We start from the raw sequence: 115,343 nt of genomic DNA, 5'->3' as shown, positions 1-115,343 counted from the left end.
GTTACCGAACGTATTCCGGAGGAGATTTTACAAAAACCGGTCATTCCGCCCGGCGATTCGGAAACCGTTACATTAGCCTGGCTGATCGATGATTACGTCGCCCACATGGGCCATCACTTTAAACAATTCCAGTTTCAATAGCTTTATCCATTTACCTCAGATTTAGATTCTGTAAACGTATATGAAGAAAATAGGTATCCTTTTTGGCCAGGAAAATTCCTTCCCGCAGGCCTTCGTCGACCGCGTCAACAGTAAAAATGAAACCGATATTGCGGCCGAATTTGTCAGCATCGACAAAGTAGTTCAGGGCGAAGCCACCGACTACGCCGTGATCATCGACCGGATTTCGCAGGACGTTCCGTTCTACCGCGCCTACCTGAAAAATGCGGCCCTGAGCGGCACAGCCGTCGTCAATAATCCGTTCTGGTGGAGCGCCGACGAGAAGTTTTTCAACAACGCCATTGCGACCAAACTGAACGTTCCCGTCCCGAATACCGTGCTGCTGCCCTCCAAAGCCCGGCCCGACGACACCAACGAAAATTCGTTCCGGAATTTGAAAATGATGGATTGGGACTTCATTTTCAAATACATCGGTTTTCCGGCTTACATGAAACCGCATTCCGGGGGCGGCTGGAAAAGCGTATACAAGATTTACAACGCCGATGATTTGTGGGAAAAATACGCCGAAACCGGTCAGTTGGTCATGATGCTGCAGGAAGAAATCATTTTCGATGATTATTTCCGCTGTTATTGCATCGGCGGCACCGACGTTCGGATTATGCCGTACGAACCGCGTAACCCGCATCACCTGCGGTATGCCGCCGAGCCGAAAGCGACCGGCGATGCGTACAAAAAGCTGATGACGACGGTGAAAAACTACGTCATTGCCCTCAATCGGGCGTTGGGTTACGATTTCAACACGGTTGAGTTTGCCGTTCGCGACGGAATTCCCTACGCCATCGACTTCTGCAATCCGGCGCCCGATGCCGACATTAATTCGGTGGGCCAGGCTAATTTCGATTGGGTGGTGGAAGCGGCTGCCAACATGGCAATTGCCCGGGCGAAAGCGCAAAAACCGGGGGTCGACAACCTGACCTGGGGCTCCTACATTCAGAGTTCGGCACACGGCCAGCTTTTCGTGCCGGAAGCTTCAGAGGCAGAATCCACTGAAAAACCGGTCGAGAAAAAGGCAAAAAAAGAAGAGAACAAAGTCGCCAACAAGCCGAAAGCTAAGAAGGCCAAATAAAATTATCGGTTCACCCAGCCCAATCCCGTTTCATGCCAGTTTTCACTTTAGGAATCGAAGAGGAATTTCAGACGATTGACCCGGTTACACGGGAGTTGCGTTCCCACATGTCGAAAATTGTGGAGGGCGGTCAAATTCAGTTGCAGGAACGGGTGAAAGCCGAGATGCACCAGGCCGTCGTGGAAGTCGGCACCAACATTTGCACCAATATTCAGGAAGCCCGGGAGGAAGTTACCTACCTCCGGCGGATGATTTTCGATCTGGCCGAGAAGCAAAACCTGAAAATTGCGGCCGCCGGAACGCACCCCATTTCCGACTGGCAGGATCAGCTCATTACCGACAACGAGCGCTACGAACAGTTAATTGATGAGATGCGCGACGTCGCCCGCTCCAACCTGATTTTTGGGTTACACGTGCACGTCGGCATCGAAAACCGGAACGACGGGCTGCACATCATGAATGCCGTGCGGTATTTTTTACCGCATATTTACGCGCTTTCGACCAATTCGCCGTTCTGGTGCGGTCGGAATACCGGTTTTAAATCGTACCGCTCCAAGGTTTTCGACAAGTTTCCGCGTACCGGAATTCCCGATTATTTTGCGTCGGCCGCCGAATACGACGATTACATCAATCTGCTTGTTAAAACAAACTGTATCGATAATGGCAAGAAAATCTGGTGGGACATCCGCTTGCACCCTTTTTTCAACACGATTGAATTCCGAATCTGCGACGTGCCAATGCGGGTCGACGAAACCATTTGCCTGGCGGCCGTGATGCAGGCGCTGGTGGCCAAAATCCACAAACTGCACAGCCAGAACCTGAATTTCCGGCCTTACCGGCGGATTTTGATCAACGAAAATAAATGGCGGGCGGCCCGCTACGGCATCGAAGGCAAACTCATTGATTTCGGTAAACAGGAAGAGGTTCCGTATCACACGCTGGCGCAGGAATTGCTTAATTTTATCGACGATGTCGTGGATGAACTCGGCAGCCGGAAGGAAGTGGAATACATTAAAACCATTCTGGAAATGGGCACCGGAGCCGATCGGCAACTGGCGGTTTTTCGGCAAACCAATGATTTGAAGCGAGTTGTGGATTACATTGTTGAGGAAACTTCTCACGGCTTGTTGTAGTTACCATTAAATACACCATCCTCCCGAAGGAGCTTGTGCATCTAGATTGGATGCACCCTTTAGGGGGTTGGGGGCAATAAACTGTAGCTTTGAAACTTACCAATGGAATCAATGAAAGTGGCTGTTCTGGACTTATACAACAACGTCCCGAATGAAGGAATGCGCTGTATTCTGCAACTAATTCGAAATATCAGCGCGAAAGAAAAGGTTGAATTGACGCATACGGTTTTTAACGTTCGGGGAAAAAATGAGGTGCCGGGGCTGGAGTACGATATTTACATTTCGAGTGGCGGCCCCGGAAGTCCGCTACCGAGTGATGAGCCCTGGGAGGACCAGTATTTTGCGCTGATCGACCGGATTTTTCAGCACAACCGCGCGAGTAGCCAAAAAAAATATTTATTTCTGATTTGCCATTCGTTCCAACTGGTTTCGCGCCATCTCGGCATCGGGACCATCAGCAAACGAAAGTCGACATCGTTCGGCATTTTTCCAATCCATAAAACCGATGAAGGGCAATTCGATCCCTTGTTCCAGAAACTCCCAGACCCGTTTTTCGCGGTCGACTCGCGGGACTACCAACTGACCGAACCGAACTGGCAGCGGATTAGTGAACTGGATGCCAAGGTGTTGTGCCTGGAGAAAATCCGGCCCCATGTGGACTACGAACGCGCCATCATGGCGGTGCGGTTTACGGACGAAATTTTCGGTACGCAATTTCACCCGGAAGCCGACGGTGAAGGCATGTTGCGGTATTTCATGAAAGACGAAAAGAAGCAGCAAATCGTTGAAAATCACGGCGAAGCAAAATACAATGAAATGGTTGCGTCGCTGATGGACCCCCAGAAAATCGTCCTGACCGAATCGGTTTTGATTCCGGATTTTCTGCGACAAACTATCTGATTCACTTAAAACGGGAAACCGATTATGATCCCATCCATTCGTCAGGCTTACAACCAAGCATTCAGCCCGGAACAATACCGGGCTTTTTTGGATCAGATTCACCACGATTACCCAGGTCAGTTGGATTTTCGGGTAGCTGAGACCCCGGTTTTTGTCCCCATTGCTCTCAAAAACCGGATTCTGGAAGCCTGTGAATCGATCATCGATACGATCACGGAACCGAATTTTAAGGAGTTATCGGAAGCCGCCATACCGCCCGGTCAGCGGGTTCCAAATGAGAACGACCATACCTCTTTTCTGGCGATCGATTTTGCCATCTGTCGGGACGAAAACAATGAACTGACACCGCAGTTGATCGAGTTGCAGGGCTTTCCTTCCCTCTACGGCTTTCAGTCGTACGTGTCCGGTAATTTCCGAAAGTATTTTCCAATACCGGACGGTTTCAGCCACCTGTTCGACGTGGATTCGGATGAAACTTACCGGCAGCACTTACGCCGATTGATCGTCGGTACGGAACAGCCGGAACAAGTTATTCTGCTGGAAATCTATCCCGAAAAGCAGAAAACCCGCATTGATTTTGCCATCACAAACGAGATGCTGGGTATCGAAGCGGTTTGCCTTACCAAGATTCAGAAGGAAGGTCGAAAGCTGTTTTACGAGAAAGGCGGTGAACGCTACCACATCAAACGAATTTATAACCGGCTGATATTTGACGAGTTAGAAAGCATTCCCGATTTAAAAACCGCCTTTTCGTTAACCGACGATGTGGATGTCGAATGGATTGGACACCCCAACTGGTTTTTCCGCATCAGCAAGCACACGCTTCCGCTATTGAACAGTCCATATGTTCCGGAAAGTCGGTATTTGAACACGCTGGAAAGCTACCCGGACGATCTGGAAAATTACGTTCTGAAACCGCTTTTCTCGTTTGCCGGAAGTGGCGTCAAGCTTTCGGTTACTAAATCCGATCTGGATTCAATTTCTGATAAAGAGAATTATTTGCTGCAGCGAAAGGTCAAATACGAACCGGTGATTCAGGCACCGGACGGGCTGGTGAAGTGCGAAATCCGAATGTTATACATCTGGCACGAAAAAGACCCGCGCCCCACCCTGCTGACCAACCTCGCCCGTTTGAGCCGGGGCAAAATGATCGGTGTCCGGTTCAACAAAGACTTCGACTGGGTTGGCGGAACGATTTGTTTTTTTGAAGGGGATGTATGACAATTGACCATTGACGATCGACCATAGATTTCTAGCAATGGTCGATCGTCAATGGTCAATCGTCTAAACCTCCTCACTTCCCAATCCGGACCTGATAGCTTAGGTACGGGAGCGGGCTGGTGCGAATCAAACCGTTCGAACTGTAAATGGGGAGTAATAAAGCCGTGTCAAAAGCGTGACGACGGCGGTTAAACCGCAAACCGGCAGATGACAATCCTGCCAAATAGGTAAATTGCGGTTCAATCGCTTCTCCAATCAGAATATTATTCTGGTTGATGAAGGTCAGGTCGGGCGTCAGTTTTCGAACGTACCCGATGGTCATGACCCCGGACGAGGCTATTCCACGTTGAGAAAACGTAACTCCCGCTCCTACAGTGATATTGCGCTCAGCATCACCGACGGTGACAATACCCTGAGCCAGCCCCAATTTTGTTAACAGCCGTTCGTTTAGTCGAATTCCAATGTATTGAATATTCAGCGCAGCCTGCATCCGGGGGGTAACTTTAACGCCATATTTAGCCGAAAAAGTATGGAAATTACTTGGATTCAGGGTTTGAAACGTCGTTCCCATGCTGAAATTCTTGGTAAATCCAACATCGAGACGAGAGAACAAAACGTAGCTGCTTTGAAAATAAAGGCTCTTTTTCTCCGGCATGTACGCGGTTGGCATGACAAAAAGCCGGAAGGGAAAACCGTTCGGAAAGTCCGGCCCACTTCGCAAGGTACCGCCTACCAAATCGGCCCGAATGATCGAATTGACCGACAACAGCTGGTCTCCGTCCTTTTTAGTCCGAATCAGGTAGGAAGCACTATCCCGACGAACAAATTGTCCGCGGATCGTTGTACCGTTTTTGAGCAGAAAATCATACGTGCCGGGAATATGCGTCTGGCCGGGTTCGTAATACACATCCTGCGCCCAACCCTTTGAAACCAGCAAAAATCCCAGAAATACAGATAAGTAGATTAGCCTCATAGGCACAAAGGGTTGAGTGATTACGAAAGTTAATAAACAAACTGATTTCGCCCAAGCGTTATATAGGTGTATTTTTGTACCAGCTACTAACTATTTCATTGACGACCAACTCACTTTTGACGAATCGGCAACTCTTTTTTCAACACGTTGCCCAAACTTCCGACTTTCCACTGGCCCTCGAAATCGAACGGGCAGAGGGGATTTATTTGTATGGAGGTTCCAATCGATACATGGATCTTATTTCGGGCATCGGCGTCAGTAACGTCGGTCACCGGCATCCGCGCGTGCTGGCCGCCATTCAGGAACAACTGGATAAATACCTGCATTTAATGGTTTACGGCGAATATGTCCAATCGCCCCAGGTGGAACTGGCGCACGCCCTGGCCCAAACGTTGCCCGCGCCCCTGACCAATGTTTACTTTACCAATTCCGGTACCGAAGCCATCGAGGGCACCATGAAACTGGCGAAACGCTACACCGGTCGGCGTGAAATCATATCGTGTTTCAATGCTTACCACGGTGCGACCCAGGGAGCGCTTTCGCTGTCGGGAAGTGAGAATTTCAAACGCAATTTCCGCCCGCTTCTGCCCGATATCCGGCACATTCAACACGGCGACTGGGCCCATCTGGATCAAATTACCAGACGGACGGCAGCCGTAATTATGGAGGTCGTTCAGGGAGAAGCAGGAATTCGGGTTCCGGAAGTGTCATATCTTCAGGCGGTTCGGCAGCGGTGTTCTGACGTGGGCGCGATGCTGGTCTTCGACGAAATTCAGACCGGTTTTGGCCGGACCGGAACCTTCTGGGCCTTTGAGGCATTTGGCGTTGTTCCGGATGTTGTCGTCTGCGCCAAGGGCATGGGGGGCGGTATGCCGATCGGCGCTTTCATCAGCTCGGCGGAAATCATGGGCGTTTTCAAAACCAACCCGATTTTGGGACACATCACCACGTTTGGCGGTCATCCGGTTTCGTCGGCGGCTTCACTGGCCACTTTACGCGTTATTCAGGACGAAAAATTACACGAGCAGGCTGAAGCCAAAGGTCAGTTAATCAGGCAGTTGCTTGTTCACCCGGCCATTAAAGAAGTACGCGGCAAAGGATTGATGCTGGCGGTGGAATTTGAATCGTTCGAGGTTTTAAAATCGGTCATCGACCGTGCGATTTTGAACGCGCCAACCGGTGTTATTACGGACTGGTTTTTATTCTGCGATAACTCGATGCGCATTGCTCCACCGCTCATCATCACCGATGATCAGATCCGGGAAGCCTGCACAACCATCCTGAACGCAATCGATTCGTAAAACCGCCTATCGACTTAAGAGTGTTGTTTAACAGCGGGAACCGGTGAGCCATTCCGAACCTCTTCGGTAGCCGTGGTCATGATCAGGTCTCCCTCTTTTACCTCGCCGAAAACCTCAACATTGTCGCCCTCTTCCAGGCCTTTCTGAATCGGAACCCATTCCGCTTTCTGGTTGACGACCTTGACAATAAATACCCCGATCGATGAACTGATAATCGCCGATTTCGGAACAACGAACGTGGTGTTTTTGGTCGGCAGCGGAATGGTAACTTCAGCGATCATGCCCGGCAACAGTTTGCGATCCGAGTTGATCACATCCACCTCCGTCCGCTCCGAACGCAGCCGCTTGTCCAGGGCTCCCGCGAGTCGCTTCACTTTCCCCGTAAATTTTTTATCCGGAAATGCCTTCACCGTAAAGCTCACTTCATCGTTCAGATCGACATATCCGGTGTAAGCTTCGGGAACGGCAACCACCAGCCGCAGGCGTTTTTGCTCCGTCAGCACGAAAAGCGGCAATTCGGAACCTTTCCCCGATGGACCGATGTAAGCACCGGTGCTGACGTTCCGCAAACTGATAATACCGCTAAACGGCGCTCTGATTTCCAGGTACTTGCGCATATCAGCCACTTCCCGGTAGGCCGATTTGGCGGCTTCCAGCTGGGCATAATCTGATTCTTTTTTGGCCAGTGTCTGCTCGATCATTGACGCAGCAACCGTTCCCGGTGTTTTGGCGGCATCTACATACCGGTCGTAATTCGCTTTGCTGGCGATGTAAAGTGCTTCCTGCGCCTTCAGTTTCGATTCGGCCGAAGCCAGTTGCGCATTCAATTCAGGTGCCTCGGCCAATGCCAAAAGTTGTCCTTCCTGCACTTCTGAACCTACATCGGCATGGATGGATTTAACAAAACCGCTCACTTTCGCGTACATGTCCACGTCCCGAAACGCCAGCAATTCGCCCGGAATCTGGAGATTCGACGACAATTTACCTTTGTGCAGCGTAAAAACTTCAGTTGCTTCCGGTTCCTCTTTGATGGCCACCTTATCCGCCTTGCTCTCCGACGAGTGACAACCCGTTAATGAGCTAGCCAACAGAATCCCGGAAAAAACCGCAATCAGGGGATAACCGAATCTTTTAATTAACTGATTCATATACATTAGGAATATAATGTTTACTTTCTTTGTCTTCCGGGTCTAATGAAACCGACTGCGTCGATGATTTGGCCTGCACCCAGGCAAACACCAGCGGTAAAATGTGCAAGGCCGCAAAGGTGGAAGCAATCAGCCCGCCAATAACCGCGCGCCCCAGCGGAGCGGTTTGCGAACCGCCTTCTCCAAAACCGAGCGCCATCGGCAGCATTCCCACCACCATCGCAACACTGGTCATTACAATGGGTCGCATCCGCAGCGAAGCCGCTTCTTTGGCCGCCAGTTGGGCATTGTGGTTTTTCATTCGTAATTCCTCCGCGTTGGTCACCAGCAGAACGGCATTGGAGATCGAAACCCCCACCGACATGATCATACCCATATACGATTGCAGATTAAGCGTCGAACCGGTCAGCAGCAGCAAGGCCAGCGAACCCGCCAACACCGCCGGAACCGTACACAAAACCACCAGCGAAACCTTAAATGATTGAAAATTAGCCGCTAACATCAGAAAAATCACGATAATGGCCGTTAACAAACCGGTTTGCAGACTATCGAGCGTTTCCGTCAACACCTGCGTCAAACCGCGGGTTTCGATGAGTAATCCACGCGGCAGTTCGCCGAGATCGGCAATGGCTTTTTTCACATCGGTCGTGGCCGTTCCCAGATCCATGTCGTTCAGGTTAGCAGTCACCGACAAAACCGGCACAGCGCCGATGTTATCGTTTTCGCCGTATGTTTTATCCTTCTTAATGGTAGCAACATCGCTCAAAACCGGTCGGTTAGCATTCGGCAAAACCGGTATTTCGCCAATGTCGTTAATACTAGTCATTTTATTCTCCGGTATCTGTACCTGAACACTGTACATCTGCGCACTTTTCGGGTCGATCCAGACATTTTTCTCGGTAAATCGGGAAGAAGAAGTGGAAGCCGTTAACGACCTGGAAATTACCGAAACGTCAGCACCCAATTGAGCCGCTTTTACCCGGTCAATATCAATGTTTATAGACGGATAATTGATGGCCTGTCCAATCTGAATATCGCGTAAATACGGAATCTCTTTTAGCTTGGCAATTACTTTATTGGCGTATTCTTCATTCTGCGGTTTATTCTTACCAATCACCTTCACTTCAATGGGCGTTGGTGAACCCTGGCTCAGAATCTTATCGGTTAATTCAATCGGTTCAAATGACAGTTTTATATCGGGTAAAGCGGCTTTCATTTTCTCCCGATACTGATCTTTTAATTTATCCAGATCGACTTCATATTCATCATCCAAACTCACCTGCAAAACGCCTTCCTGCGGCCCGGCCATGAAGAGATAAATCGGACTGGTCGAAAATTGTGAACCGTGCATACCCACCATCGCCGAAGTAATTTCAACGTTTTCTTTTCCAACCAGTTGGTACAAAACATCAATGGCTTTCAACATGGTGGTTTCGGTTTTTTCCAGCCGGGTACCATCCTGCGCGCGCAGTCGAACTTGAAATTGACCGGCATTTACCCGCGGCAAAACATCCCGTCCGATGATGGATAAAAAGAATGCCGTACACCCCAATGCGATCACAAAATAACCGATGGTTATCGATCTTTTATACGGAAGCGACCATCCTATAAATCGCACAAAATTAATCCTTAGCCGCTCAAACTTGCTGATTTTTCCGTCGTTGTTGAGGTCAGCCTGATGCGCCAGTTTTTGTTTTCCGTTCAGGATGCGGTCTTCCGGTTTTACCGCTACTCCATTCTCTGCCAAAGATTTAGCACGGATAGCATCTTTTTTTCGGGATTTTCCGTTGGATTTAATGACGTGTTCTTTCATCAGCCAGTTTGCCAAAACCGGAACCAATGTTTGCGCCATCACGTAGGACGTAATCATGGAAAAAGCAATCGCCAGCGACAGCGGAAAAAACAAAGCGCCCGGTATGCCTTTCATCGTAAAAGCCGGTGCAAAAACCGCCAGAATACAGAATAAAATCAGCAATTTGGAGAACGCAATTTCCTTACAGGCATCCCAGATCGCCAGTGCTTTGGTTTTTTTCATGTCCATGTGCTGGTGGATATTTTCAATCGTAACGGTCGATTCATCCACCAGAATTCCAATGGCCAAGGACAAACCGCTCAATGTCATAATATTGATGGTTTGCCCGAATAACGAAAGAAATAAAACGCCGGAAATAATACAGATTGGAATGGTGATAATCACGATTAAGGCACCACGCGGATCGCCCAGAAAAAGTAATACCATCAAACCCGTTAAAATAGCCCCGATAATGCCTTCTGTAATTAAACTTTCAACCGAATTGATTACGTAAACCGATTGATCAAATTCGTACGATAACTTCACATCTTCGGGTAACAAGGACTGAAACCGAGGCAATTCTTTTTTGAGATTCTGGACTACTTCCCAGGTTGAGGCATCAGCGGATTTGGTGATCGGTAAATACACCGAACGGCGGCCATTTACCAAAACATAACCGGAAGTTATATCCGCAGCATCCTCCACTTTTGCTACATCTTTCAGGTATAAATTCTGGACGGTTCCGGTATAGATCGGAATGTTTTCGAAGTCCTTTACATTCTTAATTGTCGTGTTGGCAGGTGTAAAATAATTCAGGTCACCCACGCGCACGTTTCCGGCGGGAGTCGCCTGATTATTGACCCGCAAAGCCGCTACTAACTGGTCGGGAGTCAGATTATGGGAACGCAGCAACTCCGGGTCCGCTTTGATGACGATCGTGCGGGAGTTTCCGCCAAAAGGTGCCGGAGCCACCAGACCGGGAATTGAACTAAACCCGGCCCGGACGTACACGTTGGCCATATCCTGCAACTCGTTGTTAGTGCGTGACGGACTGCTCAAGACCAACTGACCGATCGGTAACGTCGATGCATCAAACCGCAAAATAAAGGGTGGTTGCGACCCGGGCGGAAATATGGCCTGGGCCCGGTTCGTATAGGAAGATACCTCGGCTGCTGCCTGGGCCATGTTGGTACCCTCATAAAACGACAGCTTTATCAGGGTAAGCCCCTGAATGTTACGCGTTTCAATACTTTTGACACCTGAAACGTACAACAGCAGGTTGACGTATTGCTTGCCAAAAAACGATTCCATCTGGTTCGGTGTAAAACCGCCATAGGGATGTGAAATATAAATAACCGGCAAGTCCAGGTTGGGAAAAATATCGATCTTGATCGTGCGAACAGCACCGACACCAAAATAAAATAATCCCGCTACCAGCACCAGAACGGTAATAGGTTTGCGTAAGGCTGATCGGATAAGGTCCATAATGAGGTATTTCTTTAAATGAATTTAGGCTGTACGCGCAATCAGTTAGCGGATTTGCCCCGTAATTTTTGCCGCCCAATACCAGGCTTTTTTGGGGTCACGGTCGGCCACGCTTTGTAAAAGAGCCATGTGCATACTTTGTTTACTTAGCAAGGTTTCCGTGGTGATAAAGACTTCCATGAAGGATTTCTTCATTTTATCGGCAATGATTTTGTAGAGATCGACCAAAACTTCATTTTTGGACGCCATTGCCAGGCGGATGTGAAATTGAATGTCGGCTTCGATGCAGGCTTCCGGGCGGTTTTGCAGGGCGGCTTCGTGGCGGTTTTGCAAAAAAACTGTCATCACATCGATGTCTTCCTGGGTTCGATTCAGGGCGGCTTTTTCCGCAATTTTCAGTTCCAGTAATTGTCTGACTTCATTAACATCATCACCTTCAGCACGTTGCAAACTCTGATGAAAGGGTTCGACGCTGGGTTGTTCGAGTTCAACAAATGTTCCCAGGCCCTGTTGCACCCGAATGAGCCCTTTGTTAGCCAGAATGCGGATGGCTTCCCGAATCGTTGATCGGCCTACACCAAAATACTGCATCAGCTCCGGTTCCGATGGCAGTTTCTCGCCTATTTTATAGTGGCTGGAGGCAATTTGCTGTTGCAATTTTTTAACCACCGCATCCGCCAGGCTCTCCCGTTTGATTTGTATCGTATCTGAGGTCATCATATCATCTGATGAGTAAAAATAAACCGTTAAAAATTAAATCACAAGGGTCGCAAACAATATGATTTATACAGGAAATGCATACATTAAATAAATAATGATTGGTAAGAGAAAAATCCAATTCAGACTAAAATTCACTGAAGAAATCGGTTAAATAATAGCTTTTATAGCCCATTCAATCAAATAAATTCAGTTGGAGCGGTAGGTAAATCTGTACTATTGGTCGTACAACACTATCACCCTTTCTGATGAAATATGTTCTTTTTCTAAGGTATTGAGCCATTCAGGTACAGAATAAATTCAACGCGAATCAACAAAAAACCGTAGCCTGCGACCTTTCCATTTTGTATCTTTAACCTTTCCGGAAAAAACCAATAAGTGAACTTTCCAAGTGTAACTTACCTCCGGTTTAGCATTTATTTGTTGTTACCTCATGCCCGCCATTGTTAACGAAAAGCTCCAGTTAGCGCACGACTTTGTTCTCCATACCAACCGAAATGTATTTCTGACGGGAAAAGCCGGAACGGGGAAAACGACGTTTCTGCACCAGATCAAACTCATGACTTCCAAGCGATTAGCGGTTGTAGCCCCAACGGGTGTAGCGGCTATTAATGCAGGGGGCGTAACGATTCATTCGCTTTTTCAACTCCCGTTTGGTCCACTGGTTCCGGGAGCAACGAGTCGGGAATCGAAAAAATTTAATCGGGAAAAAATTAAAATTCTTCGGACGCTCGATTTGCTGATCGTCGATGAAATCAGTATGGTGCGGGCCGACGTACTCGACGGAATCGACGAGGTACTGCGCCGTTTCCGCCATCGTTCTGAACCGTTTGGCGGAGTCCAGTTACTCCTGATTGGTGACATGCAGCAATTGCCGCCGGTTATTCGCGATGAAGACTGGGCGTTTCTAAAACCGCATTACGAAACGGGTTATTTTTTCGGCAGCCGCGCCCTGCAAAAAACGCCCTATATTTCCATTGAACTGGATCACATCTACCGACAATCCGATAAGCAGTTTATTGATATCCTGAACAGCATTCGGGAAAAACGGGTAAGTCGTCAGCAGTTAGACGAACTAAACCGGCACTATATCGCTGATTTTAAGCCCGATGACAAAGAAGGATTCATTACTTTGTCGACGCACAACAGCGCAGCTCAGCATATTAATAGCCAGAAGTTACTAGAGCTAAATACCGAATCGCATACGTTTGAAGCGACCATTGAGGGCGAATTTCCGGCGCAGGCCTACCCCACTGAAGCCAGCCTGGAACTCAAAGTTGGTGCGCAAGTAATGTTCGTCAAAAATGACATTTCCCGCGACAAACTGTTTTACAACGGTAAAATTGGCCAAATAACCGACATTGACGACGATTGCATTTACGTAAAATGCCCGAAAGAGCCCGAAACGCTGGCCGTGGATCGGATGGAATGGCTCAACATCCGGTATTCGCTGGATTCGGTAACAAACGAGATTAAAGAAGAAGCGGTCGGCAAGTTTGTTCAGTTTCCTTTAAAACTGGCCTGGGCCATCACGATTCACAAAAGTCAGGGCCTGACGTTTGAAAAAGCCATTATCGATGCGGCATCGGCCTTTGCCCACGGACAGGTTTACGTTGCGCTGAGTCGTTGCAAATCGCTGGATGGCCTCGTTTTGCGGGCGCCCATTCCGTCGCATAGCATCAAAACCGAACTGCTGCTGGAAGAATTTCACGAACAGGTTCAGTTGCAAGTTCCCACCGAAGAGGAGCTGCGTCATTCCAAGCAATCCAATCAGGAGGATTTGCTGATGGATCTCTTTACGTTCGACCGCGCCGATTATTTGATAAACCGCTGTCTACGGATTTTCAACGAACATGCTGCCAGTCTGGACGGCGAGGTACAGGCAGTTTTGAGCGACTTCAAAAAATTGTTCGGCGAGAAAGCCCGCAGTATTGCCATACGGTTTCAGAGGCAGCTTCCATCGTATTTCGCTGAAAACCTGCTGCCCGAGGAAAATGAATCGTTACAGGAACGTGTCAGGAAAGCAGGAGACTATTTTAAAAATCTGATTAGCAACGAATTACTACCTATTTTTTACTCTTGCCCAACGGATTCCGATAATAAGCTCGTCCGGGAAACCCTGCTCGAATCGCTGGATGAACTGGAAAAAGAGTTGTCCGTCAAACTCTATTGTTTTGAAAGTTGCCAAACCGGTTTTGATGCGCTGGCTTACCTGAAAGCACGGAACGGTGCCGAACTCGCTTTTCAGCCCAATCGAAAAAATAAAGAAAACCGAAAAACCGCTTTTTCGGAAGAATCCGGCGGCAAATCCAACGGATCGCTGTACAAAGCCCTGACCAAATGGCGGGATGATCTGGCCGGAGAGAATGACACGGCCGGTTACATGGTGTTACCTCGAAAAACCATTCTGGAATTAACCAAGTCAAAACCCTCCACCCTCGACGAATTATTAACCGTTAAAGGCTTCGGTAAAACGAAAGTGAAAATGATCGGCGAAGAAGTGCTGGCGATTATTAGAGCGTTTAGATAATGAACAATGTATAATTAACAATGACCATTTACGATTTTTGAAGCGATTGTCCATTTCATGTTAATTGTTCATTATTAATTGTTAATTATTCAATCCTTCTCTCCCGGATGATACGTTTTTTCAACGTGCTGGCGGATGTCTTCGGGGTAGAACCAGATGTCTTTGAATTTTCCGGCACTGAACAAAGCGGCCTGGTCATTGAAATGCGGGGAAGACGGATTGCTGCTGTGCCCGCCGTTGACGACTGTCCGGGCCTTCACGCGATCACCAAATTCAACGACAGCTACAAAACTATTGCCCACACTTCCGTAACGCTTTTTAGTTCCGGGATACGTGCGCGCCCCAAAAGCAGCCAGCGAACCCCAGTTTGAAGGCATGAAACCGACCGCGAAACTCGGTTTCGAATCATCAAAGGTTTCGTTAATTTTTCCCGTCAGACGCTGAAACCGGTTGATTTCCCCCCAGGCGGTTTTCCAGGTTCCAAAGTCCCGGGTCAGTTCTTCGATTACTTCAGCGAGTAATTTTACTTTTTCCTGAGGAGTTACGTTTTTAATCATGAACTCCGTAAACGTCAGGAAATCAAAGCGTTTATCACTCGGAATGCGGGGGCGGGCCAACCGCTGGATCTTCTCAGCCCACATCACGGCAAGCGTCGTTGCAACGGAGGTTGTTCCGTAGGTATTGGACCAGTTTTGCAGGGTGTCGATGGCTTCGGCAAGGGCTTTCGGTTGTTCATCTGCTTTCCCGGTTTGATACGCCTGCACCAGCGACGGAATCAGGTCGTCAAAACCGGGGAGATGCGGGTCATAAGCGGCCGCAATCAGTGTATCCAGGGTGAAACTGGACTTCTGTTGCAAAACCCTTACGGCATTGACACCCCGAAAATTTTCATCGTCGGGCGCCATATACGTTGGATACTGACTGATGGCCGGGCTGCTCGGACCTGCCACGGAAAATGGTGTCGAATTGCAATTCTGAATCCAGCCATTGGCCGGGTTTTTCACCTGAACGATGTCGTCAATATCGTGTAACCCTTTCCAATCGGTTTCCGGGTTGCTGCCGTCAACGGGCTGATTCCAGTCAAACTTCGGATTCCGTCGGGGAATAAAATTGCCGTGCCAATACGCAATGGTACCATTACGATCGGCATAAACCGTATTATTGGTTGCGTTCCCATTTAATTGCATGACCTTTTTGTAACCTTCGTAATCCTTCGCCTTGGTCCGAAGATACGATTGCGCCAGGGCATTCAGCGGATCGTTCATCATGCTGATTGTCATCCATTTATCGCCCACCTGACCGGCCACCGGGCCATGATGGGTGCGGTAAATCGTAAAATCTTTGTACCGGATTCCGCTGGCGGTTTTATACGGGAGTGAAACCTTTTCGGTCTTCACCGGTCGCCATTCATTTCCGTATTTGTAGAAGTAACCACCATCGCGCTTTTCAACCGTTTCCAGGTATTCATCCATCGAATCGGCATTCCCAGAGGTATGCATCCAGCCACAATTCTGGTTAAACCCCTGATAGACAAAGAATTGACCCCAGGTTACAGCTCCGTAGGCATTCAGACCTTTTTTGCTGGTTACGTGCACTTCCGAGCGGAAGTAAAAGGAAGTGTGAGGATTTATTAACAATAACGCATTTTTGGTAACACTTTTGGCAGGCGCAATCGCAAAACCGTTCGAGCCCGTGGGTTCACGCTCGTATTTTTCAAAATCGTTGACTTCTGATGTCCACTTCGAATTGGTGTAGAAAGCTTTAATTCGGTCGGTGGAAATTACACTGATGTTGCCGCCAATACTTCCTTCACTGAACAGTAACGGCATCCAGGGTTGAAACCGGGTAAGTAAACGGGGTTTGACGTTCGGGTGGGTATATAAATAATAATTGGTGCCATCGGCAAAAGCGTCCATCAGTTTCTTCATCCATTTCGGACTCTTCCGGTAAATCGCAATGGCCTGGGTGGTATCCATAAAAAGCCGGGCACGCAAATCGTGGTACAGGGCGGTTTCTCCTTCCACCTCCGCCATCCGGCCGATGGCGTCGATGTAATTTTCTTCCACCCGCGCAAAATCATCTTCGCACTGCGTGTATAATAGCCCAAAAACCACATCCGCGTCGGTTTTGCCGGAAATATGCGGAATATCCCAGGTGTCGCGTGTGATGGTAACGGCTTTGGCGCGTTTTTTCCAGCGGGCAATTTCATCCGGCCGGAACGTTTGGGATTTTCCAGCAAGAGCGGATAAAATAAAAATCAAGAGGAGAAGTGGTCGCATCGGTTGGGTCGTATTCGTCATTCGGTAAGATAGATCAAAAGACGAAACCGGTCAAGTTTCAGGAATCTGATTATTCCCGAATCTTAGAACCGGTCAAAAAAAAGCCAGACCCATGGCCTGGCTTTCAATCTATGTTCAAAATAGCCCGTAAAAATTACAGATGAGCTACCAGTTTTTGTTCCAGAACGGATTTGGCTACGGCACCAATGACCTTGTCAACCATTTTACCGTTTTTGAAAACCATCAAAGTAGGAATGCTGCGAATACCGAATTGGGCCGGAACCTGCGCATTCATGTCTACGTCCATTTTGGCCACAATCGCCTTCCCTTCGTACTCACCCGCCAGTTGTTCAACCGATGGTCCGATCATTTTACAGGGACCACACCATTCGGCCCAAAAATCCACAAGTACCGGTTTATCGGAATTAATTACTTCCGCGAAGTTGGCGTCGGTTATTTCAATCGCTTTTGCCATGATTGTATCTCGATTTTTTGTCTATTTTAACTCTTATGTACGTACAATGTTTTGAAGTTGAAAAAAGTTCAACGAAATCAATCATTACTGTTTTCCAGCAAATGAACAATTTCCATCTTCAAAATTGGCAGGTGTTTTATGACAATCGACCAGACAACTGTATCATTTACAGCATCATAAGCGTGTATGATTCGATTTCGGGTATCCACAATCCGGCGTGCATTTGAAATTGAAAGGGTTGGTTCCAATCGAAGTGCAATGTTTGTTGCTTCACCAATAATTTCAAGTTCACGTTCGATGGCCCGCCGAAGCATTTTGTTTGTTTGATAAATTTCAAACAAACGATTGTTTTCGAGATAATTATCGATTGATTCAATTGACACCAAAATATCCGTCAAACATTTTCGAATTTCATCGATCATTCCAAAATAGGGATTTTAGTCTGGTTGACCGAACGAATGAAATATGGATTCTGCAGAGTTGCTTCTTCAACTAATTCTACGGGACGACCTAATAACTTCTCCAGTTCTTCGGCCAGATCAAAATAATTATCCGCATAGTCTTCTAAATTAACTCGGTTTTGGTCGAAGCTGAGTAGCAAATCGATGTCGCTATCCGGCTCAAATCGATTCGTACAGGCTGAGCCGAAAACGTATAGCTTTCGCACATGATGCCGAAGTGCAATCTGTTTGATAGCTTCAAGATTATTTCCAATCAGTGCAGTTAACATTTGCCAGCCTACGGTTTTAATTCAATCGGTAACCCACCCCGTCCATTGAGTCCAGTTCTTTCAATAATTCATTGACCGGCGCGATCTTAAAAGGCCGCGATAACATACTGACATCGACCCGTTCTTCTTCATCCATTACCCGCAGTACCAGGTTGCAGGAGCCCGGATAGGTTTTGATCAGATCCGTAATTTTAGCGACAAACTCGTTGTTAATCAGCTTCAAATCCAGTTGCACACAGAGTTCCTTGCTGTATTTCGTCCGCACTTCGGTCAGCAGTTGGATGAAGTTCGGTCGGAATTCGAAGGCGTCGGAATTCCAGCGGTTTTGCAATTTCCCCTTTACGTGCAGGAATAACCCTTCTTCGATGTAATTTCCCATCCGGACAAAATCTTCGCCGAACAGGCTCATTTCCACCGTTCCGTTGTAATCTTCCAGTTTAAAAATCACGAACGGATTACCGTTTTTGGATTGCCGCAATTGCTTGCTCGTTACAATTCCGCCCACGGTGATTTCCCGCCCCTGATTCACTTCGTCAAACAATTTATCAAGCGTGCAGGTGCAGAAGCTTTCCAGTTCAATCCGGAACTCGTCCAGCGGATGGCCGGAGATGTAAAAACCGACCACGTCCTTCTCAAACTTCAGGCGTTCGATCTCACTCCAGGGCGGAACCACCGGCGGTTTGGGCCGCGCAATGTTGGGTTCTCCCCCCGCCCCCCCAAACAGGGATTGCTGGGCCGCCGACTTCTCGGCGTGGTAATTATTGGCGTAGCGGGTCAGTTTTTCAATGTAGGTCGACGTTTCTCCGTCGGCGGGGGTAAAATACTGCGCCCGATGCAGTTCTTCCTGGTTATCAAAGGCTCCCGCGTACGCCAGACTTTCCAGCGTCTTCTTATTAACCGTCCGGAGGTTGATCCGGATGACGAAATCGTACACATCCTTGAACGGGCCACCTTTTTTGCGTTCCTCAATGATCGACTCCACAGCCGCATCGCCGGTTCCTTTGATCGCACCCAGTCCAAACCGGATTTCACCTTTTTGATTGACCCCAAAAAACCGCTCCGATTCGTTAACATCCGGGCCCAAAACCGGAATCCCGATGGCTTTGCATTCCTCCATAAAGAAGGTAATCTTTTCAATGTTCCCCAAACAGCTCGTCAAAACGGCCGCCATGTATTCGGCTTTGTAGTGCGTTTTCAGGAAAGCCGTCTGGTAGGCCACAAAAGCGTAACAGGTCGAGTGCGACTTATTAAAGGCGTAGGAGGCAAAGGCTTCCCAGTCGGTCCAGACTTTCTCACAAGTCTTCAGCGCCAGTTTGTTAGCCGCGCAGCCATCCATGAATTTGCCCTTCATTTTGTCGAGCGTTGCGCGGTCTTTTTTCCCCATTGCCTTCCGCAAAACGTCGGCGTCGCCCTTGGTAAAGTTGCCCAGCTTTTGGGAAAGCAGCATTAATTGTTCCTGATAGACCGTGATTCCGTACGTATCTGCCAGAAACTCTTCCATTTCGGGTAAATCGTACTTCACTTCTTCCCGACCATGTTTCCGATTGATAAAGTTCGGAATATAGGCTATCGGGCCGGGCCGGTAGAGCGCGTTCATGGCAATAAGGTCCTCAAACCGGTCGGGCTTCAGGTCCTTCATGTACTTTTTCATGCCATCGGATTCGAACTGGAAGATGGCGTTCGTTTCACCCCGCTGGAAAGTCTTATAGGTTTCTTCGTCGTCGAGCGGAATATCGTCAATATCGGTTTCGACGCCGTTGATGAAAAAACCGCCGTGGTTTTGCCTGATCAGCCGCAGACATTCTTTGATAATGGTGAGGTTTCGCAACCCCAGAAAGTCCATTTTAATGACGCCCGCATCCTCGATTACTTTCCCTTCATACTGCGTGATAATCAGGTCAGTCTCTTTGGAGGTTGACACCGGAACAATGTTCGACAAATCCTCCGGTGCGATAATGATTCCGGCCGCGTGAATCCCCGTGTTCCGAATGTTTCCCTCCAGCTTCCGGGCCTGTTTCAGCACTTTGGCCGACAAATCGTTCCCGGCTTCAATGGCCCGCATCCGCTTCACATTCTCGACCTCCTCCGGCTGAATCATCATCCCGAGCGTATCGATGGAATCCTCAAAAATCTTTTTGAGGGTCATGTTGTAAGTCGGCTTGTCGGGAACAAGCTTAGCCAGCGCGTTTGATTCGGGCAACGGCAGTTCCATCACCCGCGCGACGTCCTTAATGGCCGATTTGGCTGCCATCGTACCATACGTGACGATCTGGGCCACCTGTTGTTTCCCGTACTTTTTCACCACGTAATCGATCACTTTCTGGCGACCTTCGTCGTCAAAATCCGTATCAATATCGGGCATGGACTTCCGGTCGGGATTCAAAAACCGCTCGAACAGCAGGTTGTATTTAATCGGGTCGATGTTCGTAATGCCGATACAATAAGCCACCGCCGAACCGGCGGCCGAACCACGGCCCGGTCCAACCATCACGCCCAGATCACGCCCGGCCTTGATGAAATCGGAAACAATCAGGAAGTATCCGGCAAAGCCCATTTGCCGGATTACACCCAGTTCGAACCGCAAGCGCTCGTCGATTTCGGGCGTCAGAACCCGGTAGCGTTGGCGGGCGCCTTCGAATGTCAGAAAGTCCAGGTAATCGTCCTGCGACGCAAAACCGTCGGGAATAACGAAGTTAGGCAACAGGATGTCGCGCTTTAGTTTCAGCGTTTCAACCTTGTCCACAATTTCGTTCGTGTTGTCGATCGCTTCCGGCAAATCGCGGAACAGGGTCGACATTTCCTCGGTATTTTTGAAATAAAACTGATCGCTGAAGAAGGCAAACCGCGTGCCTTTTTTCGAACCTTCCTCGTCGTTAAATTCCTTTTCGGAAGGCGTACTCAGCTTTTCGTTCGTATTGACACACAGCAGGATATCGTGCGCTACCCAATCTTCCCGATCCACATAGTGGGAGTCGTTGGAAGCAATAATTTTAACGTTGTATTTGCGGGCAAACTTGACCAGGATTTCATTTACCTTGATCTGATCAGGAATTTCGTGCCGTTGTAATTCCACGTAATAATCCTCCCCAAACCGATCCAGCCACCACCGGAATTCGATTTCGCCAGCTTCCTCCCCTTTTTTCAGAATGGTTTTCGGAACCGACGCCCCGATGCAGCAAGTCGACGCAATCAGCCCTTCCTTGTGCTGATCGATCAGTTCTTTCGTAATCCGCGGATACTTACCGTACAGACCTTCCATGTACCCCAACGAACAGAGTTTGATCAGGTTTTTGTAACCCGTCGGATTCTTCGCCAGCAGCAACTGATGGTAGCGAATATCTTTCTGTTCCTTGGTAAACTGCTTTTTGGTATGGTCTTCCACCACGTAAAATTCGCAGCCCACAATCGGTTTGATGCCTTGCTTGGCGGCTTCGGCCACAAACTCAAAAACGCCGAACATGTTCCCGTGGTCGGTGATGGCAACGGCGGGCATGTTGTCCGATTTGGCCTTTTTGATCAGTTTCTTGATCTCAGCCTGCCCGTCAAGCAGTGAGTATTGCGTGTGGCAATGGAGGTGGGAAAATTGCATTCTGCTGGTTTTTCGAGAAAAATACTAAGCTAAAAATAAGACTTTCCGGCGAGCTTATTCCGATTTAACCGTAGAATATTTACGTCAACCTGATTGTCAGCGGCTTAGAAAATAGCGCTTAAATTCATCCAGTTCCGCGTTTTCCATTTCAATATATTTCCCAAACAACTTATCGCCGACCTGTATTTTTAAGGCCGAAATACCCACATCGATCAAGCGTAAACCTTTATCCGTCAACAGAATGTTATCGTATTTTTCTCCGCTTTGATCGGACGGACGGCGAATATCCCGATGGACAAAACCGGCCTGATGCAACGCCTTTAATTCATCTTCAAAAACATCCAACAGTAATTCTCTTTTCGAAATTTCAATGCTCCTGAAATCCTGTGGGTAAAGCCGTTCCATCACCAGCATGTCCCATTCATTCTGCTCATCGTAATCCAACCGAATAAATGCGACAACCAACTCATTGATCTGATTGGCGAATTTCATCTTCTCTGCTTCCGATCCAATATCTGAACGCGTGTCGCCCCGAAAAACTTTAGCTACTTCAGTTTGCGATAAGGCAACGACCAGATTGTTTGCGCCATACGAGAGCTGATTGGGATACCGTTTCTGCATCGATCCTTAGGTCGTTTACTCGGCTAAAGTAGGTAAATAATAAATTTTAGGCCAAATCACCCTATTCAATCCGAATCAACTCCTCATGCAACGATTCAATCCCTCCAGTTTTTTGGAGCAAATCCAGGGATTTCCATTATTTTTTATTCCTTTTCTCATTCACCCAGTCCTGCTGGAACGTGATCATAATGGACTCATATTCAGAAACGGGGTAATTGATCAGCATGTGTCTGGCATCCCGACTCATGGGCAGGTAAACCAGCCCCCGAACCGACTGGCCGGGTTGGAGTGTGGTCGGTTTCATTGCCAATTCTTTCCAGCGATAAGCCTCATAATCATACCGTTGCATCCGGTCGGCGAACAAACCGTGGTCGATAATCCGTTTGGCCTGAATGGCTGTGTAAATATTATTGTGCGTAATGCGGTTTTGAACCCAACGTTCGGGCCGCTGATTGCTGCGCGACGACGACGAAGCCACATCACTGGCGACGGCTGCCACCAGCAAAACCGTATTGATGACCTTTGCCCGCTTGATTCGTTTCACTTCACGCTCCTGATTGTAAACCGTTTGATCCGCTTCCTGAATGGGGTCGGCAGCCGAAAACATCAGCGGTTTCTGGGGATAACTATTGGCGATAAAAACCGCATGCTGATCCTTGTCCAGTGCCGTATATTGAAAATCGGCCGGATCGACGTCAAACGGGTGGTCGGTTTTATTTTTCACTTCAATGTCAAGCGCCACGTATTGCAAATCCAGTCGTTCGAACGAAGCCACGACGGCGATCCCCTTTTCTTCAGCTTTCGTCGTGGGCCGACCGTCGATCTGAGCCACATCACCGGAGATTGGTCTGAGCTGGTAAACCTTTGTCGCACAACCGTTTAAACCGACCAGCGACACCGCACAAACCCACAAAATCAGTAAAGAATTTCCAGATTTCATACCATCATTTGTTTGATTATTCGAAGATACTCTTCTATTTAACCAAAATCAACCGGTTTTGTGAGGAACGAACCCGGAACGTTATAAACGTTATTTAAACAAATTTTGAGCAGCCAGCCACACGTTCCAGCCGCCAAAAACCAGCGACACCCCGACCACCAGTAACAACGCCAGGTTTTGCGACAGAGAATTCCGAAAACCGTCCGGAATCAGTTTTCGATCGTTAACCGCCAAAAACAGAAATATAGTAACGACCGGCAGTAAAATACCGTTGATGGCCTGAACAATCACGATGATTTTCACCGGGTTATAATCGGACAGACCAAACGCCAGTCCAACGGCCAGGACGCCAATCCAGACCAGGCGGTATTTCCACGAACGCTCTGACCAGCCCAGCAAACTTTTTCCGGTAATGGAAGCCGCCAGCGGAGCCGTCAGCGACGAAGCAAACCCAGCCGCAAACAAACCAAACGCAAAAAGCGAACCGCCCCAGGCTCCAACCCGTTCACTGAGCACTGCCGCCATGTTGGGGTACGAAAAACCGCCGGTAATGAGCAAACCTGCAATCAGTAACACAACTGAGATGAGTCCGCCCAGCAAAACCGCTATCCAGACACCCAATCGCATCTCGGAGAGCGTTTGACCCGGCGTGATGCCCGAACCGAAAAACAGGTTATACGGGACAATCGTGGTACCAATCAGGCTGTTAATGAGCAGCAGCGACCCCGCCGGATACGAAGGAACAACCAGCGCTTTGGCAACGTCGATGGCCGGGGGAGATGCGCCAAAAGCAACGTAAACGAACGCACCACCCATCGCAAACACAATGATTCCCAAAAAGTTAGCAATCCATTGCGTTGACCCAAGTGCCAGCAAAATGATGCAAACCGCTCCCACGCCGATTGTCAGCCAGCGCGCCGACCAGCCCGTTAGCAAAGCCAAACCGGAAACTGCTCCCAGGATGTTACCAGCCTGGTATGCCGCGCAACCAAATGTCACCGCGAAAAACAGCAGATAAGGGATTGTTTTGCCGCGTTTCTGATTCGCCAGGGCGATGGTTTGCCCTAAATCCCGGCCGGTTGCGATGGTGATGCGGGACGCTGCTTCCTGAAGCCAGACCGTTCCGAGTGTTGCGAAGGTCAGCACCCAAAGCAATTGCAGACCAAATTCCGCGCCCGCCATGGCGCAGGCCGTAACGGAACCGGGACCGATGAAAGCCGCCGAAATAACTGACCAGAACAAAATACTGCCAAGTCCGGAACGAATGGAAAGCGATTTGGGCACGGATAAAGAGTTTATATGATAGGAACACAGATTGGAAGGATGCAACGGATTTGACCGGATAAAAATCAGTTTTAATCTGTTAATTCCGCGGTCCTGTCAACATTAATTTTTCGCTACGGTTTTCCAAAACCTCCCCCGCCAGGCGTTTCGATTCGGATTCGTTCCCCGGCCAGCATGGCCCGGGTAAAAATTCCGGGCAAGGCGGTTTCCGATCCATCGACGGCCAGCAGCGTTTGCTTCCCGGTTTGTCCGGCGTCTCCGCCTTCCAACCCATACGGTGCTTCGTTTCGGTGCTGACTCAACAACGTGGCCTGAACAGGTTCCAGAAATTCGATTTCCCGTAAAATGCCGTCGCCACCCGGCCATTCTCCGGCCCCGCCCGAGCCCGTCCGAATTGAAAACCGGTGGAGACGAACCGGATAACGGCGCTCCAACTCCTCAGGATCAGTGAGTTTGGTATTGGTCATATGCTGGTGCACCGCCGATCGACCGGCAAAACTGGGTCCGGCGCCCGCTCCACCACCGATGGTTTCGTAATAGCCAAATGCCCTGTCGGCCTCTCCGGACCTACCAAACAAAAAATTATTCATAGTTCCCTGACTACCAGCTGCTAAGCCTAATGCTTTCAACAAGGTATCGACCAGCCGCTGGCTGACTTCCGTGTTTCCGCCCACCACGGCCGGGCATTCGGTTGGGTCATCCGAGAAAACCGGGTTCAGAAAACATTCCGGCAAAATGAGCGAAACCGGGGCCATCAGTCCTTCATTCAGTGGAATATCCTGATTACACCAAAGCCGTAAAACGTACAAAACCGCACTATTCAGAATCGACAGGTTCGCATTCAGATTGTGAGGATGGACGGCCGACGTTTCCGCAAAATCGAAAGTAATTCTCTGATTTTCAACAGAAATCTTCACGCAAATTTGATGACCGTCGTCCAGCGATTCCCGAGCCCAAAATGTTTTTCCCTCCGATCCACGTAAAACCGGTTTTAAGGAGTCTGTGGCAGCTTGCTGCAACCGTCGCATGTATTTCCGAACCATTGGCAAACCGTGCTGGTGAACCAGCTCCTGCAAGGCGGTTTCGCCCGATCGAAGCGATGCCAGAGCCGCTTCAACATCGGCCCGGTTTTCGGCCAGCGCGCGGGTTGGGAAAGCGGTTTCTACAAATCGCTTCTGCACTTCCTCCCACAAATATTCACCATTTTTGACCAGGTATTGCGGTTCCAGCACCACGCCTTCTTCAATGAGCCGCGTGGCATCTGGAGGCATCGAACCCGGTACTTTGCCGCCAATTTCGGCGTGGTGCGCGCGGTTGACTACGTATCCAATGAGCTCGCCCGAGTTGGTAAAAACCCCGGAAATCAGGGTCACATCGGGCAAATGCGACCCACCATATTTGGGATGATTCGTGATTACCACATCGCCCGGACCAATCGCTATTTTGCTCAGAACCAGCCTTGTACAAATTCCCAGACTACCCAAATGCACTGGAATATGCGGAGCATTCACCAGCAATTCGGCCTTTTCGTCGAGCAAAGCGCAGGAAAAATCCAATCGTTCCTTGACGTTCACGGAAAAAGCCGTTCGCTGTAACTGCGCGCCCATTTCTTCCGCAATAGCCACAAAGCGCCGGGCAAATAGCTCCGTTTGAGCGGCTTCCAGCAAAGGTTCTTCGGCGGTTTGTGTTTCACCGGAAAACCGGGCAATCGCATTTCGATCCCTATCGATTGCCAGTTGCCAACCCGTTTCCAGAAAGCAGGAAGACGTTTTGTTCAGCAATAAAGCCGGGCCTACCATCGAATCACCTTCGGACAAGGTATCCCATTCGTAAGCCGGAGTTTGTCCGGTAAAAAAAACTGGTTTAGCTATTTTTCCGGTTTTTGCTGCATTAACGGAAGATATAGTTGCTACCTGGTTGTTGACAATTACGCGAATACTTTCTACCTCAATAGTGCGGTTTGCCGGAAAATGGCCGTAAAGTTGTCGATATTTTTCCCGGAAGAGCGTTTCGACCTGATTTACCGTGTAAGGAATGTCAATGGTGCTTTCCTGGCCCTGCAACCGCATGAATAACAGAACGTTCTGAACAGTTATCGCGGCTGTTCCGCCAATATCCCGCCGTAAAGCGGTCATTGCTTTTGCGATCAGTTCACCGATCAGAGCATCCAAATCGGCTTCGATTTCGGCTAAGGGTTGTAGAATCTGTTGTGCTGCAATCCGTTCGATGCTGGCCTGTCCGATGCCATACGCACTCAGCAAACCGCCATCAAACGGGAGAATAAGGGTTTGAATACCCAGCAGTTTCGCCACTGCGCAACCGTGAAGTCCACCGGCACCGCCAAAAACCAGCAGCGCGTATTCTTTCGGATCAAAACCGCGCGCAACGGAGATTTTCCGGATTGCTCCGGCCATTGTTTCGTTGGCAATCCGAGCAAAACCGAGCAACAATTTTTCGTCTTCAATTTCCTGAAATGACTGACTTTCAACCTGTTGACGAACCTGTTGCAAAGCCGCCTTTGCTTTGTCCAGACTGACCGGAATACCAAACAAAGCCGGATGCAAGCGCTCCAGCAACAGGTTCACATCGGTGATGGTCAGCGGCCCACCGGCGCCGTAGCAGGCCGGACCGGGTGAAGCACCCGCGCTCTGGGGGCCAACCCGAAGCTGCTGGCCGTCGAACCAGCACACCGAACCACCACCAGCCGCCACGGTTTCTACCGCCAGTGACGGTGATTGCAGCTCGAACGCGCCTACCCGGGTTTTGAATTGATAATCAACCTGTTGATCATACCGGGCGACGTCCGTGCTGGTGCCGCCCATATCGAGGGTCAGTGTGCGCTTTACTCCCAGAACGGTAGCCACGTATCCCGCTCCGATGACGCCACCCGCCGGGCCGCTCAGCAAACTGTCCTTCGGTTGAAACAGCTCCGCTTTTACCAATCCGCCCCCGCTGGTCATCACCCGGACGGGATTGCCGCCCAATTGATAAGTCAGATTGTCCAGATACGTCCGCAAAACCGGTGTAAGGTAGGCATCGACCAGTGCGGTTTGTGTGCGGGGCAAATACTGAATGGCCGATGAAATTTCACTGGAAACCGTCACCGGAAAACCGGCTTTGCGGAACACATCACCAATCTGTTTTTCATGGGCCGGATTTCGATACGAATTCAGCAGCGAGACGGCAACAGCCTCCGGTTTGGTCAAACAAACCTGCTCCAGAAGCTGGCTAATGATCGGATCGGAAACGGGTTTTACCGGAAGGCCGTCGGCTCCCATCCGCTCGTCAAATTCCCAAACTGTATCGTAGACTATTTCGGCGGAAGGAATATTCAACTGAAATAAATGAGGGCGCTGCTGGGTGCCAATCCTGAGCAGATCTTTAAAACCGCGGGTCACAATCAGCGCCACCCGCCCACCTTTTCGCTCCAGCAGCGCGTTTGTTCCTTTTGTCGTTCCCAGACGCAATTCCAATGCGGGAAATGACTTATCTAACGGTGTTAATGTCAGCAATCGGGTAGCTAAAACCGGCGCTTCTTCACCCGTAAACAGCTCGACCGTTACTTCACTTTCAAGCTTTATCTCCTTATCAAGCAACAACTTGCCCGAACTTTCCAGATTTAAAACCGTAGCCGTTTCACCGGTTTCAAGAATTCGAAGCTGATATCCGTTAAAAATCGGTTCAATCAGCCATTGAGCTTTGAGTTTAAGCCCATTGTCAGACGATAATATACCGCGAAGACTACTATTACTAAGTACTTTGGTCCGCTGGATATTTCCTGCGGGATCGGTTGCCATTCCATCTGTAAAGGTTCCGCCGGTATCAATCCAGATTTGCCACATTTCGTACCCACGGACTGGGAATCCGTGTTTTTCAATCTTCAATTTTTAAACCAAAACACGGACTTCCAGTCCGTTGGTACGTTACTTACCGACAGAAATCATATTGGCAAACAGTCGGTATGCGCCCGGTACGCCCGCCGGAAGTTCGCGGAAGAAAACCAAGCCAGTATACATATAGTGACCTTTTCCGTATTTACAGTATATTAAGCTACCGTCTTTCGAAGCTTCGTTAACATCATGGGCCGAGAAAATAGGTTCATAGGCTTTGTCCCACTCCTGGGCAAAATAGATTCCGCGCTCCTGAACCCAGCCGTTAAAATCCTGCTCCGTGATTTTGTTGGGTGTATTTAACAAGGGATGCTGCGGGTTGATAAACGTCATGGTCGCGTCTTCTTCTGTTACGCGCTCCCGGCCAACCACAAACGGATATGGCCCCAATTGACTGGTTTTCAACCCATTTTGAATAAAAGACCCACCGGGCGTCACGTACTGAACAATCATGGTTCCGCCTTTTTCGACGTAATCCAGCAATTTGGGTTGGGCATTTCGCAGCCAGTCTTCGGTATTATACGCCCGAACACCCACGACAATGGCGTCGTACACCGACAGATTCGAGTTCATGTCGCGGGCGGTCAAGGGTGTTACCACACAACCGATTTGCTGCAGTGCCGCCGGAACTTCGTCGCCCGCGCCCGCAATGTAACCGATATTTTTGCTCTTTACTTTAATATCCAGTTTCACCAGCTTGGCTTCAGCGGCCGGAAATAAGGTCTGGGTCGGAATGTGCTTGTAGGCCACAACCCGCAGGCTGCTCGCGTAACCGGTTTTCTCCGGGGATGTTGTACTGACAACGGCACGCAACCTGCCTTCTCCGTAGGTCGTCGAGGGGTAAATCCGGAACGAAACCCGCACCTCCTGCGATTTTTCCTTCAGGTTAAACGGAATCTGCTCCGGCTCGACCCGCCAGCCCGAGGGAACTTCAAGTTTTAAGGTTCCGGAAACCGAAGTCCTGCCCGCTCTGAGAACCACATCAACGTTTTTCGGCGTATCGTCCGCAAAGACATACACTTTTTCGGCCAGATTGGCCATCACGGCCGGTTGAATGATAAATGGGCGGTAGATTTCGCCGTCAACCGGATCGGTGGATTTATAACTCCAGGGCTGCGTGAAGACAAACCGCTGACCGTCAATTTCAAAGCTATAAGCCGTGGTAAAAGCGGGCGGGTTTTCGGGAGAACCAATCAAGGCTTGATTGCTCACCTGAAACAACCCTTTATTGACCGGTTTTTCCAGCCAGTACGGTTGCGAAATGGGCTGATTGGCCGGAATCGTTACCGCCGAATTGAAAGCCACCACGTCGTTCGGCTTGAGCGCCAGGTTCATAGCCGTATCTTTCTTAACCGCTGGCATTTGAATCCCCAGCAGTTTAACCGGATAATCCGAACGGTTGACGATACTGCTTGCCACGCGGATTTGCTCGCCGGGCGAGGCTGCGAAATCCGCCGGATTGGTTTCATACCACAATCCGATGCATTGCTGGATCAGTTTTTCAACCTCCTGCCGTTTGGCTTTCACGTAAAGATTGGCTGTATCGAGTTGCGCCAGCGCTTTATAGGTTTGCACCAAAACCGGTACGGAGGCCGAGGGCTTATCGGATTTGAAATTGGTAATGGCTTGATTGATCAGCTGTTGCACCTTGGCGCTCCCCGGCACCCGTTTCCAGCTCAGGTCAACACCGTCGAACGGATCTTTCGGGGCAGGCTCTCCGCCTTTCAACAGCAAGTAATCGATTTTCACCCCGCGACTGGCCGGAACGCCAAACCCCTGACTCTTGTGCTGGCTCCGGCTTTCGGCGGCAATTTCACCGTATGATTTTCCGAGCAGCGGGTTATACAAACCGGTTTCCACCGAAATTACACCCGGTTCGTCCGGTTTTTTATTGCTCATAAAAGCGCCCGGAATAAACACGTTCCAGAAAATTCGCTTTGGCTGCCAGGGTTTTACCCATTTCAATTGTTCGGGGTATTTGGTCGGATCGTTGGCAATTTTAAACGCTTCCTCCGCCAGATACGCCGAGGCACTGTGGTGACCGTGACCGGCGCGGCTGTCGGGTGGAAACCGGGTAATGATCACGTCCGGGCGGTATTTTCGGATCATCCAGACGACATCCCCCAGAATTTGCTCCTGCCCCCACATCCGAACCGCTTCGTCGGTCGATTTGGAAAAACCGAAGTCGTTGGCGCGACTGAAAAACTGATCCGGTCCGTCGATTCGGCGGGCCGCCAGCAATTCCTGCGTCCGAATGACGCCGATGTATTCGCCCTGTTCCGAGCCAATGAGGTTCTGACCGCCATCGCCCCGCGTCAGGGCCAGATAACCGGTGCGCAGCAGCCGTTCGTTCGCCAGGTAAGTTAGTAGCTGCGTATTTTCATCATCGGGGTGGGCGGCCACATACAAAACCGTACCGACGACATTCAGTTTTTTAAGTCCCTGCAAAATCGCCCCGCTGGCGGCCGGTTTGCTTTGCCCGAACGAAAGTTGAAATAACGCGGTGATTGCAAGCGTGGTATGAAACAGATTGCGCAGAAAAAGTCGGTTGGTCATCGATCGGAAACGTTCACATGAATAACAAAAATAATCAGGCTAACTCAACGAATTACTATGCTGTGAAACGCATTTTGAAATACGCCAGATTTTTTTTCAGGCCATAAAAATAGCCACAGTTTTTCTATAAAAAATCTATCAAAACCGGTTTAGTGATTTTCAATTGCTATCATTCCGATTATATTTGCCACTTTGCAAAAATTAAACCTTTTAATCCTTCAGCATGAATTCGAGTATTTACCTTGTTCCCATTCTGGGTCTCATTGGCCTGGTGGTGATGTACACCAAATTTATGTGGGTTTCGCGTCAGGACGCAGGCAACGACCGGATGCAGGAAATCGCGTCGTACATTGCCGACGGTGCCATTGCCTTTCTGAAAGCCGAGTGGAAAATTCTGATTGTCTTTGGTATTGTGGTTGCGATCCTGCTCAGTTTTGCCGGAACGCTGGTTGAAAACTCCGATTGGCCGATCGGTATTGCGTTTGCCATTGGGGCCTTCACCTCGGCTCTTGCCGGATACATTGGCATGAAAATCGCCACGAAAGCCAACGTCCGCACCGCCCAGGCAGGCCGGACGAGCCTCACCCGCGCCCTTAATGTTTCCTTCACCGGTGGATCGGTCATGGGCATTGGTGTAGCCAGTCTGGCAGTTATCGGTTTAAGTTTGCTTTTTATTCTTTTCCATTCCATTTACGTCGGATCAACCGGTGACGTCAACGGCCTTCCGATGGAAAAAACCCTGGAAGTGCTGGCCGGTTTTTCATTGGGTGCCGAATCCATTGCCTTGTTTGCGCGCGTTGGGGGCGGTATTTACACCAAAGCCGCCGACGTAGGTGCCGACCTCGTGGGAAAAGTGGAAGCCGGCATTCCGGAAGATGATCCACGCAACCCGGCCACCATTGCCGATAACGTGGGCGACAACGTGGGTGACGTAGCCGGTATGGGCGCCGATTTGTTCGGTTCGTACGTGGCAACGATTCTGGCAACGATGGTATTGGGCCGCGAAATCCGCATTCCGGACGTAAGTAATATTCTGGGTCACGCGCCGATCGTACTGCCGATGCTGATCGCCGGACTGGGTCTGATCTTCTCAATTATTTCTACCTATTTTGTCCGGGTAAAAGACGATAACGGCAACGTTCAGGGGGCTTTGAATACCGGCAACTGGGCGTCGATTATTTTGACGGTGATTGCCTCTTACTTCCTCGTAAATGCGGTTTTACCGGAAGGAACGCTGGAAATACGGGGTGTTGAGTTCACGCGTCTGGATGTGTTCTATGCTATTTTTACCGGTTTGATTGTGGGTGCCCTGATGTCGATCATCACCGAATATTATACGGCAATGGGTCGTCGGCCGGTTATGACTATCGTGCGTCAGTCGTCGACGGGACACGCCACCAACATCATCGGCGGTTTGTCGGTCGGGATGGAATCAACGGTTTTACCGATTCTCACGCTGGCGGCCGGTATTTTCATCTCGTATAAATTTGCCGGTCTGTATGGCGTGGCAATTTCAGCCGCCGGGATGATGGCCACCACCGCCATGCAGCTGGCCATTGATGCCTTCGGTCCGATTGCTGATAACGCCGGTGGGATTGCCGAGATGAGCGAACTGCCCGAAGAAGTTCGGGGTCGTACGGACATTCTGGATGCGGTTGGAAACACCACCGCTGCCACCGGAAAAGGTTTCGCCATTGCTTCCGCTGCCCTGACTTCACTGGCCCTGTTGGCGGCTTTTGTGGGTGTTTCGGGAATCACCGGTATCGATATTTACAAAGCTGATGTGTTATCCGGTTTATTCGTTGGTGGGATGATTCCGTTCATTTTCTCATCGCTGGCAATTGCAGCCGTAGGTCGGGCGGCCATGAAAATGGTGGAAGAAGTTCGTCGTCAGTTCCGCGAAATTCCGGGCATTCTGGAAGGAACCGGAAAACCGGAATACGAAAAATGTGTGGCGATTTCAACCCAGGCTTCGATTCGGGAAATGATCCTGCCGGGTGCGATTGCGCTGGTTTCACCGGTCATCGTCGGCTTTTTGTTTGGGCCCGAAGTGCTGGGCGGTTTCCTGGCCGGGGTTACAGTTTCCGGGGTATTGATGGGAATTTTCCAAAGCAACGCCGGTGGTGCCTGGGACAACGCCAAAAAATCATTTGAAAAAGGCGTCGACATCAACGGTCAGATCTACTACAAAAAATCAGAACCGCACAAGGCTTCGGTAACGGGTGATACCGTCGGTGATCCGTTTAAAGATACTTCCGGTCCATCGATGAACATTCTGATCAAATTGATGTCCATCGTTTCGCTGGTTATTGCGCCGTACATCGCGATTCAGTCGTCTGAATCCGCCGGTTATGATCAGGAAGGCGTTACCGCCGAAGGTGGCATTGAAGTGGTTGAACTGGAAAAATCGACGGCGGCTGATAATGACGCAGTTAGTACGCCAAACCTGGGCGCTTTCAAACCGGTCAAACTGACCAACGGCGTTGATTTGAATCTCCCGGAACTGGGCGTAGAAAACAAACTGCTGGGGTTCATTCAGGATGCGTCAAAACCGGTCGACAAAGAAACCTGGTTTGACTTCGACCGCCTGACGTTCGAAACCGGTAGCGCTACGCTCAAACCGGAGTCGCAGGAGCAGTTGAAAAACATCGCCGAAATTCTGAAAGCTCATCCGGATGTCAACATCAAATTAGGTGGTTACACCGACAATACCGGCAATGCGGCTGCGAACCAGAAATTGTCCGAAGAACGTGCTTCTTCTGTCAAAAATGAACTGGTAACGTTGGGCACCGACAAAAGCCGCCTGGAATCTGAAGGTTACGGCCAGGAACACCCGGTTGCTTCAAACGACACCGAAGAGGGCCGCGCCCAAAACCGCCGGATCTCGATTCGCGTGACGAAAAAGTGAGTGTAGACAAGAGAGATGAGACAAGATAGTAGAGAGGTTTTAGTCTCTTGTCTCGCTTCTCACCTCTTTCTTCTCATTTAAAAGCAGAAAACCCGCTCAACTTGAGCGGGTTTTCTGCTTTTAAATCTATTAGTTTTGAAACCGGTCTTAAGCGGTTTTTCCACGCATGGCGCGCGGGATTTCGATGCTGGCGATCGGCAGCAGCGGACCATCCAGAATTTCAACGCCTTCTAGTTGCACGGCACCCACTTTAATGGTTTTGCCCAGATCCAGGTCTTTCACGTTCACATCCACGTAATCAGGAATCCGGTCAGCGGCTCCCTGCAGTTTCAGTTTCCGGAGCTTCTGAATCAGTTTACCCCCTTTTTGTACACCGGGAGCGGTTCCAACAAACCGGATGGGCACTTCAACTTTGATATCTTTTCCTTCGACGATTTCCAGAAAATCCGCGTGGATCAACTGGTCATTTACCGGGTGGAATTGCGTGTCCTGCAAAATGGCAACGTACTCATCGCCCTCGATGTTCAGCGTTACTTCGTACGCTTCGGGAGACGACAGCAGTTGACGAAACAGAATCGCCGGTGCGTAAAAATGAACTTGTGATTTACCACCGTACAGCACTCCGGGCACATAACCTTCGGCACGAAGAGCTTTTGACTCTGTCTTACCGAGATTCGCTCTGTTATACCCTACAATCTCGTGTTTTTTCATTTTGATTTTTGATTAGATGTAAGAAAAGAGAAGTGAGATTTTAGACTTAAACAGTAACAACAAGTTGTCTTTACTCTCTTGTCTATCCTCTTTGCTCTCTTTAAGAATTTATAAACAATGAACTAATAGATTCGTGATCACGAATGCGGCCGATGGCTTTGGCGAATAAATCCGCGACAGTCAGCACTCTTACTTTGGAACTTTGCTGGCGCATCGGCAGCGTGTCGGAAACCACCAGCTCTTCCAGCACTGAGTTGGCAATATTGTCGTGCGCTTTGCCCGACATAACCGCGTGCGTACAAATCGCCCGGACCGATTTAGCGCCTTTCTCCAGGATAATTTCGGCAGCTTTGCACAATGTACCGCCGGTATCGATCAGGTCATCGACCAGTACGACGTTAGCCCCCTCGACATCCCCGATTACCTGCATTGAGGCAATTTCGTTGGCGCGTTTCCGGTGTTTATCGCACAGGACGATGTCGGCGTTGAAATGCTTCGCAAACGTCCGGGCGCGGGCGGCTCCTCCCACATCCGGCGACGCGATCAGCAGGTTATCCAGATTTAGGCTCCGGATATACGGCACAAAAACCGATGTTCCTTCCAGGTGGTCGACCGGGAAATCAAAGAACCCCTGAATCTGACCGGCATGAAGGTCAATGGTCATCAGACGATCCGCGCCCGCAGCAGCCAGCATGTTGGCGACCAGTTTAGCAGCAATCGCCACCCGTGGTTTGTCTTTCCGATCCTGCCGGGCGTACCCGAAATACGGAATCACGACCGTTACGTAGTGGGCAGATGCCCGACGGGCCGCGTCCACCATCAGCAGCAATTCCATCAGGTTGTCGGCGGGCGGATTCGTGGAGTGAATCAGAAAAACGTCACACCCCCGAATCGACTCTTCGTAACTCGGGGACAGTTCGCCGTCGCTAAATTTACGCAGGGTATAACCGCCCAAATCCTTGCCGTATTGGTGGGCAATTTTCTCTGCCAGGTAATTTGATTGACTACCTGAAAAAATCTTTACCGTATTGAGGGATGCCATTCAGTGCCGAAAATTTCCGCAAAAATACGAATATTGTTTGATGAATGAGGTGAGTATGTCAAAGTTTTATTGTACCGAATTGACAATAGGATTATTGCCGTACAAAATTACCTTCTGCGAATCAGGAATGCTTATTTCGTAACAGTAAAAAACCGCTCTGTTACTTTTTGATACAAAACCGCACTGATCGTCGCCATCATCACGCCAATGCCTGCTCCCGCCAACACATCCAGCGGGTAATGGGCCCCAACGTAAATCCGGCTGTACGAAACCAAAAACGCCCAGAGAAACGTCCATTTTACCCAGCCAAACCGCTTTCCGACCAGCAGCCATAGTGCCATCGCCAGCGCAAAGGCATTGGCCGCGTGCGACGAAGCAAAACCGTAGGTTCCTCCGCACTCCAAAACCGGGTGAATGAGTTTTTGCAAGGCCGGTTCGTGACAGGGTCGCAGCCGGAGTGTTAGCGGCTTCATCACCGAAGACGCCATCTGATCACTCAGGGCCACGGCAACAACCAGCGTTAAAATTAAGCCCAGCGCCTGTTTCTGGTACTGAAAAATGAGCCAGCCAATCAACACGACATAGAACGGAATCCACGAATTCCGCATCGTCACCCACACCATCACCGGGTCAAGCCACGAAGCGTACAAGCCATTCAGCCAGAGAAACAGGTCGGTATCGAGTTGGTTGAGTTTTTCCAATTTTCATTGAGTATATGAGCGGTTGAGTGATTGAATAAATATCCACGCAAGATCATTGTCAACAAGTGGCGTAATTCACTCAATCGCCCAATCACTCAATCACAATTAGTTATAGCCCAATTTTTCCCGAACGCGTTTGATGGTTTGGGAGGCAATGGCGCGGGCTTTTTCTTCGCCGATCCGGAGTTCGTTTTCCAGCGCGGCTTCGTTTTCCATGTAATAGTTAAACAGCTCGCGTGGTTTGGCAAACTGGCTGATGATCAACTCGTACAATTCCTTTTTGGCATGGCCGTACCCGTAACCGCCCTTCAGGTAGTTCTGGCGCATGGTTTCGAGCTGAGCGTCATCGGCCAGCAAGGCATAGAGTTTGAACGTGATATCGGTATCCGGATTTTTCGGTTCTTCCAAAGGTGTCGAGTCCGAAATGATCTTTTTGATCATTTTGTACAACTCATTGGCAGGCAGGAAAATGTCGATGTAATTGTTGTACGATTTGCTCATTTTTTGCCCATCGATGCCCGGAATGGTCATGATTCGCTCGTCGATTCGGGATTCAGGCAGCACGAAAATCTCCTCGCCCACCCGGTGATTAACGGCACTGGCCATGTCACGCGTCATTTCGACGTGCTGTTTCTGGTCCTTACCCACCGGAACAATATCGGCATCGTACAGCAAAATATCGGCCGCCATCAGGCAGGGATACATAAACACCCCGGCATTGACGTCTGCCAGCCGATCGGCTTTGTCCTTGAAAGAATGCGCGTTTGCCAGCATTGGGTAAGGCGTAAAGCAGTTCAGGTACCAGGCCAGCTCGGTATGCTCGGGCACGTGCGATTGCCGCCAGAACGTATTTTTGGCCGTGTCAAGTCCGAAAGCCAGCCAGGCGGAGGCTACGGCGCGAATGTATTCCCGACGCAGCGCGCCGTCTTTGATAGAAGTTAACGAGTGCAGGTCGGCAATGAAAAAAAAGGATTCGTTGCCGGGTTGCTCCGAAAGGGCAATGGCGGGTTTGATGGCCCCCAGAATATTACCCAAATGCGGCCGCCCGCTGCTTTGAATACCGGTGAGTATGCGAGACATATTTTTTAATGTGTGACTTGCGAATGAGCGACGGGGCCTCCAGCGCGGTGAGTGAATTGTTCCTCCAGTTCTTTGCCATCAGCGAAGTGATTCACTCAATGACTCATTCACTCAATCGCAATTGGTTTCGCAAACTTCGGTATTTCTGGTTAGCTTTGGAACTGTATGAAGACGAAAAACGCACCGAATTCTCAGCTTACGGTTCAAACACTTGACTTTCTGCGCGATCTGGTCCAAAACAACAACCGCGAGTGGTTTCATGCCAACCGAAACCGCTACGATGCGGCTAAGTCTGAGTTTGAGGGATTTGTCGCCCGGTTGCTGAAGGGAATTGAAATGTTTCAGCCCTTACCCAATACCGCCGTTAAAGATTGTATTTTCCGGATCAACCGCGACATCCGGTTTTCGAAAGACAAGGCTCCTTACAAGAAAAATCTGGCAGCCGCCGTGGGGCCGGGTGGGCGGCATTCGGGCCGGATCGATTTTTATTTCCACCTCCAGCCCAACGGCGAAACGTTTCTGGGGGCGGGTATGTGGCAGCCGACTCCGGCGCAACTGGCCAAATTCCGGCAGGAGATTGACTACAATGTGGATGAGCTAAAGGACATTATTGAAGCGCCGGAGTTCAAAGCCTACTTTCCGGAAATTTCCGGAGAAACGATGAAGACCTCACCCAAAGGCTACTCCGCTGATCACCCGGAAATCGATTTGCTCCGGCGCAAAGAATTATTTTTCATTCACCGGTATTCCGATAAGGACGTTCTCAAACCGGATTTTGCCGACGAAGTGGTGAAAGGATGTCAGTTAATCAAACCGTACTCCGATTACCTGAACTACCTGTTTTTCGACGAAAAAGACGAAACGATCAGATTGTAAATCAATTAATAATGAAAAATGAACAATTAATAATGAGAAGTGGGGCTACCCAAATCATATATTATTAATTGTTCATTTTTCATTATTAATTCAAACTAATACTCCAATCCGGCGGGTAATGCTTTCGCCTGGTTGATAAAATCGGTGATTTGCTCCAGCGTCGGGGGGCGTTGCGTCAGTTGACGCACCTGATTGATTTCATTGATTTTGGCCGCCAGATTTTCCGGGTTGCGATGAGACAATTCTTTCACAGTATCGACGCCGGCTTCTTCCAGCAAATCGCTGTAAACACCGCCTATGCCCGAAATCCGGTTCAGATCCGCGCGGTTGGCGAGATCCAGAATAACGCTTGTTTCAACGCCAACGGTAGCTGCCAGTTGTTTACGTGCCGAAGCGGTTTTGGCGGCTTCCAGCAAAGCATCACTATTGGTCAAGCCTTGCGCTTTCAGGGCATCCGCCACCGAGCTGGTGATGCCTCTTAATTCTTGAACGGGTAAACTCATTTTTCGTTTAATTTTAGGAATACGAGTACCTACTTGAGACGATTTTTCGGCAAAAAGTAACACGATTCCTAAAAGAAAACGCACCCGGTTTTACCACCGCACTGCCAGCTTCACTCCTCCCGTGACGTTCCGGCGCGGAGCGGCATTGTAGTAGCGTCCGCCGAGGGCGTTGAGGTCGTAGCCCAGGCTGTAGGTCTGGTCCAGCAGGTTATCACCACTAACGTACGCATCCAGAGCCCAGTGTTTGCCGAGCGATTTCCGGAATCCAATGGTCGCATTCAGCATCCGGGCGATGTCGGATTTGACGGTATTGGCATCATCGAGCGGAAATTTATCGATGAACTGATGCGCCACGTGGGCGTATAGACCCAGCCGGGTTTCCGCATCCAGACCGGTAGCTACCACCAGCGGAGGAACGCCCGTTACGCGGTTTCCCGACACATCGACGGCACCTTGCTGGTAGTTCTTAAACCTGTAATTCGTAGCCGTCGTGCTGTTCCAGACCCGAACGGATTGCCAGAAACCGCCCGGTTTAGGCACCACCAGATTATACGCCAACTGAACTTCCAGGCCTTTCTGGTTGGTGGCTCCGGCATTGATAAAATATTCGGCTCCGCTGGCCACCGACCGACGCACAATGGTTTGGCGCAACCGGAACTGGTAAGCCGCTACGTCGAACTGAAACCGGCTCAATTGACCGCGTAACCCCACTTCCAGATTGGTTCCTTTTTCCGGTTCCAGCGTCGAATTGAAAGTACCCTCCGACGGCCTAACTTCCTGAATCGTGGGTGCCGAATAACCGGTGCTGACGCTCGTAAACACCGAAACAAATTCACCCAGTTTCTTTAACAAAGCCACCCGGGGCAACCAAACCGGTTGAAAAGCCCGGAGTTGAGGTACAATGGGAAGCACTGAAAACCGGGTAAAACGATAGGCAACTTCGTTTCGGCTCAGACCGGCGGTGGCAATAATTCCCAGCGGCAGTGTGGCTTCCAGTTGGGCAAAAATGACCGACTGAGACGCCCGAAGTTCGTCGTCGGCCTGAAGGGTGTCGGGCTGGCCCCGGCGGTTTCCGTAGTTGCGATCGACGGTGAAATTCTGCTGGTATTCGCCCCCGAAAACGAGTTGCGTCGGAACGCCTTCTTCAATCATCTGCCAGCGCGTAACCGTCCGCGCACCCAGTCCCTGATCGGCCCGCTTTTCGTAGTTGGTAATGAAGGGGTTATAAAAGTCGGTCGTAGAACCAAAAATGACAGTAGTGTTCTGAATCCGGCTGTTCCAACGGTACTGGTGTGAAAAACCCAAATAACCGGTTTTCTGGTAAATACCTGCGTGCTGATCCACGCTGCCCGCAATGGCCGGAGTCGACGGACGCGCGTTCCGGGGGTTTGCCAAAAACTGCGCCCGGTTCAAACCGCCGGGGGTTTGATACATCAGATCGGTATAAAGACCCATTACCGAGACGGTTTGCTTTTCATTGACGGAAAACGTTCCATTGACCGACAGATTATCGCGGTACATCCGGCTGTTCTGGCGATAACCGTCCGATTGCAAATGGCCGTAATTCACCGAAATGGCCGAATTATTTTTCCCGGTTTGAAACGAATAATTCTGTCCCGCCAACCCGTATGAGCCCGCCAGCGCACCCACTTCGGCCCGGTTTGCCAATTCACCGCCTGTATTGGTCAGGCCGGTCAGTAAAACCGTACCGCCGGTTCCGGCGCCGTACAAACTGCCCGAAGGCCCTTTGATGACTTCCACCCGGCCGATCGACCGCACATCCAGCGCGTTCAGGTAGGTAGTTCCGCCCGCGTCGGTGAGTGGCAATTCGTTCCAGTATATTTTGACATTCCGAACCCCAAACGGCGAACGGATCAGGCTCCCCCGAATCGAAAGCCGGTAGCTCCCGGGCGAACGTTCGTCCATCCGCACACCCGGCAGGGTGTTGAACGCGGGAACGAGCGTCGGCGTACCAAACCGCTGGGTCAGATCCTTCGCAGACAGCACATTCACCGAAGCAGCGGTTTCGAGCAGCGGCCGGTTGGTTTCATATCCCCGCACCGTTACCTCCGCCAGTTGAACGGTATCGGCCACCGAACGGCTGACCTGGGGGTGCTGGGCAAACAGAGAAATCGGTACCAGAAGTAAGTAGTAACTGTATTTAATCATGTTTTTACCTGGTTCAGGAAATTTTCAGTAAAACTAAGCTCTCAAAACGATTTTATCCTCTTTAGCATCAACTAACCTCAATTCAACCCCAAAAGTGCGCGTTTCAATCAACTCTGTATTGAGCAAACGGTTTTCTACAACTTATTTTACGAAAAAGTTATTATCCCAATTGTAAAGTACGTGACAACGTTGGAAAGACCGAACGATCGATGGCTCCGCTGGATAGGAATCCCGCTGATTGTGCTGTTGGCGAATTTATTATACCTCAAAGAGTATCACGACAACCCGGTTTTATACGCCGGTTGGGTGTTTATCGGCATGGCTTACGTCACGCTGGCGTGGGAAGGTTCCGTTAGCTGGGTTAGTTACGTCCGTAAACATTTCCCCGACGCCCGCAACGCCTTCCGGCGCATTGTCATCACGTTTAGCGGTTACGTGTTGCTTTCCGTTGTCTGTCAATCGCTGTTCATCTTGCTGACCGACCTCAGCGGCCTTGCCATTATTCCCATCACCGCCCGGGTCTATCAGGCTTACATCGGAATCGGTATTTTTTGTTCCCTGATGCTGGGAACGACCTACGAAATAATTTACTACCTGCACCAATACCGCCTGGCCGTTGCCGAAGCCGAGGCCGTCCAGAAATCCCGCATTCAAGGACAATTCGATAGTTTGAAAAATCAGGTGAATCCGCACTTTCTGTTCAATTCGCTTAACTCGCTGTCGGCGCTTATTTCGGAGGATAAACACCAGGCCAACCAGTTTCTGGAAGAAATGTCGAGCGTTTACCGGTATTTGCTGCAATCCAATGATCGAAAAGTGGTGACGCTCCAGACGGAAATCAATTTTATACGGTCCTTTTTTTACCTGCTGAAAGTGCGCTACGGACGGGCCATCGACCTGAAGATCGACATCGAGTCGTGTTTGCTGGATTGTTACCTGCCGCCCTTCAGCCTGCAGACGCTGATCGAAAATGCCATTCGGTACAATGTCGTCATGGCCGACCGGCCACTTCTGATTAAACTCCAGGCCGAACCAGACGCAACGAGGGATGCGGTTTTCCTGCGCATTTCCAATAACATTCAGCGTAAGACGTTGCAGGTCAATAAGGAAGCGGGCAGTCTGGCCCAATTGAGTGAGCGGTTTACGCTGTTGCGCCTGCCACGACCGGTCATTACCGACGACGGCCGTCAGTTTAGTGTTCAGGTTCCGCTGATCGCTAAAGGTGCCGATTTTTTGGTAAATTTACCCTGACTTTTCTGTACCGATGTGGGCTTGAAATTAAACCGCTATACCAATAAGGATACCTGGATCGCGCTGGGCATTTTGCCCGGCTATTATTTTTTCCTGAACTACATGCTGTTCGGGAAACTCTATATTCAGCGGCTGGATATTTTTGTTGGCGCTTCCATTATTACCACCCTTATCTGGACTCCGGCATTCTTTCTACACGCGGTTCCGGCGGTTTACCTGCGCAAGCGGTTTCCCAAAGTTCGACAGACCTGGATGCGCATGGTTATGGCGCTTTTCATCCACATCCTGATGTCTTCCTCGGCCATTATCTTCCTGTTTTATTTTTACGACTGGATTCATTTTCCGCATTATGTTTTCGATTCAAACCAGCTATTCTGGGCGATAGTATTCGGAACAATCGGGAACGTAATCGCCAATATTGTGCACGAAAGCGTTTATACATTTGAGAAATGGTCACAAACTATCAGTGAAACGGAAAAGCTGAAAAAAGCGAATTTGCAGAGCCAGCTGGACAGTTTAAAACAGCAGGTTAATCCGCATTTTTTATTCAATAGTCTGAATACGTTATCGTCATTAATTGATGAAGATACTGAGAAGGCTGAGCTGTTTATTGAAGAATTATCGAGCGTTTACCGGTATTTACTCCAGACCAATGAAAATGCCCTGACAAGTTTACGCGATGAATTAACATTTATCGAATCCTATTTTCACCTGCTTAAAACCCGCTACGGCAACGGCATCGACCTGGATGTGCGGATTGGAGACGGTTTTCAGGATGCGCAACTGCCACCGCTCACTTTGCAAATGCTGGTCGAAAACGCGGTTAAACACAATATTATCCTGGCCGATCAGCCGCTTCAGATCCGGATTGAAACAATCGATGGCGGACGTCTGACGGTTTCGAACAACGTTCAGCTCAAGAATCTGCGCGTTGCTTCCAACGGCGTGGGCCTGGCCAACATTGCAACCAAATACCAGTTGCTCGGTCAAGGCGGGCTGGAGATTCTGAATACAGACACCCGGTTTTGTGTCACCTTGCCACTCATGACTAATTAATCGTCGTTGCCAGTACGGCAGATTATTTCTGGAAGAATATGCAAACTTTTAACGATACCCGACTCCGAATCTTAGGCCCATTTATTCTCTTCTTTTTTGGGGCCTTATTCTTCCGGGTTAAACTGATACTGAGCTACACATCGGGCGAGTTAATTCGGTACTTTATCGTTGGGATTGTTTCCGGTTATATTTGCTGGAATCTGACTCGCTGGATCGTTCGATTGATTCAAAACCGGTATCCGGGATTGTCAAATACCCGACAGCGAATGTACCTGCTGATTCTGGTTTTTCCGATTCTCGTCAACATCGGCTTTTTTCTTCGGCAATTCGGCCATTCGCTGACCTATCCGAATGACGAATACCCCGTGCTTCAATTCGAGGTTGATTTTTTTATCATGTACCTGGAAACGATCGGTATTCAGATTTTTTACCACCTTTTATACATTAGTATTTACGAAGGTTCCTACCTGTTTATTCAGTGGCAAAAAACCAATCTGGAAAAAGAAGCGCTGCTCCGAACCCAGTGGCAGGGGCGGTTTGAGGTCTTGAAAAGTCAGGTAAATCCGCATTTTCTGTTCAATTCCCTGAATACTTTATCATCGCTCATTTCCGAAAATCCGGCACTGGCCGAGGAGTTTGTTGACGATATGGCCAGCGTTTACCGGTATTTGCTGCAAACCAACGAGCGGGAACTGACAACTTTGCGGAAAGAACTCGAATTCATCGACTCCTACTATCACCTGCTCAAAACCCGATACGGTGCCGGACTTTCGTTGCAGATTCTGGTCACTGAAGACAACCAGGAAGCGCTTTTACCTCCGCTGACGCTGCAGATGCTGGTCGAAAACGCCGTTAAGCACAATTCGATGCTTCCGGAAAATCCCCTTCGAATTGAAATTGAAGCGGTGGACGGTTTTCTGACGATCCGCAACACACTACAGCGCAAGAACGTGCGGGTGGAATCGAACCACGTCGGTCTTTCCAATATTGCCTCCAAATACAAACTGCTAAATCTGGCCCGCCCTACAATTGAAGAGAAAGAGGGCCTGTTTATCGTCACGCTGCCGCTCCTCCGCGAGAAGATTGGTGTTGGTTAATTCAGCGCTCATTTCATGGCGAAACTGTACCGGTTTACCCGGGCAATTTGCGGTTTCAATGGACTGGAATTTGGAAAAAAGTGACCGAATCTGCTATTTGGGGTATGATTTGACACGGGATCAGCAAACCCACCCCGCCCAAAATATAACGACCAAATTGTATGGATGTATTGGTGATTGAAGACGAAGAACTGGCAGTCCGGAAACTGACCAAACTTTTACAGGACGTAGATAATTCGATCCGCATCGTTGGTACGGCCGCCAGCGTTCGCTCTTCCGTACAATGGTTACAAAATAATACGGCCCCAGACCTGATTCTGATGGACATCGAGCTGGCTGATGGTCAGAGCTTTGAGATATTTGAGCAAACGCCCGTCGAATCACCGGTTATTTTTACGACTTCCTACGACGAATACGCGCTGAGGGCGTTCAAAGTCAACAGCATCGATTACCTGTTGAAACCCATCAAACGGCACGAACTGGAAGCCAGCCTGGAGAAACACCGGAAGCTGCGGAACCCGGCCGAAGCCGAAACCGGGGGAAAAATGGCCATCGACGCGCTCGTGCAGCAGCTCCGCCAGCAGATTCAGCCCGCCGAGTACCGCAAGCGGTTTCTGGTAAAGCACCTTTCGCAGTGGATGCCCGTTGAGGTGTCGGACATCGCGTATTTTTATTCCGAAGAGGGCGTCAGTTTGTTCCGAACCCGCGGCAACCAGAAATTTTCGGTGGATTACACGCTCGACGAACTCGAAGCAATGCTCGATCCGTTGCAGTTTTTTCGGGCAAACCGCCAGTTCATTGTCGATATCAACTGCGTCCAGCAAATTCATCCTTACTTCAACAACAAATTGAAACTCACGTTAAAACCGGCTCCGGAAGAGGAAGTGCTGGTGAGCCGCGAACGGGCAACCGAATTCAAGAAATGGATGGGAAAATAGCTAACGACCTCTAAACCAGTCGCTTGGGCAACTCGATCAGTGGATTGGGGGTTTCTTCCAGCAATTGCTTCACCCGAATCAGGTCATTCCGAAACTGGCGCTGCAACTGGTGGATCAGCAATGGCGCCATGAGCCGCTGCCAGCCTTTTAACTCCAGGCTCATTTCATACGTGACGCGGGTTTCCTTGTTTAACCGTTCAAACAGCCGCTGTTCCCACAATTCAACCGGACTATTCACGCTCTCGTGCGCCGTCCGTCGGTTGTGGGCAGCCGCCGTCACCTCGGCAACAATCGTCATTTCCTGATCAAAAAGGCGAACGATCTGGTGCAGTTTCATGCCCGAACGGGCCAATCCGGGCGAATCCTGTTTCAGGGCAAACAGGTTACTTCGCCAGAGCAAATCATATTCATAACACCCCAAAAATCCGTAGACTTCCGTAAGCGGCAATCGAATCAATTCGGAATGTCGAACGGTAATCATCTACTGGGTTTACGAGTTTAGATCGGGATTAAGGTCGGCCGGAAGCAAAGAAGAAAAACCGCTCTTCTGACTAGTTCTCAGCCGGTTATATGGTGATGCTCGTCAATAAAACGCTCGGCTTCCGATAGTGTTTCGCATAATTTGGTGGGAAGGACGGGTTCGCTCTTTTCAAACAAAGCCTCCGACGATAGCTTGGAAAACAGATCCGGTGACAGAATACTGATGTTATAGCGGACGCCCGCTTTATGAAGCTGCGGAAAATATTCATTGACGATCCAGTCAATAGCTCCGGACCAGGCGACACCGAATTCCTTGGTGTCGTGGACGTGAAACTGGCAAACGTGTCGCCAGCCCTCCGATTGTTGCCACTCCAGCATCTTCAGCGTGGCCGTCATCAACTCTTCATCGGTGCAAAAGCCGATCCACTTCATTATGAGGTAATTACGGGAAGGCTCGTAGCTCATGATCGCGTAAACGTCCCCTTCTTCGTTTTCTATACTGGCTAATTCATTCACGGCAATACACCAGGACTGTTAGACTTTATGCTCTATTGTAACCAGAGTCAATTACAAATATACTTTAAACGCCGATACCAGACCGATACCGAACCAGGGTTTCGGGCGTAATTCCCAAATAACTGGCGACAAATTCCGGCGGAATCCGGTTCAGAACTTTGGGGTGTTCTTCCAGCAACCGCCGGTAGCGGTTTTCGGGGGCGTCTTTCAACAGGGAAGCCTCCCGCCGTTCCACCCGCATCAACTGGTCCTGCAACAGCAGGGTCGCAAACCGTTGCCAAACCGGATACGTCCGGCAGAGTGCCATCACATCGTCGTAGTTCATTTCAAGTAACTGGGTTTCTTCCACTGTGATCACGTTGACGTTGGACGGTTTTTGGGTAAAAAAGCCGACAAACGAACCCAGCAGCGAATTCTCAAACAGGAACTCCTTCGAAACCTCCCAGCCGTCGATTTCGTAGAACAGACGGCCGCACCCTTTTTCGATAAAACCAATGGTTTTGCAAACCGTTCCCTCCCGCACGTATAGCTCGTTTTTGGCAAGAACACGGTGGCAAATGATTTGCTCAAAAGCGGTTTTTTCTTCGTCCGAAGGCCGAACAATTCGTTCAATATTGAACAGTACCCGATACATAAACAAATGAGAATGGAGCAGAAATATACTTAAAAATCCACTTTATACAAGGTTTCTAATTGTCGATCATTCAAACTTGGTGGTAACATTCTGAACAGTCCGTTGCGTAACGCGGCCAGAATGGGATTCTGAATCTGGGCAACGACCCCAATCTGCCGGGATCTTTCAGTGATGTAATGCGTCCGCTTCAGGCGCCGGTTTTCAAACCGTTTAAAAGCTTCGGCGGGTTGATCGTTGGCCGAAAGTTCGTCCGCCAGCACCACGGCATCCTCGATAGCCTGACACGCGCCCTGACCCATGTTGGGCGTGGTAGCATGAGCCGCATCACCCACAAACAGCACATTTCCAAAGGCATAGCGCGATAGCGGTTGCAGGTCGATGATATCGTTCCAAAGCAGATTTTCATCTTTCGTTCGGGCAATGATTTCCGGAATCGGACGATGATAGCCGCTGAACCAGTCCGTCAGGTCGCTGACCTTCGCACCTCGCATCCGGGCATCCTGAAACGGCGCGTTTACGCAGGCAAACCAGTAAATTTTGTTACCGGCCAACGGAACGACGCCAACCCGTCCGTTTCGCCCCCAGGTTTCGGTTGCTTCATGCAGATCCAGGTTCATGCCGCTGACATCGACTACCGCCCGCCAGCAGGTGTAGCCAGCGTAACGCGGTTTGGAATCGGGAAGCAACTGCTGGCGAATGGCCGAGTGAATTCCATCGGCCACAATCAGGTAATCCGTCTGGTGGACAGTTCCATCGTCAAACCGAATGATGATGCCCTCGCCACTTTGATCAATGGAAATGGCGCGTTTTCCCAGCACAATGGGGTTTCCGACCAGTTGATCCAGCAACGCCTGATGCAGGATCGCGCGGTGAATCGTAAAATTATCGATCCCATGCTTCCGGCCAACGGCGCGGCTATCGGTCCGCGTAATATCGCGGCCTTTTTCGTCCAGAATCACAAACGCATCCATCAAACGACCACCGGGCAGTATCGCATCGACAATTCCCAACTTTTGAAAACCTTTGACGGCATTGGCGGCCAGTGCCAGACCTGCACCCAGAGGTTTGATCGACGGCGAAGCCTCGAACAAAGTCGCTTTGATGCCAATTTTGCGTAAGGCAATCGCTGTCGTCAAGCCCGAGATGCCGCCCCCGATAATGGTAAACCGGTTTACATTTTTCATGGTTGTATCATTAAAAACTAGTCCATTTAAGGCTCCCGATACTGAACTTTCATGCAATTATCGCAACTGACGGATGAGCCCAAACTAAAGAAGTCCAGCGTCACCGTTGATCCATATGCTGATGGTAGAAACCGTTCTCATGGTGCCATAGCTGTTGTTTTAGCCCCAAAGGTGGTGGACAACCCCAATGGAAACCAGGTCTACTTCAATGAAACGGAAAAAGGTCAATATGAAGCGGATGGCTTATCGGATTAGGGGGAGGGTAACAATAAATTCACCATCGGTTTCCAGAACCGTGGGCGTGGGCTGACCGAGCATCTTGTACTTTGTCAGGATATGGAGCAATCCTTTTCGGGTCGATTTTACCCGATCGACCGACTTGCGCTGCAGGGTATTGCGAACCGAGAGCCAAGCGTGCTCCGTGGTGGAAATATGAATTTTCAACGGCTGGTCGCCGGAGACAATGTTGTGCTTAACGGCATTTTCAACCAGCAGCTGGAGCGTGAGCGGTGGAAGCTGGCTATTCATTAAATGATTTGCCACGTCGATTTTCAGGTCGATGCCGCGCGCATAGCGGGTTTGCAGCAAATGGAAATACGAATGGATAAACTGGAGCTCGCGGTGCAGCGTGGTAAGTTCTACGTCGTTGGTCTGGAGGATGTAACGGTAAACGCTCGCCATTTCGTCGACAAACTGCTCCGCTTTGACGGGTTCATCCGCAATCAGGGACGACAGCGAATTGAGGGAATTGAACAAAAAATGTGGATTCAACTGCGACTGCAGCGCCTTCATCTGCACTTCGGACATTTCCTGCCGCAGTTGCTGGACGGAAAGCTCGTTTTCGAGTTGTTTCCGCTCGTGTTTTTCCTGCTGGCGTTCAATTTTCTGTTCTAGCACCGCCGTCCGGATGGCCGCGTGCCGTTGCCGATAGCCTAAACCCAGTGAAAAACAGATCAGTTCGAGGATAATTCCCACCTGAATAGCCGTCAACGGAGCTTTCCAGAAAACCGATCCGGGACCAGGAAAAGTATCCAGATACGTCAGAATCATGGAGGTGACCGCTCCTACCATCAGCAACGTTGATCCGATGATAAAATACCGCGCCACGGTATCCTTCAACTGCAGAATTTTGTAAATCCCAAAAATGGCTAACCCAATCATTCCGAGACGGATAGCGGTGTGCGCCGTGTCATAAACGCGGGGATACCAGTCGCTGGCCAGGTAACAGATGTAGAATTGCAGGCTGACGTAAAGCGCAATACAGAGCTGCGTATACTGGAACACCCGAAACAAACCAGGCAGCCGGTTCCGTAAATTAATGAAAGCGTCGGTAAACCCAAAATAGATGAAGTAGGCTATCATGGGGGCGCAGGCCCGGATGAAATAGTAGTCGTTGTTGGAAAAGGCGGTGCTGAGTTCCGGCACGCGGGCGGTAAAATACCCCAGCCAGACCAGCATATAGAGTGTATATAACCCATAAATCCGCTCCCGATACGTGATCCACTGGACAACGTTCAGCAGCAGGATTGAAATTACCATGCCGATGAACATGGGTTGCCAGACTTCATAGGTCATACACTTCGCAATGCTTCGGCCTTAAGATACCGGCAAACATACAACAAAACCAGCCTTTTCCCGATGAAACGGTAAAAATGGCCAGTGAAGCGTCAGAGGGTAAAAAAGATTGTTGAGCGGAGGCAAGGGGAGTTAAGCGAAGTAAATCTAAAAATAATCTCCGCTTAACTCCTCTTGTCTCCGCTCAACTCCGCGAAACAATAAAAGCCCCCAAAACACAACGGTTTTGAGGGCTTGAGGTATTTTAAAGCTGCAGCTTACGCGTTTTGCTTCTGCTTGATCAGGTTCAGGGCCGAACCAGCTTTGAACCACTCGATCTGCGTTTCGTTGTAGGTATGATTCACCTGGAACTCTTCACTCGTACCGTCGGTGTGGTTCAGGCGGATCGTCAACTGGCCGTTCGGGCTAAACTCAGTCAAGCCTAGAATGTCGATCGTGTCGTCTTCGCGGATGTCGTCGTAATCGTCCGGATCAGCAAAAGTCAACGCCAGCATCCCCTGTTTTTTCAAGTTTGTTTCGTGAATCCGGGCGAATGATTTCACCAGAATGGCCCGAACACCCAGGAAGCGGGGTTCCATTGCGGCATGCTCGCGGGAAGAACCTTCACCGTAGTTTTCGTCCCCAACGACGATCGAGCCAATGCCCGCGGCTTTGTAAGCCCGCTGCGTCGCCGGTACTTCGCCGAACTCGCCCGTCAATTGATTCTTTACGGTATTAGTCTTTTCGTTGTAGAAATTGACTGCACCGATCAGCATGTTGTTCGAGATATTATCGAGGTGACCCCGGTATTTCAGCCACGGTCCGGCCATCGAAATGTGGTCGGTTGTACATTTCCCTTTCGCTTTGATCAGCAGCTTCAGGCCGAGCAGATCCGTACCTTCCCAGGCTTTGAAAGAATCCAGCAGTTGCAATCGATCCGAAGTCGGACTAACAATAATCTGAACACCGCTGCCATCTTCGGCGGGAGCCTGGTAACCAGCATCATCGACCGCAAACCCGTTCACCGGCAGTTCGATACCGGCTGGTTCGTCCAGCATCACTTCTTCACCGGTTTCGCTGGTCAGTTTGTCTGTCATCGGGTTGAAGGTCAGGCTACCGGCAATCGCCATCGCCGTCACCAGTTCCGGCGAAGCAACGAAAGCATGCGTGGTGGCCAAACCGTCGTTGCGTTTCGCAAAGTTCCGGTTGAAGGACGTGATAATGGAGTTCTGACGATTCGGATCGTCGATGTGCCGCGCCCACTGACCAATACAGGGTCCGCAGGCATTGGCGAGCACGACGCCCCCAATTTTTTCAAATGTATCGAGCAGCCCGTCGCGCTCCGTTGTAAACCGTACCAGTTCCGAGCCCGGCGTTACAGTATATTCAGAATGGGTTTTCAGATTTTTCGAGATGGCCTGTTGGGCGATGGAAGCGGCCCGGGTCAAATCTTCGTACGAAGAGTTGGTGCAGGAACCGATCAGACCGACATCCAGTTTTTCAGGCCAGCCGTTTTCTTTCACGGCCTGCGCAAATTTCGACAGCGGCCACGCCAGATCCGGGGTGTAAGGACCATTGACGTGCGGTTCGAGATCCGACAGGTTGATTTCAATGACCTGATCGTAATAGGAAGCCGGATCAGCGTACACTTCGTCGTCCGAGCGCAGGTGCTGACGAACCGCGTTGGCAGCCTCAGCGACATCGGCGCGGTCGGTCGCCCGCAGGTAATCGCCCATTTTTTCGTCATAAGCAAAAATCGAGGTCGTGGCGCCAATTTCCGCACCCATGTTACAGATGGTGCCTTTTCCGGTGGCCGACAGGCTATCGGCACCTTCGCCGAAGTACTCGACGATGCAGCCCGTTCCTCCTTTTACAGTCAGAATACCGGCCACGCGCAGGATAATATCTTTCGCCGACGCCCAGCCCGACAGTTTACCGACCAGTTTGATACCAATCAACTTAGGCATTTTCAGTTCCCAGGGCAATCCGGCCATCACGTCACAGGCATCGGCACCACCGACCCCGATAGCGATCATTCCCAGCCCTCCGGCGTTTGGCGTGTGCGAATCCGTTCCGATCATCAGACCGCCCGGAAAAGCGTAGTTTTCAATGACAACCTGGTGAATAATTCCGGCACCCGGTTTCCAGAAACCGATACCATATTTGTCGGAAACCGACGAAAGAAAGGCGTACACCTCCCGGTTTTTATTATTGGCATTTTCCAGATCCTGCGCGGCCCCAACTTCCGCCTGAATCAGGTGGTCGCAGTGAACGGTTGACGGCACGGCCACCTTGGAACGGCCGGCCTGCATGAATTGCAACAGGGCCATCTGGGCCGTTGCGTCCTGCATCGCTACGCGGTCGGGTGCAAAATCAACATAGTCTTTACCCCGATTCAGCGCCTTCTCGGCTTTTCCGATGGTAAGGTGAGCGTACAGTATTTTTTCCGACAGGGTGAGCGGATGACCCACAACTTGCCGGGCTGCTTCGACACGTTCGCCGAAACCGTCGTATACGCGCTGAATCATGTCAAAATCAAAAGCCATAGACAGGAGGAAATTTAGCAGTGAACAGAATAATGTATCTAAATAGATAACACCAGCCATCGGAAAATGAGTTTCCGAATGAGCGTCTCAAAATTAGATGATTTTCATTCTAAAATAAAACGGGCGGGCATTTTCCATTTAATTTGTAAACGTTATCAATATCGGGAGTCGGTTTTTAAAGCCTTTTCCGGCCAAAACCGGGAAGGACGCACTAGTTTTTACCGGCCAATGCCCCAGGTGTTTCGAGGTCTAGCACGGGCTTTTCACGGGGGGGCGAAACAAAAAGGTTGTACTTCAGAATGCAGAAAATGGCCCGAAAACCGTCGCGCCAGCCAATTTTCTTCCCTTCCTGATACGTCCGTCCGTAATAGGATATGCCGACTTCATAAATCCGGATGCCCGGAATCCGGGAAATTTTGGCCGTCACTTCGGGTTCAAACCCAAACCGCTTTTCTTTCAAATCGACACTTTTGATGACTTCACTGCGAAAAACCTTGAAGCAGGTTTCCATATCCGTAAGGTTCAAATCGGTCATCATATTCGAAAGAAGCGTCAAAAACCGGTTGCCGACGGTGTGCCAGAAATACAAAACCCGGTGCGGACGTCCGCCCATAAACCGTGATCCGTACACTACGTCGGCCCGACCGGCCAGCAGTGGTTGCAACAAGTGACCATATTCTTCCGGGTCGTATTCCAGATCGGCATCCTGAATAATGATAAACTGCCCCGTAGCCCGGCGAATTCCGGTGTGAATTGCTTCGCCTTTTCCCTGGTTGATCGGTTGTTTAATATACTGCACCAGCAGAGCCGGGTTTTCGTCGATAAACCGGTGAATGATCTTTTCAGTCTGGTCGGTCGAACCATCATCGATAACCACAATTTCCCGGCTGATTTGGGCCGGCAGGGCAACCTCGGAAACGCGGTTCAACACCGATCGGATGGTTTTTTCTTCATTATATGCCGGAATAATAATTGATAATTTCATTGAGGTGACAAGTGCTAAGAAAGCATATTCATCCCCTATTTTAGTCTGTTTTGTTTACATAATTTCAATTTCGGTTACATTTTTATTTACCAGTAGAGAGCGTGCTTCGAAAACCGTCGGCGATTGTATTTCCCCGTAATTCCAGATCGGGATAGAAATAAGGCGAACAGGGCCGTTCCTGATCATAACATCCCAGAAACAAGGGGCCGTGATTAGGAATCAATACTTCCAGTCCGCTTCGCGTCCGGCAACGGTCAAAAACGACTTCTTCCGGTCCCCGGTGCCGGAAGCTGAGCGGTTTTGGAAAAATGGCATAATGCAATAGAGGGAAATGCTCTTTCCGCAAAAATGTATTGGCATAAACGCTGAGTAATATAAGAAGTAAACCCGTTACTACCAGGTTGCTAAACGGCCTTACGTTCCAGAAATCGGAGCGCTGGGGCATAAATGGCAACAGGGGTAAAAAAGCCGTTAGCCAGATAAACTGATAACCAAACCGATAGTCGGGAGCGGAGAAAAACCAGAACAAAAAACCGATCAGCGCCACCAGCCAGGGCCATAACAGCTTCTGAATCCTGGCTCGCCGGATCGGATTCAGGAAGTGTAAACCAATGACAAAAGGCGAAAGAACCGCTAACACCCAGGTCGGTTTGTTCAAGAAATAATACGGTTTCAGGCTCCACCACATCGGAATCCATTCAGTCGCCGGTTTTTCCAGCAGACCGGGTTTGATTTCCGGTTCAAAAAGCCGAAACCGACCCCAGATCGTCACGTAATCCTTCTCAAATTGCACCCGTTCAAGCGGAATTTTCCAGTCAAAGGCAAACAGGTCAATTGCCGGAAACGGATACAATAAATAGCCCGAAAGAATCGTGGTGCGAATCAGCCAGGGCGCAATCAACAGAAAAGCCATCCCGGTCAAAAAAACCAGCGTGCGAGAAGAAAGCTGTTTCCGAACCGCCCAGCCGAGGGGCAACAAGCAGAATGCAATGGGAATGGTGGCCAGTTTGACCGTAATACAAAGGCAAACCAGCATAAAAAGCAGAATGTGCCGAAACGAAAACACCGGTTTTATGTCCAGCCAGATCATGAAAATGGTGATCGGCAACAACGTGGCCCAGACGTCCGGCGTTGGGGAATACACCTGACGAACGAGGTAAAACAAGACCAGAATCAGTAGCAGTAAAGCCAAAAACCGGATGGATGTGGCCGACCGAATTTGCCCCAGCAATCGCCAGCTGACGACCAAAAACACGAAACCATTGAGCGGAAATACCGTCTGACCGGCCAGATCGGTCAGCCCGAAAGCCGCCGAAGCAACCAGAAAACTGGAATTGAAAGCCAGGCGACCGTGCAGGTTGCCCAGACCGGGAATGACCCGAAATCGTTCGTACCAGCGAATGGAAGGTAAGTGATACAATCCGCTGTCGGCATTCACGGGTTCGAGGGTTGAATAGAGCAATACGACGAGGAAAATCAACCAGAAAACCGGTATTTGTTTCTGCTGAAGGGCAAACCGCCGGAAGTAACTTCTCGTGATTGACGGGGAGAAAACCGCCAGGATTAGGGCACCGGCCAGCCAGCTACTAGCCAGCACGTAATTGGCAGGCCAAAAAATCGACGCCAGTTGCACAAACAGCACCAGCAGAACCAGGCCCGCCAGGAGCAGGTCACTTCCGCGAACGGCTTCGGAATCGTCGATAATCCGCCAGCGGACCAGTAATTTGAAAATCAGTAAACCGTATATGGAACAACCGGACGCCAAAACCGCCCACAGAATCAGAAGAATCATTACCAGGAATTAAGCGAATCAACGAATGTTACCAAATGTTGAAGTATCAGTTTCAAATCATTTCAATTCCACAACTTTAGGCATTTTAGGACTTCTTTTATGTATTAATTTATTTTTTTTCGATTTACAACCGAATAACCGCAGAAACAGGGTCGTTTTTGATTGATCGGACCAACAACTAATGCAGACAAAAACCAAGGTGGTTTCGTATCTGCTTCGTTTTCAGCCAACAATCGCCAAATTACATCCTGATCATTTATACCTAATTTTTCGGAACGTTTTGGGCTTACAAACCGTTATACATAGCAATTAGAACCCGCCCGGCAATCATTCCCACCATTGGATTTGTAAGTATTACGTCTTTTGCTTCTATATTTGGCACGAGACGTGGGAACGGCTGTCGGTACTTTTTAACAATCAACCTGAATCTATATGTCAAAAAACCTGGTTATCGTGGAATCACCCGCGAAGGCGAGGACCATTGAAGGGTATCTGGGTAAAGATTTCGTGGTGAAGTCGAGCTATGGTCACGTTCGGGATTTGCCAAAAGACGATATGGCGATTGACATTCAGAATGGCTTTCGCCCCGTCTACGAAGTAACCGCAGATAAACGTCAGGTTATCAGCGAATTAAAGAAGCTTGCCAAGGAGGCAGAGGTAATCTGGCTCGCAACGGACGACGACCGCGAAGGAGAAGCCATCTCCTGGCACCTGAAGGAAGCGCTTGGTTTGAGAGATGATACCAAACGAATTGTCTTTCACGAAATCACCAAAAAAGCCATTCAGAATGCCATCGAATCGCCCCGGTTGATCGATATTGATTTGGTGAATGCGCAACAGGCCCGGCGCGTGCTCGACCGGCTGGTCGGTTTTGAATTGTCGCCGGTTTTGTGGAAAAAAATCAAATCCGGCAGTTCCATGGCGTTGTCAGCGGGTCGCGTACAATCGGTAGCGGTACGGATTATCGTCGAACGGGAACGCGAGATCGATGCCCACAATTCCAAATCCAGCTACAAGGTTACGGCCCAGTTTATTGTCGACAACGGGAAGGTTCTGAACGCCGAATTACCGAAGAATTTTAACACCGTTGAGGAGTCACGCGCTTTTCTGGAAAAATGCCGGGACGCCATTTTCACGATCAAGAATCTGGAAACCAAGCCCGCGAAAAAATCGCCCGCACCGCCGTTTACCACTTCCACGCTGCAACAGGAAGCATCGCGCAAATTGTCATTTTCGGTTTTACAGACGATGACACTGGCGCAGAAGCTTTACGAAAGCGGTAAGATTTCGTACATGCGGACGGACTCAACCAATCTTTCGCAGGAAGCCATCGACAAAGCCAAACAGGCGATTACGAGTGATTTTGGCGCTCATTACGTCCACACGCGGCAATACAAAACCAAATCCGAATCGGCGCAGGAGGCTCACGAAGCCATTCGGCCCACCGACTTTTCGGTAAAAACCGCCGGTGCCGACCGCAACGAACAACGATTGTACGACCTGATCTGGAAACGTTCCATCGCGTCGCAAATGGCGGATGCGCAACTGGAACGCACCACGGCTACCATCGGCATTTCGACCACGCCGGAAGAACTGATCGCGCAGGGTGAAGTCATCAAATTCGACGGTTTTCTGAAAGTCTATCTTGAATCGACCGATGACGAGGATGAAGAAAGCAAAGGCATGTTGCCCCCGCTTTCCATTGGTCAGGTTCTGAATCTGGACCTGATGAAAGCCACGCAGCGGTTCAGTCGCCCCGCCCCGCGCTACACGGAAGCAAGTCTGGTCAAAAAACTAGAGGAAATGGGCATCGGTCGCCCGTCGACCTACGCTCCTACCATTTCGACCATCGTCAAACGGCAATATGTCGTCAAGGAAGATCGCCCCGGTAAAGAGCGGGAGTTTAAGGAACTGACACTCCGGCAGGGCCAGATTCAGGAAAAAACCGGTAAGGAAAATTACGGTTCGGAGAAAGCCAAGCTTTTCCCGACCAATATGGGTCTTGTGGTGAATGACTTCCTGGTCGAATACTTTGAAGGGATTGTCGATTATAAATTCACGGCCACGGTCGAAAAGGATTTTGACGAAATCGCCAGCGGAAAGATTAGCTGGCAAGACATGATTCAAAATTTCTACGGCGATTTTCACCGGAACGTTGAAACCGTGCAGGGCGCTGCGCTGACGGGCTCAAAACCGGGTAGCCGGGAATTGGGCATCGACCCGGCAACGGGCAAAAAAGTGTCGGCTCGGCTGGGAAAATACGGCGCCTACGTGCAGATTGGCGAGGCTACGGATGATGATAAGCCGCAGTTTGCCAACCTGAAAAAAGATCAGTTGATCGAAACCATTTCGCTTGAAGACGCCCTGGATTTGTTCTCACTGCCCCGCGAAGTCGGTTTTTTTGAAGACAGTCCGATGGTGATTGGTATCGGAAAATTTGGTCCGTACGTCAAACACGACAATAAATACGTTTCGCTCACCAAAGATGATGATCCGTACACGGTTTCGGCGGAACGAGCCGTTGAACTGATTCAACAGAAACGCGCCGAAAACATTAACGAATCGATCGGCGAGTTTGAAGGGAAACTAATTACCACCGGAAAAGGTCGCTTCGGTCCGTACATTAAACACGACGAAAAGTACATTTCGTTGCCGAAAGGGGAATCGCCCGCCGGGTTGACGCTCAACCGCGCCATCGAATTGATTCAGCAAAAACGGCTGGCGGAAAGTAATAAATACATCAAGGAATTTCCCGAAAATCCGACGGTGAAAGTTGTCAACGGCATGTACGGCCCGTATATCTCGATTGGCAAACGGAATGTGAAAATCCCGAAAGACGTCGAACCGGCTTCACTGACCCTGGAAGACTGCCTGAAACTGGCGGGCGGAGATGCCGGATCGGAGGAAAAACCGAAAGCAAAAGCCAAGGCCAAGAAAGTTGCGAAAGCTCCGGCAGCAACCAAATCGGCCCCGGCTAAGAAAACCACGGCTGCGGTGAAGAAATAATGATAAATGTAAAATGTCCAACGCCAAATGTAGAAGTTACATATGAACTCACTTTTACATTTGGCGTTGGCATTTTATATTTATCATTACCTAAAAACCACTCGGCCGAGTGGTTTTTTTATGAACTTTTGGGCGTTTCTTGCGCCTGAATAAATGCGTAACTTGCGGAACCAGCTCCTAACGAAATGAAAAAAATTGTTGTTCTGTCCGGTGCCGGAATCAGTGCGGAAAGTGGGTTGAAAACGTTCCGCGACTCCAACGGTTTGTGGGAAAACCACCGCGTGGAAGATGTGGCCACCCCGCAAGGCTGGGCGAAAGATCCGGATCTGGTTCTGGAATTTTACAACCAGCGACGGAAACAGGCTCTCGATGCCAAACCCAACGCCGGGCATCTGGCGTTAAAAGAACTGGAGAACTATTACGATGTTACGGTTATCACCCAGAACGTGGACAATCTGCATGAGAAGGCCGGTTCAAAAAAGGTAGTTCATCTCCACGGCGAGTTGTATAAATCGCGGAGTACCCGGGATGAGAACCTGGTTTACGACATCAAAGGCTGGGAATTAAAACGCGGAGACCGGTGCGAAAAAGGCTCGCAGCTTCGCCCGCATATTGTCTGGTTTGGCGAGGCCGTACCGATGATGGAAGATGCCGTCGAATTGACGTATGCGGCTGATATTCTGATCATTGTGGGCACGTCGATGGCGGTTTATCCCGCAGCCGGATTGATCGATTACGTCCGGCCCCGAACCCCTATTTATGTGGTTGATCCAAACGTTCCGGAAATCCGTCCCCGGCCCAATCTGACGTTTATACCCGAACCAGCCACGACCGGTTTGTCGCGGCTGGCCGAGCAATTAATCCTTAATGCAAAGGGCGGGGTTTGATCATTCCGCCTTTCACGTCCGCAATACTGTGCTCGATTAGAAAAGCTTTTTCATCCACTTCGCTGATTTTATCCTTTAATCGAGTGATTTCCAGACGAGTAACAACAGCATACAGAATGTTGATGTCGTTGTCGCGCATCCCGCGTTTACCAAATCCTTTCTCCCCTTTCAAAACCGTTACACCCCTCGCGAGTTCTTCCGTAATAAGCTGGCGCACCTCCTCGTGACGATCCGAAACGATCATGACCGCGATGTACTCCTCAATACCATGAATGATGAAATCAACGGTTTTTGACGCGGCCAGGTAAGTCAGCATCGCGTACAGGGCGGTTTCCACGTTGATGAAAATGGCGGCTGAACCAAAAATCAGCACGTTGATGACCATAATGACATCCCCAACCGAGAGGAACGACCGGCGGCTGATGTAAATGGCGAGTACCTCCGTTCCGTCCAGAACCCCGCCCCCCCGCATGGCCAGCCCTATGCCCGCGCCAAGGAAAAAACCGCCAAAAACCGCAATCAGTAATTTGTCAGTCGTTACCATTGGGTACGGAATAAACGCCAGACAGATCGCCAGCAGTCCGATTCCCAGAGCGGTTTTTAGCGCAAATACCCAGGACACCTGCCGGAATCCCATCCAGATAAAGGGAATGTTGACGATAACAACCAGGATAGCCAGATCGATACCGGTTTTTATCTGGAGCAAAAGCGATATACCGATGACGCCCCCGTCCAAAAAGTCGTTCGGTAGCAAAAACCCTTTCAGCCCCATGCCCGCACTGAGTACGCCCAGAATGATGAAAATCGCTTCTTTTATTTCCCGAAACAGGGCCGAATTCTTAGCCCGTAAAATTCTTGTCTTTACCATATTTGTGGTTGGTTTGTGGATAATAAACTGAATAATAGCGAGTTGTAAATACGTCAATCGCTTACCGCCAGCTTGATGACGGTCCGAATTGGCGCAAAGAAGATCGAAGAATGTATCGGAATGCCGGGATGTCAGGGAGCGTTGATGGCAATCGAATGCCCGAAAAGTCGTCGGAAATAGGCGAAAAAGTAGCAAGCAATCCTTTGCAGGCGTGTCAGTCTCGCGCAATTGACCAGAACCCAAACCGTAGGAATAATGCAAAAAAAGAGCAGGGGAATCGGGTGCGAAACCGTGGGTGCCACAATGGCTTCGTGAACCAGCAGCCGGGGCAAACCGTCCGTCAGATGATCCGTCATTTCCCGAACCGACGAAGCTTCGACCGTAACACCTTTCACCGCCAGTTCCGGCCAGGGCGCGTCGGGCAACCCGGCCAGGAAGCCAGCCATCCACCCCATCAGAAGGAGGCAGATCAGTTGCAGTATGGTTCGGTAAAACTTCATTAAATCGATGAATGGACCCGGAAAATTTAATTAGTCACAATCCGGTTTTTACAAGTATACTGAATTTTTCGCCCAAAAACCAGCCAGTCTTTAAAATATTCGGTCGGAAAACGGGGCTCACGTCTGGACAAAACCATTACCTTTGCGTTTTTCTTGAAAAACGATGCAACTCCTCGACGGAAAAGTCCTCTCTCTCCAGATCAAGCAGGAACTCGCGGCTGAAGTCGCTGAAATTAAATCGAATAACGGGAAGATTCCTCACCTAGTGGCCATTCTGGTCGGCACGGCGGGCCGGAGCGAAACCTACGTGGCGAGTAAAATGAAAAGCTGCGAAGAAGTCGGTATGCATTCGACACTCATCCGATTCGACGATTCAGTTTCCGAAGAGGAACTAATCCATGCGGTCCGGGACGTCAACGAAAACCCGGACATGGACGGTTTGATCGTTCAACTGCCGCTCCCGGCCCATATTTCGGCCGATAAGGTGATGGAGACCATTGATCCGAAAAAGGACGTCGACGGTTTTCACCCAATCAACATCGGGCGCATGGCCAAGGGCTTGCCCGCTTACATCTCGGCCACTCCGCAGGGAATTCTGGAAATTCTTAAACGCTATAACATCGAAACCGCCGGAAAGCACTGCGTTGTGGTGGGTCGCAGCCAGATTGTTGGATTACCGATGAGCATTCTGATGCAGCGCAATACCTACCCGGGCAACTGCACCGTTACGATGACGCACAGCCGTACGCAAAACCTTGCCGAAATCTGCCGTTCGGCCGATATTCTAATTGCCGCACTCGGTCGGCCGGAATTTATTACCGGGGATATGGTCAAAGAAGGCGCTGTCGTGATCGACGTTGGTCTGGAGCGCGTGCCGGATGCCTCGAAGAAAAGCGGTTTTGCCCTGAAAGGCGACGTAAAATTTGACGAAGTGGCCCCCAAAACCAGCTACATCACGCCTGTTCCTGGTGGCGTTGGCCTGATGACCATCTGCTCCCTCATGCAGAATACGCTGAAGGCCGCACGTGGGGAAGTTTATTATTGAGTGATTTGTGATTGAGTGGTTGAGTAATAATTAGGACATTCAATCACTCAATCACAAATCACTAAAACACTCAATTAAAACTAGAATCCAAGCCCGATTACCAGCGGCTGGATCAGGTATTCACCGGATTTGAGGTTGTAGATGGTTCTGATTCCTGCTTCGAACGGGGTGCGGAGCCGCATGACGTTGAAGACGAAGGATATATCCAGACCAGTTGTGGCAAACTGTTCCGAGATGGCGCGCGGTTGTCCCTGCACCTGTACCTCGCTTTTTCCCTGCGCCACATCGTAAAAACCGTTGGCCTTCACCCTCTGAATGTACAGCCAGCGGCCGATCGACCAATGCGGGTTCAGAAGGGGCAACCGGTATTCCACACTTCCTGCGGTAAGTTGGTTGTAACTCACATACGACTGTCCGCGCGGAAAAAATATGGCGGAAGCAAATCGGTAATTACCCTGCATTTGTTGTTGATAACCAGCCCGTAAGCGCAATGAATGATGTTTTGCCAAACCCGGCAAATACAAGCTACCCTGTGCCCCCCACACTTCCCCATTCAATTGCCCGTTAAAAGGAGTTGTCCGCCAAACCGCCGAAAATGTCTGGCCCCAGCGCGGAGCCACATCCCGTTTGCTTTGCTTGAGGGTTCGGGAATACGAAGCCGAATAAGCCAATGAATGCAAAGATCCACCAAAACCGACCTCCGTAACCGGGCGAACCGGCAAATCATACCCGCTGACCTGCATTAAGCCATAATAGGCTGATAAATAAGCACTTTGAAGGTATTTAGAAGTCGTTAGCTGAAGCGGTATCCGAAAACCGGCAGTCAGTTGATTGTAATTCCAGGAATCGCTGCGGAGTGAATCGAGCGGTGCCCGGCGATCCACATAAACTGAAGTTGACCGGCGACCGCGTTGAAATCCGACGTCCAGGATCGGAAACAGGCCCTGATAACTCACATTTCCGTAATAATTCACGGTTCGTTCGGTCTGATCATACCCCACTCCCACATCGATCTGGGTTGTGCTGAGCAAATCCTGGGATTGCAGGCCTACTGTTCCGCCTTGACCGTCGGAAGACACCACCGGACCCCAGCTGTACAAATTGAAGGCGTGGAGCAAGCGACTAAACCGGCTTTGAGGGTATTTTTCAGAGGTGGGAATTGAATCAGCCAAAGCCGACCGAACCTGCGAACCGCCCGGTTCCTGTGCGACCAGTGGTCCAAAATACCGCACCGAATCATCGTTAACCTGCCTGATGGGAACCCACTTTGACGAGTCCAACGGCATTTCGGCAATCCGGTAACCAAAATGATGAAAATCGTGAAAGCTCAGCCTTTTTCCGTCGGCCGAAACGGTGGGATGATAAGCACCCAGCGGGCGGGAAGTTACCTGAAACCGCGAACCGGTTTCCGTGTTCAGCACGTAAATATTATCGATGCCGGATCGGGGCGAGTTATAGAAAACATACTGCTTCCAGGGCTGAACATGACTGATGTTTTCGTCCGAAACCGCTACCAAATTCCGCTTCGCACTGGTTTCAGAATCAAAGGTTTGAATGGTTTTCCCTTCCTTTTTCCGAGTCACCACGACCAGTGTTCGGTTATCGTCGCGCCAGCGCGGCTGAACGTAAAAATCATTCTCCGGATTGTCGAGAACCCGCAATTCCTGACCGGTTTTTGCGTCCAGAATAACCAGCCGGGTTTGATAGGATTCGTCGTTCCGAACCGCCACCAGCTTCGAGCCATCGGGTGAAAGAGCGGCCACAGCGTAGCGGCTGTGACTGGTCAGGCGTTTTAATTGACCGGTTTTCAGATCGTATACTTTGATTTCGGAGTAAATCCGCTGCCCGAAGCGAACATCGTAGCGAAATTCCGTCCAGCAGATTTTCCCAGCCGCTACCGATATTATTTCGGGGTTATTGAAAAGTCCCGGCACAAACACTTTCTTTTCCTGACCGTTTCGATCGAGAATCACAAACCGGGCAATGTCGCCCAAACCGGATTTCAGGGCAATGACCTCGTTGTCGGAGATGTACTGCGGATATTGGTAATTGGTATAGACTTTCCCGGAAGCTTTCACCGGAAAAGTTACTGCATCGGTCAGTCGTAGACTCTCCTGTTGTTTCCGCCAGGTTTCTTCCACGTCCGTCATTGTCCGTCGATACAACTCTTCAATCCGGTATTTCGTCGTCTTTTTTACACTGTTTGAAAATGAAAATGGATAAATGGGAAACCGGTAGTACCGATTCAGAACATTGCTCCAGGCATCGGCGCCGTATTCCCGCTTGAGATTGGTAGACATAAAGTATCCCAAAACGTAATGATTGGGCACATTGTCCCGGTACGAACCGCCAACGGCTTTCTGGTACGAAAACCGCCGTCCCGCCAGCAGATTCGCCCGCATCCCCAGATCAAAATTCGGCATTCTCCCCCGCCCCGCCCGGGTCAGAGCGGTTTCGGTTCCGACAGCGTCGCCCTCCCAAAACCAGTCCGGCACGCCCAGCGTCAGGGCCGAAAAAGCAGTATTTCCAAATAAAGTGTAAGCGGCCCGCGTAAATCCCTGCAGGGCTTTGTCATATTGAACGACATGCCTGAATTCATGAACGGCAAGTAAATCGAGCCACCCGAGCGTCCCGGCCAGAAAAGGGTCCTGCGCAGGCACCGCGTAGAATTCAGATCGACGCGGCATCATGGTCACAAATCCATTACTGATCATGGTTTGATTCTGCAAAATAACCGAGAGCCTGCGGGGCGTCTTTTTTAAGGTTGCGCTTACGGGCTCATAAACCTGCTCGAGCCGCCGGGCGGTTTGCTGAGCGGTCTGGTCGAGGCCCTCCGGGTAAATAACCCGAAAATGCGGGGTATTCACCTGGTTCCAGTGCAAACGGGTTGGATTCTGGTCTAAAATGGGAAGCGTCTGAGCCTTAACAGAAAGGGTGGCAAGCAAAAAAAACGGCAAGCAATAGCGCATAAGTTGGTTGAAGCTGTCCGAAAAATTGAGACCTTAAGGTACGCAAAACCGGGAAACAATTGGGTTCGGGCAAAATATGATTTGATGAGTTGGCAATAAACCAGAAAACTACTACCTTCATTCGCTCATTTCGGGTCCTGACCCTGTACCCATCTATCTGTCTATGTTGCCTAACCGACCATTTACTATTTTAGTTGCCGAGGACGATGAGGAAGATCGGCTATTGCTGGATGAAGCGTTTATGCAAAATGGTCTCTTCGATTGCGGCCGGTTCGTTGAAGATGGCGACCAGGTCATGGAATATCTGATGAATTGCATCGGTGAAAATCCCATTCACCCCCTTCCTTCGCTGATTATCATGGATATTAACATGCCCCTCCGCAATGGACTGGAAACACTGCTGGCCATTCGGGCCGACAACCGATTGAAAAATATTCCGGTGCTGATCATGACCTCATCGCGGCAGGAAGTTGCAAAAGCGTACCGAATGGGGGCAAATTCTTACCTGGTCAAACCCATCCAGTTTGCAGAATTGATCCAGATGGTGGGTGACGTTACCACTTACTGGCGCGATACGGTTAATTTACCGTATAACGAATATTGATTCCGATCAGGATTTTACCATGTGATACAATACGGATGCCTTAAACCGCAATTCCCTGAAAGTCTTGCTGCTCCACAATCCACCGCCGGTATAATACCGGTGGACGATGTTTTTGCTGTTGCCCTGAAAATGGAGCGTATGAAGGAGTATTTTCTTCTTTAAGAAGACATTATACGAATACGGGAATCCATCTTTTATAACAATTTTTTTACGACCTAATCCAAATTCGTATTCATCCAGGTTATAGTTCGTGGCCATTGAAATGTTATGATCAAAAGCCGCACCGTTTAAACACTCGGATAAATTACGAATCATGGGCATTTTTTCTTCGTAAAAAACATATAGAGCTGTCATATCCGAAATACCGGCCCGGTCGTTTTTAATTATTTTTTCGGACCGGATTTGATCCATAAAAGTAATAAAACGAGGCTCGGTGTATAACTGAATGGCCAGTTCGCAGAATTGTTCAATCCCTTCCATGGTCCAGAAAGACGAATGGCCGGAAGCGGAGCGAACCCATTGATAATCAGAACCAACGTTAAAAGCCGCAATTTGTGTATTCAGACCGGTTTTATTAGCATAATCGGTAATATCAGAATAGATCATTACGTCGGAATCGGCCGCAAAAACCCGGGTAAATCCCTCCCGTTTCATCAACTCCTTAATTGCAAACCAGCGAATAAAACAAAAATATTCGTATTCGAAATGATTGGGCGATTGGTGCACATAAACGTTTTTAAAACGATCGGAATCTGACTGTAAAAAGTCGCGTATATGGTAGTGAGTGAGAAATGAAAAACGGTTATTGGCCTCATCCCCCAGTAAATAAATGGGGCTGTTAGGATTGGAGTGGGCCGCCTGGCGGAGTGTATATTCTAAATAGTAACTGTAACCCTGGTGAACAAATACAATAGGAATACCGGGCCGTCCGCTGAAATCAATTTTTTTTTGATCTATCGAAACGGGGTCAGTACTTTTTGATTTAGGTGGCCTGGAAGATGTATCTATCATAACGGTGATTTGGCAAAAAACACACTAATATAGAGAATCAATTGAATTGACCCAATGAATGACCAAATCGTTTAAATATATTTCACAATTAATTCAATTAATTTCTTAACCTTGTCTGAATAAGGCGGATAAATATAGCTCAATACATCAAATTGGCGTTTCACAATTCCCCGTGCATTGGAAAATTCCTGGAATCCATAAAAACCGTTCGCTTTTCCGATACCGCTCTGATTGACACCGCCGACCGGTAATTCGGTGTGGGCAAAGTGGATAAGCGTATCGTTGATCACGGTGTTACCGGCGGTCGTCCGGTCCAGCCAGAACTGGGTCAAAGATTCTTTCCGACTAAAGATATACAATACCAGCGGTTTTGCCCTTCCCGACACAAAACGAATTACTTCCTCGCGCGTGTCGTACGGAATCACGGGCAGCAGCGGGCCAAAGATCTCCTCCTGCATCAGATTCATCTTTACACCGATATTTTCGAGTAGCGTCGGTTCCATAAACCGGTCCGCTGCATCGGTTTGGCCGCCAATCGAAACTGTTGCCCCTTTCGAAAGCGCATCTTTCAGCAGAGCGTCCAATCGCTGAAAATGACGGTCATTGATGATTCGCCCGTAACTTTCCGATGCCTGAACGCCCCGGCCGTCGGCGTCGTACATGTCCCGGATTGCCTCCCGCATTTCCCGAACAAACCGGTCTTTCACGGTCCGCTGGACCATCACATAGTCGGGCGCCACGCAGGTCTGCCCTCCGTTGATCCATTTTCCCCAGGCAATGCGCCGGGCTGCGGTTTTGAGGTCCGCCGTCTCATCGATGAGGCAGGGCGACTTGCCACCCAGTTCCAGCGTAACGGAGGTTAAATTCCGGGCCGCTGCTGCCATCACCATTTTGCCCACGTCCGTGCCGCCGGTAAAGAAAATGTGGTCAAATGGTAGCTCCAGCAGGCTTTCAGCCACCGAAGGGCCTTCCTCGACCACCGCGACTTCATCCTCCGAAAATAAGGTTTCCGTCATGACCCGCAGGAAAGCCGATGTTTCCGGAGTGCTCTCCGATGGTTTCAAAATAGCCGTATTTCCGGCCGCAATGGCCGAAACCAACGGTTTGATGCTCAGGTAAAACGGATAATTCCAGGGTGAGATGATAAGCGCAACGCCTTTCGGTTCGTAAGTCACAAACCCGGACGTTCCCAGCATACCCAGGGGCGTTGGCACCGGATGCGGTTTCATCCAGTGTTTCAGGTGGTGAATGGCAGTATTTAACTCATTGAGGGTTGAAAAGACTTCCGTCAGCTCCGTTTCGGCCGCCGGTTTTCGAAAATCGTCGTAGAGCGCTTTTACTAATCCGGACCGGTTTGTCAACAAATAATGCCGAATTTTTAATAACTTTTCAATCCGCATTCGGGCGGTTGTCTCCTTCACAAAAGGCGCATTCCGCCGTTGGGCCGCGAATAACTCCTTCATTTTATCTGTCTTTTCCTGAATATTCATCGCATGAATACGTTTTCATCGAAAAATAAGTAATAATACAGAAATACTAATATTTTTGTCAAAACACTCTTGTATGAGTATTGTCAGCAACAATATCAAGTATCTACGTCGGCTAAATGGGCTGACTCAGGAACAGTTTGCCCGACGAATTGGCATTAAACGATCGCTGCTGGGAGCTTACGAAGAAGCCCGAGCCAATCCCAATCTGGACAATCTGATGTCCATCGCCCGCGCGTTCAACACCAATGTTGATAATCTGTTAAAAAGTGATTTACGAAAAATTCGCGAAACTCCCGACCTGGCGCTGCCTTTAGAGCGTTCGTCCAGTGGTGAGCGACCGGTTAATCAGACAGGCTTTCCGGCCTCACCCCTGCCGAAAGATTTATCGGAGAAAGAAAATCCGGCTACCGCACCGAAAGCGTTATCGACCGTTCTGGAAAAATATTACCAACAACCCGCAGCTCCAGCCCCGGTCAATTTTCAAAAACCGGCAGATCGGCAACCGCCAATCAAGCTGGTGTCCCAGCGAATTGTTTTGCGGCCGGTTTCGCAACAGGACGGTTTTTTTCCGTTCCAATTGCCTCATAACCAGCCACAATCCCAAACGTTATCATTCAACAACGTTTACGAAAACTCCCGCACGGGCGCGCATCCGGTTGTCGAGCGCCGGTCGACGCACGAAATCTTTACCACCAATGTAATCCACTGGGTGCGTAAGCGCCAGTTTTCGGATTATTTGCAATCCTACCAGCAAACCGATTTTCTGAGCCGCTTACCCGTTTTGCAATTACCTTTGCTGCCACCCGACAATTACCGGGCATTTGAAGCGGACGAAGAGTATACATTCCCGGGGGCGGTCCTAATTGGAAAATTTATCCGGAACTGGTTCGATATCGCCGATGGAAATTTGCATATTATTGTGATTCAGAATCAGGGAATCCTTTGTCGCCGGATCTTCAATCAGGTCAAATTGAAAGGAACGTTGCTGCTAACCTCCGATCAACCCTCGATTAGCCGACGGGAAGTTTCCCTCCGGGACGTGCTGGAAGTGTGGGAAATTTCAGCATTTATCAGTCAGAAAATGCCCGAACCTGCCCCTTCGTTGGACGGCATCCGGAGTCTGGTAGATGATTTACGGTATGAATTAGATCGCATTCAAAAAAATAATAAGTAATTTGTATCCAATCCTGGTGCTTTGTAAAACTATAAACCCCTAAAAGCATCTCTACTTAACGTTGTGAACACTTTGACTCTGAATAACCCTTCGGTTTCTAACCGGTCCGGGCTTAAGTTCGTGAATTGGTTTTCTATCGTAATAAGCGTTTTTTTTATCGCTTTTTTTATCTTTTATGTGCTCACCTATTCCGTCAATTTTCCTTTTCAGGATGACAATAGTTTATTGCAGATTATCACTGAATTAAAGAAAGGATTAGGCTGGAAACATAACCTGGCGGTCTTTTTTAGAACTGAAAATGATCACCGAATTTTCGTCCCCCGCTTCATTAGCTACCTTGATTATCTACTCACAGGCCAGTTAAATTTCAAAAATTATATTCTGATTGCGACCCTTAATCTTCTTCTTATCACGGGTTTTATTTACCGGCTTTTCCGGCGGCTGCAATATCCTATTTACTATTTTTTTCCAATACCGGTACTCATTTTTCAACCCCAGTATTACGAAGTTAGCATCTGGGCATTAACCGGCCTTCAACACACAACCTTGCTGGTATTTCTGTGTATTTGCCTGGAATTATTAAAAAAACCGTCCCCAATCAAAACGGGAATCGCAATCCTGGTGGCATTCCTGGCCACATTTACGCACGGAAATGGCATTATGGTATTTGCAACCGGGGGTTTTCTGTTGTTGCTCGAACGTAAGTATAAAGTTTTCATTCCCTGGATTGTGGCAATGCTGGTTGCTTTAGGCATTTATCTCCTCGATTATACCCCCGGAAGTGGCGTTAAAAGTGCTATAAACTGGCTCAATATTCCACTGGCATTTCTGGCTAAAATCGGAGCAAACCTGTCCGTTTGGCAATCGGGGTCGGTCGGTGCATCGATTATCTGGGGTGCCTTAATTTGTATAGTGACCGTACCAACGTTGTTGATTATTTTTTATAAATCGTTTACGGTCAATAGGCCGCAGTCCGCTATTAAAAATGAATTATTCGCTTTTTTCTGTTTTATATTCCTGACAACCCTATTGATCAGCGTTTTTCGTTCCAATACGGCTATTGTTTTGGAAAACCGGTTTAAGATTTATGCCACACTGAGTTCCGCATTTTTTTATTTATTTCTGATTCATTCCTTTCCGAACTGGCGCAACTATTGTTTGATATTCTTTTCCGTTTTCGCGCTATTCATCAATGTCAATTCCTATTACATTTATACACCGGAGGTAGCAAACAAATACAGTCGCTCCGTGGCCGACACCTATAACTGGCGTAGGCATCAGACTGAATTGTGTAATTACAGTTCGATTGAAAGCAGTCTTTATTTCTTATTACCCGCTTATCAACAAGGTTATTGGCAGGTTCCCGATTTATTTCCGGAATTTGACAGGTTGGTAAAATCAACGGTGCAGCAACGGAACTTCCAGTCGCATACTTTTCAGACCCGGCATTTTATTTACGCCGAAACGAACTCTCCGCAGCTTTCTCTGGAAATTGAGACCATGCCCCTTCAGCGTACGGGCATCCGTGACAACCTGTTTGTGGTTTTGCACGATGAAGGCAGTCAAACGACATACCTTGCCGGTACCTTACCAAAAGTGGCTGGCCGTCGTAAATTGTTGTCGGAAGGTAGTTATTTCGGCCCCGGTTTTTCGACCGTGATTCCTCTGCAAGCCGTCCGCCAGGGTCAATACCGGCTGGGCTGTTTACACCAGAACGCGGATGGTCACCTGCAACTGATCATGACCCAGCAAATAATAACCCTATAGCGGTCAATTAGCTCTGAACCAGCTGGTTCAGCAACTTCCGTAGTTTGTTCACGGCGCTTTCATCACCAATTATGGACGTGCCGGTTTCATACCATTCGGGCGTTCCCAGATTCAGATATCGACCGGTTTTGCGGGGTAAATCGGGCAGGGCTTCTTCACTGAGGTAGTCAACGGCGTAAAACACTTCCATCATCGACGTTAATTCTTTCCAGGGCAAGGTCCTGGATTGACTCTGGTTGTTTTTCCGGGCTTCCAGACGAACTTCCCGCCGACTAAACGAAGCCGTCAAATGAGCTTCCGTGCGGTTGCCCGCTTCGATGACGACGTAAGTTACTTCAAACGGTTTTTCTTTCCCGGAGACTTCATAAGTTGCCTGAATTAACTCCTGGCTTAAAAACTGCCATTCCGTCGGGTGAGACGGCGTTCCCGCCGATTTTGATTGTTTTTCACCTTCAATCGTCACCAGAAAATAATCCTGATTGTCGTTTAATTTCTCCTCATTAAAGGTTTTCAGCTGAGTTCTTCGAATGAGTTCGCCAACGGTTTTTGTCCAAACCGGCAGCAATTTTCCCGACCAATCAAAATCATCGTTGATTGAAAATCCTTCACCCGTAATTTCCTCTTCATCCAGTTCATCCCGGTCAGTGTACGTCATAACCACCTCAATTTTCAGCCCGTTGTCGGCCGCTGAATGGGCGGTGATTGTAAAAAAATGGGCGTACGGCGGTGGAACTGCCTGAGCAGTTTGGTAGCGAATTTCAACACTTTTAAAGCTGGAATCGGACATTGCAGGGAATAATAATTGAAGAATGAGGTTCAGCAAAGATACGCCGAATCGCTCAAAATGAATGGCCTCGTTTCCAGTAATGCGAAACGCCCGGAATCTGAACCACACTCATTTACTGTATTCCAGTATATCCGCAGGCTGACAATCAAGCACTTCGCATATTTTTTCGAGTGTGGAAAAACGGATTGCTTTGGCCTTACCGGTTTTGAGAATGGAAAGATTTGAAAGGGTAATGTCCACTTGTTCAGCGAGTTCGGACAAAGACATTTTCCGGCGCGCCATCATGACATCGAGGTTAACAATGATCGGCATGGCTTAAACCGTTAAAGCGTTTTCCTCCTGAATGAAAAGCCCGCGCTGGTAAATAATGGCGATGGCGTAGATAACCAGGCCGGTAATAAAACCATTACCAATCTGTGTGATCAGGTCGAAACTGGAGTTATGAAGTTGTTGAAATACCAATTTATTGAAGATAATGTAATGAACTATTTTCAGGACATCCGAAACGACAAACAATATCGCCAGCATTTTCAATCGTTTAAAAATACTTTGTTTGAAGGGTTCAACCACGTTGGCTTCGCGAAATATTTGCCGGAATTGCGCCAAAATTCCTATGATCAGTAAAAAATTCAACAAAATGACCGCGAACGAATAATACCCCAGCGTTGAATTGGGCTCCACTTCCAGGCGGTATCGATTCACAATCGGGAAAAATTTAATCAGCCCATCGGTCGATGCCTTTGCTTTGGAGTTCTTTTTGTCATCCTCAACCTTAAAAACAAGCGGGCCGCTGCCGTCAAAAACGTACGATTTAGGCTTTTCCTGATTCGTGGCGAAGACCATAACCTCGTGACTAAAATAGGAACTTCCTTTCCCTGATCGATCATCCAAAAAACTTAACACCGATTTCACGGCTAAAAGTATGGTCAGCACAATCATACCGAAGTACAAAAAGCTGGTGGCTATCCGAAGAAATGAAAAAATGGCTTGTGGTTTCATACGATTGCTTGAAGTTTACGAAGCAAAAGTATTTCACCAATAATTGAAAAGCAATTATTTTTTATTGTTTTTCAATAAATTTTAATTGACAAAAATTAAAAACAGCTATTTGAGCTGTCGCAATTATGCCCAGAAAATCTGCTTTTTTGTGGTTTTAGTGGCTGTCTAAAATTCAGATTTTCCCTTTCTTCGATCTGCCCCCAACCCCCTAAAGGGGGCTTTGAAATGCCGATTAAAGCCCGGCACCGGCCGCCCGGCCTTTAGGGGGTTGGGGGCAAAACGGAAAAGGAAAATTATAAATTTTAGACAGTCTATTTGTGACTTTAGGAGTAAGCGGAAACAATTTCTTTTTTGTCAATTTTCCCGGTGGATGTTTCTTTAAAAACCGGAACAGTAACAATTTTTTTGGGGAGCGCATACGGCCCCATTTCCTCTCTGATGGCGGTTTTTATGTTCTCCAGGCGGTTTTCGGACCATTCCTGCTTTTCCAGAAATAAAGCAACCTGTTGACCCAGCCGCTCGTCGGGCAGGCCGTAAATAAAATACCGGTTTGCAATGCCTTCATTGGCTAACACTCGGGCAATGATTTCTTCGACCCGCTCCGGCTGAATTTTTACGCCCCCGCTGTTAATTATCGAATCGGCGCGACCCAGCAAACGGAAATGCCTTGAATCCACCAATTCAACGACATCATTGGTCTGAACAATTTCAAAGTCAGTGGCTGCGGCTTTGATGTTCAGGCAGTTCCGGTCATCAGTGCCAATTTCAACGCCCGTCAACGCGGTGAATACCTCCGTACGGTGGGGGCCATTGAGTCGGCGAATGGCAATGTGGGAGACGGTTTCGGTCATGCCGTACGTACTGAAAACCGGTGCATCAATAACCTGCAAACGATCTGCCAACGTGCGGTCAACGGCAGCCCCTCCCACCAGAATGGCTTTCATTTTGTTCAGCACGGGCAGGGTTTCAGCCGGTTCTTCCAGCATGGTCTGCATCTGCAATGGGACAAAAGCCGCAAATGCAATTAGCTCGCTATCAGCCGATAACAAACGGATCGGATTCGACGTTGGCTCGATTACCGTCATTACCAAATCAAGTTCCAGTCCCCGAACCAGCATCATTACCCCCGCTATATAGTCCACATTCAGGCAAACCAGTGCCTGATCACCCGGTTTTAACCCAAATGTTTGTCCCGTCAATCGGGCACTGGCGACCATCTGACGGCGGCTGAGCGAAATGGGTTTCGGCGCGCCGGTCGAACCTGAGGTGTAAAGGGCAAAAGTTGACTGACCGGAAATCCACGCCCGGCAAAACGCAATCGCTTTGGCGTCGTATTCGGTCTGCGGTTCTGGTAAATTACCCGGTGCGATTCGCATGAGTTGTACGGTTTGAATCGTAAAAATAACCTACTTTTGCCTCGATTTAGTGTGAATCAGTTTAGGGTCCTTCGTTTAAGGTTTAGGGTTCAATTGCAGCTGCAATCGGTTAGCAGACCCAAATTTCAATCGGAAAACCATAAACTAAAAACGGAATCAAGGCCATATGGCAAACGAAGCATTTGAAAATCCCATTTCAGTTGATAAAGTTACGGACAAACCCGGTTTGCTCGAATACGCGCATTCGGTGGGGGGCGCACTGATCAAACCGGAAGACAAAGGGAAAATGAAAGGCCGGGCGGTTTCGGCCATGCGTGAGCAAACCGATTTGCAGTTGTCGCAGTTATATCGGCAAATGCAATTGCTGGCCGAACAGGCTACGGCCATTCGCAATCGCGTCGAAGTATCCGAACGGATTTATGGCGCGCAGATGGGATTTGAGCCAATTGTCGGACACACGTATTATTTCTACGAGAAAAAAGACGGTACCGATGTCCTGTCGATGATCGCACCCGGCGAATGGGGCCGGATCTTCCCATTCCGGCGGTGTGTGGCCACGGTTCGGATGATGGCCGACCATACTTGGGACGTTACGTATCACGACAGTGAGTTTTCGGAAGCATAGAATTCTGATCGGCACGCAACCTTTGACCGAACTTGCGTGTCTGACTGGCAAATAGCAGTGTACAACCATTCTACTATTTTTACAATGCAGAGCAAATACCCGTGGGAAACCATTAAAGAATACAGCGAGATTTTATTTCAGTATTACGAAGGTGTTGCCAAAATAAGCATCAACCGGCCCGAAAAACACAACGCCTTTACGCCCCAGACCATCAAGGAAATGAGCGAAGCGATGGAACTGGCCCGACAGGACGAACGCGTCGGGGTCGTGATACTGACGGGTGAAGGCGGCAAGGCGTTTTGCAGCGGAGGAGATCAGTCGGTGCGCGGCCACGGCGGTTATGTGGGCGAAGACAATGTTCCCCGCCTGAACGTCCTTGACCTTCAGATGCAAATCCGACGGATTCCAAAACCGGTTATTGCGATGGTGGCGGGTTGGGCCATTGGCGGTGGACACGTCCTGCACGTTGTCTGTGACCTGAGTATTGCCGCCGATAATGCCCGTTTTGGCCAAACCGGTCCGAAAGTCGGGAGTTTCGACGGCGGTTTTGGTGCTTCGTACCTGGCCCGGATTGTCGGACAGAAAAAGGCCCGGGAAATCTGGTATCTGTGCGATCAGTATGACGCACAGGACGCCCTGCAGATGGGACTGGTCAACAAGGTCGTTCCGCTGGACCAGCTCGAAGATATGACACTCGACTGGTGCCGAAAAATACTTGAAAAAAGCCCGATTGCGCTGCGCATGCTAAAAGCGTCTTTCAACGCGGAACTGGACGGTCAGGCGGGGATTCAGCAACTGGCGGGTGATGCAACCCTGCTTTATTATTTATCGGAGGAAGCGAAAGAAGGCAAAGACTCGTTTTTACAGAAACGCAAACCGGATTTCAGTAAATTTCCTAAATTTCCCTAAGCCCAATCCATGATTGATCTTCATATCGAATCTCAGTCGAGCGTACCCAAATACCGTCAGATCGTCAACGCGGTGATCAACGGCATTGAAATTGGCACCTTAAAACGTGACCAGCAATTGCCGTCGATCAATGAACTGAGCGAAGAATACTATCTGGCCCGCGATACGGTCGAAAAAGCCTATAATTACCTGAAAAAAGAAGGAATCATTCAGGCTGTTCAGGGAAAGGGGTTTTTCATTCGGCGTGAAGGGCCGGGGCAACTCCGGATTTTGCTGCTGATCAACAAGTTTAGCGCCTACAAAAAGATCATCTATTATTCGCTGGTGAATGCGCTGGGTCACAACGCCATTGTCGACCTGCGCATCCACCACCACAGCGCCCAGCGGTTTAAAAAATTGCTGAATGAAAATCTGGGGCAATACCATTATTACGTGGTGATGCCGCATTTTTACGAAGAGACCGAGCAGGTCAACATCGTTAAGTTGCTGGAACAGATTCCGTCGAACGAATTGATCATTCTGGACCGGGATATTCCTGAGCTTAACGGGGCGTATTCAACGGTTTACCAGCAATTCGACCGGGATATTTACGAAGCCCTGGAGTCGGGTCTGGATGTCCTGGAAAAATACAAACAACTGACGCTGGTTTTTCCAAAAGAGGTGTACTACCCCCGGGAAATCGTGCGCGGTTTCCGCAACTTCTGCGTGCATTACAAAAAGGAATTTGAGCTGCTGGACACCCTGACAGGTCAGGATTTGCAATCGGGAACGGCTTATATCGTCTTGGAAGACAGCGATTTAGTTGAACTTGTCCGGCAGGTAAAACAGCGGGGATTGCAACTGGGGCAGGACATTGGCGTGCTGGCCTTCAACGAAACTCCCCTGAAGGAAGTGCTGGCCGATGGCATTGCCGTGATTTCAACCGATCACGAAAAAATGGGGGAAACGGCGGCCCGGATCATACTGGAAAAACGGAACGAAAAAGTAAAAAACCCCTTTCAGTTGATCCGCCGGGCGTCTTTGTAAGACAGGTTCTGGGTTGCGGTTTCTTTCAGACGAGCCACCCGAATTCCCGAAAACTGGCGGTTCCATTGAACGTAATCGGCGAGCGGTTCTGCCGAAATCATCACCTCCCCGGCTTGCGACGACGCATGCAGCAAATGAGCCCGGCGCTCTCCGGTGGAATCGGTTTGCCAGACAACAAACCCGACGTGTTTCATATCCAGGCCGGGTCTTGAAGCCGTCAGCATGATGATGTCGCCTTCCTTCAGGCTGTTCTCGATTTGCCGAATCTGTTTTTTGGGAATAAACCAGAAACTCTGCTGACTGATTGCCGACTCGATCAGCGCAATCTGCTGGCGGTTTTTCGGGTCGGAGAGCTGCGGATATTTCCACGTACTTTTGGTCATGTACGAAACCGGTTTCGAAACCTGCATCCCTCCTATTTTCTGCGTTACATCCCGAAGAATGCCTTTCTGTTCGTTGTCTACCAGCCATTCCGAAAAATAATGCAAGCGGCTGGCAAAGCCGTTAATGATTCCGTTCCGGTACCGAATCTGGGTTAAGTTTTTCCGGAAAACCCGCTCAAATTGCACCGAATCCGGATCGCTCAGCAGTTGGTGACGCGTCAGGGAAAGGGCCAGCGTCGTTTCCAGAAATGTCGTGCAATCGAATGCCCGGAAGTTGACAACCAATTGCTCGGTTTCGTTAACATCCAGTGTATGAGGCACGTATGGGCGTCCCAGAAAAGATTTGCTAATCGCGACCGCCGTTTCAGCCGGTGTCGTGCCGGGAGCAGACACCGGTTGTCGTAGTGAAGAAAAATTCGTGGATTCCTGGGCAAACGTATGAAATAATGGCCCCAAAGCCACCAGCAAGGTAAACAGTTTCTTCATTCAGGTACGGTGGTTAAGAAGACGCAAATGATAAAACGCGCGACCGTTTTCCGTGAAAATAGCAAAAATCTGACCACGACGCCATTCCCGACAATTTATTTGATTTCCAGAACCAGAACGCTCAGGGGCGGCATTTCGACTGGAACGCCCGCAGTTGCGGCTGCTTTGAGTTTGGTTTTTGTTCGAAAAATATCGGTTAATGAATAGGTTTTCGCGCCATCCAGTTGCAGCGTTTTCCAGGCTTCTGCCGGAATGCGAACGGTGGTTTTAGCGGTTTTTTCCTTATCAAAATTGCAGATTATCAACAGTTTCTGCTGAGCCGAATGCCGCAGGTAACTATAAAGCCGATGCTGGTCGTAGCCTGGACTCTGGCCGTTGTTATTGACATATTGCAAATCGTAAAATTCCCCGGTTCGAATCGCGTCACTGGAATTGACCAACTGGTTCAGCTGCTGATAAAATTTTCGTAACTCTTTCTGATCCTGGCTCAGTTTCCCGCCGTCAAACCGGGTGGTTTTCCCGATTTCGCCGTTCGTCCAGGCCTGGTATTCGGGAATGCCCCAATAATCGAAAATAGTCGTCCGGCCGTCTTCGCCCTGAAATCCTTCGGCCTGCGTGGGGTTTACGCCCAGTTCCTGACCAAAATAAATCATCAGGGGACCCGTGTGCAAGGTTGCCGAGAGGGTCATGGCCGGAACCGCCGTCCACGGATCGTGGGCAAAAAACCGGGAGGCAATGCGCTGTTCGTCGTGGTTTTCCAGAAACCGCAGCATATGGTTGGCGTAATCGCCGGATTCCTGCTGCCAGACCTTCGTAATGTCTTCCGTTGATCCCTTGCCTTCCATCAGTCGCCGGAGGGCGTCGTACAAGCCCACCTTATCGTACAGATAATCGAATTTGCCGGTAAAAATATAATTGCGGTATTGCTGCGGATTGTAGATTTCGGCGATAAAAATCAGGCCGGGATGAGCCGCTTTTACCTGCGGAATCGCCCAACCCCAGAATTCAACCGGCACCATTTCGGCCATATCGCACCGAAAACCGTCGACGCCCTTAGCCGCCCAAAACAATAAAATGTCCCGCATTTTGACCCAGGTGGACGGAATCTGGTCAAAGTGCGTCCGGCGGTTATTTAGGTAGTCGACGCCGTAGTTGAGCTTGATCGTTTCGTACCAGTCATTGATATCCGGTTGCGCCTTGAACACATCATTGCCCGTGGCTTTGGCCGGATTTTCTACATAATTCTCGGACGGCTTTTCCGGCGTCGTAACCGATTGCGGAACCTGAAAGGTCTGACCGGGCAGGTAATAAAAGTTATTTTTCGGATCAAACGCCTTCCCGGTATCGTCGCCCTCGCCCAAGTCCTGCACACCCGCCGGTTTGGCGTCGGAAAAGTACTGGCGGGCGACGTGGTTGGGAATAAAATCGATCACAACTTTCAGATTATTAGCGTGGGAGCGTTTCAGCAAATCTTCAAATTCACCCATGCGGTTTTTCACATCGACGGCCAGATCGGGGTTCACGTCGTAATAATCTTTGATGGCATAGGGCGAACCCGCCCGGCCTTTCACCACCTGAGGATTGTCTTTTTTAATTCCAAAAGCCGAATAATCCGTCATCAACGCATGTTCGACAATGCCTGTATACCAGACATGCGACACGCCGAATTTCTTCAGTTCCTGTAATGCTTTGGAGGTAATGTCATTAAATTTTCCGACCCCGTTTTCGTCCCGGCTTCCCCACGGCTTGTTGGTAGAATTTTGATTCCCGAATAGTCGCGTAAAAATCTGGTAAATAACGAGTTTGTCGGATTTGACGTCAGCAGGTACTGATGTATTCATAAGTAAGGTTGAAAGTTCGCAGGAAAACGTGGTTTTTGGTTGCAACAGGCCGATCGCTGCCAGGGCGATAGAAAACGTCCTGCGGTTTATTTTCCCTGATTCGGCAGCGGCTTTATCGGTCTTCATGTCCAAGATATACATTTAAAGGTGTTTGCCTGGGCTGGGCAATCGATTTTGGGCGCAAATTTCGAAACTACTGGAAAAATGAAAACAATTCCTTTATTTTAACCTATTTTTGATTGCTTTCTGATCCTTTTTAATCCGTTATGAACCGTTCCGTTCTTCTGCTGATTCCGCTCGTTCTTCTGGTTCATTTCCAAACGCTGGCACAAACCGCATCCATTCAGCGCGTCGATCCAACAAACTGGTGGGTCGGCATGAAAAACACCAACCTGCAATTGCTGGTGTACGGTCCCAAAGCCGGATCACTAACGTATTCGATCAATTATCCCGGCGTCAAATTGCTCAAAACGCATCCGGCCGAAAACCCGGACTTTGCCTTTCTGGATCTGACCATTTCGCCGACCGCCAAGCCCGGAACATTTCGGATTGTGGGGAAAAATGGCAGCCAAACCGCCAGTCATTCCTACGAATTAAAAGCGCGAACGAGCGGACCGAAAGGTCAGGGCGTTTCATCCGCTGATTTTATATACCTGATCATGCCCGACCGCTTTGCCAATGGCGATCCGGCCAATGACGCTTTTGCTGATATGCTCGACAATAAAGTCGACCGCTCCGTTCCGCACCTGCGCCACGGCGGTGATTTACAGGGCATTACAAACCACCTGGATTATTTGCAGGAACTGGGCGTCACGGCGATCTGGATGACACCGGTTTTGGTCAATGACGAAACCCTGAAGCAGGAAGCGCCGGATCGGATGCAGGCCGGTTACCACGGATACCATTTTACGGACCATTACCAGATCGACAAACGGTTTGGCGGCAACGAAGTCTATCGCCAGTTTGCGCAAACGCTCCACCAGCGTGGCATGAAACTGGTTCAGGACGCTGTATATAACCACGTCAGCGACGACCATTGGCTGTATAAAAATCAACCGTTTAAAGACTGGTTCAACCAGTGGCCTGCTTATACCGGAAGTTCGCACAAAGAGCAGGCGTTGTACGATCCGTATGCGTCGGCAATTGACCGGAAAGTGCTGCTGGACGGCTGGTTTACGCCTTTTTTACCGGATTTGAATCTCCGAAATCCTTTCCTCGCAACTTATTTAATTCAAAACGCCATCTGGTCCACAGAAGCGTTTTCGCTGGATGCCTGGCGCGTGGATACGTATAAATACAATGATCTGAACTTTCTGAATCGCTGCAATCAGGCGCTGATGACGGAGTTTCCCAACATTCACATTTTTGGGGAATCGTGGGTAGGCAATCCGGTGGCGCAGGCATTTTTTGTCAAAAACCGGATCGATCAACCCTTCAAATCCAACCAACCGGGCGGTCTGGATTTTGTGTTGTACGACGCCACCAATGCCGCCTTGCGGGAAGATTTCGGTTGGGATTCGGGCGTCAACCGATTTTATCAGGCGCTCACGACCGACGGTTTGTATACTGATCCGCAAAAACTGGTGACCTTTCTCGAGAACCACGATACGGATCGGTATTTATCCGTCATTGGTGACGATCTGGCGAAGTACAAAATGGGTGTTACCTGGCTGTTGACGACGCGCGGCATTCCATCGTGGTATTACGGCACGGAGGTGCTGATGAAAAACACCAAAAATCCGTCGGATGCGGAAGTTCGCCGGGATTTCCCGGGTGGTTTTTCGGGTGATCGGGAAAACAAATTTTCGGATGCCGGTCGAACGGAACGGGAAAAAGACGCCTTCAATTATGTCAAAAAACTGGCGAATTACCGGAAGAACACGCCCGCTTTGCAGTCCGGGAAGCTGATGCAATATGTGCCTCAAAACGGAACGTATGTATACTTTCGGTACAATGGTTCCAAAACCGTATTGGTGGCTACCAACTCGCTCGACCGGGAAGTGACGCTGGAAACCGCCCGGTTTTCGGAACGGCTGAGCGGTTTTAGCAAAGCCCGCAATGTGCTGACCGACGAGTCGATCAATAATCTGACAACCCTGAAATTGCCCGCGAAAACCGTGGTTGTCCTGGAGTTAAGTCGCTAAATTTCTGGCACGCAAACGTCATGAAAGTGTTTTTTTATCGCTTTCTTGCATTGTACAACCTGCAAAATCAAGCCTGAAATGCCCATAAAAGCCTTACTTTTTGACCTTGATGGCGTCATTGTCGACACCGCCATTTACCATTACCAGGCCTGGCGACGAATGGCCAACACCCTGGGATTTGATATTTCGGAAGAATTTAATGAGCAATTAAAAGGCATCAGTCGAACCGAATCGCTGGAAATTATTCTGGCCCACGGCGGCAAAACCGTATCGGAAGAACAAAAACTGGAGCTGGCAACCCGGAAAAATGAATGGTATCTCGAACTCGTTTCACAGATGACGCCCGCGAACATTTTGCCGGGTGTACCTGCGTTCTTCGAGGCCGTCAAAGCAGCTCAGTTAAAAACCGCTCTAGGTTCCGTCAGCAAGAATGCCCGACTGATTCTGGAACGAATCGGCATGCTGGACGATTTTGACGCGATTATCGACGGCACGAAGATCACTCGCGGCAAACCCGATCCGGAAGTTTTTTTGAAAGGAGCCGCCGAACTGGGCGCTCAGCCAGACGAATGTGTGGTTTTTGAGGACGCCGTTGCGGGTATTGAAGCCGCCAAGCGGGGGGACATGCTGGCTATCGGCATTGGTGACCCCACGGTTTTAACACAAGCTGACCTGGTCGTTCCTTCCCTGGCTCAATTGACTCTGGAACGTGTCCTAACCCTGTCAGCGGTCGGAAGACCCTGACAGCGGTTGAACGCAGCGGTTAAACGTCTTAACCTGTCAATACCGGACTGTCACTAGGGACAACAGACCCTGGCAGCGACTGAAATTAGTGTTTCTATTTACTTTTAAATGCAACCGCTGTCAGGGTCTAGCGACCGTAGCGACGGCCCGGCGCTGACAGAATTTAGGCCCATGCAAAAACTAGAAACCGCTCAACAGCTTCAAGAGCGAATCCGGACGGTTTTGGAGACAGTCGAGCGGGAGTTTCGGCCGTTGTCCGACGAACACCTGAACTGGAAGCCCGACACCAAACGCTGGAGCATAACCCAGTGTCTGCAGCACCTGAACCTGGCGGAACGGTTTTACATTCGGAATATTCAGAAAAAAGTAGACGACCTCCGGCTGGTGGAGGGAACCCCGACGGATCAGGCGCTGAAGAGCGGTTTGGCCGGCCGGTTGTTGCGCCATACTGTGGACCCGAAAACGAAAATGAAACTGCCAACGGCTTCGTTCATGAAGCCCCGCAACGACCTGGACGCTGGAGATGTCAGGAAGCAATTCGTTGAATTACAGCAACTTTTGCACGATCTGCTGAACAAAGCTACCTACCTCGACTGGAATGAGGAAAAACTGATGACGCTGTTTGGTAACTGGCTCAAAATCAATCTGGGCGATGCCTTGTTGATGCTGGTCGCGCATACCGAACGGCACATCAATCAGGCTTTGCGCGTGAAACAGGAAGCGGGCGCTTTTCTGTCGAAATAAAATTTTTATGCATATTAACGGTTTGAAAAACCGGTTTGCCAAACGGACCTGAGCGTTTCCTAATCCTATTCTGAATGAAACAATACCTGAAACACGACCCCTGGCTGATTGTTGAAGAAGATTTCAACCGTAATTACAACGAAATTACCGAGAGTGTCATGAGTCTTGGCAACGGACGCATGGGGCAGCGAGGCAATTTTGAGGAGAACTTTTCCGGCAAAACTCTGCAGGGAAACTACATCGCCGGGGTTTATTATCCCGATAAAACCCGGGTTGGCTGGTGGAAAAACGGTTATCCGGAATACTTCGCCAAAGTATTGAATGCGGCCAACTGGATTGGAATCAACATCAATATTGAATACGAAACCCTTGATCTTCAGACGTGTGAAGTTCGCGATTTCCGGCGTGTTTTGAATATGCAGGAAGGCTACCTCGAACGCTCCTTCGTTGCTTTACTGAAAAGCGGGAAAGAAATTCAGGTCAACGCCAAACGGTTTTGCTCGATTGTCGACGACGAAGCCGGTGCAATTCGCTACAGCCTGACTCCCCTGAATTTTGACGCCAAAATTACGATTGAACCGTATATCGACGGCGGAATTCGCAACCGGGACTCGAATTACGACGAAACGTTCTGGGACGAAGTGCGCAAAGAAACCGGTTACGGTGAGGCTTTTATTGAGCTGCGAACCCGCAAAACCGGCTTTCATGTTTGCACGGGCATGTGCATCGAAATTGAGCAGGATGGTGCCCGGATCGACTTCCAGTCGCAGCCCATTCGGCAGGAAAAATACGTCGCCAATCGCATGACACTTGAGTGTCTGCAGGGCCAGGAAACCACGATTTATAAGTACGCCGTCAATTTATCCTCCCTGAATTACGACTCCGATTCGGTGGTTTCGGAAGCCCGAAAGTACATTCAGCGGATTACCGGAAAGGGGTTCGAGCGCATGCTGATCGAGCAAAAGCAGGCCTGGGCCGACAAATGGAAAATGAACGACATTACCATTGAAGGCGACGTGGCGGCTCAACAAGGCATCCGGTTTTCGATTTTTCAGTTAAATCAAACCTATACCGGCGAAGATGAGCGGCTAAACATTGGCCCGAAAGGGTTTACCGGTGAAAAATACGGCGGCTCGACGTATTGGGATACGGAAGCGTACTGCCTGCCTTTCTACCTCGCCACTGCCGACCAGAAAGTGAGTCGGAATTTGTTGCGTTACCGGTATAAACATCTCGAAAAAGCCATTGAAAATGCGCAGAAACTGGGTTTTAAAGCCGGGGCTGCGCTGTATCCGATGGTGACGATGAATGGCGAGGAGTGCCACAACGAATGGGAAATTACCTTTGAAGAAATTCACCGAAACGGCGCCATTGCCTACGCCATTTACGATTACGTGCGGTATACCGGCGATGTCCATTATTTAGCGGAATACGGCCTGGAGGTTCTGATTGCCATCAGCCGGTTCTGGAGCCAGCGCGTCAACTGGTCGGAAGCCAAGCAGCAATACGTGATGCTGGGCGTTACGGGCCCGAATGAATACGAAAATAACGTCAACAACAACTGGTACACCAACTACCTGGCTGCCTGGACCCTGCGCTATACGACGGAAGCGGTTGGGATGGTGAAGGAGCTGGATGCCGAAAAATTCAACGAGTTGTGTGACCGCATCCATTTCCGCGAGGAAAAGGAGATTACAACCGCCCGACATATTGCCGACCACATTCATTTTCCCTACGACGAAAACCGCCAGGTTTTCCTGCAACAGGAATCGTTTCTGGACAAGGAGTTGATGCCCGTAAGCGATATACCGAAAGGACAGCGGCCGCTGAATCAACACTGGTCGTGGGACCGGATTCTGCGTTCGTGTTTCATCAAACAGGCCGACGTTTTGCAAGGCATTTACTTTTTTGAGGACGAATTCGACCCGGAAACGCTTCAGCGGAATTTCGATTTTTACGAGCCGATGACCGTTCATGAATCGTCGCTTTCGCCCTGCGTTCACTCCGTTCTGGCATCCCGGCTCGGCCGGAAAGAAAAGGCGTACGAGATGTATTTGCGAACCGCCCGACTGGACCTGGACGATTACAACAACGACACGGAGGACGGCTGCCACATCACCTCGATGGCCGGAACCTGGCTGGCGGTGGTAAAAGGTTTCGGCGGTTTTAGGATCAAAGGCGATCAGGTGATTCTGGACCCGAATTGCCCCGATAACTGGGAATCGCTGGCGTTTAAGATACGTTTTCGGGGTGCTTTGCTGGAGATAAAAGCGACCCAAACGGAGGTCAGCATCCAGAACTTTTCGGAAAAAAACGCGGAGGTTTTACTTTACGGAAAATCCCTGACGGTTTCGGCCAAAAGCCAGCAAACCGTGAAGCGCGCGACGGGTTTACCGATTAAGTCCAGGAAAAAATAGCGGTTTTGGTCTTTCCAGTGCGATGAATGTTCCGGAAAGACCAAAATTATTCAAATCAAACGCTTCAAAATTTATTGGAATAAGTAAGAGATTGTTTAAATTTTTTGATTTTCCTTTTCCGCTTTGCCCCCAACCCCCTAAAGGGGGCTTTAATCGGTATTTCAAAGCCCCCTTTAGGGGGTTGGGGGCATACCGAAGAGAAAATCTGGATTTTAGACAGTCTCTAACTGCGTTTCAGCTTTGCCGGATATCATTTCGTCCGTTCGTCCTGCCAGACTAAAACGGGATTTTTAGCATCTTTGGCAAAATCCGGGCAGCGTCCATCGCCTTTTCCCGTAAAACCGCCATCGGGTGCGCACAACGTATCGCAATTGGCAATGGCTACACTCGGAATATCACAGCAGCGCGCCGGAACGTAATAAACTTCCTGGCCCTTGTAATCGTACCGGTATATTTTCGCCGGTGGATTCCAGACAACTTCTTTCTTCAGTGTGTCGATCACCTGCCGGATGCAATCCGGGATGGTTACCGGAGCAGGATTTTCCTCTTTACAACTGAGAATCACCGCAAGAATGGCTATACTCACAACGGTTTTCATGGCTTTTGTTGTTTTTTGTACTGACTCCGAATGAATCGTAATCGTTGGAAAAACGCCCTAATTAATTGGATACCAACCGGAATCAGCTTTGCTTTTGTTCTTCTTTTTTCGTGTCAACAAGCTGAGCCCAAACGACTCGTTCCGGCATTTTATTACTGGCAAACCACGTTCAACCCCACTCCATCCGAACGTCAATTGCTGGACCGGCAGCATGTTCGAAAACTTTATATCCGCTATTTTGATGTGGATTGGGACCAGCAAACCCAGTCGCCCATTCCCAAAGCCGTCATCCGGTTTACCGCCAGGCCAGCGGGCTTGCAGGTGATCCCGGTTGTCTTCATAACCAATCAAACCCTGATTCGTTGTCAAACGGCGGCAATTTCGGATTTGGCGGACAAGCTGGTCCGGAAAATCAACCAGATCAGCCAGCAGAATGGCATTGATCCATCGGAAATTCAGTTGGATTGCGACTGGACGGCCACCACCCGCGAACGGTATTTTCAGTTGCTTCGGGAAGTCAAAAACCGCCACCGGGGACTTGTATCCGTCACCATTCGTCTGCACCAGATCAAATTTCCCGAACAAACCGGTATTCCGCCGGTCGAGCGCGGTATGCTGATGTTTTATAATATGGCTGACTGGAAACGTCCTGAAACCCGGAATTCCATTTACGATCTGGAAGTTGCGCGACGCTATACGGACTTCCTGGAAAAATATCCGTTGCCGCTCGACGTTGTCCTTCCGTTGTTCCGCTGGACGGTGGTGTACCGGACCAACCGGTTTTTGACTTTACTGAACAATGTCGATGAAAATACGCTGAAGACTTTTTCCTATTTGAAACCGCAAATGGAAAACCGTTACCTCGCTTTGCGCGATACCAATGCGCTCGGTTTTTCCATCCGGCGGGGCGATCTGTTCCGGGCGGAAGCTTGTAAACCCGCTGATTTGGAGGCTGGCAAGCAGCTTTTGCTATCAAAAATTCAAAATCAAAAACTTACATTTGCCCTCTATCACCTCGATTCCACCGTCATTTCCTCCTATTCCGATGCGTTTTTCCAATCTCTTTACCGGCCGTATCCCTAGCGCATTTCTTTCTCTTGCCATTTTAATCGGTTTTGCCTGTGGACCAAGCACTTACGACATCAACGAGTTCATGAGTTTTTTCATGCCGGAAAGCAGTCAGACTGCGTTGCGCGATCAGGTTTACATTTTTACTCCGCAATTGTACCGGTATGATGATAATTTTGACACGGACGAAGATTCCGTCGAAACGGATGAAAATACGCTGGCCTGGAAAGCGTATACGCGAGGGAAGGTGAAAGAATCCGAGATTTCGGCCGCGCTCTACCAGCGGAATAACCAGACAACGAACGGGCTGGTTCGCTGGGCCTCGGCATCCAATCCGGCCGCTCTGACGTATTTAAATCTGGCCTGGAAAGCCGAGGCAGCTACCCCGCAACCGGTCAATGTCTGGGAAGTGGATTCGGCCCGACTGGATACCTCAACCGCTGAATTGAGAATCTTGTTAACCGAAGCCCAAACCGGTTTTGCTGCAACGGCGGATCTATTTCTAAAAGAACGGTATGCTTTTCAGGCGGTAAAGCTAGCGGCTTTAGCCAAAAAATACGCGCAAAGTGTCGCCTTCTATGACGAATTGGTCCGGCCACTGGCCCGAAAAACATTTCTGAGCGATTGGGCGTATTGCCGTCATGCGGGCGCGACAATGGCGCTGGGCGATACCGCGAAGGCCATTTATGAATTTGCGCAGGTTTTCGATCGCTGTCCTTCCCGCCGACACGAAGCCGAGAGCAGCCTGCGGATTTACGGCATCCGGTTTCGGGAAAAAGCGCTGGATTTTTGCCAGAATGACCACGAAAAAGCCGGAGTTTACGCCATTTGCGCGATTCAACCCAAACAGGATGCGTTACCGTTTTTAAAAGAAATGGTACGGCTCAATCCTAAAAATCCGCTAGTCGAGCTGGTGATGGCGCGGGAAATTAACCGAAACGAGTATTTTTTCTTCCAGAGCACCTCGCCCATTTACGGATACGATGAGGCTAGCCGGAAGGATTCCATTCACTTTGTCGACCGCAAACTGGAAGCGCCGGACTATTTTCAGCAGTTGCGAGCTTTCGCTCTACAGTCCGCCGAAAATAAATCATTGGCCAATCCGGGTTTCTGGTACACGGCCACAGCTTACCTGGATTACCTGGCCAAGTCGTACGACGACGCCAAAACCCATCTGGACCTGGCAAGTCAACAACCGACTGCCAACCCGGTTTTAAAAAAGCAGATTGCATTGCAGCAAATGCTGTTGCTAACCGCACAAACCGAAACCATTACACCTGAAGTTGAAAATCAGCTTATTAAATACCTGGAACAGTTTGGCAATTCGACCAACTTTTACATGACCAACGCCTTTGTGGAAACCTGTAAGCAATTGGCGATCAAATACGGTTACGGAAAAACCGCCGGTAAAAAATCCGGTGGCTGGCTTTCCAGCTGCACCGGTTCAAAGCAAAAGGTGACCGATGATGTAGCCACGGCAAAAGGCTTTTTGCTCACTGCTTTAACCTCTTCGCAATTGAACAAGAACGAGCTTTATTTCGACAGCCATTCGGATTTATACGACATCGAAGACACCACCTCGGCTGCAACGGTTCAAAAAGTAGTTCGCTATGCGTCGAATTCTACCTCGTCCGACTTCGACAAACGCCTGCTCAAACTGACCGGTTTGACAAACGATGCGCTGAATATTTTGCTCGGCAGACGTTTGCTGGCCGAAAACCGGTACGCCGATGCAGCGGAAGCGTATGCGAAAGTAAATCCCAAAATTTGGGCGACAGAACCGTTTTCGGCGTATTTTAACGAAGATCCGTTTGCCATCAATCTGCTCGGCGAACAGCACGGTTCCCATCGGGGGAATTCCTACACACCGGTTTCGTTTCTCAAAAGAATGGTAGATCTGGAAAACCGGGCTCAAACCGCATCCGGCGATCAGGCGGCTGACCTCTATTATCAGATAGGTTGCGGAGCTTTCAACCTGAGCTGGTTTGGCAATTCGTGGATTTTATTGCGGGCCCGTTGGAGTGGTGCCGAACCGGTTTTAAATCAATATACCTATCATCAGGTTCAAAATCCGCAAAAAAATCAGCTGCTGGATCAGGTGAATTCGATGGATTATTACACCAGCCAGTCGGCGAAGGGCTTTTTTGAAAAAGCCATCGCTTCCGCTCAAAACCCGGAAATTGCCGCCAAAGCCTGTTTTATGGCTGCCCGTTGTGAGCAGAACGCGTTCCGCACTCGGCAGGAAACTGAATATGCCAAACGCAATTATTCCGTTGATCCAGAGCCGTTTGACTCGGAAATGAAAGTGCTGCGTCGCGAAAAATATACGAATTACCTGACGAAATTAGGGAAGCAATTCAACCAGACCCGCTTTCACCGGGAGATGATTCGGGAGTGTGCGACGTATGCTGATTTTGTGGCTGGGAAATAATTAGCGCCTGTTGTACCGTTCGCCAAAGTAAAAATTCAGCCCAACGGCGGCATACCCCCATTTGTCGTTGCTATTTTTACCGTAATGATTGCCTTCGGTATACGCCGGACTACCCGGAGTCATCACCTTATTAATATTATCCAGGGTAGCATCCAGTTTATCCGTCCGAACCAGATTCAGCCGGAGATCACCAAATATGCTCATCCGTGGCGATAGCGCGGTTGATCCGCGCATACCCACAATCCAAACCAGCTCATGGGTCATTTTAATACCGGCTTTTCCTTTTGCCTCGATCCCATCCCGCGAACGGTGGCTGTTTTCATTATTTGTTAGCCGCTGCAATTGACCGGTTTTTAAATCGAAGCCTTCGGCCCGAAAAAAGACCAGCCCGGCTCCGGCATACGGCCGGAATTCAAACCAGCCATTTCGTCCTTTGAACCACTGAAGCAAATCGGCCGAGGCAACTGCGCCGAGTTGCGTAAATCGCGTTTTTGAGATGGAATGATAAAAATCTTCCTGTTGCGATTGAAGACGGCCGGCATCAACCGGTAACTCAACTGCGACGGTTTTGGTAATGGGCACAACGAGCGACGCGCCCCCGAAAAATGTCGAAGATTGATCTTTTAAATCCCCGTACAATTGACTCAATCCCAACCGAATGGCTAAACTGGCGGGTTGGGATTCCGGATGTTTCTGAAATGATTTTGTCTGAGCCAGCGTCCGGAAAATAATAAAGTGGGTCAGCAGGTAAAAACCGGTGCGTAGGAGTATTTTCATCAGTCTGTGGATATATATTTTTCCTTAGACGCGGCATGTTAGAAAAAGTCATCATTTTAACCGTATAATTCAATCAATCCATGAAAAGAGCCCGTTAATAGGTCATTTTGGCATTAAATGAATAATCGAGTAATTTGCAGGTCCAGTTGTCACCAAACTGCCATTTATGGAACTTAATTTACCTGTCCTCGCAAATCCCTTTTTCATATCATATCCCGGATCTCTACAGTACACCATTATCGATATTTTTAAAACCGCCCATATTCATCAGAAAATATTTTTATTACTTAAAATCATTTTAGTACTAAGTCTTATTGGATTTTTGTTAAAAAAAGAGTTTCGTTTTCGAAATCAATTTTTATTTCTTTTTCTTATCTCCATTACGATACTTTTTTTTCGTTTACCAAATACAATACTTCCGGAGCAAAATATTGATGAAAGTGTTTACATTACCGGAGCGGGCGTTATGCTCAATGATCCCGCCGTCTGGAAATCGTTTGATTGTTTAACCGTTGGTCCAATTCATTCTTATCTTTTATCTATATCCTATTGGATATTTGGCAGCATTAATTACGCATCAATTCGATTATTAGGCATCCTTTTCTGTTCTATCCCTAGCCTTTTTTGCCTGTATTTCGCACTCAACTTTCTTTATGGCAAGCCAGTTGCGTACTGTATTTCCCTGGGTTATGGCCTGTTTAATGCCGTCCTGACTACGTTCGATTTTATCGGATACAGCTCAGAACTGTTTCCTCATTTTCTTTTATCCCTCGAATTTCTTTGCTTTTCCGCAATTTTAGCGGGTCGCTCCATCAATTATGCCTACGTGCTCTGCTTTATCGCGGGAATGATGCCATATGCAAAGTTGCAAGCGGTTTTGATTGCCGGATTACTGGTGGTTTTTCTCTTTATTGAAATCCGAAATCAGCTAACTGTTCAAAGAATCATCGGGCTCATTGGCTGTGGATTAGTTCCGTCAGTTATCTTATTGGTCTATTTATACAGCCAATCATTGATTAATGATTTTTACCAATCCTATTTGTTGTTTAATATCGAATATAGTGGCTCATTAACCGATTTGAAATTGGGTCTAGTACCGCAATTAATCATCGATTCACCGGAAACGATGCCCTTTTTTGTGGCTATTTCGCTGATCATTTTATGCCTATCGATTTATTTACTAACAAGAAACTCAATTTCACAAAAGCGTCGACTTACTTACAGTTTATTAATCTTGTTTATTTGCTGGTATTCGATCATTAAGCCAGGTCAGTCTTTCAATCACTATCTGATTTTTTTATTTTATCCGGTATTCTGGACACTTGGCATTGTTTCAGGAGAATTTCAACGCCAAAACTTCAGTTATTTTCGGTATTATTCTGTTTTTGTATACAGTTTATTCTTTCTCCTTACTGCTCTAACCTTCACTCAAAAAAGCCTTGGTATCGATTACCTTTATAGCTTTGATTATAAACCTGAACCGGTGGTTTCGACCATTCAATCACTGGCTAAACCGGCTGATCGAATGAGCATCTGGGGACACGGTAATCTGGCGCATTTGCATTGTTATACGTTTTTATTGCCCGGTACGCGGGATGTTTTTGCGTCCCGACAAATCAATCCTTCTTCGTTGCAATCGTATTTTATCGCCAGGTATAAAAAGGATTTAGATCAAAACCGCCCCCGGTTTATCGTCGAGGATAATCAATACGCGACTTATCAAACGCATCTCCAGACGATTTTTCCGGCTTTGTTGCAGTTCTATCGGTTGCATTCCCGACATGGATCGATCAATCTTTATGTCCGTAAGAACAATTCCGCAGCTAAAACGCTTCCATAATGTGATGTAACAGGTTGTGGAGTTACGTAGCAAAATGGATAAGTCGCCGACAGCCAGCGGTTTTGACCTGATCGCTCCTATTTATGATCCGCTTTCCCGGCTGGTATTCGGCAATGCATTGCGGAAGGCGCAGGCGCATTGGCTCGATCAGATTCCAAAAAATGCTGCTATTCTGGTGTTTGGCGGTGGTTCCGGCTGGCTATTAGCTCGAGTCCTTTCAGGTTGTGCACCCCGCAAAGTGATTTATATCGATGTCGCACCAGCCATGATTGCGCTGTCTCGTGAAAAAGTAAATAACGACAGCCGGGTCGAATTCCGGATCGGCACCGAAACGTCTATTACGGCCGACGATCGGGTCGATGCGGTTTTGACGCCTTTCATTCTGGATTTATTTACGGAAGATGAATTAAAAAACCGCCTGTTGCCAATTCTATACAAGTCTCTGAACGACAACGGCTTATGGCTCTGCGCCGATTTTGCGCAGCCAAAAACTGAGTGGCAGCGTGCCATCATGTGGTGCCAATACCGGTTTTTCCGAATCCTGAGCCACATCAGCGCCGACCGGCTACCTAACTGGCAGTTGCTGGTAACCAACCTGGTGCTTGCTGAACCTCAACAAGCGGCCTCTTTCTTTGGTGGCCTGGTCGTCAGCACATACTGGCGAAAAAGCGCCGACTGAAAGAATATCTGAGTTGAAGAGCCGGTTTCTGAAAAGAAATTGAACAACACTTTCTCATATCAAAAGCACAAAAAAAGCCAGCACGTTTTCACATGCTGGCTTCATCTATTGCCATTTCGATTATTTCACTTCTTCAAAAGGCACATCCGAAACGTTGTCCTGCTGCCCGGCTGACTGGCCACTCTGACCGTTGGCCTGGCCGCCATCACCCGCAAAATCGTCCGCCGTAGGGCCTTGCGCACCACCCGTAGCGTTGTAAAGCTCCTGCGAAGCGGCAGCCCAGGCAGCGTTGAGTTTTTCAACACCGGCATCAATTGCGGCTGCATCCCGACTGCCGTGAGCCGAACGCAACTCGCTCAGCGCACCTTCAATGGCGGTTTTATTACCTTCCGACAATTTATCGCCGTATTCTTTCAACTGCTTTTCCGTTTGGAAAATCAGTGAATCAGCCTGGTTGATTTTCTCAATCGTTTCGCGTTCCGCTTTATCAGCAGCCTCATTGGCTTTGGCTTCTTCGCGCATCCGGTTGATTTCTTCATCGCTCAAACCGCTCGAAGCTTCGATCCGGATCTTCTGCTCTTTACCTGTGCCCTTATCGCGGGCCGTTACGTGCAGAATACCGTTGGCATCGATATCAAACGTCACTTCAATCTGCGGAATACCGCGCGGTGCCGGTGGGATACCGTCGAGGTGGAACCGACCGAGTGAACGGTTTTGGGTCGCCATTGGCCGTTCGCCCTGCAGAATGTGAATTTCAACGCTGGGCTGGTTGTCCGAAGCCGTCGAGAATGTTTCTGATTTCTTGGTCGGAATCGTCGTGTTGGCGTCGATCAGGCGGGTCAATACACCACCCATCGTTTCGATACCCAGCGACAGCGGAATCACGTCCAGCAGAAGGACATCTTTTACTTCACCAGTCAGGACACCACCCTGAATGGCGGCACCAATGGCCACGGCTTCATCCGGGTTAACGCTTTTCGACGGTTTCCGTCCGAACAGTTTTTCAACTTCGTCCTGCACTTTCGGAATCCGGGTTGAACCACCGACCAGAATCACTTCGTCGATCTGGCTGGCCGAATAACCGGAATTTTTCAACGCCCGGCGGCAAGGCTCCAGACTCCGTTGAATCAGGGTATCCGACAGTTGTTCAAATTTGGCGCGGCTCAGTGTCCGAACCAGGTGTTTCGGAATACCGTTCACCGGCATGATATACGGCAGGTTAATTTCCGTTGAGCTGGAGCTGGACAATTCAACCTTCGCTTTTTCAGCGGCTTCTTTCAGGCGTTGCAACGCCATCGGGTCCTGCCGCAGGTCAATGTTTTCGTCGTTTTTGAACTCCTGCGCCAACCAGTCGATAATTACCTGATCGAAGTCGTCACCACCCAGGTGCGTATCACCGTCGGTTGATTTTACTTCAAAAACGCCATCGCCCAATTCCAGAATCGAAATATCGAACGTACCGCCCCCAAGGTCGAATACGGCGATTTTCATATCGTGGTGCTTCTTGTCCAGACCGTAGGCCAGGGCAGCCGCCGTCGGTTCGTTGATGATCCGTTTCACGTCCAGACCGGCAATCTGACCCGCTTCTTTCGTGGCCTGCCGTTCGGCGTCGTTAAAATAAGCCGGAACCGTGATAACGGCTTCCGAAACGGTTTGTCCCAGGTAATCTTCGGCGGTCTGCTTCATTTTTTGCAGAATCAGTGCCGAAATTTCCTGAGGAGTATATTGACGATCGCCAATCCGGACGCGCGGAGTGTCATTAGGTCCGCGTTCTACCGTATAAGCAATCGTTTTGATTTCATTCTGAACTTCGTTGAACCGTTTCCCCATAAACCGCTTGATCGACGAGATCGTGTGTTTGGGGTTGGTAATGGCCTGGCGTTTGGCTGGATCACCCACCTTGCGTTCGCCGTTGCCGTTGTCCATAAAGGCCACAACCGACGGGGTAGTCCGACGGCCTTCGCTGTTTGCAATGACCACCGGCTCGTTGCCTTCCATAACGGCGACGCACGAGTTGGTTGTTCCTAAGTCAATTCCTATAATCTTTCCCATGATACTTTTACGAATGTCTTGCTTTTAGTCGTTTGACAAACTACAATTGCCTATTGAACAAGACCTATGCCAGCCCGGTAATATGCCCCGAAATGTGACAGATTGACAGCTAAAGCTGACTGAATGGCTTTTTTTAATTGGGTTGAATTCCGATTGTATGACAAATTGCTAAGCCTTTATCCGGCAGTTTAATTACCTGTCACATTGGGCCGCTATCTGTCCGTTCCAGAAGTAAAAAGGCGGCCCGGAAAAGCCGCCTTTTTTTTACCTGCCAAATAAGCCGCCGAGCAATCCGCCCAGACCGCCACTGTTCGATTGATTCTGCTGCGTGTTGTTTCCGCCCCCCATAAAACCGCCCGCCACGCGCATCAGATCGTTCATATCCAGTTTGCCATCGGCCATGGCCGAACTGGCCGCGCCCATCCAGTCGACGCCTTGATTGCCGGTTGCGGCACCCAATATGCCATTGCCATCCACACTCGAATCGGTCGGGTCCTGGGCCTTGTGCATCAATTTGCTCAATACCATCGGAACGACCATCGTCGCAATGGACATGGCCACCTGGGGTGAAATTCCCAGCCGTTCCATCAGGTTTTGCTGGACATTCTGCTGCACTCCCTGCGTAACCGGATTCTGGTGCACGTTGGCATTGCCGCCCTGCCCCGTAACCATGCTTAGCAGATCGCCCAGACCACCGCCCTGCGCCTGTTGCTGTAAACCGCCGAGAATACCGCTTGAAATGGCCTGAAGTGCGTCTTCGTTTTGATGATTCGGAATAGCCGGATTGTTGATGACCGCATCGCCGGACTGTTGGCGAATCAGGTTCATAAGGGTTTCCATCATGACTTTAAGTGGTTTTGATTGGTTAAAATACGGAATTGAATTTGTTACTTAGCAGTTCTTTTGTATAGAACCGCTCAGGAAGCAATCGGTTTTATTAAGACGCAATTATTTACGGTTTGTAACAAATGTCGCACGAAGAATCTGAACCGGAATCCGCATTATCTGAATTACTGAAGGATTTATATTATCCCAGTGAATCCGACGAACCCGTTGAATATGTGGAATTTACAATCGATTTTGAACCACCCCTAACAGTCGGCCACATAAAAGATTTGTTACTGATCACGCCGGAAATTTACGTGGAGGAACTACCGGAACCGGACTTCTGGAAACCGGTGACGCAGGAGGAGGACTGGTACGAAGAGGAAGAAAAAAACCGTACGGCCCGTTTCATTGAATTAAAAAACCGGGTGGAGCAATTGTTCAGCGACCGTCAGGCGTTTCGGGTTGGAGACGACGAGGCCGACCTTTATTTACTAGGCAGAAAATCCGATGGCTGCTGGGCGGGATTGAAAACGCTCGTAGTGAATACGGCTTAAAAAAAACAGGCAGTCGGTGAGGACTGCCTGCTGATTACTTATTTCACAGTTTCAACAACGGCTTTGAAAGCCTCCGGGTGATTCATGGCCAGATCAGCCAGCACCTTTCTGTTTAATTCAATACCCGAGGCATGAATTTTGCCCATCAGGGCTGAATACGAAACACCGTGCAAACGCGCACCGGCGTTGATCCGCTGAATCCAGAGCGCGCGGAAATCGCGTTTTTTCTGGCGACGGTCGCGGAACGCATAAACGAGGCCTTTTTCAACCGCGTTTTTTGCTACCGTCCAAACATTTTTACGACGACCAAAGTACCCTTTGGCCAACTTCATTACTTTCTTGCGACGTGCCCGCGAGGCAACGTGGTTCACTGAACGTGGCATTGTTAATTTTGTTTGTTTTTGACAACAGGCGGCATGAAGGGAATGAATAATGAATAATTAACAATGAAGGTCACTGTTGATTGTTCATTTTTCATTGTTCATTGCACTTAAAGAGCCTGGCATCGGGTTGAACATGAAACCGTGCGGATGATCCGCGAAATCCCGGGTACTTAAACCAGGGCGAGCATTACCTTAATCCGACGCTCATCGCCTTTGAAAACCAGCGTGTCGTGAACGAGGTTCCGCTTCCGCTTGGTCGACTTTTTCGTCAGGATATGGCTATGGAAGGCATGCTTCCGTTTGATTTTGCCGGTGCCGGTCAGCGAGAAACGCTTCTTGGCGCCCGAGTTGGTTTTTACTTTTGGCATTGCTTTAAACAGAAATGTTGCTGATTGTGAAACAGGCCGCAAAGATAGTGAAAAAAAGTTTAAGGTTTATAGTATACGGTTTTAAGTTGCTGATCACAGGAACCTTAACCATAGACTATAAACCTTAAACCAGACACAACTTATTTTTTCGTCTGAACGACCTTGGGCGACAGGAACATGCTCATCCGTTTTCCTTCCAGTTTGGGTTCGGCTTCAACGCGGCCGATGTCTTCCAAACCTTTGGCAAACCGCTGGAGCAGTTCAACACCGCGCTCCTTGAAGACGATGGACCGACCCACGAACTGAACGTAAGCCTTAACCTTCGAGCCTTCTTTCAGGAAGTTGATGGCGTGTTTGAGTTTAAATTCAAAATCGTGGTCGTCGGTGTTGGGGCCGAACCGGATTTCCTTGATAACGACTTTCTGAGCCTTCGCCTTGATCTCCTTCTGCTTCTTCTTCTGTTCATACTTGAACTTCGAGTAATCGACAATCCGGCAGACGGGTGGTACGGCATTGGGAGAAATTTCGACGAGATCCAGATTCTGCGCCTGGGCCAGGGCCTGAGCCTGCTGAATATCGTAAACGCCCTGTTCGACGTTTTCACCAACTACCCGAACCGTGCGGGCTAAAATACGGCCGTTGATCCGATAAGGTTCTTCGACCACACGCGGGGGGCGCATGGGTCTGCGCTGTAATGCCATAGAGACTATTTAGAGTTGAAAAATGGGTCCGCTGTTGCGGTTGGTTACGTGCCTATAACGTAACAAAATTTATAAAGTTTCCGGTAAAATAAGCATTTTACGTATCCGGCGCAATATTTTTGTAAATGAACAATGAATAATGAACAATGAAAAGGCTGAAGCAGCTTGTTCATTGTTCATTATTCATTGTTCATTTTACGTTAAACGGCCTGAGTAGCCGGTTTAATTTCGTTCTGGAAAAACTCAATGAACTCGGCAACGGTCATAGATCCAACGTCTCCAACGCCTTTTTTACGCACCGATACCCGGCCTTCGGTCTGCTCTTTTTCGCCCAGAATCAGCATGTAAGGCACTTTATTGATTTCGGAGTCGCGGATCTTGCGGCCAATTTTCTCGTCGCGCAGATCGACATAACCCCGAATGTCATTTTCCTGTAACGTCAGGAAAAGTTCGTTGGCATACTCTTCGTATTTCTCCGAAATCGGTAAAACCGCAATCTGATCCGGCGAAAGCCAGAGCGGAAAATGGCCACCCGAGTTTTCGATCAGAATCGCAATAAACCGCTCCATCGAACCAAACGGCGCGCGGTGGATCATGACCGGCCGGTATTTCTGGTTGTCGGAACCGGTATATTCCAGTTCAAACCGGTTGGGCAAATTGTAATCCACCTGAATGGTGCCCAACTGCCATTTCCGACCCAGCGCGTCGCGCACCATGAAATCGAGTTTCGGGCCGTAAAAAGCCGCTTCACCCAGTTCCGTGACAGTCTTCAGACCGCGCTCGGCGGCCGCTTCGATAATGGCGGATTCGGCTTTTTCCCACAACTCGTCCGAACCGATGTATTTCTGCTTGTTTTCGGGATCGCGCAGGGAAATCTGAGCGCTATAATCCTCAAAACCAAGCGATTTGAATACGTAAAGGACTAAATCGATTACTTTGATGAACTCTTCCTTGACCTGATCCGGGCGGCAGAAAATGTGCGCATCGTCCTGCGTAAAACCACGAACGCGGGTCAACCCGTGCAACTCACCGCTTTGCTCGTAGCGATAAACCGTACCAAACTCCGCCAGCCGCAACGGCAGATCCCGGTACGAACGCGGCTTGGTTTTATAAATCTCGCAGTGGTGCGGACAGTTCATCGGTTTCAGCAGAAACTCCTCGCCCGCTTCCGGCGTCAGAATAGGTTTGAACGAGTCTTCGCCGTATTTTTCCCAGTGACCCGACGTCACATACAACTGCTTCGAACCGATGTGGGGCGTCACCACCTGCTGATAGCCCGCCCGTACCTGCGCTTTCCGCAGAAAATTCTCCAGCCGCTCGCGCAACATGGTTCCTTTCGGCAACCACAGCGGCAAACCGGCACCTACTTTCTCCGAAAAGGCAAACAGTTCGAGTTCTTTCCCCAGCTTCCGGTGATCGCGTTTTTTTGCTTCCTCCAGCAGGAATAGAAAATCATCCAGTTCCTTCTGTTTCGGGAACGTCACGGCATAGACGCGGGTCAGCATCTTGTTTTTCTCGTCGCCCCGCCAGTAAGCTCCGGCCACGTTCATGATTTTGGCGGCTTTGATAAAACCGGTATTCGGGATATGCGGCCCCCGGCACAGGTCGGTAAAGTTGCCCTGGGTGTAAAACGTTATCGTTCCGTCGTCGAGTCGTTCCAGCAGATCAAGTTTATACGGATCGCCTTTCTTCTCAAAGTAGGCAATCGCTTCGGCTTTGCTGATGGGCTGACGAATGTAATCCTGCTTTTTCCGCGCCAGTTCCAGCATTTTATCTTCCACTTTCTTGAAATCTTCCTGCGAAAAATGCTGGCCGTTCAGGTCGACATCGTAGTAAAACCCTTTCTCAATCGGCGGACCGATCCCGAATTGAATGCCCGGATACAATTCTTCCAGCGCTTCGGCCAGTAAGTGGGCGGATGAATGCCAAAAAGTCGCTTTTCCTTCCGGATCGTTCCACGTCAATAGAGTAACCGCCGAATCCGTTGTGATGGGGCGCGTGGCATCCTGAACCGTGCCATTGACTTTTGCCGCCAATACATTGCGAGCCAGCCCTTCGCTGATGCTTGCCGCAATTTCCAGACTGGTTACGCCATTGGGATACTCCCGGACACTGCCGTCGGGCAGCGTAATACGAATTTGGTCACTCATTGTCTATAAGGTTTAATCATTGGTACTCCAATTCCTGAATGATAAATGTAGAGCGATAAATGCTGAATGTAAAAGTTTTGGGATTGCTTTCACTTTTACATTTAGTATTTATCATTCTACATTTATCATTTTACGTAATCACCCTTCAATTTTTCGTCGAATCCCGACCGAACCGGGATCGGGGCTGAATCATCATGACGCGCACCCGCGTCGTGTCCAGAACCTGGCCAGGCCGGGTTGGCTGAAAGGGATGTTCTTCGTAAGGAAGTTCCGTTCCTTCGCCGTAAGTTTTCCGCTTTTGAACCCGCCAGTACCCGTAATAAGCCTGCAGGTCGGCCGCATTCTCCTGCATGGCTAACGCATACATCCGGCCCGCTTGTTCCCACTCCTTAAATTGTTCGTAACACATCGCCATGTAGTAATGCACGCGGGGATGGCCCGGCGCCAGCTTTAGCACCTGGTCGAAATGATACAAAGCCTGCGGCATATTTCGCAATTTCATCATGACCAGCCCGGATTGAAACTGGGCCTGTACCATGCTTGGCTGGAATTGCAGTGCTTTCTGGTAGAAAAAGTAAGCACTATCGGATACGGAGGTCTGCTGATAAATATGCCCGAGGGCGTACAACAAACCGGGGTCGTTCGGGAAATAACCCGCTCCGCGCTTGTTGTAGGCAATGGCCGAGGCATAATCGCCCCGCACCGAATGAATAATGGACAACTGCACGTAAGGTTCCAGAAAACGCGGTTTTAAGACTAGCGCCCTTTTGTAGTAGGAAAGTGCCCGGGTTGTATCCCCCGATTTGGCCGCCACCAGCCCATTCAGGTAAAAGGCTTCCCCTTCGTAAGGAGCCATTTGCAGCGCCTTCACCAGGTAAAACCGGGCGCGATCCAATTGCTTTTCATGCTGCATTAAATCGCCCAAAACGATGTACAATTCCGGCGTGTTTACTCCCAAGCCTTCGGCCCGAAGCGCGCTTTCCAGCCCTTCCTCAAATTGCTGGCGTTCTCGCAGAATTTTCGCTTTGATGAAGTGATAACGCCCCTCATTGTTCTCTCGTTCAAGGGCTTCGTTGATATCGGAGATGGCTTCGTCCGGCTTTCCGAGGTCCATGTAAATGGCAGCCCGTTTGGCATAAGCCGAGGCCGGGCGGTTTTGGTTGATGGCCCGGGTTAATGCTTCCAAAGCCGCCTGATTCCGGGTTTCCGCCGAATTTTCCGGAACCACGGGAATCCGGGTTTGACGACGGTCGTCTTCGGAACAGGCCGCCAGCAAACACCCCATTATCAGACAATAAAAGCTAAAAAACTTACCCATTCTTTTTCGAAAACCGTCGACAGTTGCCGTTTCCTGCTTAACGAATTTTGATTGAACCCGCTTGGTCACGAATGCAAATATACTTCTTTAGCGAGAAGCAAATCGATAAAATACCCCCAAAGGCAATCGTTTGGCAAAACTGTCGGTCAGGTATAATTCGCCGAATTCGGCATTCGGGCGTTCGCCGAAGTGGGCGCGCATCAGATTTTCGAGGATCAGAGCGGAAAATCCCAGAGAGTACAGATTAATGATCAGAAAGTAGTTTTCTTTATCCAGTAATTCCGAACAAAGCCGGAGCAATTCGGAAAGGTTTTCTTCCAGCAGCCATTTTTCACCTTCCGGCCCGCGACCGTAGGCAGGTGGGTCCAGAATCAAACCGTGGTAGGTATTGCCCCGCCGGACTTCGCGTTTCACGAACTTGAGCGCATCTTCCACCACCCAGCGAATATTATCCAGTCCGCTGGCGTCCATGTTTTCCCTCGACCAGCTAATGACCTGGCGCACGGCATCGACATGAGTTACTTCCGCCCCGGCCTGCCGGGCGGCCAGCGATGCGGCTCCGGTGTACGCAAACAAGTTCAGAATACGCGGTTTTTCAACCGGCAGCGCCGAAACATTTTGGTGAATATAGGGCCAGTTTGCGGCCTGTTCTGGAAAAATACCGACGTGTTTAAACGACGAAAGTGACAGTTTGAAGTTCAGATTCAGCCCCTTTTGCTGGTAGGGAATGAACCATTTTTCGTCCATCTGGGCGCGAAGCAACCATTCCCCTTTCTCCTGAGACCCTTTGTCGCGCTTAAAAACCGCATTGGGAAGTCGCTGCCATTCGGATTCCGGCAGTGACTTGGGCCAGATGGCCTGCGGCTCCGGCCGACTGAGAACAAACGCACCGAAGCGTTCGAGTTTCTCGAAACCACCGGTGTCGATTAATTCATAAGCGGGCCAGTTGTCGGGGGTTAATAAATCCAGGCGGTTATTGGGCATGACCTAACGCTAAAATACACTCGAACTCGTTGGGGCTGACCGGAACCACTGACAGGCGGGAAAGCCGGATTAACGGAATGTTCTGCAACAACGGTTCGGATTTGATTTGTTGCAACGTTACCGGTTTTGGCAAAGGTGCAACGGGTTCCAGTTCCACCGCCACCCAGCGCGGATCTTCCGGAATCGTTGGGTCGGGATACGACTCATGGCTGACTTTGGCAATTCCGACCACCTGTTTGCCCTCCACACTGTGGTAAAACAGAACCTGATCGCCCAGCCGCATAGCGGCCAGGTTGTTCCGCGCGGCATAATTCCGTACTCCATCCCATACCGCTTTCCCCTGTTCAACGAAATCGTCCCACGAATAGGACTCCGGTTCAGACTTAACAAGCCAATAGTTCAATGGAATGAGCGGTTTAATGGGGTAAAATGTCTGGAAAGCTGAAAGAATTAGAAAGACGAATTAATAATCGTCGAAATCGTCGCCGTATTTCGGCCCATACTCGTCATGCGCATGATCTTCGTCGAGCCCTTTAAATTTCAGTCCTTTCTTGATGAGCGAAATCTGGCCTGAATGGTAGGTGTCGTGGTTGATAACCCCGTGCAGCATATCGTAATACGTATAGTCACGTCCGGGCACGATGTCTTCCAGAAATTCGTCGTCGTCCCGTTTATCGAGTTCGTTGACCAGTTCCTCCTGACTCAGGCTGAGTTCCATTTGCAGCGCTTCCCATTCAAAATCGTCGATCACCTGAAATGATCCGAAATTTTTCTCCGGCGTTTTAATGTCGAAATCTTTATCGCCCTGCATTTTTTTAACGCAGAAAATCCGCCAGCTTGTCATGTGGAATACCAGCTCCGCAATGGAATGGGTGTTCGGCGTAAGCCGATGACCCGCCATTTCGGGAGAAACTCCGCTCAACACTTCCACTAAAGAAGGCCCGTGCCAGGCTTCCTCCCCTTCATACGTTGTATTGAGCAAATCAATGATTCGTATCAGTTCGTCGTTCTGTACCATTTTAACTTTGTGCTGTATTTGAGAGGAAATATAGCCTCTTTCTATTGTTTCGGCAAAGGTAAACAGGGTTTGTTATTTTTTTACTGTGTTACCAATCTATTCTGTCACTTAAAAAAGATATAAATTATTGAAGATTATTGTATAAAAAACAGTTTTTGAAGGAGTAGCGAATAATGCAATCAATTCCCTTTCTTAGGGCACATATCCATCCTTTAATCCAGCATTGGACGGCTTGGGACCCAATAAACAGACATGGTAATTATCAAATAAAAATACAGTTACCACTTGACATTTGTATAGACAATCAATAGTTTTGAAACGTTGAGCATCTGCTCGATTATTATTACTCAAAGGGTCAGCCTCCTCTTTGTGTTCAATAAATAGTTCACATTCTCTGTAGCTATCAACTTATGAACACTAATCGTCACACCGACGAGGAGCTGGTACGATATTACCTTGCTACTCAAAAAAGCGACTATTTCGGTCAACTCTACAAACGCTATTCAAACAAGGTATACCGCCGATGTTTGACGATTACCAAAGACCCCGTCGATGCAGAGGATTTTATGCAGGACATTTTTGTGCGGGTTTTATCGGGCTTACACAATTTCAAGGAAAAGTCAACCTTTTCGACCTGGCTTTATACGGTTTCGACCAACTACTGCATGGATCGGATGAAAATTGGCCGCCGTCGGAGTGATTACGTGGAACTGGATAGCGAAATCGTCAAGACCCTGGCCGAAACTAACGAATACGCGGGTCTGGAAGAACGTTACCAACTGGTCGATATCATCCTGGAAAAAATAGCACCCTGCGAATCGATGTACCTGCGGATGAAGTACGAGGATAACATGAACATCCGTGAAATGGCCATCATGCTTCAGGTAAAAGACAGCGCCGTGAAAATGCGATTGAAAAGAGTACGCGATAAAGTGAAAGACATCCTTATCTTCTACCAGCTCAATTAATTGCGGATAAACCTTCGATCGTGGAAATTCACCAGCGTTCTTCCACGATCGAATCAGCCTACTTTTTTTCGATTACGCTGACGTTGCCGCTACCTTCCAGATAACACATTTTCACATTGTGGTAATCTTCCACGCCGTTTTCGCGAAGAATGCTGATCAATTCATCTTCGGAAATCATTTCCTTTTTCATGTTCTGCCGCATCAGCTGTCCGTTTTTGACAAGTAAAACCGGGTCCGGTTCGACAATTCTCTTCAGAAAAACGGAACGATACCCAAGCCAGTCGATTAAATAATCCCAGAAAACCAGCGTCCCAACCAGGAAAAGTCCTTCGGTAACGGACTCATACGGCCCCGCCATGGCATTCTGGGCGGCATCCGAAATCATTGTAATTAACAGTAAATCACTGAGATTCAGCTGACCGGTGCCGCGCCGGAAAATCCGCAGGTATACAAATATAAACCAATAGGTCAGGGTCCCCCGAATGATCATTTCCAGCACAGAAGTGGTGGGTATGAATACCGACTCCCAGTTTACTCCAAAAATCTTTTCCATGAAGTTTAACAGTGTTTGGATCCGGACGGTGAAACCGGAAAATACAGGTGCAAAAAGATTGGCGATTGTGCATCCAAATTAGTACAGATTTTGACAGTTTTTAATTTTAGCTGTAACTTCACGCCATGAAGCGCATTCACATTCGTACGGCGTCATTAGCCATCCTCGTTTTATTGACTGCCCTGAGCAGGTTATTGCCTCATCCCTACAATTTCACGCCCATCGCGGGGCTGGCCCTGTTCGGCGCGGCCACCTTCGATCGGAAATGGCTGGGCCTGGTGATCCCGCTTGGTGCCATGTTGATCAGTGATTTTTTTATCGGATTTCACAGCAGTATGGGAGCGGTTTACAGTTCATTCATCCTGATCTGGTTCCTGGGGTTGATTCTGTTGCGGAAAATAACCGTCAGCCGGGTTGTGGCAGCGTCGTTATTATCTTCGACCTTGTTCTACCTGATTACGAACTTTGCGGTTTGGTACGGCAGTTCGTTCTATCCGCAGACGCTACAAGGTCTCTTGGCCAGTTACGTAGCGGGTCTGGCATTTTATAACGGACAATCCTTCTTTCTGAATGCGGTTTTGGGCGATTTGACCTTCTGCACAATTTTGTTTGGCAGTTATTATGTATTGCAACGCCAGTTTCCGGCATTCCGGCTGGCCCGATAAAACCCATAAAACATCAGTTTAAGCCACTTAGACCTGCATAATTGCAGGTCTTTTTTTTTATACATCGCATCCTCAAATTCCATTTTATCAGGCGAACCAGAGGAATAATTTTTCAGCAGACAATAAACGATTGTTCATTTCAGTTTTATCGACGAAGTGTTGAAAGATTATGTGTCGTCGATTCCTGCCCATCGTACTTGTACTGGTTTTCTGCGTTGGATTAAAACCGGCGGTTGTCGTATCACCAAGTGATAATTACGGCCGCATCGATTCCTACGCCCGCAATGCTCCGGATTCTTACAGCCGGAACATTGCCACCTTATCGGACTACTTGACGGGTCCAGCCCGAACGGATATGGACAAGGTCCGGGTAATTTATGCCTGGATGGTCTCCCACATTCGCTACGATCAGGAAGCCGTCTCGAACCGGAGTTCGCAGCGGTATTATTCCGAACTTGAATATGCCAACCGGGTTTTGCGGCAACGAAAAGGTCTGTGCACGGGTTACGCCTTATTGTTCAAGTACTTGCTGAAACGCGCGGGTATTGAATCGGTCAACATTCGGGGGTATGCGCGAACCGAAGACAAGGAAGCGGGCAATCCCATCAAACTGGTCGACCACGAATGGAACGCCGTCAACATTGAGGATGAATGGTATTTGCTGGACCTGGCTTGGGCGGTTACCACGGCACCGACGGGTGAAGCAAGCAACGATTTTTATTTCCTGACCCCGCCGGAACTGTTTATTTCCCAGCATTTTCCAACCGAAACCCGCTGGCAATTTCTCGATCAGCCACTCAACAAAGGTGAATTTGACCGGTTTCCCAAACTGTACGATCCGTATTTTCAGCTAGGATTTGGCCCCGGTTTCCCGCGTGATGGGCAACTTCGGGTTCAGGGAAGGGCGGCATTGACGCTCCAAAACGAGCAATCGCTGGAATATTTGTGTACGGTGAGTCGCTTCGGACAATCCAAAGGGTCAGAAGTTCCCGTCTCGGTTTCGCGCTATGGCAATCAGCACCAGCTTCAGGTCAATGTGCCCATTCGCGGCTGGTCAACGCTCCACATCTTTGCCCGCTCCCGCACCAATGCACGCGTAAAGAAATACGACTGCATCGCTTCGTTTTCGGTCTATAATTCGTGAAGAGACATGAGAGAATAGACAAGAGAAGTGGGATAAAACCACTCGTCAACTCATTGTCTCATATCTCTTGTCTAACATCTAACCTCTCCAGTTTACCTCAAATATATCCGCAGATTCCGGTTGGCGTCCATGCGGGCGTGACTCTTTTCGGGCATCACCACTGTTGACTCCGGGCCTTCGATAATCGCCGGACCGGACAATGTATCTTCTGACCGAATTCCGGCCCGGTCGTAGATTGGGCAGCCGCAGGGCGTCAGGTCTTTTTCGTAGTAGACGGATCGGTAGCCTTTCAAAGCGTAAAAATCGCCGGTCCGATTAGTCGGATTGTAGTAACCAGCCCGTTGCATGGCGGGCGGTATTTCCCACTGCGGATCGTTGGCGGCCAATACGAGCAGATACCCCAATGCGGAGGAGACACCCGCTCCCACCGGCACCACCACTTGTTTAATCCCGAGTTGACGGGCAATTTCGCAGGCATGAACGGGTCCGGCTCCTCCGAACGCCAACAGGCTATACGACTCCAATTGAGCGCCATGCGTGCTTGTCAACTCCCGAATCTGGCCGACAATGGTTGCCTCCACACCGTTGGAAACCCGCATGGCGGCTTCCACCACCGAAATTTTCAGCGGATTTGCGACGTATTCCTGAATCGCTTTTTTCGCCAGATCGGTTTTGAGCGGAATCGAGCCATACAGAAAATAATCTTTATTCAGATAACCCATGACGAGATCGGCATCGGTCAGCGTAGGATATTGGCCACCCCGGTCGAAACAGGCCGGACCGGGGCCCGGAATGGCATGTTCAGGTCGTAAAACCGGCTCATTATTTTCGTTGATTCCAATGTAACTATTACCGCCCAGCGAAAAGCTCCGAACCTGATTTTCAAGCGATTGATCCAGCGAATCCATCGACCTGGATGACGTTTCGGTCTGTAAAGAGACAAAAGACGTTGAGCCGCCTATCCGCAATTCCATCAGATTTTTTTGCCCGATCTGTTCGCCGAAATACCGCCCAGTCATCAGCCCGCCAATGCGGGGCGACATGATGGATTCGGGATTTTCGGCGGCTTCTTCCGTCAGAAGCAATCGCCCATGCCCCGTCACCCACCGAACCGGTGTAACCCAGCCGTCTTCCATCAACTTTTTTTCAAAATCACGGGCGCAGTCAATGGCCATTTCCTGGGGCATCTGAACGCTCATTCCCACCACCAGGGCTTCTACCACCGCCGGTTCAATTTTGTTTTCTGCTAGGAAAACGCCGATTTCCTGAACAATTCTTTGGGTTGAATCGTGAATTGTAATCGGTATTTTCTTGACCGATAATCGACCGGTGTCGTCCACCAAAACAAAATCTGTAAAGGTTTCTCCCAAATCAGTGCTAAAACGGTAACGACTCATGATAATCCCTTGAATGGGTGGATAGAATGTTACTTCGACGTAATGCGCATTTCGGTAATTTGCCAGCGTCCATCTGCCCCTTTCCGCAGCTTGGAAGTTGCGGTTTGGGGTTTCGGTGTTCCGGTTGCGTCGGTAGGTAAAACCGCATACACTTCCACCGACTCCGCCGTGTTCTCGTTGATTTCCAGCCGCCGAATCCGGTAGTTCCGGTATTTAATTTTTCCACTGGACGACTGGTACTCAGCCGGTGATTTTGCGCTGCCGTCGGTATCCGTAATCTTTGCCTCCGGCGTAAACCAGGCCGACAGATTCCCCGCAGAACCCGTGCCGGGATTTAAAACCGCCATCCGGTTTTTAAGCAGAGCGACAATCGTGTCCCGATCTGGATACAGTTTCGGCGTTGTGGTCCGGGTTTCGGTCCGACGCAGTCGACGTGCGGTATCTTCTTTCACCGGTGCAGTTTGCTGGGCCATCACTGATGCCGATACGCCCAATCCGACTAAAAATGTTAAAACCTGAATCTTCATAGTGGAACTGTTTTACATCTCATTGTCTGTTTCCAGCCAAAACCCAGATGGGTAATATTCCCGGAACAGCTTTTTTTTCGCTCAAAAGTAAAGTTTTTCCGCCAATCGGAACGTATTGCAATGCGCTTCTACAATGTCGGCAATCCGGGGCGAATACCCACCCCCCATCGAAACCACAATTGGCAAGTGATGGCGAATGGCCTGTTCAAAAACGAATTCATCCCGTCGTCGGCACCCCTCCCGCGAAATCTTCAATTTGCCCAATCGATCAGACGCCAGAATGTCGACTCCGGAAATATAAAACAGAAAATCGGGCTTTTGTTCTTTTAGCAAGCGAGGCAGGGTTTCCAGCAGCAAATCGAGGTACAATTCGTCGGTCATTCCGGTCGGTAATTCAATGTCCAGATCCGACCGTTCCTTGTGAAGCGGATAATTGTCCTTCCCGTGCATACTGAATGTGAAGACCTGCGGCTCCTGCTGAAAAATTACCGCCGTTCCATTGCCCTGGTGAACGTCCAGATCGATAATAAGAATCTTTTTAGCCAGTTGGTTATCCAGTAAAAACCGGGTGGCAACCGCAACGTCGTTCAGCAGGCAGAATCCCTCTCCCCGATCCGGGTAAGCGTGGTGGGTTCCTCCGGCAATGTTCAAGGCAATACCATCCTGCTGAGCAAACCGGCAGCAATCGATCGTACCCTGCGTAATAATCCACTCGCGCTGAACCAGACCCGGCGACAACGGAAAACCGATCCGGCGTTCCATTGCCGCCGGAACACTCAACGTTTTTAACTGGTGAACGTAGTCCGGGGTGTGAACCGCCAGCACCCAGCGGTCGTCGATCGGATCGGGCGAAAAAAAATTGTCCGGCCGACAGGTTCCTTCATACACTAACTGGTCGTGAATCAGTTCGTATTTGGCCATTGGAAAGCGGTGGCCCTCCGGCAAGGGGTGTCGGTAAATAGGATTATATGCAATTTTCAACATCACTCGGTAAGTTAGCGGCAATAACTGTTTACTATCCGCTTATGCAAACTGTAATTGTGACTGGAGGAGCGCAGGGAATCGGGCGCGTAACAACTCAATACCTATTGACCCACGGCTATCGGGTGGCGGTCTGGGAAAGCGACGCTGAGGCACTGGAAGAGTTTAGCGAAACGATGAAGTCGTCGAACTCCAAAGCGCTGGTTCTTAACTGTGATATCACGTCGGAAACGGCCGTCAAAAACGCAGTCAAGGCTACAATCGAGCGTTTTGGTCAAATCAATCACCTGATCAACAATGCGGCCATTATGATTGAAAAACCGCTGGATCGCTTCTCGCTCGACGACTGGAACAAAGTCATTGGCACGAACCTCACCGGTACATTCCTCTGCTCCAAATATACCGCTCCGCACCTGAGCGAACAACAGGGTAGCATAGTCAATTTGTGTTCAACGCGCGCTTTTCAATCGGAACCTAACACCTTTGCCTACTCCGCATCGAAAGGCGGTATTTTTGCCCTGACCCATTCGCTCGCAATCAGTCTGGGGCCGGATGTCCGGGTCAATTGCATCAGTCCGGGCTGGATCGATGTTTCGGTATTGAAGAAAAAGGGGAAAGCCAAAAACGAAACCCTGCGTCCGGAAGACCACGCGCAGCATCCGGCCGGGCGGGTTGGACAGGCCGACGATATCGCCCGCATGATCCTCTTTCTGATCAACGATTCCAATTCATTTATTACTGGTCAGAACTTCACCGTCGATGGCGGTATTTCGCGTAAAATGATCTACGTTTAGCAACCAGATAACACACTGATAATAAACGGCTTAAAAAATAATTTAAAAAAGAATTCAGCAATATTTTTTTATGTATAAATACTCATGTATTTTTACGCAGATTTAACAGACAAAACGCCTTTGTGTGGTTGCTCAGATGTCAGGAAATCAGGATAGTAATTTATCAAACCACGCGGTTATTGAAACCCGTTGGTTGACTATGGTAAATGAAATCCAGCACCAGCATGGCATTCTGATCGATTTGATTGAAAAGCTAGAACAACATCCGACGACGAATCCAAAAACTATTTTTCAGCTTACCCAGTTGCAACAACACGTATTGGATACGCTGAATCGGTTGATCGCCGAGTCGGTTGCGGAAATTGAACCCCTGCCCCAATCGCAGTTGCTGGAGCGGGTCCAAAAAAAACACATGCACAGTCAAATTCTGGTTAAGCTTAAACTGGAAATTGATCAGCAATTAGATAACCTCAGTTTTTGACGGTTTTGCCAATGAAATTTTAATTTTTCAGTGCAATTTTCTCTGTTTTCCTTTTTTTCTGTCCTACTCAATTAAAAACCCCGGCACGTGTGTCGGGGTTTTCACTTTTCACAGGATGGCAATTGGACTTTCTTATATAAATTGGTCGAAAACCGGACCTTTCAGCGGGCCACATTCTTATTCGGCAAATCTTTCCGTTGGAGAGCCCGACCCTGATCAATCAACTCCTGGTACGTAAAATCCTCATTTCGGACATCATTGATTTCATTCTCCACCGTTGCTCGGTTGAATGCCGACTGGCTGGTAGAATCAGCGTTCTTAGCCATGATTTCGGCGTATTTTTCCTTATCGTATTTTTTATCAAGCGGATTGCAGCTCAATAGGATTAGCGATAGCGCCAGAAAGGAAACAAAGTTTTGAAGTCTTTTCATACATTCAAGTCGCAGCATCGGGCTAACCAGGGTGTTACCGGCCACGAATCTATTGATAGACACGATTTTGATTACAATTGTTTTTTATTTGGATGGCCGCCTTTTTATAGACCCTATCTTTTGACTAGGGTAAGGATAGGGTCATCCATTTTAAACCAAATAACCACTCGCTTTATGTATGGGTAAATCCCGAAATCGGGGACCTATTTTTTTGAATGGTGAATCCTTTTTTTTTGGATGGCCTGCCAGATTCGATTTTCTACTTCTTCCTTTCCAAATAGATCCGCAGTAAGCAAATCCAGACTGCATTGATCAAACCATGAATTTACAACTTCATTATCCTGGATACTTGCAGAACCATCCAGATACTTGTTTAGAAAGGCCAATAGAACCTCATGCTTCAGCTTCTTTTTACACATTTAAGGTTTTGCAGGTTCGACGGATGTTGTATAAGTAGTCGATTTGCTTTTGGTGGGTAAAAGTAGGCTATGACGTCAGGGGAGAGTCAAGAAAAAAAGTAAGTTTTTAATTTTTGAAATCTACCAACCTCGGCCTTTGGACACCCAATTGTTCTTGCCGGGCGTCTTTATAGTGATTCGGTGAAGTACAGAGTTTTAAACGCTTTATCGTTATTGATTCAATTTCTTTTGATGTTTCTTCTGAGCAAAGAGCCATTCTAACACGCCCGGCGTATTGGCAACATCGGCCCAGATATAATGCCCCCCGCCGGAGAACTCCGTGTAACGCGGATGCCCACCGGCAGCGCGAATGGCTGTGATCATTGCTCGTGATCCCTCCACCGGCACATTCCTGTCCTTGGCGCCATGAAAGGCCCAAACCGCAACTCCCGTTACCAAAGGGGCGTAGACGGGATTGCCGGCTCCACATACAGGTATAGCCGCGGCAAATAGGTCAGGACGAGTACTGATAAAATGCCAGGAGCCATACCCACCCCGTGATACGCCCGTTACATACCGCCTTTGGGGGTCAATCGTGTAGTATTTATCTAATGCAAGAATGGCTTCAATGGTCAGGGTATCGACCGATCCGGTTTGGGATACCCCGCCCCAGCCGGTGCCAGGTGGACATCGGGGCACAAAAACGAAAGTTGGGTACTTCGTTCGGTTTTGCTCCCTGGAGAGCCATTGAGCGGGCGGGCAGGCTTCCACCTGCCCGACATTATCCTGCCTACAGGAATAAGGCAGACAAACGACGAGCGGATAAGTCTTATTCGGATCGTATCCTAAGGGCTCCATAAGTCGATAAAGAAGTGTATCACCCCTGGAATTAATGTAACTCCCTGATTTAAATGGCAGGGCCAGTAACAGGGCTTTACTGGTAACATGGAGCTGATTATAACTTTCACTGGCCAGCTTTACACCACTGACCAGGATCAATAAGAAAAGAATAATTTCCAGGCCCATCAGGGCATCGGCGAACGAGAAGCTGTTTGTCCCTTTTTCATTGACAGACCGGGGCAAGGTTTCCTGTAGAAAGTGGAGGATAAAGGGAATGGGCACTACGCTGGTCACCAACGTGATCCAGGGCCCGATGGTAGTCAACGCGGAAGGGCTGGAGATCAATTGAATATCCATGTACCCCACCGTAACGATCATTTGCATCAGGCCTAAGCCCAGCGTCAGGAATCCGCCAACTTTGAACCAGAGATGTCGGCTTGATGGGGACAGGATCAGGCTACCGGCATAAACGATATTGGTAGCGATAATAAGCAGGAATATGCCAGAAGAATACGACGCTACTTCCGGGTTAAGAAAGCGTATCCACAGGAAAATGAACCCACCAAACGTCGCTACGGTCGACAGAATACCAGTCAGGAAAACCAGTTGATAGTGGCGCTGTCGAAAGTAGAGCATCAAATAAAGCGAGGCCGTCAGTGAAATTAAACGGATCAGGAAAATCCACGCTCCAATAGATGGTAAGGTATAAAATCCATTACCCAGTTGGAAATGAAGCAGACTTTGAAACAGCCCTACGGCAACAACAAGGGTTAAACTAACGGTAGCATAACGGGACAGATTGCCAGACATAGCAAGTAGTTGTCAAGGGAATATAACGGATTTTGTTTGGGGCGTATTTCTAGACAAGTTACTCAATAAAGTGCATGGTCTGAAATAGTAATTTTTGCAATTAAGTCGTTCCAATCCGGAATCACACATAACCGTAATTTTCTTGCTTTGGTAGTGGAGAGCAAGTATTGGATAATCCCCGAAATCACAATGACCCTATCTGTTCCAACCAGATCAAATCTGACATCACCCCGCTCGACAGATGAAATAAACCACCCGGAAGAAAAGAAACCAATAATTATTGATAGATAAGTGCTACCTTTTCAAGAACAAATAGGTTTTGATTATTTCAAACGTTTTGAGTTCTTTCATGTAATTAAACAACAGTCCAAAAAATAAAGCCCGCCACAATTGCGCCGGGCTTCTAATAAGTCGTCATCTATTGAGATGAGACATCCAATCTAAGGATTAAATCAATAAAGTCGGCCCTCTTTATTGTTCCAAATAGGTTTGTCGGAAGAATTGTAAAGCACCATCATACCCGAATTTTCGATCACCAGGTGATGACCTTTTTGAGCTTCTGTACCCCGGTAGGTGTCAGTGCTCCAGAGATGCCCTCCCTGTTTATCATAGAGGGCTAAATTGCCATCTTTTTGCAATTGCAGGATTTCACCCGTTAAATTTTTTTCATTTGCGCACCAGATATGCTTCATTCCTTGAGGGCCTTTCTGAGCATCGCTGTAAAAGCATAAGTTGCGGTCTTCCTGCATTCGCAAAACGTAATTACCGTTCTGGGAGTGCAGTTGCTGGCCTACCTGGACGCCTTGACCCTGGTTAATTCGGCTGCGTTGTGCAAATAAAGTAATGTTAACTCCGATCGCGAGTATGAGCGTAAAGAAAATAGTTTTTTTCATAAAATAGTAAAGGTTTAATTTAGAGGGTTATAACTAAGTAATCAAAGGTAATTGTAAAGATTTTTCACTTCCGATCCAGATCGTTTCCGGCAAATCCATGCATCTGCTTCTCAATCTGTGAAATAGACCTCCAAATACAAAAAGCCCAACTCGTGGCTGGGCTAAAACGTATGGACAGAGAAAAGGCAAAAATTTGATGATGCTAATACTTACGTAAAAATGTGTAAACTGGATTTCTAAAACATCATTTTTTTTCAAACAATCGTCCGATTCATTTTCCACTTATTTTGCGGTCTAAGGTAAATACAATGGTTTTATTAAATTGGGTGACTTACTATTTAATGATTCCGAAAATGGATTTCGGCGTAAACCCGAACTATTTCATCGGTAACTAACTCATGGAATGATTGCAAAAAACCTTAGTCGAGTTTACCTCATACTTGTCCCTTTTGTGGTGGCAATACTTGGTTTTGCCTTAGGGCATAGTCGTTTCACGCTGTATATTCCCATTTGGCTTATTCACACCGGTTTAATGAGCTGGGCAACGTGGTACTTGAGTAAGCAGTTCATCCAAAAGCAGCAGCAGCGGAAAAGCCATCTCCTCATTGGCATTTTGTTTCTAATAGCTCCCTGGTTGTTTATCGCTATTTTTGCCGGAATGGGCCCGCCACCTATTACGGCGGAAGGATGGGTAGCTACCGCTACTGAACAACAAGTGCGCTACAGTATTCTGGTGTTTAGCGGGGTATTGATCACCGTTGGATTTACCTTCTTAAGCAACCAATTAAAACAGGCGGGTGAAGAGGTTTATTCGTTGCTCGGGTTAGTAGCCATTTTTTTAGCAATGCCCTTATTCCTACTTAATATGACATACTGGGGCGGATTTTTAACCGAATCATTCCGGATTTTTGTAGCCTCCGGTTCGGCTAAAAGACCTGACTGGTACTTCCCTTTACGAGCCCAATTTGCCTGGATAAGCGAAATTGAAGTAGGGTTAACGTATTTAGCCACTGCGGCTTTTGGAGCCTCCCTGAAAATGACTCGTTGGTTAAAATCAAAAGCTTGCTGGAGCTACATCCTTTTTAGTTTACTAGGCTTTTTACTAGGCGTCCTACCTGACTTCTCTTTAATGCCTCTTACAGTCGGCTCGTATTTTGTATCAATTCCAGCGATTCCGTTCATTATCCCCTACTTAATGGCGGTTAATCTACTGAGTCGTTCTGGCACGATTCAAACAGCTCAGGAAATTTAATTATCTCCACGTAGCAGACATCTTACCCTCTGCCAATTTACTCAATAAAGCACCTAATATAACGTAAGTTATACGGGCCACATTTGGAGAAAGGTAATTTCTTCAACGTTTCCACATTGGTATCCAGTCTACAAAACGTCCCAAAAACAAACCCGGCTAAATGAAAACCGGTCGATTCCCGGGTGCAAAACAGCACAGTCAAGTTAAAATCGTTCCCGCAAATGCTTACTTGTGCTTCTAGTGGGCGTTTAATGGCCACAGGCCTGCCAGTCGATCCTTTGTGGAATGTCCGAATCTGGGCAACCCCGGAAAAATGGGTATGGTTGAAATTGGAGTGAAACCGACTGAGGGCCAGCCGCCAAAACGTTCCTTAATCGCTTCGGGAGGTCGGGTGATCCACCAAAACGTAGACCGTCGCCGGACGGTGCCAGAACAGAAATACTCTGGGCTTGTGTTACTTCATGGGAGTTCTATTACAAATTCAAAAACCCAGAGAGTGATCCAGGAAAGTTAGTGGAAATGCTTTATGCCGAGTTTAATAGTTAGTGGCAAACAGACCATCCGTCCTAGTCTCAAACCTGGCCATGCCGCGATCAAACAGCTCAACAGTTAATAGATCGACGGAAAATAGGTACTATCTGAAAATTTCGTTTATCTGTTCCTCCAGGTGTTTGGTGATAACAGCACAATCCTAAAAGGGATCAAGTTCAAAAGTTGTGGATCATCTTGGATTAAGCATATAGCTGCGTTAATCGGTAAAGGAAAAAGTCCACATTTCTTACCCCTCTGAACTGGGCCCGGAAGGCTTTGATCTTGGCATTGAAT

96 protein-coding genes (1 of these 96 running past the window's edge) are annotated in these 115,343 nt (G+C 49.0%); 38 read left to right on the top strand and 58 right to left on the bottom strand.

Features of this window, described 5'->3' with window-relative positions; translation table 11 throughout:
- The 5 genes from GJJ30_RS15000 to GJJ30_RS14980 form a co-directional block, all read left to right on the top strand.
- A protein-coding gene (locus GJJ30_RS15000; protein WP_154175987.1) for a DinB family protein crosses the window boundary here: on the top strand, positions 1 to 141 show its end. The gene continues 339 nt to the left of window position 1, outside the view; the window shows 141 of its 480 coding nt (coding positions 340–480); its start codon lies beyond the left edge, outside the window; its stop codon occupies positions 139 to 141.
- A gap of 40 nt (positions 142 to 181) precedes the next feature.
- Positions 182 to 1,246 carry an ATP-grasp domain-containing protein gene (locus GJJ30_RS14995; RefSeq protein ID WP_154175986.1) on the top strand — a complete coding sequence of 355 codons (1,065 nt, stop codon included), beginning with the start codon at positions 182 to 184 and terminating at the stop codon, positions 1,244 to 1,246.
- Positions 1,247 to 1,278: 32 nt separating this feature from the next.
- The gene (locus GJJ30_RS14990) at positions 1,279 to 2,379 is read left to right on the top strand and encodes a carboxylate-amine ligase (protein ID WP_154175985.1); all 1,101 of its coding nucleotides are present in this window, start codon (positions 1,279 to 1,281) and stop codon (positions 2,377 to 2,379) included.
- A gap of 102 nt (positions 2,380 to 2,481) precedes the next feature.
- Positions 2,482 to 3,279, top strand: a complete 798-nt coding sequence (locus GJJ30_RS14985; protein WP_154175984.1) for a type 1 glutamine amidotransferase — start codon at positions 2,482 to 2,484, stop codon at positions 3,277 to 3,279.
- Positions 3,280 to 3,303: 24 nt separating this feature from the next.
- A complete protein-coding gene (locus tag GJJ30_RS14980) occupies positions 3,304 to 4,500 on the top strand; it encodes a hypothetical protein (RefSeq protein WP_154175983.1) in 1,197 nt (398 codons plus the stop codon).
- A 73-nt stretch (positions 4,501 to 4,573) separates the two neighbouring features.
- Here GJJ30_RS14980 and GJJ30_RS14975 read toward each other — a convergent pair whose 3' ends face one another.
- Positions 4,574 to 5,473, bottom strand: coding sequence for a hypothetical protein (locus GJJ30_RS14975; protein WP_154175982.1), 900 nt, complete (start codon positions 5,471 to 5,473; stop codon positions 4,574 to 4,576).
- 116 nt (positions 5,474 to 5,589) lie between these two features.
- On the opposite strand from GJJ30_RS14975, the gene GJJ30_RS14970 reads away from it, so the two are divergent.
- Positions 5,590 to 6,774, top strand: coding sequence for an aspartate aminotransferase family protein (locus GJJ30_RS14970; protein ID WP_154175981.1), 1,185 nt, complete (start codon positions 5,590 to 5,592; stop codon positions 6,772 to 6,774).
- A 14-nt stretch (positions 6,775 to 6,788) separates the two neighbouring features.
- Here GJJ30_RS14970 and GJJ30_RS14965 read toward each other — a convergent pair whose 3' ends face one another.
- The 3 genes from GJJ30_RS14965 to GJJ30_RS14955 are packed head-to-tail and all read right to left on the bottom strand — an operon-like array spanning position 6,789 to position 11,919.
- Positions 6,789 to 7,922, bottom strand: a complete 1,134-nt coding sequence (locus GJJ30_RS14965) for an efflux RND transporter periplasmic adaptor subunit (RefSeq protein ID WP_154175980.1) — start codon at positions 7,920 to 7,922, stop codon at positions 6,789 to 6,791.
- Positions 7,906 to 11,199, bottom strand: a complete 3,294-nt coding sequence (locus tag GJJ30_RS14960) for an efflux RND transporter permease subunit (RefSeq protein WP_154175979.1) — start codon at positions 11,197 to 11,199, stop codon at positions 7,906 to 7,908. The genes GJJ30_RS14965 and GJJ30_RS14960 overlap by 17 nt, the downstream gene beginning before the upstream one ends.
- 45 nt (positions 11,200 to 11,244) lie before the next feature.
- The gene (locus tag GJJ30_RS14955) at positions 11,245 to 11,919 is read right to left on the bottom strand and encodes a FadR/GntR family transcriptional regulator (protein WP_154175978.1); all 675 of its coding nucleotides are present in this window, start codon (positions 11,917 to 11,919) and stop codon (positions 11,245 to 11,247) included.
- Positions 11,920 to 12,349: 430 nt separating this feature from the next.
- Here GJJ30_RS14955 and GJJ30_RS14950 point away from each other — a divergent pair, with 430 nt between their 5' ends.
- A complete protein-coding gene (locus tag GJJ30_RS14950) occupies positions 12,350 to 14,446 on the top strand; it encodes an HRDC domain-containing protein (protein ID WP_154175977.1) in 2,097 nt (698 codons plus the stop codon).
- A gap of 89 nt (positions 14,447 to 14,535) precedes the next feature.
- Here GJJ30_RS14950 and GJJ30_RS14945 read toward each other — a convergent pair whose 3' ends face one another.
- The 10 genes from GJJ30_RS14945 to GJJ30_RS14900 form a co-directional block, all read right to left on the bottom strand.
- Entirely contained in the window at positions 14,536 to 16,725 is a 2,190-nt protein-coding gene (locus tag GJJ30_RS14945; RefSeq protein ID WP_154175976.1) for a penicillin acylase family protein, read from the bottom strand.
- A 154-nt stretch (positions 16,726 to 16,879) separates the two neighbouring features.
- On the bottom strand, positions 16,880 to 17,200 hold the full coding sequence (trxA, locus tag GJJ30_RS14940; RefSeq protein ID WP_154175975.1) for a thioredoxin: 321 nt from the start codon (positions 17,198 to 17,200) through the stop codon (positions 16,880 to 16,882).
- A gap of 77 nt (positions 17,201 to 17,277) precedes the next feature.
- Entirely contained in the window at positions 17,278 to 17,622 is a 345-nt protein-coding gene (locus GJJ30_RS14935; RefSeq protein ID WP_154175974.1) for a HepT-like ribonuclease domain-containing protein, read from the bottom strand.
- Positions 17,619 to 17,930 (bottom strand): nucleotidyltransferase family protein, encoded by a 312-nt coding sequence (locus tag GJJ30_RS14930; protein ID WP_154175973.1) that lies wholly within the window; start codon positions 17,928 to 17,930, stop codon positions 17,619 to 17,621. Before GJJ30_RS14930 ends, GJJ30_RS14935 begins: the two co-directional genes overlap by 4 nt.
- A gap of 16 nt (positions 17,931 to 17,946) precedes the next feature.
- Positions 17,947 to 21,519, bottom strand: coding sequence for a DNA polymerase III subunit alpha (gene dnaE / locus GJJ30_RS14925; RefSeq protein WP_154175972.1), 3,573 nt, complete (start codon positions 21,517 to 21,519; stop codon positions 17,947 to 17,949).
- Positions 21,520 to 21,615: 96 nt separating this feature from the next.
- The gene (locus GJJ30_RS14920) at positions 21,616 to 22,140 is read right to left on the bottom strand and encodes a protein kinase family protein (RefSeq protein WP_154175971.1); all 525 of its coding nucleotides are present in this window, start codon (positions 22,138 to 22,140) and stop codon (positions 21,616 to 21,618) included.
- Between the two features lie 136 nt (positions 22,141 to 22,276).
- Positions 22,277 to 23,080, bottom strand: coding sequence for a hypothetical protein (locus GJJ30_RS14915; RefSeq protein WP_154175970.1), 804 nt, complete (start codon positions 23,078 to 23,080; stop codon positions 22,277 to 22,279).
- 90 nt (positions 23,081 to 23,170) lie between these two features.
- Positions 23,171 to 24,364 (bottom strand): NRAMP family divalent metal transporter, encoded by a 1,194-nt coding sequence (locus tag GJJ30_RS14910; protein ID WP_310588303.1) that lies wholly within the window; start codon positions 24,362 to 24,364, stop codon positions 23,171 to 23,173.
- A 113-nt stretch (positions 24,365 to 24,477) separates the two neighbouring features.
- Complete coding sequence (locus GJJ30_RS14905; protein ID WP_154175968.1) at positions 24,478 to 28,206, bottom strand: hydantoinase B/oxoprolinase family protein; 3,729 nt, start codon at positions 28,204 to 28,206, stop codon at positions 24,478 to 24,480.
- A gap of 81 nt (positions 28,207 to 28,287) precedes the next feature.
- Entirely contained in the window at positions 28,288 to 30,810 is a 2,523-nt protein-coding gene (locus GJJ30_RS14900; RefSeq protein ID WP_154175967.1) for a PIG-L family deacetylase, read from the bottom strand.
- A gap of 223 nt (positions 30,811 to 31,033) precedes the next feature.
- On the opposite strand from GJJ30_RS14900, the gene GJJ30_RS14895 reads away from it, so the two are divergent.
- On the top strand, positions 31,034 to 33,718 hold the full coding sequence (locus GJJ30_RS14895) for a sodium-translocating pyrophosphatase (protein ID WP_154175966.1): 2,685 nt from the start codon (positions 31,034 to 31,036) through the stop codon (positions 33,716 to 33,718).
- A gap of 147 nt (positions 33,719 to 33,865) precedes the next feature.
- Here the strand turns inward: GJJ30_RS14895 and GJJ30_RS14890 are convergent, their stop codons facing one another.
- The 4 genes from GJJ30_RS14890 to trpS all read right to left on the bottom strand — a co-directional run bounded on the left by GJJ30_RS14890 (position 33,866) and on the right by trpS (position 37,252).
- Positions 33,866 to 34,429: a 50S ribosomal protein L25/general stress protein Ctc gene (locus GJJ30_RS14890; RefSeq protein ID WP_154175965.1), complete on the bottom strand. Its 564-nt coding sequence runs from the start codon at positions 34,427 to 34,429 to the stop codon at positions 33,866 to 33,868.
- A gap of 100 nt (positions 34,430 to 34,529) precedes the next feature.
- Complete coding sequence (locus GJJ30_RS14885) at positions 34,530 to 35,471, bottom strand: ribose-phosphate pyrophosphokinase (protein WP_154175964.1); 942 nt, start codon at positions 35,469 to 35,471, stop codon at positions 34,530 to 34,532.
- Between the two features lie 131 nt (positions 35,472 to 35,602).
- Positions 35,603 to 36,172 carry a phosphatase PAP2 family protein gene (locus tag GJJ30_RS14880; protein ID WP_229313145.1) on the bottom strand — a complete coding sequence of 190 codons (570 nt, stop codon included), beginning with the start codon at positions 36,170 to 36,172 and terminating at the stop codon, positions 35,603 to 35,605.
- Positions 36,173 to 36,277: 105 nt separating this feature from the next.
- Positions 36,278 to 37,252 carry a tryptophan--tRNA ligase gene (trpS, locus tag GJJ30_RS14875; RefSeq protein ID WP_154175963.1) on the bottom strand — a complete coding sequence of 325 codons (975 nt, stop codon included), beginning with the start codon at positions 37,250 to 37,252 and terminating at the stop codon, positions 36,278 to 36,280.
- A 165-nt stretch (positions 37,253 to 37,417) separates the two neighbouring features.
- Between trpS and GJJ30_RS14870 the strand changes: the two genes are divergently transcribed.
- On the top strand, positions 37,418 to 38,128 hold the full coding sequence (locus tag GJJ30_RS14870; RefSeq protein WP_154175962.1) for a DUF2461 domain-containing protein: 711 nt from the start codon (positions 37,418 to 37,420) through the stop codon (positions 38,126 to 38,128).
- Between the two features lie 95 nt (positions 38,129 to 38,223).
- Here the strand turns inward: GJJ30_RS14870 and GJJ30_RS14865 are convergent, their stop codons facing one another.
- Positions 38,224 to 38,631: a DUF4332 domain-containing protein gene (locus tag GJJ30_RS14865; RefSeq protein WP_154175961.1), complete on the bottom strand. Its 408-nt coding sequence runs from the start codon at positions 38,629 to 38,631 to the stop codon at positions 38,224 to 38,226.
- 90 nt (positions 38,632 to 38,721) lie between these two features.
- Complete coding sequence (locus tag GJJ30_RS14860) at positions 38,722 to 40,800, bottom strand: TonB-dependent receptor (protein WP_154175960.1); 2,079 nt, start codon at positions 40,798 to 40,800, stop codon at positions 38,722 to 38,724.
- Between the two features lie 189 nt (positions 40,801 to 40,989).
- On the opposite strand from GJJ30_RS14860, the gene GJJ30_RS14855 reads away from it, so the two are divergent.
- The 4 genes from GJJ30_RS14855 (at position 40,990) to GJJ30_RS14840 (ending at position 45,142) form a co-directional block, all read left to right on the top strand.
- The gene (locus tag GJJ30_RS14855) at positions 40,990 to 42,051 is read left to right on the top strand and encodes a sensor histidine kinase (RefSeq protein WP_154175959.1); all 1,062 of its coding nucleotides are present in this window, start codon (positions 40,990 to 40,992) and stop codon (positions 42,049 to 42,051) included.
- A gap of 21 nt (positions 42,052 to 42,072) precedes the next feature.
- Positions 42,073 to 43,107 (top strand): sensor histidine kinase, encoded by a 1,035-nt coding sequence (locus GJJ30_RS14850; protein ID WP_170299200.1) that lies wholly within the window; start codon positions 42,073 to 42,075, stop codon positions 43,105 to 43,107.
- A gap of 38 nt (positions 43,108 to 43,145) precedes the next feature.
- Positions 43,146 to 44,204, top strand: a complete 1,059-nt coding sequence (locus tag GJJ30_RS14845) for a sensor histidine kinase (protein WP_154175958.1) — start codon at positions 43,146 to 43,148, stop codon at positions 44,202 to 44,204.
- 161 nt (positions 44,205 to 44,365) lie between these two features.
- Positions 44,366 to 45,142 carry a LytR/AlgR family response regulator transcription factor gene (locus GJJ30_RS14840; protein WP_154175957.1) on the top strand — a complete coding sequence of 259 codons (777 nt, stop codon included), beginning with the start codon at positions 44,366 to 44,368 and terminating at the stop codon, positions 45,140 to 45,142.
- A 10-nt stretch (positions 45,143 to 45,152) separates the two neighbouring features.
- Here GJJ30_RS14840 and GJJ30_RS14835 read toward each other — a convergent pair whose 3' ends face one another.
- From GJJ30_RS14835 to GJJ30_RS14820, 4 genes are all read right to left on the bottom strand, one after another.
- Positions 45,153 to 45,623: an SRPBCC family protein gene (locus GJJ30_RS14835; protein WP_154175956.1), complete on the bottom strand. Its 471-nt coding sequence runs from the start codon at positions 45,621 to 45,623 to the stop codon at positions 45,153 to 45,155.
- A 77-nt stretch (positions 45,624 to 45,700) separates the two neighbouring features.
- Positions 45,701 to 46,138, bottom strand: a complete 438-nt coding sequence (locus tag GJJ30_RS14830) for a hypothetical protein (RefSeq protein WP_310588298.1) — start codon at positions 46,136 to 46,138, stop codon at positions 45,701 to 45,703.
- A 64-nt stretch (positions 46,139 to 46,202) separates the two neighbouring features.
- A complete protein-coding gene (locus GJJ30_RS14825; RefSeq protein ID WP_154175955.1) occupies positions 46,203 to 46,772 on the bottom strand; it encodes a Crp/Fnr family transcriptional regulator in 570 nt (189 codons plus the stop codon).
- Between the two features lie 29 nt (positions 46,773 to 46,801).
- Complete coding sequence (locus GJJ30_RS14820; RefSeq protein WP_154175954.1) at positions 46,802 to 47,956, bottom strand: FAD-dependent monooxygenase; 1,155 nt, start codon at positions 47,954 to 47,956, stop codon at positions 46,802 to 46,804.
- Between the two features lie 51 nt (positions 47,957 to 48,007).
- Between GJJ30_RS14820 and GJJ30_RS14815 the strand changes: the two genes are divergently transcribed.
- Positions 48,008 to 48,211, top strand: coding sequence for a hypothetical protein (locus tag GJJ30_RS14815; protein ID WP_154175953.1), 204 nt, complete (start codon positions 48,008 to 48,010; stop codon positions 48,209 to 48,211).
- Here GJJ30_RS14815 and GJJ30_RS14810 read toward each other — a convergent pair.
- From GJJ30_RS14810 to GJJ30_RS14795, 4 genes are all read right to left on the bottom strand, one after another.
- Positions 48,200 to 49,531 carry a sensor histidine kinase gene (locus tag GJJ30_RS14810; protein ID WP_154175952.1) on the bottom strand — a complete coding sequence of 444 codons (1,332 nt, stop codon included), beginning with the start codon at positions 49,529 to 49,531 and terminating at the stop codon, positions 48,200 to 48,202. The two genes, GJJ30_RS14815 and GJJ30_RS14810, sit on opposite strands and share 12 nt — an antisense overlap.
- Before the next feature lie 257 nt (positions 49,532 to 49,788).
- Entirely contained in the window at positions 49,789 to 52,056 is a 2,268-nt protein-coding gene (locus tag GJJ30_RS14805; RefSeq protein WP_154175951.1) for an aconitate hydratase, read from the bottom strand.
- A gap of 211 nt (positions 52,057 to 52,267) precedes the next feature.
- Positions 52,268 to 53,041, bottom strand: a complete 774-nt coding sequence (locus tag GJJ30_RS14800; RefSeq protein ID WP_154175950.1) for a glycosyltransferase family 2 protein — start codon at positions 53,039 to 53,041, stop codon at positions 52,268 to 52,270.
- A gap of 82 nt (positions 53,042 to 53,123) precedes the next feature.
- The gene (locus tag GJJ30_RS14795; protein ID WP_154175949.1) at positions 53,124 to 54,833 is read right to left on the bottom strand and encodes an LIC_10190 family membrane protein; all 1,710 of its coding nucleotides are present in this window, start codon (positions 54,831 to 54,833) and stop codon (positions 53,124 to 53,126) included.
- A 432-nt stretch (positions 54,834 to 55,265) separates the two neighbouring features.
- On the opposite strand from GJJ30_RS14795, the gene topA reads away from it, so the two are divergent.
- Positions 55,266 to 57,839, top strand: a complete 2,574-nt coding sequence (gene topA, locus GJJ30_RS14790) for a type I DNA topoisomerase (RefSeq protein WP_154175948.1) — start codon at positions 55,266 to 55,268, stop codon at positions 57,837 to 57,839.
- Positions 57,840 to 58,024: 185 nt separating this feature from the next.
- Positions 58,025 to 58,726, top strand: a complete 702-nt coding sequence (locus GJJ30_RS14785; RefSeq protein ID WP_154175947.1) for an SIR2 family NAD-dependent protein deacylase — start codon at positions 58,025 to 58,027, stop codon at positions 58,724 to 58,726.
- On the opposite strand, the gene GJJ30_RS14780 is transcribed toward GJJ30_RS14785, so the two are convergent.
- Both GJJ30_RS14780 and GJJ30_RS14775 read right to left on the bottom strand, forming a co-directional pair.
- On the bottom strand, positions 58,704 to 59,594 hold the full coding sequence (locus GJJ30_RS14780) for a YitT family protein (RefSeq protein ID WP_154175946.1): 891 nt from the start codon (positions 59,592 to 59,594) through the stop codon (positions 58,704 to 58,706). The two genes, GJJ30_RS14785 and GJJ30_RS14780, sit on opposite strands and share 23 nt — an antisense overlap.
- Before the next feature lie 131 nt (positions 59,595 to 59,725).
- Positions 59,726 to 60,094 (bottom strand): hypothetical protein, encoded by a 369-nt coding sequence (locus tag GJJ30_RS14775; protein ID WP_154175945.1) that lies wholly within the window; start codon positions 60,092 to 60,094, stop codon positions 59,726 to 59,728.
- Between the two features lie 163 nt (positions 60,095 to 60,257).
- On the opposite strand from GJJ30_RS14775, the gene GJJ30_RS14770 reads away from it, so the two are divergent.
- Positions 60,258 to 61,139, top strand: a complete 882-nt coding sequence (locus GJJ30_RS14770; RefSeq protein WP_154175944.1) for a bifunctional 5,10-methylenetetrahydrofolate dehydrogenase/5,10-methenyltetrahydrofolate cyclohydrolase — start codon at positions 60,258 to 60,260, stop codon at positions 61,137 to 61,139.
- An 80-nt stretch (positions 61,140 to 61,219) separates the two neighbouring features.
- On the opposite strand, the gene GJJ30_RS14765 is transcribed toward GJJ30_RS14770, so the two are convergent.
- Positions 61,220 to 64,108: a TolB-like translocation protein gene (locus tag GJJ30_RS14765; RefSeq protein ID WP_154175943.1), complete on the bottom strand. Its 2,889-nt coding sequence runs from the start codon at positions 64,106 to 64,108 to the stop codon at positions 61,220 to 61,222.
- 163 nt (positions 64,109 to 64,271) lie between these two features.
- Here GJJ30_RS14765 and GJJ30_RS14760 point away from each other — a divergent pair, with 163 nt between their 5' ends.
- Complete coding sequence (locus GJJ30_RS14760; RefSeq protein WP_154175942.1) at positions 64,272 to 64,712, top strand: response regulator; 441 nt, start codon at positions 64,272 to 64,274, stop codon at positions 64,710 to 64,712.
- A gap of 6 nt (positions 64,713 to 64,718) precedes the next feature.
- Here the strand turns inward: GJJ30_RS14760 and GJJ30_RS14755 are convergent, their stop codons facing one another.
- Positions 64,719 to 65,318 (bottom strand): hypothetical protein, encoded by a 600-nt coding sequence (locus tag GJJ30_RS14755; RefSeq protein ID WP_154175941.1) that lies wholly within the window; start codon positions 65,316 to 65,318, stop codon positions 64,719 to 64,721.
- Between the two features lie 476 nt (positions 65,319 to 65,794).
- Positions 65,795 to 67,186 carry an aldehyde dehydrogenase family protein gene (locus GJJ30_RS14750; protein WP_229313143.1) on the bottom strand — a complete coding sequence of 464 codons (1,392 nt, stop codon included), beginning with the start codon at positions 67,184 to 67,186 and terminating at the stop codon, positions 65,795 to 65,797.
- A 100-nt stretch (positions 67,187 to 67,286) separates the two neighbouring features.
- Between GJJ30_RS14750 and GJJ30_RS14745 the strand changes: the two genes are divergently transcribed.
- Together GJJ30_RS14745 and GJJ30_RS32050 are read left to right on the top strand one after the other, a co-directional pair.
- Positions 67,287 to 68,387 (top strand): helix-turn-helix domain-containing protein, encoded by a 1,101-nt coding sequence (locus GJJ30_RS14745; protein ID WP_154175939.1) that lies wholly within the window; start codon positions 67,287 to 67,289, stop codon positions 68,385 to 68,387.
- Positions 68,388 to 69,545: 1,158 nt separating this feature from the next.
- On the top strand, positions 69,546 to 70,154 hold the full coding sequence (locus GJJ30_RS32050; protein WP_170299199.1) for a hypothetical protein: 609 nt from the start codon (positions 69,546 to 69,548) through the stop codon (positions 70,152 to 70,154).
- 7 nt (positions 70,155 to 70,161) lie between these two features.
- Here GJJ30_RS32050 and GJJ30_RS14735 read toward each other — a convergent pair whose 3' ends face one another.
- The 4 genes from GJJ30_RS14735 to GJJ30_RS14720 all read right to left on the bottom strand — a co-directional run bounded on the left by GJJ30_RS14735 (position 70,162) and on the right by GJJ30_RS14720 (position 73,316).
- On the bottom strand, positions 70,162 to 70,941 hold the full coding sequence (locus tag GJJ30_RS14735) for a hypothetical protein (RefSeq protein WP_154175937.1): 780 nt from the start codon (positions 70,939 to 70,941) through the stop codon (positions 70,162 to 70,164).
- Between the two features lie 108 nt (positions 70,942 to 71,049).
- Entirely contained in the window at positions 71,050 to 71,253 is a 204-nt protein-coding gene (locus GJJ30_RS14730; RefSeq protein ID WP_154175936.1) for a helix-turn-helix domain-containing protein, read from the bottom strand.
- A 3-nt stretch (positions 71,254 to 71,256) separates the two neighbouring features.
- Positions 71,257 to 71,784 (bottom strand): DUF2975 domain-containing protein, encoded by a 528-nt coding sequence (locus tag GJJ30_RS14725; protein WP_170299198.1) that lies wholly within the window; start codon positions 71,782 to 71,784, stop codon positions 71,257 to 71,259.
- A 479-nt stretch (positions 71,785 to 72,263) separates the two neighbouring features.
- Positions 72,264 to 73,316 (bottom strand): AMP-binding protein, encoded by a 1,053-nt coding sequence (locus GJJ30_RS14720; RefSeq protein WP_154175934.1) that lies wholly within the window; start codon positions 73,314 to 73,316, stop codon positions 72,264 to 72,266.
- Positions 73,317 to 73,482: 166 nt separating this feature from the next.
- Here GJJ30_RS14720 and GJJ30_RS14715 point away from each other — a divergent pair, with 166 nt between their 5' ends.
- From GJJ30_RS14715 to GJJ30_RS14705, 3 genes are all read left to right on the top strand, one after another.
- A complete protein-coding gene (locus GJJ30_RS14715; RefSeq protein ID WP_154175933.1) occupies positions 73,483 to 73,941 on the top strand; it encodes a DUF2452 domain-containing protein in 459 nt (152 codons plus the stop codon).
- An 84-nt stretch (positions 73,942 to 74,025) separates the two neighbouring features.
- Positions 74,026 to 74,850, top strand: coding sequence for a 1,4-dihydroxy-2-naphthoyl-CoA synthase (gene menB / locus GJJ30_RS14710; RefSeq protein ID WP_154175932.1), 825 nt, complete (start codon positions 74,026 to 74,028; stop codon positions 74,848 to 74,850).
- Positions 74,851 to 74,859: 9 nt separating this feature from the next.
- Entirely contained in the window at positions 74,860 to 75,876 is a 1,017-nt protein-coding gene (locus GJJ30_RS14705; protein WP_154175931.1) for a GntR family transcriptional regulator, read from the top strand.
- On the opposite strand, the gene GJJ30_RS14700 is transcribed toward GJJ30_RS14705, so the two are convergent.
- Positions 75,849 to 76,745, bottom strand: a complete 897-nt coding sequence (locus GJJ30_RS14700) for an N-acetylmuramoyl-L-alanine amidase-like domain-containing protein (RefSeq protein ID WP_154175930.1) — start codon at positions 76,743 to 76,745, stop codon at positions 75,849 to 75,851. The genes GJJ30_RS14705 and GJJ30_RS14700 overlap by 28 nt on opposite strands.
- A 95-nt stretch (positions 76,746 to 76,840) precedes the next feature.
- Positions 76,841 to 78,586, bottom strand: a complete 1,746-nt coding sequence (locus GJJ30_RS14695; RefSeq protein ID WP_170299197.1) for an alpha-amylase family protein — start codon at positions 78,584 to 78,586, stop codon at positions 76,841 to 76,843.
- A gap of 266 nt (positions 78,587 to 78,852) precedes the next feature.
- Between GJJ30_RS14695 and GJJ30_RS14690 the strand changes: the two genes are divergently transcribed.
- From GJJ30_RS14690 to GJJ30_RS14675, 4 genes are all read left to right on the top strand, one after another.
- A complete protein-coding gene (locus GJJ30_RS14690; RefSeq protein ID WP_154175928.1) occupies positions 78,853 to 80,730 on the top strand; it encodes a glycoside hydrolase family 13 protein in 1,878 nt (625 codons plus the stop codon).
- 78 nt (positions 80,731 to 80,808) lie between these two features.
- Positions 80,809 to 81,474, top strand: coding sequence for a beta-phosphoglucomutase (pgmB, locus tag GJJ30_RS14685; RefSeq protein ID WP_154175927.1), 666 nt, complete (start codon positions 80,809 to 80,811; stop codon positions 81,472 to 81,474).
- A gap of 171 nt (positions 81,475 to 81,645) precedes the next feature.
- Entirely contained in the window at positions 81,646 to 82,218 is a 573-nt protein-coding gene (locus GJJ30_RS14680; RefSeq protein ID WP_154175926.1) for a DinB family protein, read from the top strand.
- A gap of 74 nt (positions 82,219 to 82,292) precedes the next feature.
- Positions 82,293 to 84,635, top strand: a complete 2,343-nt coding sequence (locus GJJ30_RS14675) for a glycoside hydrolase family 65 protein (RefSeq protein WP_154175925.1) — start codon at positions 82,293 to 82,295, stop codon at positions 84,633 to 84,635.
- Positions 84,636 to 84,885: 250 nt separating this feature from the next.
- Here GJJ30_RS14675 and GJJ30_RS14670 read toward each other — a convergent pair whose 3' ends face one another.
- A complete protein-coding gene (locus tag GJJ30_RS14670; protein WP_154175924.1) occupies positions 84,886 to 85,233 on the bottom strand; it encodes a DUF6970 domain-containing protein in 348 nt (115 codons plus the stop codon).
- Between the two features lie 30 nt (positions 85,234 to 85,263).
- Here GJJ30_RS14670 and GJJ30_RS14665 point away from each other — a divergent pair, with 30 nt between their 5' ends.
- Complete coding sequence (locus tag GJJ30_RS14665; protein WP_205880568.1) at positions 85,264 to 86,316, top strand: hypothetical protein; 1,053 nt, start codon at positions 85,264 to 85,266, stop codon at positions 86,314 to 86,316.
- A gap of 70 nt (positions 86,317 to 86,386) precedes the next feature.
- Positions 86,387 to 88,732: a hypothetical protein gene (locus GJJ30_RS14660; RefSeq protein ID WP_154175923.1), complete on the top strand. Its 2,346-nt coding sequence runs from the start codon at positions 86,387 to 86,389 to the stop codon at positions 88,730 to 88,732.
- On the opposite strand, the gene GJJ30_RS14655 is transcribed toward GJJ30_RS14660, so the two are convergent.
- Positions 88,733 to 89,509: a hypothetical protein gene (locus GJJ30_RS14655; RefSeq protein ID WP_154175922.1), complete on the bottom strand. Its 777-nt coding sequence runs from the start codon at positions 89,507 to 89,509 to the stop codon at positions 88,733 to 88,735.
- A 166-nt stretch (positions 89,510 to 89,675) separates the two neighbouring features.
- Between GJJ30_RS14655 and GJJ30_RS14650 the strand changes: the two genes are divergently transcribed.
- Together GJJ30_RS14650 and GJJ30_RS14645 are read left to right on the top strand one after the other, a co-directional pair.
- Complete coding sequence (locus tag GJJ30_RS14650) at positions 89,676 to 91,349, top strand: glycosyltransferase family protein (RefSeq protein ID WP_154175921.1); 1,674 nt, start codon at positions 89,676 to 89,678, stop codon at positions 91,347 to 91,349.
- 16 nt (positions 91,350 to 91,365) lie between these two features.
- Positions 91,366 to 92,028 (top strand): class I SAM-dependent methyltransferase, encoded by a 663-nt coding sequence (locus GJJ30_RS14645; protein WP_170299196.1) that lies wholly within the window; start codon positions 91,366 to 91,368, stop codon positions 92,026 to 92,028.
- A gap of 120 nt (positions 92,029 to 92,148) precedes the next feature.
- On the opposite strand, the gene dnaK is transcribed toward GJJ30_RS14645, so the two are convergent.
- Together dnaK and GJJ30_RS14635 are read right to left on the bottom strand one after the other, a co-directional pair.
- A complete protein-coding gene (dnaK, locus tag GJJ30_RS14640; protein WP_154175919.1) occupies positions 92,149 to 94,080 on the bottom strand; it encodes a molecular chaperone DnaK in 1,932 nt (643 codons plus the stop codon).
- A 264-nt stretch (positions 94,081 to 94,344) separates the two neighbouring features.
- Complete coding sequence (locus GJJ30_RS14635) at positions 94,345 to 94,923, bottom strand: DUF937 domain-containing protein (protein WP_154175918.1); 579 nt, start codon at positions 94,921 to 94,923, stop codon at positions 94,345 to 94,347.
- A gap of 125 nt (positions 94,924 to 95,048) precedes the next feature.
- On the opposite strand from GJJ30_RS14635, the gene GJJ30_RS14630 reads away from it, so the two are divergent.
- Complete coding sequence (locus tag GJJ30_RS14630) at positions 95,049 to 95,462, top strand: nuclease A inhibitor family protein (protein ID WP_154175917.1); 414 nt, start codon at positions 95,049 to 95,051, stop codon at positions 95,460 to 95,462.
- 38 nt (positions 95,463 to 95,500) lie between these two features.
- On the opposite strand, the gene rplT is transcribed toward GJJ30_RS14630, so the two are convergent.
- From rplT to GJJ30_RS14590, 8 genes are all read right to left on the bottom strand, one after another.
- A complete protein-coding gene (gene rplT, locus GJJ30_RS14625; protein WP_154175916.1) occupies positions 95,501 to 95,845 on the bottom strand; it encodes a 50S ribosomal protein L20 in 345 nt (114 codons plus the stop codon).
- Between the two features lie 170 nt (positions 95,846 to 96,015).
- The gene (gene rpmI, locus GJJ30_RS14620) at positions 96,016 to 96,213 is read right to left on the bottom strand and encodes a 50S ribosomal protein L35 (RefSeq protein WP_124871403.1); all 198 of its coding nucleotides are present in this window, start codon (positions 96,211 to 96,213) and stop codon (positions 96,016 to 96,018) included.
- Between the two features lie 140 nt (positions 96,214 to 96,353).
- Positions 96,354 to 96,914, bottom strand: a complete 561-nt coding sequence (infC, locus tag GJJ30_RS14615; RefSeq protein ID WP_154175915.1) for a translation initiation factor IF-3 — start codon at positions 96,912 to 96,914, stop codon at positions 96,354 to 96,356.
- A gap of 200 nt (positions 96,915 to 97,114) precedes the next feature.
- On the bottom strand, positions 97,115 to 99,064 hold the full coding sequence (thrS, locus tag GJJ30_RS14610; RefSeq protein ID WP_154175914.1) for a threonine--tRNA ligase: 1,950 nt from the start codon (positions 99,062 to 99,064) through the stop codon (positions 97,115 to 97,117).
- 145 nt (positions 99,065 to 99,209) lie between these two features.
- The gene (locus GJJ30_RS14605; RefSeq protein ID WP_170299195.1) at positions 99,210 to 100,349 is read right to left on the bottom strand and encodes a tetratricopeptide repeat protein; all 1,140 of its coding nucleotides are present in this window, start codon (positions 100,347 to 100,349) and stop codon (positions 99,210 to 99,212) included.
- 120 nt (positions 100,350 to 100,469) lie between these two features.
- Complete coding sequence (locus GJJ30_RS14600; RefSeq protein ID WP_205880567.1) at positions 100,470 to 101,366, bottom strand: class I SAM-dependent methyltransferase; 897 nt, start codon at positions 101,364 to 101,366, stop codon at positions 100,470 to 100,472.
- Positions 101,356 to 101,769, bottom strand: coding sequence for an EVE domain-containing protein (locus GJJ30_RS14595; protein ID WP_154175912.1), 414 nt, complete (start codon positions 101,767 to 101,769; stop codon positions 101,356 to 101,358). Before GJJ30_RS14595 ends, GJJ30_RS14600 begins: the two co-directional genes overlap by 11 nt.
- 60 nt (positions 101,770 to 101,829) lie before the next feature.
- Positions 101,830 to 102,384: a DinB family protein gene (locus GJJ30_RS14590; RefSeq protein WP_154175911.1), complete on the bottom strand. Its 555-nt coding sequence runs from the start codon at positions 102,382 to 102,384 to the stop codon at positions 101,830 to 101,832.
- Positions 102,385 to 102,794: 410 nt separating this feature from the next.
- Here GJJ30_RS14590 and GJJ30_RS14585 point away from each other — a divergent pair, with 410 nt between their 5' ends.
- A complete protein-coding gene (locus GJJ30_RS14585; protein WP_154175910.1) occupies positions 102,795 to 103,352 on the top strand; it encodes an RNA polymerase sigma factor in 558 nt (185 codons plus the stop codon).
- 58 nt (positions 103,353 to 103,410) lie between these two features.
- On the opposite strand, the gene GJJ30_RS14580 is transcribed toward GJJ30_RS14585, so the two are convergent.
- Positions 103,411 to 103,905, bottom strand: a complete 495-nt coding sequence (locus tag GJJ30_RS14580) for a DUF421 domain-containing protein (RefSeq protein ID WP_154175909.1) — start codon at positions 103,903 to 103,905, stop codon at positions 103,411 to 103,413.
- A 125-nt stretch (positions 103,906 to 104,030) separates the two neighbouring features.
- On the opposite strand from GJJ30_RS14580, the gene GJJ30_RS14575 reads away from it, so the two are divergent.
- Together GJJ30_RS14575 and GJJ30_RS14570 are read left to right on the top strand one after the other, a co-directional pair.
- A complete protein-coding gene (locus tag GJJ30_RS14575) occupies positions 104,031 to 104,570 on the top strand; it encodes a DUF6580 family putative transport protein (RefSeq protein WP_154175908.1) in 540 nt (179 codons plus the stop codon).
- Positions 104,571 to 104,739: 169 nt separating this feature from the next.
- Positions 104,740 to 105,714, top strand: coding sequence for a transglutaminase domain-containing protein (locus GJJ30_RS14570; RefSeq protein ID WP_154175907.1), 975 nt, complete (start codon positions 104,740 to 104,742; stop codon positions 105,712 to 105,714).
- 92 nt (positions 105,715 to 105,806) lie between these two features.
- Here GJJ30_RS14570 and GJJ30_RS14565 read toward each other — a convergent pair whose 3' ends face one another.
- From GJJ30_RS14565 to GJJ30_RS14555, 3 genes are all read right to left on the bottom strand, one after another.
- Entirely contained in the window at positions 105,807 to 107,111 is a 1,305-nt protein-coding gene (locus GJJ30_RS14565) for a hydantoinase/oxoprolinase family protein (protein ID WP_154175906.1), read from the bottom strand.
- 29 nt (positions 107,112 to 107,140) lie between these two features.
- Positions 107,141 to 107,638, bottom strand: coding sequence for a Cif family virulence factor (locus GJJ30_RS14560; protein WP_154175905.1), 498 nt, complete (start codon positions 107,636 to 107,638; stop codon positions 107,141 to 107,143).
- A gap of 81 nt (positions 107,639 to 107,719) precedes the next feature.
- The gene (locus tag GJJ30_RS14555) at positions 107,720 to 108,622 is read right to left on the bottom strand and encodes a histone deacetylase family protein (RefSeq protein ID WP_154175904.1); all 903 of its coding nucleotides are present in this window, start codon (positions 108,620 to 108,622) and stop codon (positions 107,720 to 107,722) included.
- Positions 108,623 to 108,663: 41 nt separating this feature from the next.
- On the opposite strand from GJJ30_RS14555, the gene GJJ30_RS14550 reads away from it, so the two are divergent.
- Both GJJ30_RS14550 and GJJ30_RS14545 read left to right on the top strand, forming a co-directional pair.
- Positions 108,664 to 109,413: an SDR family oxidoreductase gene (locus GJJ30_RS14550; RefSeq protein ID WP_154175903.1), complete on the top strand. Its 750-nt coding sequence runs from the start codon at positions 108,664 to 108,666 to the stop codon at positions 109,411 to 109,413.
- Between the two features lie 124 nt (positions 109,414 to 109,537).
- Positions 109,538 to 109,894, top strand: a complete 357-nt coding sequence (locus GJJ30_RS14545) for a hypothetical protein (protein ID WP_154175902.1) — start codon at positions 109,538 to 109,540, stop codon at positions 109,892 to 109,894.
- 161 nt (positions 109,895 to 110,055) lie between these two features.
- Here GJJ30_RS14545 and GJJ30_RS14540 read toward each other — a convergent pair whose 3' ends face one another.
- The 3 genes from GJJ30_RS14540 to GJJ30_RS14530 form a co-directional block, all read right to left on the bottom strand.
- The gene (locus tag GJJ30_RS14540; RefSeq protein ID WP_154175901.1) at positions 110,056 to 110,325 is read right to left on the bottom strand and encodes a hypothetical protein; all 270 of its coding nucleotides are present in this window, start codon (positions 110,323 to 110,325) and stop codon (positions 110,056 to 110,058) included.
- A 629-nt stretch (positions 110,326 to 110,954) separates the two neighbouring features.
- Positions 110,955 to 112,373, bottom strand: a complete 1,419-nt coding sequence (locus tag GJJ30_RS14535) for a carboxylesterase family protein (protein WP_154175900.1) — start codon at positions 112,371 to 112,373, stop codon at positions 110,955 to 110,957.
- Positions 112,374 to 112,825: 452 nt separating this feature from the next.
- Entirely contained in the window at positions 112,826 to 113,266 is a 441-nt protein-coding gene (locus tag GJJ30_RS14530; RefSeq protein WP_154175899.1) for a hypothetical protein, read from the bottom strand.
- Between the two features lie 403 nt (positions 113,267 to 113,669).
- Between GJJ30_RS14530 and GJJ30_RS14525 the strand changes: the two genes are divergently transcribed.
- Positions 113,670 to 114,518 carry a hypothetical protein gene (locus tag GJJ30_RS14525; protein ID WP_154175898.1) on the top strand — a complete coding sequence of 283 codons (849 nt, stop codon included), beginning with the start codon at positions 113,670 to 113,672 and terminating at the stop codon, positions 114,516 to 114,518.
- Positions 114,519 to 115,343: the final 825 nt, after the last annotated feature.

The sequence above is a fragment of the Larkinella terrae genome, from assembly GCF_009668025.1.
Taxonomy (GTDB): domain Bacteria; phylum Bacteroidota; class Bacteroidia; order Cytophagales; family Spirosomataceae; genus Larkinella; species Larkinella terrae.
Note: the sequence above shows the minus strand (reverse complement) of the source record. Positions and strands in the feature narration are given on the sequence as shown.

Bases quoted from the DNA above. Each gene is read 5' to 3' on its own strand.
- GJJ30_RS14585 (WP_154175910.1), top strand. From the start codon at position 102,795: ATGAACACTAATCGTCACACCGACGAGGAGCTGGTACGATATTACCTT.
- GJJ30_RS14530 (WP_154175899.1), bottom strand. From the start codon at position 113,266: ATGAAAAAAACTATTTTCTTTACGCTCATACTCGCGATCGGAGTTAAC.
- rplT (WP_154175916.1), bottom strand. From the start codon at position 95,845: ATGCCACGTTCAGTGAACCACGTTGCCTCGCGGGCACGTCGCAAGAAA.
- GJJ30_RS14795 (WP_154175949.1), bottom strand. From the start codon at position 54,833: ATGATTCTTCTGATTCTGTGGGCGGTTTTGGCGTCCGGTTGTTCCATA.
- dnaE (WP_154175972.1), bottom strand. From the start codon at position 21,519: ATGCAATTTTCCCACCTCCATTGCCACACGCAATACTCACTGCTTGAC.
- GJJ30_RS14865 (WP_154175961.1), bottom strand. From the start codon at position 38,631: ATGAGTTTACCCGTTCAAGAATTAAGAGGCATCACCAGCTCGGTGGCG.
- GJJ30_RS14805 (WP_154175951.1), bottom strand. From the start codon at position 52,056: ATGGCTTTTGATTTTGACATGATTCAGCGCGTATACGACGGTTTCGGC.
- GJJ30_RS14670 (WP_154175924.1), bottom strand. From the start codon at position 85,233: ATGAAAACCGTTGTGAGTATAGCCATTCTTGCGGTGATTCTCAGTTGT.
- GJJ30_RS14580 (WP_154175909.1), bottom strand. From the start codon at position 103,905: ATGGAAAAGATTTTTGGAGTAAACTGGGAGTCGGTATTCATACCCACC.
- GJJ30_RS14695 (WP_170299197.1), bottom strand. From the start codon at position 78,586: ATGAATACATCAGTACCTGCTGACGTCAAATCCGACAAACTCGTTATT.
- trxA (WP_154175975.1), bottom strand. From the start codon at position 17,200: ATGGCAAAAGCGATTGAAATAACCGACGCCAACTTCGCGGAAGTAATT.
- menB (WP_154175932.1), top strand. From the start codon at position 74,026: ATGCAGAGCAAATACCCGTGGGAAACCATTAAAGAATACAGCGAGATT.
- GJJ30_RS14915 (WP_154175970.1), bottom strand. From the start codon at position 23,080: ATGAAATCTGGAAATTCTTTACTGATTTTGTGGGTTTGTGCGGTGTCG.
- GJJ30_RS14820 (WP_154175954.1), bottom strand. From the start codon at position 47,956: ATGAAAAATGTAAACCGGTTTACCATTATCGGGGGCGGCATCTCGGGC.
- GJJ30_RS14845 (WP_154175958.1), top strand. From the start codon at position 43,146: ATGCAAACTTTTAACGATACCCGACTCCGAATCTTAGGCCCATTTATT.
- GJJ30_RS14785 (WP_154175947.1), top strand. From the start codon at position 58,025: ATGAAAAAAATTGTTGTTCTGTCCGGTGCCGGAATCAGTGCGGAAAGT.
- GJJ30_RS14550 (WP_154175903.1), top strand. From the start codon at position 108,664: ATGCAAACTGTAATTGTGACTGGAGGAGCGCAGGGAATCGGGCGCGTA.
- GJJ30_RS14605 (WP_170299195.1), bottom strand. From the start codon at position 100,349: ATGGGGTGTTTGCTGGCGGCCTGTTCCGAAGACGACCGTCGTCAAACC.
- GJJ30_RS14525 (WP_154175898.1), top strand. From the start codon at position 113,670: ATGATTGCAAAAAACCTTAGTCGAGTTTACCTCATACTTGTCCCTTTT.
- GJJ30_RS14560 (WP_154175905.1), bottom strand. From the start codon at position 107,638: ATGAAGATTCAGGTTTTAACATTTTTAGTCGGATTGGGCGTATCGGCA.
- GJJ30_RS14995 (WP_154175986.1), top strand. From the start codon at position 182: ATGAAGAAAATAGGTATCCTTTTTGGCCAGGAAAATTCCTTCCCGCAG.
- GJJ30_RS14650 (WP_154175921.1), top strand. From the start codon at position 89,676: ATGGAACTTAATTTACCTGTCCTCGCAAATCCCTTTTTCATATCATAT.
- GJJ30_RS14930 (WP_154175973.1), bottom strand. From the start codon at position 17,930: ATGTTAACTGCACTGATTGGAAATAATCTTGAAGCTATCAAACAGATT.
- GJJ30_RS14555 (WP_154175904.1), bottom strand. From the start codon at position 108,622: ATGTTGAAAATTGCATATAATCCTATTTACCGACACCCCTTGCCGGAG.
- GJJ30_RS14660 (WP_154175923.1), top strand. From the start codon at position 86,387: ATGAGTTTTTTCATGCCGGAAAGCAGTCAGACTGCGTTGCGCGATCAG.
- GJJ30_RS14920 (WP_154175971.1), bottom strand. From the start codon at position 22,140: ATGCAGAAACGGTATCCCAATCAGCTCTCGTATGGCGCAAACAATCTG.
- GJJ30_RS14755 (WP_154175941.1), bottom strand. From the start codon at position 65,318: ATGATCTATTCTGATATTACCGATTATGCTAATAAAACCGGTCTGAAT.
- GJJ30_RS14905 (WP_154175968.1), bottom strand. From the start codon at position 28,206: ATGTGGCAAATCTGGATTGATACCGGCGGAACCTTTACAGATGGAATG.
- GJJ30_RS14835 (WP_154175956.1), bottom strand. From the start codon at position 45,623: ATGATTACCGTTCGACATTCCGAATTGATTCGATTGCCGCTTACGGAA.
- GJJ30_RS14540 (WP_154175901.1), bottom strand. From the start codon at position 110,325: ATGAAAAGACTTCAAAACTTTGTTTCCTTTCTGGCGCTATCGCTAATC.
- GJJ30_RS14760 (WP_154175942.1), top strand. From the start codon at position 64,272: ATGTTGCCTAACCGACCATTTACTATTTTAGTTGCCGAGGACGATGAG.
- GJJ30_RS14565 (WP_154175906.1), bottom strand. From the start codon at position 107,111: ATGAGTCGTTACCGTTTTAGCACTGATTTGGGAGAAACCTTTACAGAT.
- GJJ30_RS14590 (WP_154175911.1), bottom strand. From the start codon at position 102,384: ATGGTACAGAACGACGAACTGATACGAATCATTGATTTGCTCAATACA.
- GJJ30_RS14885 (WP_154175964.1), bottom strand. From the start codon at position 35,471: ATGGCATCCCTCAATACGGTAAAGATTTTTTCAGGTAGTCAATCAAAT.
- GJJ30_RS14720 (WP_154175934.1), bottom strand. From the start codon at position 73,316: ATGCGAATCGCACCGGGTAATTTACCAGAACCGCAGACCGAATACGAC.
- GJJ30_RS14700 (WP_154175930.1), bottom strand. From the start codon at position 76,745: ATGAAGAAACTGTTTACCTTGCTGGTGGCTTTGGGGCCATTATTTCAT.
- GJJ30_RS14765 (WP_154175943.1), bottom strand. From the start codon at position 64,108: ATGCGCTATTGCTTGCCGTTTTTTTTGCTTGCCACCCTTTCTGTTAAG.
- GJJ30_RS14775 (WP_154175945.1), bottom strand. From the start codon at position 60,094: ATGAAGTTTTACCGAACCATACTGCAACTGATCTGCCTCCTTCTGATG.
- GJJ30_RS14895 (WP_154175966.1), top strand. From the start codon at position 31,034: ATGAATTCGAGTATTTACCTTGTTCCCATTCTGGGTCTCATTGGCCTG.
- GJJ30_RS14815 (WP_154175953.1), top strand. From the start codon at position 48,008: ATGCAATTATCGCAACTGACGGATGAGCCCAAACTAAAGAAGTCCAGC.
- GJJ30_RS14935 (WP_154175974.1), bottom strand. From the start codon at position 17,622: ATGATCGATGAAATTCGAAAATGTTTGACGGATATTTTGGTGTCAATT.
- GJJ30_RS14675 (WP_154175925.1), top strand. From the start codon at position 82,293: ATGAAACAATACCTGAAACACGACCCCTGGCTGATTGTTGAAGAAGAT.
- GJJ30_RS14750 (WP_229313143.1), bottom strand. From the start codon at position 67,186: ATGAAGGAGTTATTCGCGGCCCAACGGCGGAATGCGCCTTTTGTGAAG.
- GJJ30_RS14570 (WP_154175907.1), top strand. From the start codon at position 104,740: ATGTGTCGTCGATTCCTGCCCATCGTACTTGTACTGGTTTTCTGCGTT.
- GJJ30_RS14655 (WP_154175922.1), bottom strand. From the start codon at position 89,509: ATGAAAATACTCCTACGCACCGGTTTTTACCTGCTGACCCACTTTATT.
- GJJ30_RS14960 (WP_154175979.1), bottom strand. From the start codon at position 11,199: ATGGACCTTATCCGATCAGCCTTACGCAAACCTATTACCGTTCTGGTG.
- GJJ30_RS14860 (WP_154175960.1), bottom strand. From the start codon at position 40,800: ATGATTAAATACAGTTACTACTTACTTCTGGTACCGATTTCTCTGTTT.
- dnaK (WP_154175919.1), bottom strand. From the start codon at position 94,080: ATGGGAAAGATTATAGGAATTGACTTAGGAACAACCAACTCGTGCGTC.
- GJJ30_RS14635 (WP_154175918.1), bottom strand. From the start codon at position 94,923: ATGATGGAAACCCTTATGAACCTGATTCGCCAACAGTCCGGCGATGCG.
- GJJ30_RS14965 (WP_154175980.1), bottom strand. From the start codon at position 7,922: ATGAATCAGTTAATTAAAAGATTCGGTTATCCCCTGATTGCGGTTTTT.
- GJJ30_RS14800 (WP_154175950.1), bottom strand. From the start codon at position 53,041: ATGAAATTATCAATTATTATTCCGGCATATAATGAAGAAAAAACCATC.
- topA (WP_154175948.1), top strand. From the start codon at position 55,266: ATGTCAAAAAACCTGGTTATCGTGGAATCACCCGCGAAGGCGAGGACC.
- rpmI (WP_124871403.1), bottom strand. From the start codon at position 96,213: ATGCCAAAAGTAAAAACCAACTCGGGCGCCAAGAAGCGTTTCTCGCTG.
- GJJ30_RS14980 (WP_154175983.1), top strand. From the start codon at position 3,304: ATGATCCCATCCATTCGTCAGGCTTACAACCAAGCATTCAGCCCGGAA.
- GJJ30_RS14630 (WP_154175917.1), top strand. From the start codon at position 95,049: ATGTCGCACGAAGAATCTGAACCGGAATCCGCATTATCTGAATTACTG.
- GJJ30_RS14945 (WP_154175976.1), bottom strand. From the start codon at position 16,725: ATGCGACCACTTCTCCTCTTGATTTTTATTTTATCCGCTCTTGCTGGA.
- GJJ30_RS14780 (WP_154175946.1), bottom strand. From the start codon at position 59,594: ATGGTAAAGACAAGAATTTTACGGGCTAAGAATTCGGCCCTGTTTCGG.
- GJJ30_RS14825 (WP_154175955.1), bottom strand. From the start codon at position 46,772: ATGTATCGGGTACTGTTCAATATTGAACGAATTGTTCGGCCTTCGGAC.
- GJJ30_RS14705 (WP_154175931.1), top strand. From the start codon at position 74,860: ATGATTGATCTTCATATCGAATCTCAGTCGAGCGTACCCAAATACCGT.
- GJJ30_RS14975 (WP_154175982.1), bottom strand. From the start codon at position 5,473: ATGAGGCTAATCTACTTATCTGTATTTCTGGGATTTTTGCTGGTTTCA.
- GJJ30_RS14725 (WP_170299198.1), bottom strand. From the start codon at position 71,784: ATGGTCTTCGCCACGAATCAGGAAAAGCCTAAATCGTACGTTTTTGAC.
- GJJ30_RS14535 (WP_154175900.1), bottom strand. From the start codon at position 112,373: ATGTCTGGCAATCTGTCCCGTTATGCTACCGTTAGTTTAACCCTTGTT.
- trpS (WP_154175963.1), bottom strand. From the start codon at position 37,252: ATGTCTCGCATACTCACCGGTATTCAAAGCAGCGGGCGGCCGCATTTG.
- GJJ30_RS14840 (WP_154175957.1), top strand. From the start codon at position 44,366: ATGGATGTATTGGTGATTGAAGACGAAGAACTGGCAGTCCGGAAACTG.
- GJJ30_RS14985 (WP_154175984.1), top strand. From the start codon at position 2,482: ATGGAATCAATGAAAGTGGCTGTTCTGGACTTATACAACAACGTCCCG.
- GJJ30_RS14745 (WP_154175939.1), top strand. From the start codon at position 67,287: ATGAGTATTGTCAGCAACAATATCAAGTATCTACGTCGGCTAAATGGG.
- GJJ30_RS14950 (WP_154175977.1), top strand. From the start codon at position 12,350: ATGCCCGCCATTGTTAACGAAAAGCTCCAGTTAGCGCACGACTTTGTT.
- pgmB (WP_154175927.1), top strand. From the start codon at position 80,809: ATGCCCATAAAAGCCTTACTTTTTGACCTTGATGGCGTCATTGTCGAC.
- infC (WP_154175915.1), bottom strand. From the start codon at position 96,914: ATGGCATTACAGCGCAGACCCATGCGCCCCCCGCGTGTGGTCGAAGAA.
- GJJ30_RS14770 (WP_154175944.1), top strand. From the start codon at position 60,258: ATGCAACTCCTCGACGGAAAAGTCCTCTCTCTCCAGATCAAGCAGGAA.
- GJJ30_RS14810 (WP_154175952.1), bottom strand. From the start codon at position 49,531: ATGACCTATGAAGTCTGGCAACCCATGTTCATCGGCATGGTAATTTCA.
- GJJ30_RS14900 (WP_154175967.1), bottom strand. From the start codon at position 30,810: ATGACCAACCGACTTTTTCTGCGCAATCTGTTTCATACCACGCTTGCA.
- GJJ30_RS14735 (WP_154175937.1), bottom strand. From the start codon at position 70,941: ATGTCCGATTCCAGCTTTAAAAGTGTTGAAATTCGCTACCAAACTGCT.
- GJJ30_RS14680 (WP_154175926.1), top strand. From the start codon at position 81,646: ATGCAAAAACTAGAAACCGCTCAACAGCTTCAAGAGCGAATCCGGACG.
- thrS (WP_154175914.1), bottom strand. From the start codon at position 99,064: ATGAGTGACCAAATTCGTATTACGCTGCCCGACGGCAGTGTCCGGGAG.
- GJJ30_RS14990 (WP_154175985.1), top strand. From the start codon at position 1,279: ATGCCAGTTTTCACTTTAGGAATCGAAGAGGAATTTCAGACGATTGAC.
- GJJ30_RS14715 (WP_154175933.1), top strand. From the start codon at position 73,483: ATGGCAAACGAAGCATTTGAAAATCCCATTTCAGTTGATAAAGTTACG.
- GJJ30_RS14575 (WP_154175908.1), top strand. From the start codon at position 104,031: ATGAAGCGCATTCACATTCGTACGGCGTCATTAGCCATCCTCGTTTTA.
- GJJ30_RS14730 (WP_154175936.1), bottom strand. From the start codon at position 71,253: ATGCCGATCATTGTTAACCTCGATGTCATGATGGCGCGCCGGAAAATG.
- GJJ30_RS14665 (WP_205880568.1), top strand. From the start codon at position 85,264: ATGAATCGTAATCGTTGGAAAAACGCCCTAATTAATTGGATACCAACC.
- GJJ30_RS14600 (WP_205880567.1), bottom strand. From the start codon at position 101,366: ATGCCCAATAACCGCCTGGATTTATTAACCCCCGACAACTGGCCCGCT.
- GJJ30_RS14870 (WP_154175962.1), top strand. From the start codon at position 37,418: ATGAAGACGAAAAACGCACCGAATTCTCAGCTTACGGTTCAAACACTT.
- GJJ30_RS14890 (WP_154175965.1), bottom strand. From the start codon at position 34,429: ATGAAAAAACACGAGATTGTAGGGTATAACAGAGCGAATCTCGGTAAG.
- GJJ30_RS14955 (WP_154175978.1), bottom strand. From the start codon at position 11,919: ATGATGACCTCAGATACGATACAAATCAAACGGGAGAGCCTGGCGGAT.
- GJJ30_RS14690 (WP_154175928.1), top strand. From the start codon at position 78,853: ATGAACCGTTCCGTTCTTCTGCTGATTCCGCTCGTTCTTCTGGTTCAT.